Consider the following 88,874-nt stretch of genomic DNA (forward strand, 5'->3'; position numbering starts at 1 on the left):
GTGTTATTTATTTTTTAGTACTTATGTCTGAAATTAAAATTTATTTTTAAAAATTAATTCGTTACTTAATAAAATATAATATATTGATTAAATTGGAATTTAAATTAATTTTTAAGTGGTAATAAAGATAAAAGTAATACTTATTTGCTGTACCACACTGTGTTGACATATTGGTAACAATAAATATAACCTTCACTCCGCCTTCGGGTATACTTTTGGTAATGTTAATTGGTAAGTTTTATTTGCCATTTAAATTACCATTACTATTCATACACAATTAAAAACCTGTATAGCGGTAAGATCTAAGTGTTAGTGAATTTCACTAACCTAAGTAGTTAGGTTGTTTTTATGTTCAGGTTTAAAGGAATAAAGATAATGATTAACCACAAGAAATTGTTTATTTGCACTGCAATTACTGCAACCTCAGCGTTATCTCACGCTGCAACTATTAATAACCCTGGCTTTGAAAGCGGTTTTAGTAGTTGGAACGAAACTGAGCCAGCGGCTATTTCATCTGATGCATATAGCGGATCTAAATCGTTAAAAATTCAGGGAAGTCCAGCACGTGTTTATCAATTAGTAAATATTCTGCCAAACACTGAATATACGTTAAGTGCTTATGTACTTGGTAAAGGGCAGATTGGGGTTAACGACTTAAACGGTTTATTTAAAAACAAAACCTTTGATGTATCGTCTTGGACTAAGGTAACTAAAACGTTTACTTCAGCGAATACCAATTCACTGCAAGTATTTGCTAAGCATTACAATAGCTCAAGTGATGTACGCTTTGATAATTTTACATTAGTTGAGGGCAGTAATAATGGCGGTGGCACTGATGATGGTGCAGGATCTGGAGACGGTACAACGATTCCAAGCAGCATTACAAGTGGTAGTGTTTTTGATTTAGAAGGGGATAGCCCTAACCCGTTAGTGAACGATAGTACGTTAGTATTTGTACCTTTGGAGGCACAGCATATTACGCCTAACGGGAATGGCTGGCGTCATGAGTACAAGGTAAAAGAAAGCTTGCGTGTTGCCATGACACAGTCTTACGAAGTATTTGAAGCAACTGTAAAAGTTGAAATGTCTGATGGCGGTAAAACAATTATTTCACAGCACCACGCCAGCGATACTGGGACTATTTCTAAAGTGTATGTTTCAGATACTGATGAATCAGGTTTTAACGACAGCGTAGCGGGTAATGGCATTTTTGATGTGTATGTTCGTTTGCGTAATACCAGTGGCAATGAAGAAAAATTTGCGCTAGGTACTATCACAAGCGGTGAGTCATTTAACTTGCGAGTGGTAAATAATTACGGCGATGTAGATGTAAGTGCACTAGGTAATTCGTTTGGTATTCCTGTAGAAGATGATTCTGAATCTTACTTTAAGTTTGGTAACTACTTACAGTCTCAAGATCCAAATACTCTAGATAAATGCGGTGAAGCAGGTAACTCTAATTCATTCAAAAATTGCTTTGAAGATTTAGGCATTACCCAATCAAAAGTAACAATGACTAATGTTACTTATACCCGTCAAACAAACTAAGTAGTCACTTAATTATGGCCACTCAATTGAGTGGCCATATTAAATATGCGTTTTAATTTACAGCCATTTTTTATTTTTAAAATACACACCAATACCGCCAGTAAGCACAATTAAAAATATGACAAAAGCACTAAACGCATAAGGGCTCTCTGTACCAGGAATGCCTCCTACGTTTACACCTAAAAGCCCCGTTAAAAAGCCCAGTGGTAAAAAAAGTGCTGCCACTACAGACATAACATACATTCGCTGGTTTAACTGCTCAGAAACTTGGTTAGTGATTGTTTGCTGAATAATTTGCGCACGCTCAATTGAACTATCTAGCTCTTCAAGATAACGAATTAATAAGTTGGTGGTTTCATTAAGTTTTGCTTTATCGTCATCTAATAACCATAGGTAGTGGTTATTTACCATTGAGCTAAGGGCTTCTTTTTGCGGTTTTAAATAACGTTTTAAGGCAATAGTTTGGCGTCGCAATTGTGATAAGCCTTGGTTGTCAAACTTTTTACTTGGTTCATCTATTTCTTCTTCAAACTCGTCGAGTGTTTCATCTAGTGAGTCAATAACGCTTTGCATACGTGAGGTTAATTTTTGTGTAATAGAGCACACTAATTCAGAAATGTTGCATGGGCCTTTATTTTCATTTAAACAGGCGAGCGTATCTTGCACCGATAATAAACGGCGCTTACGGGTAGTAATAAGAATGTCTTCGCTAATAAATAAACGAATTGAAACCATGTCTTCAGGGCTTTGTGCTGGATTTAAATTTACACCACGTAAAAATAACATGTGCCCGTTAGTTGTAGCCGTAATACGTGGGCGTGTTTCATCAGCAATTAAAGACTCTAGTTCGTAATCGTTTAAATGAGGCTGTGCCTTGAGCCATTCAACTGCCTCACTTTGGCTATAATCCATGTGCACCCAAAGTTTACCTTGGCTTGGTTGCCAGCTATTTAGCTCATTAGTGCTTCCAATAGGACGAGCGCCGCCTTGTCCATCAAGTACAAGTGCATGTAGTAAACCATTAATCATAATTAGTTCTCATAATAGTGTATTTTTAATACTGTTAACTATAGTGTATCTACTTAGTTGCTTACAGGCTTACCTTTACTTTTAATAAGTTAAGCTTAAATAGCAAAATATATGCAGAGCCTCTATGTTGAGCAAAGTGGTATTTAAAGTACGGCTTAGCAAGGCGTGCATTGTGTGACCAGTTGCTTAAAAAGATCAATTTAATTTACTAATCGACTAGATAAATTTATTTCGTTGGTGTTTTTTGATCTGTAGCGTATAAGTCACTTTTTTATTAAGGGCACATTTATGACAGCAAAGATCACAGTTGGTTGGCGTGAGTGGTTAAGTTTACCTGAGCTTGGTATTAACGAGATAAAAGCAAAAATTGATACTGGCGCTCGCACTTCATGTATTCATGCAATTAACATTGAAGAATACGAAGTTGACTCAGAAAAATGGGTTAAATTTACGGCCCAACCACTGCAAGATGATGAGCAAACGCAAGTCACTTGCAATGCAAAAGTTAAAAAAATGAAGTACGTAACCAGCTCAAGTGGGCAAAAAGAGCTACGCTACTTTATAGAAACGACATTACATGCAGGCGAGCATAGCTGGCCTATCGAGCTTACTTTAACAAGCCGTGCAACAATGAAGTTTAGAATGTTATTAGGGCGTACAGCCATGGAAAATCGTATAGTCGTTGACCCGGCTTTATCTCAACTATTAGGTCGTAAGGTTTAACTATGAAAATCGGTATTTTATCTCGTAACAGAAAGCTATATTCAACACGTCGCTTAATTGAGGCAGCAGAAGCACGCGGCCACGAAGTTAAAGTGATTGATGCATTGCGTTGTTATATGAATATCAACTCTGAGCAACCAGAAATTCACTATCGCGGTGAAAACTTAAAAGAATTTGACGCAATTGTCCCGCGTATTGGTGCATCGGTTACATTTTATGGCTGTTCGGTACTTCGTCAGTTTGAAATGATGGGTGTTTATCCTGTAAACGAATCAGTCGCTATTTCTCGTTCGCGCGATAAATTACGTTCACTTCAGTTACTTTCGCGCAAAGGCGTTGGTATGCCAGTAACAGGTTTTGCCAGCAAACCCGATGACGTAAAAGACTTACTAGAAATGGTAGGCGGTGCACCTGTTGTAATTAAATTACTTGAAGGCACACAAGGCATTGGTGTCGTACTTGCTGAAACACGCAAAGCAGCTGAAAGTGTTATTGAAGCGTTTATGGGCTTAAAAGCCAATATTATGGTTCAAGAATATATTAAAGAAGCGGGTGGTGCAGACATACGTTGTTTTGTATTAGGCGACAAAGTAATCGCAGCAATGAAGCGCCAAGCACAAGAAGGTGAGTTCCGCTCTAACCTTCACCGTGGTGGTAGCGCTACATTAGTTCGCATTACTCCAGAGGAACGTAAAACGGCAGTAGCAGCGGCTAAATCAATGGGCTTAAATGTAGCGGGAGTTGATTTACTTCGCTCATCTCGTGGGCCACTTGTGATGGAAGTTAACTCATCACCAGGTTTAGAGGGCATTGAAATAGCAACAGGTAAAGATATTGCAGGTATGGTAATTGATTTCATCGAAAAAAATGCCTCAAGTAAAGGAACAGCAACACGTGGCAAAGGTTAAAATTAACCGTCCTTTTTCCTTATTAGGAGAAAATGTAGGCGTAGGCGAGCGTAAAACGCTTGCCTTAGAAGCAGCTAAGCTTTACACCCATTCACCACTTAATATTCCTATTGAAGTGGTTAATGGTGTAATGGAAGGCCCTGTGCTTATGGTGTGTGCGGCTATTCATGGTGATGAGCTAAATGGTGTAGAAGTTGTGCGTCAGTTACTTGCTAAAATAGATCCAAGCCAATTGCGCGGAACAATAATCGCTGTGCCTATTGTGAATGTGTTTGGCTTTATTCACAAATCGCGTTATTTACCAGATAGACGCGATATGAATCGCAGCTTCCCAGGTTCTGAACGTGGTTCATTAGCTGGGCGTATGGCTTATATGTTTTTTAATCAAGTGGCAGTACATTGTACTCACATTATTGATTTGCATACTGGCGCTATTCATCGTACTAATTTGCCGCAAATTCGCGCTAATTTAGAAGATGAAGCAACCGCTGAAATGGCTAAAGCATTTGGTACGCCGGCGGTTATAAATGCATCCCTTCGTAATGGTTCATTACGCAGTGAAGCCGCAAATTTAGGTATACCTGTTATTACTTATGAAGCAGGCGAAGCGCTACGCTTTGATCCTATCGCTATTGCGGCAGGTGTGCAGGGCGTTGATTATGTTATGCGCCATTTAAAAATGATCCGTGGCAAGCGCCCTAAAAAGTTACCAGATCCTATTATTGCAGGTTCGACTAGTTGGATACGTGCAGAGGTTGATGGCATTGTGCGTGCACAAGTATCACTAGGGGAGCATGTAACTAAAGGGCAAGTGCTTGCATATATAAGTAGCCCTCTAGGGGATTCTGAGCTTGAGCTTTTAGCGCCTAAAGGCGGTATTGTTATTGGTCAGCAAACGATGCCATTGGTAAATGAAGGTGATGCGGTATTCCACCTTGCTTACTTTGCAAACGACAATAGTTTAGTAGAGCAGCAACTAGAGAACTTTATTGATGAGATAAATGATTTAGATGACGAGCTTAAAACAGCTGAACTAAATAACTAATAGCTAAACTAAATTCTGTTTAGCTAAGCATTAAAAAGCCGCAGTAGGTAATTACTTACTGCGGCTTTTTTGTGGACATTGCTTTATCAACGATGCTTTTTAAACTATGTTTTTTTAGGACCAATAATACGCTTTATAACAGGGGTTTTAGTTGGCTTTGGTTCTTTATTTAAAACCATGACAGGACGGGTCACAAATAAATTGTTAGGGTAAATTACACGGTGCCCATCAATATGTTCAAGTACTACATTCATTAAGCCCATTTCAACAATGCGCCCTTCAACATGATTCGCACCATCAATAATTCGTACCCAATAACCAACGCGGCAATCGTTTTGAATAAACATCAGTAAAAATGCGGTGAGGTTACTCAATAATGACCAAGCGGCAAAAAGCGCTACCCCTAACATGGCAAATAAAGAAGAGCCTAAAACCAATAAACCACGCAGCTCTATACCCCAAAATACTAAAACCAAACACAGTACTACAAAGGCAAGTATAATTTTTAGTAAAAGCTCTGCACGGTATTTTCGGTGCAAATCTACTTTGCCTTTAATCGCTTTTTCGAGTAGTTTTTTGGTTATTTTTAATAGAAGAGGGAAAACCAAAATAGCGATTATAGTTACAACTAACTTATATTGTGATGCAAACAATTCTAAAACTTCTATTATTTCCACATTAGGTCCTGAACTTTCATAACAATTTAATGCAATTGGTATTAGTTTAACGTGTTTGTATTATTTAAAAAGTGTTTTTAACGCTTACTAGCCACTGGACTGAGTCTACATCGTCGTAGCTATCAACAGGGGCGGCAATATCAATGTGGATCATGGTTCCTGAGTTTGCGCGACTCGGTGCCAAACGCAGACCAACGCCTACATTTTTCAATACATGTGCATTTTCACCGTTATCTTCATCGTTAAACCATGCTCTGCCTACATCTACAAAAGCTGCGCCACCCACTTTAAATAGTTGCAGTAAATCGTACTCCCAGTAATAGCGCTTTTCTAAATTAACTAAAAAGCTGCGGTCGCCATGTTGATAATCCATAGGGTAACCACGCAGGCCTGTTTCGCCGCCTAAAGTAAGCTGTTGATCAGCAGTCAGGTTTTTGGCGTATTGCACGCGGGCTTTAACATACCAAGATTGGTCTTCACTGGTATTTAAATAATATTGTACTTGGCTGGTGGCCATAAAGTTTTCGAGTTTTTTCTGTTCTTTATTCCAATAGCCATCAATATCAGCACTAAAACGCCATAAAGTATTATCGTTAGTAAAGTGGGCTTTTTTAAAGTTAAAAGAATACACCGCGCGGCTGTCGTCATTACTTAATGACTCATCTGAATAGCCAATTAAGCTTTTAATATTCCAACCTAAATTTAAATCCTCAGTGCGAGATATACTGTCGAAGTTGCGTACTTTTATGTAGTTATCTTCAAACCAATGGCCGCTTATAAAGGGATAACTTAAGCTTCTGTCATCGGCAAGTGGTGCAAATGTAGTGTCTATAGCTTCAAAGGTATGTTGCTCATCGGTATAGCCTAACGTTAGTCGCTGGGTCCAATTATTATTAAGCGCTTTAGAGTGTCCTATAAATACACGGTTTAAATCGGTAGTTTGATCAAATTCGCTAAACTCTTCGCCGCGTTTATATAGTGACTCTTCGCGCTGCTCAGAATAGCTTAAAATACCGTAACTAAAGGGGGTGTCAATTGCGTAAAATGGATAGGTTAGCTCAAGCAAATGGCGCTTGCCGTCGCTGTTATCGGCGTACTCTAAACGGCCTCGGTAGCGAGTAGATAAAATATTCGGATCGTCGTAAACAAATAAGTAACCGCTGCGATCGCTGTCAGTGGTGCGCGAAAAAGAAAGGCGCTTACCCCACCCAAGCAGGTTAGATTCTCTAAAACCTATACTCGATTTGTTTTCTCCACCGCTTCGACTAAAGTTCACTTCAGGTAAAAGTGTCCATAAATCACGGGTAACCACTTCTACATTAACGTCGCCGTCGCAGTTTTCGGTAGCACTAATTTGTGCATCATATAAGTAGCTTTCTTTACGAAGTAAACGCTCAGATTCTGCGAGCTTTTTAGCGTCGTACTTGTCACCTGGGGAGAATAATAAAAGGTTATTAATGACATCGGGCTCTGTTTGAATGTGAGCGCGATTAGCAAAACGGAATAAAGCATTATTTTCCTCTTCAAGCTCAGTATTAAATACATTAAGTTGCTTGAGCTTTATTGAGGCTATTTTAGCGTTACTATTACTGTGCGTGAGGGTTGTTTTGTCTTGAACTTCTCGGCGTAGGTTTTTATTCGTGCTTAAATCTGTCTGTTCTACAAGGCAGTTATCAGTTTTCATTGAAGATTGTTGTGCGAACGTTTTAGGCACATAAAAGCTTAAAACCGTTAAACTAATACAACATTGTGCTATCCATTTCTTGCTCACCATTAAACCTCTTACTGCTACGTAGCAAATGACTATCGTAATATCAGCTTACATCATTGTTATTATAATGTAAGTAAAAGGTATGGATTTTGAAATTAATTAATTGTTACCCATATTCACTTTTGTTAATAGCCAGCTGGTTTGCAGCGACCTATGCGCTAAGCATTAAAAGCTAGCTTAAATAAAATGCTAAAGCGGCGAGTAAGTGTTCAGCTTCATGACCTTCGGCATTAATCCAGATGCTTTGGCTGTAATGCTCATAGTTTAAATTAAAGGTTTGATGATTATAGGTAAAGCGAACTTGATGGCGATCGGCGCCTGCAGAATATTCGTTGAGTGTTACTTCGTCTGAGTGTAAAAATAATGTACTCCACAGCTCAAAGTCTTCATCGTTTGGTAGCTCAATGGGATTAATCAAAATACATTTGTGTGTATGGTCATATTCTATTTGGGTCATAATGCTCTTAATTAGTAGCTAGGTAATGTCGAATTGCCGTTAAAAATTCGCCGCCGTACTTATTTAACTTAGTAAAACCAACACCTGAGACCTTTAAAAATTCACTGTCGTTTGTTGGCATAAGCTGCGCCATTTCGGCTAACGTTTTATCATTAAATACTACATAAGGTGGCACATCGTCGGCATCAGCAAGTTCTTTACGAAGTGCGCGCAGGCGAGCAAAGAGTTTTTTGTCGTAATTAAATTGCGCTAACTTATCTTGATAAACGTGTTTGGCTTGCAGGCGTGGCTCGGCTAATTGCAGTGCGTATTCACCTTTTAAAATTACACGCGCGGCTTCTGTTAATCTAAGTGACGCACCTTGTGTTATATCTTGGCTAAGTAAGCCTTGATGAATAAGTTGGCGTAAAATACTGAGCCAAAACTCACTGCTTTTATCTTTACCTATGCCGTAGGTACTTAATTCATGATGATTATTATCGCGGATGCGGCTCGTGTTTGCACCGCGAAGTAACTCAACAATATAACCAAGTCCAAAACGTTGTCCCGCTCTGTACACACACGAAAGTGCTTGCTGAGCGACTAACGTACCATCAAAGCTTTGTGGCGGATTTAAGCAAATATCGCAGTTGCCACAAGGTTCGCGTTGATATTCACTAAAATAGTTAAGTAATATTTGACGACGACATGTTTGCGCTTCGGCAAAGCTTGCCATTGCATTAAAGCGTTGTTCTTCTACGCGGCGGCGTTGTTCGTCGTCTATGTCTTCAAAAAAGCGCCTTACGCGACCTATATCAGCTGGATCAAAATACATTATAGCTTCTGCGGCAAGTCCATCTCGCCCAGCTCGACCAGTTTCTTGATAGTACGACTCTATACTTTTTGGAATATCGTAATGCAGTACAAAACGCACATTAGGCTTGTTTATGCCCATACCAAAAGCAACGGTTGCGACCACTATTTGTATATCGTCACGGGCAAACCCGGTTTGTACAAATTGTCGTTGCTCGTTACTCATACCAGCATGATAAGCGGCAGCGTTTAGTCCTGCATCTGCAAGCTTTTCAGCAATGTCGTCTACGCGTTTACGGCTGGTGCAATAAATGATACCGCTTTGGCTTTTTTGCTCCTTTAGGTAGCGAAGCAATTGCACCATAGGTTTAAATTTTTCTTCTATGGTGTAACGAATATTGGGGCGATCAAAGCTGCCAGTATGAATATAAGGCTGTTGTAGTTTTAATTGCTCAACTATATCAAACCGTGTGGCTTTATCGGCGGTGGCGGTTAATGCCATCATTGGGACATGTGCAAAACGTTGCTTTAATTCGTTTAAGCGAAAGTAATGAGGTCTAAAGTCATGACCCCAATGCGACACACAGTGCGCTTCGTCAATAGCAAATAAACTCACATTTAAATGCGATAAACGCTCTAAAAATTCGTGTTGTAATACTTTTTCAGGCGCCACATATAAGAGCTTAATTTGCCCCTGATGAAGCTGTTGATACACCAATTGCTGTTCTTCTCGTGCTAAGCTGTTATTAACGTAAGCGGCTTTTACCCCAAGAGCTTGCAGTTGCGTTACCTGATCTTGCATTAGCGATATAAGCGGAGATATAACAATGGTTACGCCTTCGAGTACTAAAGCAGGGATTTGGTAGCACACCGATTTTCCGCCGCCAGTAGGAAGCAATACAAGCGAGTCTTGACCGTTAATAGCGGCATCAATAACTGCTTTTTGACCGTCGCGAAATTCACTGTAGCCAAACACTTGTTTGAGGACAGTTTCGGGTTTACGCACAAGGGTGCTAGAAGGTGGAGTTGATGTATTCATTGGCGGGTATTTTAGTGGTTTTTTAGTGAGATGTCTTTAGCTGAGTTACTTGATAAATTATTTAAGTGGAGTCTCGTAGTTTTACACTATGTATGTTTTACTCATCTTACCTGTTTTGACATAGAGAATAATAATGAATAAAGAAATGTTAATTGAACAAGTGGGCGCGTTATTTGTAAATGGCATGCCGTTTAACCAGTTTTTACAAATATCGGTTGAGTCGTTAAGCCCTGAACAGGCCAAAATTACGTTCCCGTGGCAGGATGTACTAATTGGTAACCCTGCGCAAAAAATACTCCATGGTGGTGTTATTTCAGCCGTACTTGATAATGTAGGCGGTATGCTCGCTGCAGCAAGTGTAATTGATAAACTCATCGATTTAGATATTACAAGCGTGCAAACAAAATTAGCCACGCTTGGGACTATCGACTTACGTACTGATTATTTGCGCCCTGGTAAAGGAGAGAGCTTTACTGCCAGCGCAACACTTATTCGTTCAGGTAATAAAGTATGTGTATGCAGAATGGAATTACATAACGAACAGTCTGTTCAAATTGCTTTTGGAACCGGCACGTATTTAGTTGGATAAAACGCGTATGGCAAGTAAACTAGCGGCCTTTTAAATCACTAAGTGTGTATTATGTCGATTGATACTGAGCAGCGTAAAGGTGCTATTTTTGCTTGTCTTGCTTTTTTAATGTGGGGCCTTGCGCCAATATACTTTAAGTTGATTCAGCATGTTTCTGCTTTTGAAATTTTAATGCATCGGGTTATTTGGTCGGTTGTGTTTTTAGTATTGGTAGTAAGTGTTTTACGGTATTGGGGTAAAATTAAACGCATTATCGTTCAACCTAAGCTTTTGCTTATGCTTGTTATCACCTCTGCACTGCTTGGGTTTAATTGGGGTTTATTTATATGGGCTATAAATAATAACCACATGCTTGATGCAAGCTTGGGCTATTACATAAATCCTCTTTTAAATGTATTACTGGGTATGCTTTTTTTAGGCGAACGCCTGCGTAAGTTCCAAGGCGTAGCAGTAGCCCTTGCCTTTAGCGGTGTAGTGCTGCAGCTAATTAGTTTTGGCTCGTTTCCGGTAGTTGCCTTTTCACTGGCTATATCATTTGCACTTTATGGTTTATTACGTAAAAAGTTACCGGTTGAAGCCTTGCCTGGCATTTTACTCGAAGCACTTATATTACTGCCTGTCGCACTTATTTATTGGTGGTTAATGGTGCCTACAGCAACATCAAGTCTGCCAGCTAATGATTGGCATACTAATGTACTACTGATTAGTGCAGGTATTGTAACTACATTACCACTGCTGTGTTTTACCGGTGCAGCTAAGCGTTTGCAATATACTACACTTGGCTTTTTTCAATACATTGGGCCAAGCTTAATGTTTATACTAGCTGTGGTGTTTTATGGTGAAGTGTTTGATGCAGAGCGTGTAGTAACATTTGCATGTATTTGGAGTGCACTGGCTATTTTTAGTTGGGACTCTTACCATCAATCACGCAAACGTAAAAAAGCGGCTATTACAGCCGCAGAAGTATAATTAACTAATAAAATGGTTAACTAACTACTTTATTACGACCAGATTCTTTAGCGTCGTAAAGCTTTAAGTCGGCCTGTTTTAAAAGTTCATCAATTTGATAAACAGGCCCGTTTGCAAAGCCAATAGAAATGGTGAATTTTATTTTAGCTTTACTAAACTCTTGGCTATTCATTTCTATAAAATACCTAAAGCCTTCAAGGCGTTTAAGGGCTTCTTGTTTATCTGCATCTATAAAATAAACTGCAAACTCTTCACCGCCTAAGCGCGCTACTAAGTGCTTTTTAAAGTATTTACTGAAGCAAATAGAGAGCCCTTTTAATACTTCGTCGCCAACATCGTGTCCGTATGTATCGTTAATTGATTTAAAGTGATCAATATCAAGCATAGCTAAAGCACCGTCACCTTTAATATGTTTTATTTGCTTTAATGATTTTTCAGCTTCTTCAAAAAAGTAACGACGATTTGGTAAATTAGTTAAATAATCCGTGTTGGCTTGTCGCCTTATGGTGGCTATAAGGTCTAACATATCGACGTTTTGACTAAGCCTGCAGTAAAACTCTTCGCTATTAAAAGGTTTGTGCAAATAATCGTTTGCGCCATTTTTTAAAAATAAACTAGAAAGCCCTACAGAGTCAGAACCCGAAATACCAATAATAGCTTTTTCATCATTGCTATATAAGCGACGAATCTCGCTACATAGTTCATCGCCATTCATATTGGGCATTTCATTATCAGTAATAATAACTGAAATATCAGGTGAAGCTTCAAGCAGGTTTAACGCTTCTTGTCCGTCTTGTGCTTCAATAATTTGATACTTATGGCGCACTAATAAACTACAAATGTATCGTCGGGTCGATTTAGAGTCGTCAACAACGAGTACTTTTACATTTTCGTTGCGAGGCAGGCGCTGTAACTGTTTTTCGAGGTACTGATAAGCTTGTTTATTTTCTTTAATGATGTAATCGATGATTGGGTATTTTTCTACAGTGTCGCGAGTTTTTTTATCAATATTGCCCGTCATTACAATAGTTGGAATGTCTGCATTAATAGTACAAGGTACAGCCTCACCTAATGGGGCATCAGGTAATATAAAGTCAACTACAGCGCAAAAATAGCTATTTTTACTTATAAGCTCTTTTGTTTGCGCTAATGACTCAGCTATATCAACTTCATAACCAGCCTTAAGCGCGATGTGCTTTTGCACTCGCGCCATGGCAGGTGTATCTTCAACTATTAGTATTTTTCGCGTCACGGAACAACCCTATATATATTTTGCAAAAATATTTGCTTATACAAGTTGTAACTGTTAAAACGCAAAAAAGCAAATAACTTAAATACTTACAGATTATCCGCTTCTGAATAATACTCTTGGCTAATCGGCGCCGGGCTCGACATTTTTGAACGGCCAAATAAAGTATGAAACTTAGTTTTGCAGGTCGTTAGTTTTAAGTATTTTACCCAAGCTCGTTCGATTGGGTTGGTAGGTTCTTGTGAGCCAGTTACGACTGCTACAAACTGTTCTTGGTGTTCGTTTTGCGGCTCAATTGTTTTACTGTATAAGCCTTTTAAAACAACTCCGTGTTGTTCAAGTATGCTGGCTTCTAATAAGGTGAAGTTTCCGCTGCGGCTAAAGCCTCGTGGAAAGTTTTGATCATCATAAAATTGACGTTGGCTAACAAATGCTTGGCGTAGTAATGAAATGTTATTGCTCATAGCTTTATCCTCATACCTTAGTAATTAGCTGGAGTATGATGCAAGTTTGGCAATTTATTAAACAAATTATTTTTATCGTGAGGATAAAAAATTGGATATCGATTTATTAAAAACATTTGTTGAGGTAGTGCGTACGCGTCACTTTGGTAAAGCGGCCGAAAACCTTTATATTACGCAGTCTGCAGTGAGCTTTAGAATTCGCCAATTAGAGCAAGGACTTGGTGTTAATTTGTTTATTCGCCAGCGTAATAACATTCAACTTACAGCACCTGGCGAGCGTTTATTACCCCATGCACAAATGATTATTACGGGCATGCAACGCGCCAAAGTGGATGTTGCGCTTGCCGATAATATGCATAAGCAAATTAGCTTAGCAGGAACGCCCAATATTTGGGATGCTTTTTTACAGTTTGGTATAACAAATATTGTATCAGCGATGCCGGGCGTGTCATTAGTCGCAGAAGTTAAAGCACAACAAGAAAGCACTCGGCTGTTATTAGAACGCACGCTTGATTTGGCAATATTGTTTGATCCACCAAAAGTAGACGAGCTAGTGGTAGAGCGAATCTGTGAGTTGCCAATCATTCCCGTAAGCGGATACGACACTGCAACGAACGAAAACTTTTTTGATAATCAGTATGTATATGTTGATTGGGGAACTACTTTCTCACTTTGGCATGCGCGTCAGTTTACCGGTAAAACACCGCCTTATTTTAGAACCAGCACAGGACGTATTGCACTTGATTTAATACTGCAATGTGGCGGCAGTGCATTTATACCTCAAGTATTGGTAGAAGGGCATTTAGAAAAAGGTGAACTGTTTCATGTTAAAGATGTAGAAAATACCTCGCGAGACGTGTTTATAGCGTATCACAGAGACAACGAGCAAAAAGAGTTAATAGAAACCTTAGTTAATTTACTATCGCAAATGACCCCAAGCTTGTCATTAAAGAAAAGTAAGTAAGTTCGGCCGTTTATTAGGCTTTCATGTTATTTTGATTTCAAATTTAATGCATTTTTATTAATAAAAAAAGACATTAATATTTCCATTGTAATATTACTGTCATTTAGCGGTGACAAAATGCAGCAGTTTTAAAAATTAGTCTTTTGTGATTATCCAAGGAAATAACATGAAATTTGTAAAATCGAGCTTATGCTTAGCACTATTAAGTGGTTTATCTTTTAATGCACTTGCCGATGTAGACATTTACGGTAAAGCGAATGTAACAGTGCAATCATCTGATGACGGCGAAGGATCTTTTACTGAGATAAAAAGTAATGCATCTCGTCTTGGTGTTAAAGGTTCTGAAAAAATAAATGATAGTTTAGAAGCGGTATATAAGTTTGAGTTTCAAGTTGATATGTCTGATGCTGATTCAAAAGGCGATAACGACGACAATATTTCTGCGCGTAACCAATACGTTGGTTTAAAAGGTGCGTTTGGCCAAGTGGTTATTGGTCGTAACGATACTGCGCTTAAACAATCTCAAGGTAAGTTAGACTTGTTTAACGACCTTGAAGGCGATATTAAAAATGTATTTAAAGGTGAAAACCGTTTAGGGAATACTGTTAGTTATTCATCAAACTCATACGAAGGTTTTAAAGTACTTGCTACTTTTGTAGCTGAAGATGATGTAGACGCTGATAACGGTTACTCAATGGCGGTTACTTACGGTGACGTGGCACTTAAAAAGAGCGCAGTATATGCCTCTATCGCAGCCGATAGTGAAGTAAATGGCTACGATGTAGTACGCGCGTCAATCCAAGGTAAAGTTGAAAACTTTAAGTTAGGTGCAATGTACCAAACACAAGAAAAAGTTGACGGCAGCGCAGAAGCGGATGGTTATCTATTAAATGCAGCTTACAGCATGGGTAACAACACATTTAAAGTACAATACCAAGACATGGACTTTGACGACAGCGACGATAAGTCAGCAATATCAGTTGGTCTTGATCACAAATTAAATAAAAACATTAAAGTATTTGGCTTTTACTCAAGCTTCGACATGGACAACAACGTTGACCAAGACTACGTAGGCTTAGGTATGGAATACAAGTTTTAACTATTCGCTAAATTAGTTAAAACACTCCCTTTTTAACCGCGCTCTTTTGAGTGCGGTTTTTTTTTGCTTTAAATTATTTACTTAGCCGCCCATAATAGAGCTTCATTTGGAATGAGGTGCGAGTCCTCGACTGTTCCCGCAACTGTAATTAGCGCAAAGCTTTAAGTCAGATACAAATGGTATAATACCAATTTTATTAAAAACATGATCTTTCTAGCGAATTAAATAACTTACTAACTTCGTTAAAAATTATTCATATAGAACAAGTATATGTCATAATTTCCGCCTTGTTATTAAGCTATTTATTTGTCGCTATAATAAATCACTAATTTAATGCAATTGGTATGAATTCTTTTAACGAGCGGGTTTACTCATTTTTTCTTGTAGTGCATTAGTATTTTTATCGCATTTTTAGTGAGTTTAATCCCGTCTAGGACTGACTATTGCACACTCAAACGCCATTAAATATACCATTACTAAACGTTAAAAACGTATCGTGGGGTATTGGCAATAAAACGATCCTCAAAAAAATAAACCTTAAAATAACCACAGGTAAATTTGTTGGTTTAATTGGCCCCAATGGCGCAGGTAAATCGAGCTTATTGCGTTGTTTATATCGTTTTAATAAACCCAGCGATGGCGTTGTAGAGTTTAACAGCACCGATATTTGGCAGCTAAAAAGCGATGAGTACGCAAAAAAAGTAGCGGTTGTTTTACAAGAAACCCCGTCGCAATTTAACTTAAGCGTATTTGATGTTATTGCACTTGGGCTAACGCCTCATAAATCGCTATTTAGCTCAGTAACTAACATTGATAAACAAAAAATTACCCAAGCTATCAACACTGTAGGGTTGGCAGATCATATCGATCAAAGCTTTGAGTCACTTTCGGGTGGTGAAAAGCAACGTGTCTTGATAGCCCGCGCCATAGTTCAGCAACCTCAGTTGTTAATAATGGACGAACCAACTAGCCATTTAGATGTTAAATACCAAATACAGGTAATGGAGCTTGCTAAATCGTTGGGTGTAACGGTGTTTGCATCGTTCCACGATTTAAACTTAGCTTCTGCAATGTGCGATGAACTAGTGGTTATTAAAAATGGTGAAATTACACATACAGGCACGCCAAGTGAGGTATTAACCGAAAACATGCTAGGCGACGTTTTTGGTGTCTGCGCTCAAGTAAATAACCACCCGCAAATATCGGAGTCGGGAAATAGCATCCCTCATATCACTTACTTTTATGGTTACGAATAATATGAGCGCAGTTAATACTCGCCAATCACTTGCGCTATTTATCAGTGCTGCAGCTGCTTTATTTAGCTTATTTGCAGCACTTAGTTTTGGCGCAGCAGAGACCTCACTTCAAGATGTATTTAATAGCTTTTTACTCTCAAATGATGCGTCTTTTAATTCGCGTATTATTTTTGAACTAAGAATGCCACGCACATTACTCGCCTTTTTAGCCGGCTCTGGCTTAGCAATTGCGGGGCTTATTTTACAAACGGTAACGCGTAACCCTTTAGCCGATCCTTACTTATTTGGTATATCGTCGGGTGCCTCATTTGGCGTGGTGTTACTTATGGCATTAGCAGGTATTAGCGCAGGTTTTATGTTATCGGCAGCAGCGTTATTAGGTAGCTTACTTGCCATGAGTTTATTAATACTTATTGCAGGTAGGCAGCAAAGTGCACAGGTAGAATCAATGCTATTAGCTGGTGTTGCTCTGTCGTTTTTATTTAGTGCATTTACCAGCTTGTTACTTTATTGGAGCGATCCTCAGGCGGTAGCCGCTATTTTATTTTGGACACTGGGCAGCTTTGCTCGTGCACAGTGGGCTACGCTTAGTTTGCCTTTATTGGTAATCACATTGTGTACGTTTGTAATGCTGAGCTTTAGAAGGCAGCTAAATGCTATGTTACTTGGCGATGAAAGCGCAATTACATTAGGTGTTAGGGTTCAGCGCTTTAGAATACTTATGCTGGTGTTGAGCTCATTAATTACCGCTGTGCTGGTGGCTATGTGTGGTGGTATTGGGTTTGTAGGATTAATGGTGCCGCATATTGTGCGCTTTTTTATATCCCAAGGCACCATCGCTGGCTTACTGGTAACCAGCTTGGTGGGCGGTACATTTATGGTGTGGGTTGATGTACTTTCGCGCTCATTGCTGAAAAACCAAGAACTGCCCGTAGGTGTTATTACTGCAGCTATTGGTAGCGTGTTCTTTTTGAGTTTATTGTTTTTTAGAAAGCGAAGGGTGTAATTCCATGAAAACCTTAATGGTGCAAGGCACTACATCAGATGCTGGTAAAAGCACTTTAGTTGCTGCCCTTTGCAGGGTGTTTGCTAAGCGAGGGGTAAAGGTTGCGCCTTTTAAACCACAAAATATGGCACTTAATAGCGCAGTAACAAAAGATGGCGGCGAAATTGGTCGTGCGCAAGCTTTGCAAGCAATAGCAGCTAAAGTAGAGCCAGAAATAGACTTTAACCCTATATTACTTAAGCCTAATAGCGACACGGGCGCACAAGTGATTATTCACGGAAGAGCCATTAGTAATATGGAAGCGGGCAAATATCACGACTATAAAAAAGTGGCGATGGATGCAGTAATTACTTCACATAACCGCTTAGCTAAACGCTTTGAATTACTCCTTGTTGAAGGGGCTGGGAGCCCTGCTGAAATAAATCTGCGTGAAAACGATATTGCTAACATGGGCTACGCCGAAGAGGTAGATTGCCCAGTAATTATAATTGCTGATATTGATAAAGGCGGCGTATTTGCACACTTGGTAGGTACGCTTGCGTTGTTAAGCGAGTCAGAACAAGCGCGCGTAAAGGGTTTTGTTATAAACCGCTTTAGAGGCGATATAGGTTTGCTGCAAGGCGGGCTTGATTGGCTTGAAGAATACACAAACAAACCCGTACTTGGCGTATTACCTTATTTACACGACCTTGCGCTTGATGCTGAAGACGCCGTCGCAATTGATAATAACGTAACTAACGCCACAATTAATATTGCAGTGCTGCTTGTACCCCACATTAGTAACCACACCGATTTTGATGCACTGCGTTTGCACCCAAACATTAATATAAATTATGTGCGCCATACGCAAACGATCCCAGACGTTGATCTGATAATTCTCCCAGGCAGTAAAAATGTGCTGGGTGATTTAAGTTTTTTGAAAAATGAAGGCTGGGACACTCAAATTAAGCGCCACTTACGCTATGGTGGTAAAGTACTTGGTATTTGTGGCGGCATGCAAATGCTGGGCAATACGCTCAACGATCCCGAGGGTATTGAGTCATCATTAAAGCAAGTAAATGGGCTTGCTCTGTGCGATTTTGAAACCACGCTAACAACACAAAAAGTATTAACTAAAATAACCGCTACACTGCTTTTAAATAACCAATCAACACCCTGTAGTGGTTACGAAATTCATGCAGGGATTAGCCAAGGTGCAGCGCTTAATAAGCCATTTTTAACCTTTGATGAAAGCCACCCACATGGCTTTACGTTTGATGGCTTTATTAGCGATGATAACGCCATTGCGGGCACTTATTTACATGGCTTATTTGATGAAGCCGATGCTACATCGCAAATTTTAAAATGGGTAAAACCAAGCGCCTCAATTAACCCAATTAGTATTGCCGCTCACCGCGAGCAGCAGTTAGAACGATTAGCAACCATGTGCGAAACGCATTTAAACATACAGCAAATTATCTCGATTTATGAAGGGCACAATAATGACTGAACAAAACAACGATAAGCATAAGCAGCGCCAACAAAAAGTAAAAGAACAAGTGGATGCACGTGTTGCCGCCGCACAAGATGTAAAAGGTATTTTTCAGGTAATTACCGGTAATGGTAAAGGTAAATCAACCTCAGGCTTTGGCGTTGTAGCACGCTGCGTTGGACATGGTAAAAAAGCAGCCGTTTGCCAATATATTAAAGGTACGTGGGAATGTGGCGAGCGTAATTTATTACAAAGTGCAGGTGTTGAGTTTGTTGTAATGAACACCGGTTTTACTTGGGATACACAAAATAAAGAAGCCGATACTGCAGCCGCCCAAGCAACATGGCAAGAGTCAAAACGCATGCTTGCTGATAGCAGTATTGATTTAGTATTACTCGATGAGCTTACGTATATGGTGACATACGGCTATGTTGATTTAGATGAAGTAGTAACAGCGCTTAATAACCGCCCACCCATGCAGTCAGTTATTATTACAGGGCGTGCAGCGCATCGTACTTTAACCGACCTTGCCGACACAGTAAGTGAAGTGCGTAATGTAAAACACGCATTCGACTCAGGCATAAAAGCGCTCGAAGGGTTTGATTACTAATGTTTAAAGCGTTTTCTATTGGGGTGCTGCTTTTTTGTGTATCGGGCAGTGCACTTGCAGAGCTGGCTAATGATTCTAAAAAACTGCGAATAATCGCGCTTGCACCGCACATTGTCGAAAACCTATTTGCCATAGAGGCGGGCGATAATATTGTGGGCACGGTTGATTACGCCGACTACCCAAGTGAAGCCCAAAGTATTGAGCGCATAGGGGGTTATTACGGCATCTCGCTTGAAAAAGTGTTAGCGCTTAAACCCGACTTAGTTATTGCGTGGAAAAGCGGAAATCAAAGCGAAGATTTAGCCCAAATAGAGCGTTTAGGTATAAAAGTGTATTTGAGTAACCCCGTCACAATCGCTGGTGTAGCCGACGAGTTACTTACTTTTGGTGAATTTACAGGGAATATTGAGCAAAGCCAGCAAGCGGCAAATGCATTTACACAAAAACTAAACGCGATTATTAAAAGCCAGCAAGATAAAAAAAATATTACCGGATTTTATCAGTTATGGGCTGAGCCTATGATGACGGTAGGTAAAAACACATGGATAAATCAGCTGATTGAAACATGCCATGTAAGCAATGTATTTGCACAGAGCGTTACAGATTACCCGCAAATTAGTATCGAAAATGTTATTGTTACTAAGCCACAAGTTATTATTATCCCTGATGAAAAATCAAAAACACCACAGCCGGTTGTTAATTGGCAAAAGTGGCCAGAAGTACCAGCAGTTAAAAATGATCAATTTATTAGCGTAAATGCCGATTTATTACATCGTTTTACCCCGCGCATGCTAGATGGACTCGCGGATATGTGTGTTAAAATAGACGCATCACGTAAACAGATTAAGAGTACGCAATGAGCAATTGGGCTACATTTTTAGAAAGTGAATTACAGCAACCTTACATACAGCAAACGTTAGAGTATGTGGCTAATCGCCGCAATGAAGGTGTTGCTGTTTACCCGCCTGAAGCTCAAGTATTTAGTGCTTTTGATGCCACCGCACTTAATGACATCCGCGTCGTAATTTTAGGACAAGACCCATACCACGGGGAAGGGCAAGCGCATGGCTTGTGTTTTTCGGTATTGCCTGATGTAAAAAAACTGCCACCGTCGCTTAAAAATATGTACAAAGAGTTAGCTGTCGATATCAGCGGGTTTATTATTCCTGAGCATGGTTACCTGCAAAGCTGGGCAGATCAGGGCGTGTTTTTACTCAATACAGTATTGACCGTTGAGCAAGGGCAAGCGCATTCACATAAGCATTTAGGATGGGAGCTATTTACCGATAATGTAATTGCCCATATTAATAAGCACTGCGAAGGTGTGGTATTTATTTTATGGGGGGCACATGCACAAAAAAAAGGTAAAGACATAGATAGCGCTCGCCATCATATTTTAAAAGGGCCGCACCCATCGCCGCTTTCGGCGCATAGAGGCTTTTTTGGTTGTAAGCATTTCTCACAAACGAATGAGTTATTGCAAGCCAAAAAAAATAAGCCAATTAACTGGCAAATCTAATTTATTCTAAAGAACTCAAATTGTTTAAACCATTAAAAAAGGCTTCCAGATTCTGGAAGCCTTTTTGTTTAGTTGGGGCGTATTGAATTAAAAATCGAGCTCATCAATTGCAATACTGTCTGTAAAGTAGTCTAGTTCTTGTAGTTCTTTACGTAGGCGCTGTTTGTCTTTTATTGCTTCTATTTCACGCCATTTTCTTTTTTTATTTTTCTGAGAGGTTTTTCTTGTTGTATCTGGTCCTTCTAATATCTCTAATATATCGTTTAGGCTATCCATGAACTTCTCCTATTGATTTTATTGACCTCAAGAATACCTATACCACAGGCCTAGTTAAAATAGAATAAAAAAGTGACAGTTATGTTACATAAGTGTGATTAATTGATGAAGGTTTATACGAAGATTATATGAAGGTTAAATAGAGAAGTAGCCTATTTTAGGCATAAAAAAACGCCGCTATTGCGACGTTTTCTAAAACACGATTATAGCAAATTACATTGCTTTAAAACGCGCTTCTAGTTGTTCTTGTGCATCAGCAAAAGAGCGAATACCTTCAGCTAGTTTTTCAGTAGCCATAGCATCTTGGTTATGTAACCAACGGAACTGCGCTTCTGTAAGTGGCTCTGGTTTTGGCTCTTTAGGAATATCTGTTTCTAGCAAGTATTCCTGTGCGCCTTCAAGGTTACCTAAATCTTCTAAAAGATTAGGGCTAATAGTTAGCTTGTCGCAACCAGTAAGAGCAATAATTTCGCCTGTATTACGGAAACTTGCACCCATCACAACTGTTTTGTAATCATGGCGTTTGTAAAATTCAAAAATGCTGCGTACAGACTGAACACCTGGATCTTGTAGCGGATCGGTTGGTTTTTCCATACCGTTAGCAACATGCCAATCTAAAATACGACCAACAAATGGCGAAATTAGAAATACGTTTGCATCGGCACATGCGCGAGCTTGGGCATCGCTAAATAGTAAAGTAAGGTTACATTTAGTACCTTCTTTTTCTAGCTGCTCAGCGGCTTTAATGCCTTCCCACGTAGACGCTACTTTGATTAAAATTTTATCTTTGCTTACACCTTCTTTTTCGTAAAGGCTAAGTAGGGTATGTGCTTTATCAATAGTCGCTTGCGTATTAAACGAAAGGCGTGCATCTACTTCAGTAGAAATATAACCAGGTACAATCTCACTAATTTCTTTACCAAGTAACACGGCAAAGTAATCACATGCTAGTTCAAGCTGTTTAGCTGGCTCTTGCTCGGTTTCTTTTGCATAGCTCCAAGCTTTATCTAGGTAAGGCTTATATGCTTCAATCTCGCTCGCTTTTAATAAAAGCGACGGGTTTGTAGTTGCATCTTCTGGTTGATGCTTTTTAATAGCTTCAATATCACCAGTGTCGGCTACGATAGATGAATGTTGTTTTAGCCTTTGTAGAGCTGAAGTCATTTGCTTTCCTCATTCCAAGCAAGTTAAAAGAAAAATCTAATCACTCTTAATATATACAATCCATACTGCAACAGTGTGACAATGCTTGATAGGTCTTATGTCCTTATCAATAGAAAAACGGCAATGCATGGGTTATTAAGAGAGGATTTATTTAAACAAAACGTGCTTTTCGTTTCATTTAATGTTGAAATTGACACTAAATAAATTACAAGTCAATAGCTAACTATGATCACTGTTATTTCACCTGCAAAAAATCTTGATTACGAAACGCCACCCGCAACAGACAAGTTCACTCAGCCTGAATTACTAGAGCACAGCGAAGAGCTCATGAAAGTATGCCGTGAACTAACACCAGCGCAAATTGGCAGTTTAATGAAAATTAGCGATAAGCTATCTGGGCTTAACGCAGCACGCTTTAGTGAGTGGGCACAGCCGTTTACACAAAGTAATGCTAAACAAGCAGTGCTTGCCTTTAATGGCGATGTATACGGCGGTTTAGATGCAAGCACGCTTAAAGCTAGCGAGCTTGATTACGCACAAAACCATTTGCGTATTCTCTCGGGTTTATACGGCTTATTAAAACCACTTGATTTAATGCAAGCTTACCGTCTTGAAATGGGCACCAAGCTTGAAAACTCGCGTGGCAAAAACTTATACGAGTTTTGGGGCAGCGTAATAGCGAACAAACTAAACGACGTATTAAAAGCACAAGACGCGCAATACTTAGTTAACCTTGCTTCAAACGAGTACTTTAAAGCGCTAGATAAAAAAGCATTAAATGCACAAATTATTACCCCACACTTTAAAGACTGTAAAAACGGTCAATATAAGGTAATTAGCTTTTACGCTAAAAAAGCACGCGGCATGATGGCGCGCTACATTATCGAAAATAAAGTAACGCAATTAAGTCAGCTTAAAGAGTTTACTGTGGCGGGTTATTACTTTAGCCCTGAGGCAACAGTTAAAGAGCTTGAGCCGGTATTTATGCGCGACGAACAAAATTAGGTCATAAGCTTAAATAAACAATTGAAAAGCCATGCATTGCATGGCTTTTTTGATACTGGCGTTATATTTGCAACTATATCTAATATTAATGAGATTATTAATTAAATAGGTGCAAACAAAATGATCAGTATTCCGTCAGTTGGCGAAGCCGAAAAACTAATAGAGGAAAAGCTCGGAGGGTGGTTTGATGTTGTTATCAGCCATATCCCTAATTTTATAGTGGCAATTGTAATTGCCATAGTATTTTCAATATTGGCGCGCTTTGCTGGCAAGCTGATGAAAAACGTGTTGCGCCGCTCTCTCGATTCAACGCAAATTGCCGACTTAATGGCGTCAATATTTAAAGTTATTGTGTTGTGCATAGGTTTATTTATAGCGCTCGATTTTGTTGGCTTAAAAGGCACTGTTACTTCGCTACTTGCTGGTGCGGGTATTGTGGGTTTAGCCATTGGTTTTGCGTTTCAAGACATGACCGAAAACCTAATTGCAGGTATAGCAATGGGTGTACGTAAGCCATTTAAAACAGGTGATGTAATAGAAACCGATGATGTGTTTGGTTCGGTGCATTCTATAAACCTACGTAACACGCTAATAGAGAGCTTTTACGGGCAACTAATACTTGTACCAAACAAAGTCTTATTTAGAAATGTACTAAAAAATTACACCACGCTAGGTATAAGACGTATAGAAGTACCCGTAGGTATTTCGTATGGCGACGACATAGAAAAAGCAAAAGACGTTATAGTCGATAAGATTAACGAATTTGACTTTGTAATACGTAAAGACGAAACCGCTGTATACGCTGAAGGTTTTGGCGACAGCAGCATTAACTTACTGGTGTGGTTTTGGATTAAATACCCAGGCGAGCCTGACTTTATGACGGTACGCCACAAAGGTGTTGTTGCCGTTAAGCAAGCATTAGACGAAGCTGATATTAGTATTCCTTTCCCAATTCGTACTTTAGATTTTGGTATTAAAGGCGGTGAGAAACTCGATGCCATGATAAGCGATAAAATAAGCCAGCAGTCATCCAATAAAGACAGTAGCGACGGTGCTGACTCTAGCCAAAGTGAGTAATTTAGTTAAAACTCATTAGGCAAAAGCATTGGGAAATAGTTACTTACCAGCAGCGCATTTTTACAGAGTAAAATTGCGCTTTTTTTATAAACGGATTATTAGCTAAAAGTTTAAATACCTAGTTTTGTGTTTATTGAATATCAATTCTAATTAGTTGCGTTTGGTCATGGGAGTATTAACAAGTAAAAGTAGTGTTTACCCAACGATTTTTTTACTGCCTTTGCTGCACACTCTGAAATAACGCCCTCATCTATTTCAATAACTAAATCATCCTTTTTAAGCCCGTTAGGTCGGCTTAAGAATCTGTGTAAGCTTTTTCAGTATCAATTGGGTTAACTTAAGGGTTAAAAGAGCAAAGACAAACACGCTAGCGTCAATTCTAAATCTATCTTCTTAAGTATAAGTGTGAGCTATCGTTTTAAGGGGAGGAATAATCGTATTGCTTAGGCTTTATTTTATCTTTTTTACAGCAGCAAAACTTGCCTTAAACTGAATATAAAAAAGCGCAGCTTGTGTTGGAGTAACAAGCCGCGCTTATGAATTAGTTATACAAATAGGTTTTTGTGGTGCGTATTAAATAACGCTAATTTTGTTACGAATGATTTTAACCCCATCCATATTTTCTAAAAACTTTTGAGCTAGTGCGCGCTGAAAACCAGTTTGTGCTTCACCGTATAAATCTACTTCACCATTTTTTACCTGCACGCGAATATCACTTAACGCTAGGTTAGGATTAGTTCGTAGGGTGTTGGTGATAGCTTGTTGTAAGTTAGGTTGAGTGGCTACACTGCTTACTACGGCCATATTGGTTGCTGCACTTACTTTTGTAGCGCAAGCTAATAAAAATAAACAACAAAATGATACTAAAGCGATAGTTAACTTGAAGCGGTTCATAACTTAATCCTTACATTACGGTGAATAGTGCAGCCACAATATGGAAATTCCATCGGCTAGGTTATCTTTGTAGTTACAATTTCGGTGCCAATATTAACGCCATGAAATATAAGGGAATTTTATTAAGTGGGAATTCAGGTGGGCAAAAATTACATTTAAATGAGTATGAGTTACATGCTTGGGTTACATATGTAACAGGTACAAACAGCAGAGCCTGTAAGGCTTGCATTAAAAAAGCCGACAAAAGTCGGCTTAGAATAAAAATATGTTAGGTTACTTTTTCTTTTTAACCTTGGCCTTTTTCTTGGCTTTCATTTTTACTGGATCTTTACGCTTTTTAGCCGGCGGCTTAGCTTCTTTATGCTGTGGCTCAACACCTTTAATTACACGGCGTTTTAGTTTTTGTTCAACGTAGCGCTCTACTTTATACAAAATACCAATGTCGTGTGCTTCAACTAATGATATTGCAATCCCTTTTTTACCAGCACGGCCAGTACGACCAATACGGTGTACGTATACGTCGGCAGTGCGCGGCATATCAAAGTTAATAACGTGGCTAATGTCAGATACGTCAATACCACGTGCAGCTACGTCGGTAGCAATTAAGATACGTGTTTTGCCACTGTGGAAGTTTTCCATGGCTTTCATACGTTTGTCTTGTGGCATTTCGCCGCGTAACCAAGCTGCTTTAACGCCGTTATTGGTTAGCTCGCCAATCAGTGTTTCTAAACGCTCACGGGTTTTAACAAACACAATTGCTTTAGTCACGTCTGGACCATTTAAGGTATTTACTAAAAGCTCTAGTTTATGATGATAGTCATCGGCTAAATGTACCCACTGGTGAATTTTAGCTTTTTCTTTACGTGACGATTCAGCTTCTAATAGAGCTGGGTCGTTTAATGTTTTTTCAGCAAACCTTTCTACGCTGTCACCTTCGAGTGTTGCTGAGAATAAAAAACATTGGCGACGATTTTTAGCTTCGTCACAAATACGGCTCATTTCTTTTTTGAAACCCATATCTAACATGCGATCTGCTTCATCAATAATAAGCATTTCTACGTGTTCAGCATGAAAGTTTTCGGTTTCTAGGTATTCCATTAATCGACCTGGTGTGGCGATTAAAATATCGTTATTTTTTTCAAAAATTTCTTTATGCGTGCCGTAGTTAATACCGCCTGTTACTACACCAATTTTTAGGTGTGTGCGTTTAGCTAGCAGTTCACATTGTTCATGAATTTGATAAGCCAACTCACGAGTCGGGGTCATAACGAGGACGCGCGCAAAACCAGGATCACGACGTGGGAAATCCAGTAAGTACTGAATAGCCGGAATTAAAAATGCCGCTGTTTTACCTGTACCAGTAGGCGCAGATGCTAAAATATCGCGCCCCTGTAGTGCTTCAGGAATAGCTTGTTGTTGAATGCTGGTTGGCGTCTCGTAGCCCATTTTATTAATGGCATCGAGTAGCTTGTTATCAAGATCAAATTCAGAAAATTGCATAGAGTGTCTAAAATAAGGGACAATTACCCTGATTATACGCGCTATGCTGCGCTTGGTGAATGAAAAGGTGAAAAAATGTCTGGTTTTGTATTTAAACAATTTAAAGTTGAACACGACCACTGTGCAATGAAAGTTTCTACCGATGGCATTTTGCTTGGCGCATGGGCTAATTTAAGCGGTGCAAAGTCATTACTTGATATAGGCACTGGCACCGGCTTACTAGCATTAATGTGTAAGCAGCGCAGTAATGAGCTTGATATAACTGCGGTAGAAATTGACAAAAGCGCCTATACCCAAGCATTACAAAATGTAGCTAATAGTCCGTGGCCAACAATAAGTATTAAGCACCAAACTATTCAAAGCTTTAGTAGCGAAGTTAAGTTTGATGTTGTTATCTCTAATCCACCGTATTTTAATCACAGTTTAAAAGGCGATAATGCTGCGCGTAATACCGCACGCCATACCGACGGCTTAAGTTTTGAAGAGTTAATAAATGCGTTTAAACGTTTAAGCCATAGCCGCTCTCGCTTTAGCTTAATACTCCCAAGCGTTGAAGGTGCATTATTTATTGAGCTTGCTACTCAAAATGGGCTTTATTTAAATACTCATTGCCAAGTAAAAGCCACGCCCAATAAAGATATTAGCCGCAGTTTAATGGCATTTAGCTACGTAAAAAGCGATTTAGAAACGTCAATTCTGTGTATTAGAAACTTAGATAATACCTACACCGCTGATTATATAGCCCTATGCAAAGCATTTTATTTGAAAATGTAAAGCAATTGTAAAATAGGAACGAATAACGCAAACTGACTAAAACCTATTGTTGAGAACAGATATGGATAGTCAGTTACCAAAATCTTTTATAATTATACTTGCCGTATTACAGGCTATTGCTCTTACCCTTTTGTATAGCAGTATAGAAAATAATGTGTGGCCAGCAACAAGCCCTACATTGTTAGTCTCACTTATTACATTTTCTATGAGCTTTCCTTTATTAATGCTAATGACCGTTAATAAAAATAATATAAAAACGTCGTTGCTTTTAATCCTTCCTTTTTCCTTGTTGTTATCTTTATTGGGGGCGTATGTTGGCTTTCAGCAAGAGCCTCAAGAGTACGTAAGTAATAACACTTTAATGTCAGTTTTTATTTTTACTAGTTTAATAGCTGGCTTTAAAGGCCTTATGTACATACAACAATTTGGTAGCTCAGAAAATGTTAGTTACAGTCGTTTATTTAAGCTCTCTTGGCGTAATTTTATAATATTTGGAGAATGCTGGCTGTTTGTACTTATTTTTTGGGGAATTCTAAATTTAGGTGCGGCTTTATTTGATATTTTAGATATAGAATTTTTCTCTGAGCTACTAAGAAATGAATGGTTTTGGATCCCAACCTTAACGCTCGCATTTGCCTTTGCGAGTGTCATATTTAGAAAGCTTTTGAACATAGAAGATAATATCGCTTTTTTACTACAAACTTTAATTAAGTTTTTATTGCCTGTTTTATCAGTTATTTCTCTCGGTTTTTTAGCAACACTTCCTTTTACCGGACTCAATAAATTATGGGAGACCGGAAGCGGCAGTTTATTAGTAATGTGGCTGCAGGTGCTCACGTTGTTTTTTGTTAACACTATTTATAAAGATGACTCATCAGTTCGCCCTTATCACATGCTCTTGCACCGACTCGTTTTTATAAGCGTTGCGTTACTTCCAGTTTATAGTGTTATTTCTGCCTATGGAATTTACTTACGGGTAGAGCAGCATGGGCTAACAGTAGATCGTTGTTGGGGCATTTTGATTTGGTTTTTATTGGCGTGTTTTTCGTTTAGTTATCTTGTTGGAATTATAACAAAGCGAGACAATTGGCTAGAGCCGCTTAGCAAAATAAATATTGTGATGGGGTGGGTGGTGCTCGTTAGTATGCTTGCTGTTAACTCCCCTTTATTAAATTTTCAAAGCTTATCTACAAACAGCCAAATAGCGCGTTTAGATGCAGATAAAGTAACAATAGAAAAGTTTGACTATTACTATTTTGAGCACAGCTTAGGTCGCCAAGGTTATTTAGCTATGCAGTTATTAAAACAGAAAATTGAAACGAGTCACCCAGAGCAATACGCTATCATCGATAGGATGTATGTAAATAATGAGTTTGCTTTAACGCTTGAACACACAGTCGATGATTTTATTGAGCGCAGTGTATTTTGGCCATCACAAGTGCTAATACCTCAAGGTTTAATAGAGGCAGTATTTTCTGAACAACATTTTTACGATCGTAACTCTTTAAAAGAACATACTTACTATTTCATTGGCATGGATTTAAACAAAGATGATGAACTCGATTTTATAGTGATTGACGAAAGTAATGAAAATATATCCGCATATTTCTGGTTATTCGACATGGGTAAGTGGCGCTCAAAGTATATGAATGTCGAAAATCCTGAAGAGATTAGATACCTTGAAAGCATGATTGATAATAACGAATTATCTTTAGTTGAGCCTGAATATTCAAATCTAAAAATAGGGGATGTTGTTTTTAAAGTAAGGTAATACGTTGCTTTGTTTTTTATGCTACAGATCCTTAAACCTAAACTAATGATTATTAGTTTAGGTTTGTTGTTATTTTAGGTGGGGCGCTTTGGTAGTGTGTTTATAAATCACCTGTTATGATTAAGTCATTAGTCACTTGATTTAAAGACAACACAATGAAAAAGTTAAATAAAATAGCATTACTTAGCACGTTAGCAGCCACCATTTTTGCAAGCCAAAGTGTGCTTGCTGCTATTACGCCAGTAGGCCTTTGGAAAACGATTGATGAGGATACAAACCAAGCTAAGTCGTATGTACGTATTACCCAAACCAACGGTGTATTAAGCGGCAAAGTTGAAACCATTCTTAACCCTGCAAAACAAAATGATATATGCAGTAAGTGTGATGATGAGCTAAAAGATCAGCCTATTTTAGGAATGACCATAATCACCGATGTAAAAGCACAAGATGATGGCGTATGGGGAGACGGTGAAATACTCGACCCAACAAATGGTAAAACCTACACCTTACAATTAACCCCGCAAGATGAAGGTAAAAAGCTCGAAGTGCGCGGTTACATTGGCTTTTTTTACCGAAACCAATATTGGCTAAGAGTTGAGTAAGTTTAACTACTTACTTAATTACTAAACGTTAAATAATTAAGCATTAACTGAAATCATTTTTGCGCTTTGCCTTTCTTACTCACTAAGCCTGCCATATTTAATTGGCATAAAATTTTGAGTAAATAAGAGGGTAAAATATGATTAAGTACATAGTTGCTTTAATAATGCTTAGCACACTGTTAATAAGCGGTGGGGCAAACGCAAAGGATGATGCGGTAAACACGGGCTGGTTTAATAACACGGCTATTAAAGGGTATGACAGTGTTGCTTATTTTACCCAAAATAAAGCCGTTAAAGGCAGCGACAAATATACGTTTAGTTATTTAGGTGCCGACTGGCATTTTTCGAGTGAAGAAAACAAAACGGCATTTGCAGAAAACCCAAAGCGTTATGCACCGCAATACGGTGGCTGGTGCGCTTATGCAATGGCTGATGAGGGGAATGCCGTAGGGATAGATCCAGAAGCATTTTATATTCACGAAGGTAAGCTTTACTTAAATTACAGCCAAAGCGTACAACAAAAATGGTTAAGTAATTTATTGCCGTACATTGTAATGGCTGATGGATATTACCCACAAACGACCAATGTTATGACGTTTCAATAAATTACTCATATTATTAGGGTCTGTTGAACTTTGCGGATTAAAATTTGTTCAAACTAGGGGCTATTTAATCGCGGCGCGAGATTTGTAACCTAGTGGGCTAAGTAAAAACCGAGCAACAAAGAGTAAGTAGCCCCTAGGAAGAACCCTTTGGGCAGCGCCTGTTTGGCATAAATGCTACGTTATCGCCCATTTATGGGGAATAATCACACTGCATAGGCTCTGCCTTGCCTAAATACCAAACAGACTGCTGCAAATTTAACCTTAAAAGATCAACAGACCCTAGTTAAAAAGCCCGCAACTAAACTAGTTGCGGGCTTTTTACTTATTAGCTAATTAAAGCGTTTCGCTATATTCAGTCATTACCTGTTCAACCCATGTTGCAATGCGGTCGTCGCTTAGCTCGTATTGACTGTCTTCGTCGAGCGCGAGTCCTACAAACTGTTTACCATCAGGCGTTAATGCTTTTGAAGCTTCAAACTCGTAACTACTGTCGTTTGGCCAAAAACCAAGTTGAGTAAATGTTTGCGTATTTATTTCGTCGTGTAGCATGCCTAGCGCATCTTGAAACCACTGCCCGTAACCTTGTTGATCGCCCATGCCAAATAAAGCAATGGTTTTACCATTTAGGTTTACGTCGGCTATGTCGTCCCACTTTGACTCCCAGTCTTCTTGTATTTCACCAAAATCCCATGTTGAAATACCAAAGATGATAAAGTCGTACTGCTCTGCATTTTTTAGTGGCTCGTCTTTAATATTGTGCAGGGTAACTATATCGGCACCAATAATGTCGCGAATCTTTTCTGCTGCCATTTCGGTGTAGCACGTAGTAGAACCAAAAAATAAACCAATTTGCATCGTATTTATCACTGTGTAATTGCCTGATATGATAGGCTCAAGTTTACCGTAAGGTATTTTTAATTGATACCTTAGCAAAGCATGAGAGCATAATGTGACAACGCTATCTGACGATTCTTTTGAAAATAACAGCAGTATGAGCAGTAATAGCGACTACCTAGAAACCTTTTTAGATAGCCTGTACTTAGAACAAGGCGTAAGCGAAAATACATTAAGCGCTTATCGCAGTGATTTAGATAAGTTTTGCCTATTTTTAAAGGGCGAAAATTTAATGACGGTAACGGGGCTCGACATAGAAAGCTACCTAGCCCATCGAGTTGATTTAGGTTTAAAACCACGCAGTACAGCACGTAGCATTAGTGCGCTAAAGCGTTTTTATCAGTATTTTGTGCGCGAAAAAATAATTAGTGATTCGCCGATGCTAAACATTGCTCAACCAAAAGCCGGACAGTCGTTACCTAAAACACTCTCAGAAGCTGAAGTTGAGGCATTGTTAAATGCGCCCAACACAGAAGAAGCGATGGGACTGCGCGACAAAGCCATGCTAGAGCTACTTTATGCAACGGGGTTGCGTGTAAGTGAGCTTGTTGGGCTTCGTATGGAGCAAATTAATTTGCGCCAAGCGGTTGTGTTTGTAAAAGGCAAGGGTAACAAAGAGCGCTTAGTGCCATTGGGTGAAGAAGCCATGTATTGGCTGGAGCAGTTTTTAAAGGGTGGGCGTGCACAAATGATAAAACACGCCACCGATTTTGTGTTCCCATCTAAGCGCGGAGTAGGCATGACGCGACAAACCTTTTGGCATAGAATTAAACACTATGCTATTTTGGCATCAGTTGAGTCTCCATTATCGCCCCATACCATGCGCCATGCTTTTGCTACGCACTTATTAAATCATGGGGCAGATTTACGTGTGGTACAAATGATGTTGGGCCATAGCGATTTATCAACGACGCAAATTTATACCCATGTTGCCAATGAACGGTTAAAGTCGGTACACGCAGAGCATCATCCGCGAGCGTAAGTTTGAAAGTAAATATTATTAAGCCGGTCAATATATTAAGTGTTTTTAGGATAGAGAGAAGTTATGAAAAAATTAATGTTAGCAGGTGCCATGTTGTGCACAAGTATTAGTGCATTTGCAAATGGCGTTGCTGTAACACCAGATGCTAATGATCCTATTATTACTAAATTTGCCGAGCTTGGTGTAACTGTAAAGCAAATTAACCCAAGCCCAGTAGCGGGTTTAAAAGAGTTGATCACTAATAAGGGCGTGCTTTACGCAAGTCCAGATGGTCAATTTTTAATGCAAGGCACGTTAATCGATTTAAATAATCGTAACAACTTAACAGAGCAAGCATTAAACGGCGTGCGTGTAGAGGGCATTAAAGAATACGAAGATTCGATGATTGTGTACAAAGCACCAAACGAAAAACACAGTATTACCGTATTTACCGACATTAGCTGTGGTTACTGTCGTAAATTACATCGCGAGTTAGACGATTTACTTGATGCGGGTATTACCGTTAAGTACCTTGCGTTTCCACGTGGTGGCTTACAAGGTTCAGGCTACGCCGATTTAATGAACGTATGGTGTGCACGCGATCAGCAAGAAGCACTAACAGAAGCTAAGTCTGGTACAAGCACTAAAGTAGTTGCAGGCTGTAGCGCACCGGTTGCAGAGCATTACCAATTAGGTCAAAGCTTTGGTATTAGCGGCACACCCGCTATTATTTTAGAAGATGGTACGATGATCCCAGGTTACCAGCCAGCAGCAGCACTAAAAGCAGCATTAGATGCTAACAAAGCGTCGTAATACGTTTTATAGCTAATAAAAAGGCCTTAATGGCCTTTTTTTGTCTTTTTAATACGACCCAATAAGTTAAAACTCTGCATGAAAAAATTGATCATTGCGCGTGAAAACGTTGACGACTCGCATCTACCGAGTAATTTACACCCTGTAATTAAACAAATTTATGCTAACCGCAATGTATTTAATGCCGACGAGCTAAATAACAGCGTAGCTACGCTTCACGATTTTAAATTGTTTAAAGATATCGACAAAGCCAGCGATTTATTAATTGAAGCATTAAAAGCGCAAAGCCAAATATTAATAGTCGGCGATTTTGATGCTGATGGCGCAACAAGTACTGCAACATTAATGCAAGGCCTTGAGATGTTTGGCTTTAAGCATTTAGATTACTTAATTCCTGACCGGTTTAGCTTAGGTTATGGTTTAAGCCCCGCACTTGCAGAGCAAATAGTACAAATAAAGCCTGATTTAGTGATCACCGTAGATAACGGCATATCGTGTATTGCTGGTATTGATATTTTAAAAGCGGTTGGTATTAAAGTGCTGGTAACAGATCATCACTTACAAGGTGAGCAGCTGCCAAATGCCGATGCAATAGTAAATCCAAATAGGCACGAATGTAACTTCCCGTCTAAATCTATAGCAGGCGTTGGCGTTGCTTTTTACTTACTAATAGCACTGAGAAGCGTAATGCGAGACCTTGGTTATTTTGAGCAGCGACCGCCGCCTAATTTAGCTAACTTGCTCGACATTGTAGCGCTTGGTACGGTTGCTGACGTGGTCGCACTTGATGCAAATAACCGCACCTTAGTACATCAAGGTTTAGCACGTATTCGCAGTGGTAAAACACGCCCAGGCATCACCGCGCTTATTGAAGTGGCTAACCGCAATGCTGCCCGCTTAAGCGCAAGCGACTTTGGCTTTTCACTTGCGCCGCGTTTAAATGCAGCAGGGCGATTAGACGACATGAGTTTGGGTATAGCATGCTTACTTAGCACCGATATAAATCAAGCACGTAGTATTGCCAGCGAGCTCGATAGTTTAAACTTTGCAAGGCGCGAAATAGAACAAGGCATGCAAGCCGAGGCGCAAGCCGTGCTTGATAGACTCGCATTTAGCGACGATAACGTCCCTGATGCAATCTGCTTGTTTCAAGACGATTGGCATCAAGGTGTTATTGGCATTTTGGCTGGTCGCTTAAAAGAAAAATACCACCGACCAACCGTTATATTTGCTGGTGGCGAAAACGGTGAAATAAAAGGTTCGTGCCGCTCTATAGAAGGGTTGCACATGCGCGACTTACTCGAAGGGCTAAATACAGCCGACCCACACTTAATTAATAAATTTGGTGGCCATGCAATGGCCGCTGGTTTAAGTATTAATGAGCAACACTTTAATGACTTTAAAAAAGCATTTGATGCTGCCGTGAGTGCGCAACTGAGTGAAGAAAGTAAACGCTGCATTGTATTTACCGACGGTGAGCTGCCAAACAACTGCTTTACGATGGAGTTTGCTCAGCTATTAAAGCAATCGGGCCCGTGGGGGCAGCAATTTCCTGAGCCGGTGTTTGAGCACACCTTTGAAGTAATACAGCAGCGCATAGTCGGCGAAAAGCATTTAAAGCTGGTGCTAAAGCATCAATCAGGGCGATTAGTTGACGCCATTGCCTTTGGTATTGATGTAAAAGAATGGCCCGACACAGAAGCGAAGTTTGTAAAAGTAGCCTATCAACTCGATATAAATGAGTTTAGAGGTAAATTTACGCTGCAATTAATAGTTAGAGAGCTTGAAAAAGTGCACTAAAAAATATGCACAAATCATGCATAAAAGGCTAATAAAGCGCGCGGTTTTTTGTTAAAATCGGGCGTTTTTATCATTTGACGATAATTTGTTGCGAAAATCCCATGTAAAGGGGCGCAATTACCTAGCCATTTTGGAGTGATGTACATGTTTGAAGTGAATCCTGTGATTAACCAAATCAAGGAAATTCGCGAACGTACTGAATTGCTTCGGGGGTACCTTTGACTACGCTCTTAAACAAGAACGCCTAGAAGAAGTTAACGCCGAACTTGAAGATTCAGCCGTATGGAATGAGCCTGAACGCGCACAAGCGCTTGGCCGTGAAAAATCAGCATTAGAGGCTGTTGTTGAAACAATCGACAACCTTGTAGCTGGTACTGATGACGTTGAAGGTCTACTTGAACTTGCTGTAGAAGCCGAAGATCAAGATACCTTTGATGAAGCACAAAGCGAACTTAGCGATCTAAACGAGCAGTTAGAAGGTTTAGAGTTTCGTCGTATGTTTTCAGGTCCTCATGACTCAAACGATGCGTACCTTGATTTACAATCGGGTTCTGGCGGCACTGAAGCACAAGACTGGTGTAATATTCTACTTCGTATGTATTTACGTTGGGGCGAGGCTAAAGGCTTTAAAGTTGAGCTAGTTGAAGCAACCGACGGTGATGTTGCCGGTATTAAAGGCGCAACAGTTCGCTTTGTTGGCGAATACGCTTACGGTTGGTTACGTACAGAAACAGGCGTTCACCGTTTAGTGCGTAAAAGCCCGTTTGACTCAAGTGGTCGTCGTCATACCTCATTTGCTTCTGCGTTTGTATACCCAGAGATTGACGATAATATTGAAATTGATATTAATCCGTCAGACCTACGTATAGACGTTTACCGTGCATCAGGCGCGGGTGGTCAGCACGTTAATACCACCGAATCGGCGGTTCGTATTACTCACGTACCAACAAATACCGTAGTGCAGTGTCAAAACGAGCGTTCACAGCATAAAAATAAAGCCCAAGCGATGAAGCAGTTAAAAGCTAAATTATTCGAGCTTGAGCTACAGCAGCAAAATGCTGAAAAACAAACGCAAGAAGACGCTAAATCTGATATAGGTTGGGGTAGCCAAATACGTTCATACGTACTTGATGACGCACGTATTAAAGATTTACGTACAGGCGTTGAAAACCGCAATACCCAATCGGTACTTGACGGTAACTTAGATAAATTTATTGAAGCCAGCCTTAAATCTGGCCTATAACCACCAAGCTAATAAAGAGCTAAAAAATGACTGATAAAATCCAAGACGAAAACAAGTTAATCGCTGAGCGTCGCGGCAAGTTAGACGCGATACGCGAAAATTGCCCAGCCAACGGTCATCCAAACCAATTCCGTCGTGAGCATTACACGGCTGATTTGCAAGCCCAGTTTGGTGATAAGAGCAAAGAAGAATTAGTTGAACTACAAGAAGTTGTGTCTATTGCTGGACGTATTTTAGCAAAGCGTGGACCATTTTTTGTAATTCAAGACATGAAAGGTCGCGTACAAGCGTATGCATCTAAAGATGTTCAAAAAGACCTTAAAGAAAAATATGGTCAGCTAGACACTGGCGATATTATAGGTGTTAAAGGCGCGTTAAATAAATCGGGTAAAGGCGATTTATACGTAGAAATGACTGAGTATCAATTACTAACTAAGTCACTTCGCCCGTTACCTGAAAAATTCCATGGCTTATCAGATCAAGAAACAAAGTACCGCCAACGTTATGTTGACTTAATTACTAACGAAGCAACGCGCGAAACATTCCGCATTCGCTCACAAGTAGTTGAAGGCATTCGTCGCTTTTTAGCAGACCGTGACTTTATGGAAGTAGAAACACCTATGCTACAGGTTATACCTGGTGGTGCATCTGCGCGTCCGTTTGTAACTCACCATAACGCGCTTGATATCGACATGTACCTACGTATAGCGCCAGAGCTTTACTTAAAGCGCTTAGTGGTAGGTGGTTTTGATCGTGTATTTGAAATTAACCGTAACTTCCGTAACGAAGGGTTATCTACACGTCACAACCCAGAATTTACAATGATTGAATTTTACCAAGCATACGCTGATTACATCGACCTGATGAACATCACCGAAGATATGCTACGTACTGTTGCAGAAAACGTACTAGGTAGTGCAATTGTAGTTAATACAACTAAGGACGAAAACGGCGAAGTTATCGATTCAGTTGAATACGACTTTGGTCAACCGTTTACACGTTTAAGTATGGCGGATGCTATCTTAAAATATAACCCTGAGTTTGATGCTGCAGTATTTAACGACCCAGAAAACCATTTTGAAGAGTTAAAAGCGTACGCTAAACAAGTGCACGTTAAAATTCCTGAAAACTGTGTTTGGGGTCCAGGTAAGTTTCTTTGTGAAATATTTGAAGAAACAGCAGAGCACATGCTTATTCAACCTACGTTTATTACTGGTTACCCGTGGGAAGTATCACCACTTGCACGCCGTAACGACGAAAACCCATTTGTTACCGACCGTTTTGAGTTTTTTGTTGGCGGCCGTGAACTTGCAAATGGTTTCTCTGAGCTTAACGATGCACAGGATCAAGCTGAGCGCTTTACTCGTCAAGTTGAAGAGAAAGACGCAGGCGATGATGAAGCAATGCACTACGACGAAGACTACATACGCGCACTAGAGTACGGCTTACCGCCAACGGCTGGTGAAGGTATTGGTATTGACCGTTTAGTAATGTTGTTTACTGATTCATCAACAATTAAAGACGTTATTTTGTTCCCGCATATGCGTCCACAAGCTGACTAAGCTTTAGTAGAACAAAGTAAGTTAATAAACGCCGCTTAATAGCGGCGTTTTTTTTACTTATAATTAGTGTTTTAATTAATAAGTACTACACTAAAAATTAAAGGTAATTATTAGTGCTGATTAATGTGCAATTCAGCTTCACTAACTTATTGTTATTGGAAGTTTTTAATATTAAAACTAACAGTGCTATAACTTTTTAGTATGATTGTTTTTTAAACATATGTTGTGTTTGTACAAAGGTTTTAGCTAGAATACGCACGAAATTTACACTGCTGGTATTTAGCAGTTAAATATAGATTCTTAAAGGACTTAGAATAATAGTATGAAAGACAAACGAGTAGATGATTTATCAGAAGAATGCACATCAGAGCAAGAACGAAACGCTTACTACCGTGCTTGTATCGCTGAATTTCAACAATTAGGTTACCAAGAACAGTATTTGGCTCAGTTAACTGATGACTTAGTTCCCGTGCTAGGTGTTAATCCTTCAAATAAAAATACGTAACCCGCTTAAATTTCAAACTAATTACACTTTTAAACCAAGCATATGTGCAATCTGTAACCATATAGTCGTTTTTGGTAGAAAAGTGTTTGACATATTTTCTGAAATCTTTATTATACGCCCCACAAGACGGAGAGGTGTCCGAGTGGCCGAAGGAGCTCCCCTGCTAAGGGAGTATAGAGTTTGTAGCTCTATCGAGGGTTCGAATCCCTCCCTCTCCACCATTTCTTTTAATGGCGTGTTTTGTAAAATTTTAAAGTATGGGTGCATAGCTCAGCTGGATAGAGTACTCGGCTACGAACCGAGCGGTCGGAGGTTCGAATCCTCCTGCGCCCACCATACTTTAATAACTCGCTTAGAGTCTAAATAAGCAAACTATAAAGTGGGTGCATAGCTCAGCTGGATAGAGTACTCGGCTACGAACCGAGCGGTCGGAGGTTCGAATCCTCCTGCGCCCACCACTTTATAAACTCTACTTAGAGTATAAATAAGTAAAACTCTCACTTAGAGTAAAAACAAGTAATAGTAAAAATGAAAGTGGGTGCATAGCTCAGCTGGATAGAGTACTCGGCTACGAACCGAGCGGTCGGAGGTTCGAATCCTCCTGCGCCCACCACTTTCATGTTTTCATACACTTTTAAGTGTAAGAAAAATAAACCGATGGAAATCGGTTTTTTTATGCCTGAATTAATACGCTCTGCTTAGAGTTTAAATAAGCAATCTATGAAAGTGGGTGCATAGCTCAGCTGGATAGAGTACTCGGCTACGAACCGAGCGGTCGGAGGTTCGAATCCTCCTGCGCCCACCACTTTCATAAACAAGCCGACATTAAGTCGGTTTTTTTGTGCCTAAAATAAAGTGAAGTGAAGTGAAGTGTAGGTTTAGGTGAATTGAGAACCAAGCAGTCGGAGGTTCACTCTTACAAGATACGTCCTGCGCCCACCACTTTCATAAACAAGCCGACATTAAGTCGGTTTTTTTGTGCCTAAAATAAAGTGAAATGTAAACTACCACTCCTGTAGCCGCAGAGCTTGCTCGCGTGAGAAGCGCCAGCTTCTAATTACTTACCACCGATATAACTGATACTTTATTTACGAGCTTCGTTCGTCGCGTCAGCAAGCTGTAAGCCTACAAGTAAAACCAGTGCTAATCGTTAAATCCAAACTCCGAGCTTATTCATCTGTGGTAGACGCTGAGCTTGCTCGCGTGAGAAGCGACTGCTTCTATTCCCCCTCAAAATATAATTTATAAGATTTTATTTGTTGGCAACGCCAGAAATAAGTAATTTATTCACAAAGAGGTTAAGAGGCGCTGCGCTTTTAGAGGTAGTAATAAAGCAAAACTAATAAACCCGGGTTTATGTCTTCTCATTTACTTCTCTTTGTATAATAGATCTTTAAGTGGTTCATTGACCAAGAAACTAAATAACTAGAAGCGTTTAGCTCTAAGAAGGTTAAATACGGTCTTTAAGCTTAAAATGAGAGGTGGTATTTTCAAGTAAAGCTATCCCTAATCGTTAAATCTAAACTCCGAGCTTATTCATCCGTTGTAGACGCTGAGCTTGCTCGCGTGAGAAGCGACAGCTTCTATTCCCCCCTCAAAAATATAATTTATAAGATTTTATTCGTTGGCAACGCCAGAAATAAGTAATTTATTCACAAAGAGGTTAAGAGGCGCTGCGCTTTTAGAGGTAGTAATAAAGCTAAGCTAAACTAATAAACCCGAGTTTATGTCTTCTCATTTACTTCTCTTTCGCTTCTCTTTGTATAATAGATCTTTAAGTGGTTCATTGACCAAGAAATTAAATAACTAGAAGCGTTTAGCTCTAAGAAGGTTAAATACGATCTTTAAGCTTAAAATGAGAGGTGGTATTTTCAAGCAAAACCATCTCTAATCTTTAAATCTAAACTCCGAGTTTATTTATCCGTTGTAGACGCTGAGCCTGCTCGCGTGAGAAGCGACAGCTTCTAATCACTATATCTACTCAAGCCCACTTAACCCTTTTCTAAAGCTGCTCTTTATTATTACCTATGTTATTTTAAACGCCTTGTTTAAAAGGATATTGCAGTATGTTTAAAACCCTATTTATTACGTTGTTTTTTATTTTTAGCGCCATTTTTATTGCAAGTGTGCAAGCCAACGAAGCTAATAACTCACTTGTAGTAGGTGCGCAGCAATATGCTAAATATTTACCGCAGTTAAAAAATAAACGTGTAGGGCTAGTAGTCAATCAAACATCAAGCGTAGGGGAAACTCACTTAGTAGATACTCTACTGACTAAAAACATAAACATAACTAAAATTTTTGCACCTGAGCATGGCTTTCGTGGCGATCACGATGCGGGAGCCCATGTGAAAAATGCTGTTGATGGTAAAACTGGTATTCCGCTTATTTCTATTTACGGTAAAAATAAAAAACCAAGCCAAGCTGCTATAGCCGATGTTGATGTCATTATTTTTGACATTCAAGATGTGGGAGTGCGTTTTTATACCTACATAAGCTCTATGCACTACATGATGGAAGCCGCTGCAGAGCAGGGGATAGAATTTTTAGTACTCGATAGGCCCAATCCAAATATTGCCTACGTTGATGGGCCAATATTAGAGTCAGAATTTAAATCGTTTGTAGGCATGCACCCAATTCCTGTTTTACACGGCATGACCGTTGGCGAACTTGCCAAAATGATCAAGGGCGAGGGTTGGATCAATAAAGCGGCCGATTTAAAATTAACGGTGATCGCTGTTGATCATTACACTCGCAAAAGTACTTATAGCTTGCCTGTAAAACCAAGCCCTAACTTACCTAACGATCAAGCCATTGCGCTTTACCCATCACTTTGCTTTTTTGAGGCAACGCCTATCAGTATTGGTAGAGGCACCGACTTTGCATTTCAAGTAATTGGCTATTCGCCAGTAGCATTAGGTGATTTTAATTTTACACCGCGCGCAATTAAAGGCGCTGCTTTAAACCCTAAATTTAAAAACCAAACCGTACAAGGGCTCGATTTAAGACAAGCAAATATCACAGGTCTAAATTTAACTTACTTAATAAATGCGTACACGGAGCTTAGTAAAAATAACATCTCGTTTTTTGAGCGCGCTGACTTTATGGATAAGCTAGCGGGTACTAATAAATTGCGCTTAGCTATTGAAGCAGGGCAATCAGAGGCGGAAATAAAACAAAGCTGGCAGGCGGGACTTGCGCAATTTAAAGCGCAAAGAGCGCCTTACTTGTTATATAAATAAGGGCTAAGCATGTTTATTGCTTTAAAAAATCAAAGGTATGGTTATATCAAACAAGCTTTTATAGTGGCATTGAGCTTTATTATTGTGGGTTGTAGTACACCACCTGAGCCTATTAGCTCGGTGCTAACACTTACAAAAAGCCAGCTTGTAGAGCTGCCTAATGCACAAGTGGTTGTAACGTTTCCTGAGGTAAATCCAAGTAGCCGGTTTTATGTAAATAACCGAGGCACGTTTAAAGCTTACAAAGGGCGCGGGCAATTATTAATACAAAACCATAACGCACAAAGCGCCGATATTTACATTAATAATAAAAAGCTCGACGTTAACCAACTAAGCGCCAACACCTTATATAATTACAGTTTGGCAAAAAATACTCACAACGGTGTTAATACCTTTAAAGTTGAAAATATTCTCCCTGCTGGCGCAAGTTTAACGCTGCGTTTTGCATTTCCTACTTTAAGCGATGAACCAAAAAAGCATATAGATTTTACTGAAGTAGACGAATTAATTGAGCGTGATGTAAAAGCGGGTTTTCCTGGGGCTGTATTGGCTGTTGTTAAAAATGGTGAGCTAATAAAATTAACCGCCTATGGCGATGCAAAGCAATATCAGCAAAGTGATTTAATGCTACTACGCCCAGAGCCAATGCAAACTAATACTTTGTTTGATCTTGCCTCAAACACCAAAATATTTGCCACAAACTTTGCACTTATGAAATTAGTAAGCGAAGGGTTATTAAATATTAATAAACCCGTACAAAGCTACCTAAGCGAATATAAAGGTGAAGGGCGAGCAAAGCGCACAGTAAAAGACTTACTCACACACAGCGCTGGATACCCGCCAGTATTTGACTTTCATCGTAAAGATGGCAGCTACGGCGACGCGTTTTATTCGCAAAACAGTAAAACCACCAAACAGCTATTACTTACCAGCGTGCCTTTTAGTAGTAAATCATCTGGGCAGCATGTTTACTCAGATATTGATTACATGATTTTAGGCGTACTCATTGAGCGCATAACTGGGCAGCCCCTTGACGAATACCTAGAGCAGCAAGTGTACGCGCCATTAAAATTAACTAACACGTTATTTAATCCACTTAAAAAAGGCTTTAAGCCGCAGCAATTTGCAGCCACTGAGCTTAGCGGCAACACACGAGACGGGCGCATTAAGTTTGATAATGTTCGTACCACTGTTTTACAAGGCCAAGTGCATGATGAGCGCGCTTACTACTCACTTGATGGCGTAGCAGGGCATGCAGGGTTGTTTAGTAACGCTCACGACTTAGCCGTGCTTTGCCAGCTATTACTAAATAATGGCGGCTACGGCGACCAACAATTATTTAGTGCCAGTGCCTTAGCACAATTTTTAACGCCGCAATCAAGCGATGAGACCTACGGGCTTGGCTTTAGGCTTGCTGGTAATAATCAAGCAAGGCGCTGGCACTTTGGGCCTTATGCAAGTGCGCAGGCTTATGGGCACACAGGTTGGACGGGTACAGTGACCGTAATTGACCCCGCTTACGACTTGGCTATTGTTTTACTTACCAATGCTCGCCATAGCGCAATTAAAGGCTCGCAAAAACGTTACGAATTTACAGGTAAACAATTTGAAACCGCGCAGTACGGATCGGTGGTGTCGCTTATTTATGAAGCGCTACTAAATCAATAAGCTATCGTATAGGTTAAAACGTACTAACAGCATTACTCTAAGTGATTTATTTACAGGTGACTTGAGTAAGGCAATCCATTAAGCTAAGCGGTTTACAAATCTAAGCCAGTTTATGCTGCTAGGCTTAACAAATAAGCGATAAAACGCGTACAAAGCGAGAGTGGCTCGCTAATAATTAAGGTTAACTTTTTATGCATTGGTATTCTATTTTACCGCCGCTAATTGCGATTGCTATCGTGTTTTGGCGAAAAGAAGTGATTATGGCACTACTTGTTGCTGTTGCTTCTTCTGAGTTTTTACTCGCCTTTCAGGGCGAAGGTAATAGCTTGTTTGACACTTTTTTAAATACCATTGAACGTATTATTTCGGTTGCCAGCTCGCCAGGTAATACACGCATATTAATATTTAGTATTTTAATTGGTGCACTGCTTGCCTACATTCGCGAATCTGGCGGCGTTGCAGCAACTGTTAATATGTTAATGAACAAAGGCATTGCAAAAAGTAAGCGCCAAGTGGGCTTTTTAACCATGTTTACCGGCATTGCGGTGTTTATAGAATCTAACCTGAGCGTACTTACCTCAGGTATTTTATCGCGAGGCTTGTTCGACAAATTTAAAATGAGCCGAGCGCGTCTAGCGTATATTATTGACAGCACCAGTGCGCCAGTGTGTATTTTAATACTACTTAATGGCTGGGGTGCATTTGTACTTGGTTTGTTAGGTAACTACGAGCTAGGTGAGTCGGCTGTATCGGTATTGTGGGGCAGTGTAGGGTATAACTTTTACGCCATAATTACCCTTGCCATTGTTTTTTACACAATCGCGTTCGATAAAGTGCACGGCCCAATGAAAGAAGCCGAAGAAAAACTAGAGCTTCAAACAACCGACGTAAAAGATGAAATAAAAGCCTCTAAAGCGCGTTACATGTTAATCCCGCTTATTACGCTAATTACCAGCATGGTTGGCTTTATGTATTACACAGGTAATGGTGTACTTGCCGAGGGCAGCGGTTCTAAATCAGTATTATACGCAACGGTTTTAGCCATTGTTGTTGCTTACTTTTTAATGATTGGTTCGCGTAAATTTACGCACCATCAGTTAGTTGATACCGGTTTTAAAGGTATGGGCGAATTAATGCCGCTAGTCGCCATTGTACTGCTTTCGCTTACACTTGGCGCAAGCTTAAAAGAGCTGGGTACTGGCGTATTTGTAGCGTCACTTGTTGGCGACTACTTACCTATTTACTTAATAGTACCGGTGCTGTTTTTAACCGGCGCAGTAATGTCGTTTACTACGGGCACATCGTGGGGTACGTTTGCTATATTAATTCCAATTGGTGTGCCACTTATTCAAGCGCTAGGTTTACCGCCATCGCTTGTTGTTGGTGCTATTTTGGGTGGTGGTATATTTGGCGATCATTGCTCGCCTATATCCGACACCAGCGCTGTATCGGCTATTGCATCGGGATGTGACTTACTCACCCACGTTAAAACGCAGCTACCGTACGCCTTATTTGGTGGTGGCCTTACATTTTTAGCGTACTTAGTAACAAGCATAATTGTTTTGTAAGAGCGTACTATAGAAGTAATGCTTTAATAAACGAGCAATAATAATTACCTAAAAGCCTGCAACTATGCAGGCTTTTTTAGAGCATAAAACAAGGATTGTTTAAATGAAAAATAAAGCTTTTGTCTTTTTTAGTTTTTTATTATTTCTGAACGCATGCTCTTACCTAGAAAGTGAAATAGAACAAGCTAATAGACTAGCAAAAACATATCAGCTCGATATTAAGGCTGGCGATACTCGTTTATTTTTTCCTGAACAATTTTTAGGAATTGGAGGCAAGCCGCCTACACTTGAAATGGAAAGCACTTCTTTGGAGGATTCTTCAGAGTCACTTGATGGCATTGAAACCGCGCTGGAGGTTTATCCTGAAGGCTTTGTTTCCAAATTTATTAATGCTATTTATATTTCAGGACCTATGCTCATGGAGGGGGCTGAAGCGGGGGAACATATTCAAGAAATTTTATAATACTAGCAAATATCTCAGATAAGAACGGTACTAACTTCAATTATGGAAATTCGTTACGGGGAGTTCATCACGAGCTTAGTTCTTTGATTTATTTACGCTCCCCTTTTGTTAATCTTGCATGGCAAGGTCTGTTGCCTGAAAGTTGGAGTCCTGCTTCCTCGAATTATGAGGCTTTAACGCAAGATAGAAGTATAGGGCCTGATTATGAAAATGGATTTTTATCTACCTACGGTAAAACTAATATTGAGAACGACTTTAATATTTTCGCCGAATTTGCTTTTTCTGAGCCTGAAAAGCTACGAGACCTTGCAGCTAAGTATCCAACTATAGCTAAAAAGCTGAGTTTATTTATTACTGCATATAAGCAGGTTTATCTTGAGTATCGGCAGAGCTTCGAAGAGTATTTTACTAGTACAGGTCTAAGCGATGTTGCTATAAAACCTGATAATGTAGAGATTACGATTAACAGTGATTTTAGTAACGTTAAGCCGCAGATAATTCACTAAGTTAGCCCAGTGAAGGGCTTATTTTTACAGATAGTGATTGTTTAAATATAAGGTATTTCTCAGTTAAAGAAACACAAGTTAAATACTCAAAAAGTAATTTTTCTTATACCTAAAATCATTACAGAAATTAACTTCTTAGGATTTCTCTACCTAACTTTAAATGATATGATTTCGACAATTAAATAATAAATAAGGACATTTTTATGGATATTATTATCGGTCAACATGCGCTAAAGAAAAAAACACAGCTAACGCAACTTTCTGAACGTGCAATTGGTAAAGCCTTTAAAGATCAAGCTGCTTTAGCAATACAAATGACGCAATGTAGTGCAGCTGTTTATCGTCGATTACAACGAACTTATAAATCAACTGTAACACCACGCGATGAAAAAAGAGTTAAAGCAGGTGGCTTAAGTACACAATCAGTTACTTTTTCAACAAGTAATAGTAGCCAAAAATCCTTTAATAGCTTACTTCCTGCAATGCGAGGAAGAGGTGCACCTACAAATACTTCAAAAACGTCAAATGATGTTGCAGTTGCTTCTAATCAGCCACAAGCAGTTAACTTGCTGGCTTTGCTACATCCTGTTATAAGCGGCGACATAATGAAGACAGGTAATGCTGTTGAAAAAACAGCGACTATATTAGGGCTAGTAACAACGACTGTTGGTTTTGTAGTTCCAGGCGGTGGAGCTGTTTCATCAATTGTTAGTTGGGTAGGAAGTGGTGCTACGTATTCAGGTTTTTCAATGTCTAGAATTCGCTCTGATGCGCCAGACCGAGCTTATCACCAACTAACAAATTATATTACATGGCTAGCCGCTTGGAATAAAAAAGCGTGTGAGTTAATTGATATAGCAGATCCTAATGGTCAATGGACCTTTAGGGATATCGAGCATGGACTTTCATAAGATTAGACTGTAAGCAGCGTTTTAAAAGAAAGTGTAAATACGTTATACCTGTAACTTATGATTATTGAAAAGCCTGCTTAATTGCAGGTTTTTTGTTTTTAAAAACAAATAAAATTAAGTTGAATGGAGCTAAGCTAAGTAATATTAAGTTCAATAACACTCTCTCTATTATCTAAACCACTTAAATATAGACTTAATTACCCGTATTTATATTTTTTAGGTTATTGTATAGCATGAGCTTTAAGCATTTTAATAGCTATAAATTCTTACTTTTCAACTCATATAAGGCTGTAAATCCACACTATGTTTGCAATTGATAATATCATTCTCGTTAGTGCCATATTAATTTTACTAGGAGTGATCTCGAGCAAGTTATCTGCACGCGTTGGCTTACCGGTGCTGGTGCTATTTTTACTTGTAGGTATGCTCGCAGGTGAAGACGGTATTGCAGGTATTTCATTCGACAACGCAGAGGCCGCACATGCTCTGGGTACTCTAGCGCTTGCCATTATTCTATTTGATGGCGGCTTACAAACGCCTACCAGTTCAATTAAACAAGTGTGGAAACCCGCGTCTGCTTTAGCAACCGTTGGGGTGTTATTTACCGCCGTAATTACAGGCCTTGTGGCCACTTATATTTTAGACCTGCCCATATTACAAGGTGTTTTACTAGGCGCTATTGTTGGCTCTACAGATGCTGCCGCAGTGTTTGCGCTTTTACGAAGTGCGGGTATTCACTTAAATAAAAAGCTTAAATCTACCCTTGAAATAGAAAGTGCCTCGAACGATCCAATGGCTATTTTTCTAACGGTTGGATTGCTCGAAATGCTCGTTAACGACATGCCAATAGGGCTGGGTTTACTACAGTTATTTGCTCAACAAATGGGTGTTGGCGCTATTTGTGGTCTTTTAATTGGTAAGGTATCGGTTTGGTTTATTAATCGAATTAAACTAAATGCATCGGGTTTGTATTTAGTAATGGTAACCGCATTTGGACTGCTTTCATTTGGCCTTTCTGCAACGCTCGGCGGTAGTGGGTTTTTAGCTGTATTTATAACGGGTGTTATTTTAGGTAACAGCAAATTTGTATATAAACGCGGTATTTTTCTGTTTCATGACGGCTTAGCCTGGCTTGGGCAAATAACCATGTTTGTTGTATTAGGACTTCTTATTAATCCGTCGTCGTTGGTTGATGTATGGTTAGAAGGGTTGCTTATTGCACTGGCACTCATTTTTGTTGCTCGCCCATTAGCTGTAGCTCCTATTTTAAAACTGTTTGGCTTTAACAATCGCGAAACCCTGTTTGTATCTTGGGTCGGGCTTAGAGGCTCAGTACCCATTATTTTAGCTATATTCCCATTACTATTTGGCCTTTCAGGGGCTGAACTTATTTTTAATGTTGTTTTTTTCGTAGTGTTAATTTCAGCCACGTTACAGGGCTCAACAATGCCTTGGATGGCTAAAAAACTAAACTTAGTAGAGCCGCCGCCCGACCTAGCCGCTGCAACACTCGAAATCACAGCACTAAACGATATTGATATAGAAATTGTAGAATACACCTTAAGTGATGTTTCTCGGGTTTCTGGGCGCAGCTTGTCACATGCTGCACTTCCTGAAAGTGTAGTTGTTGCTATGATCACACGGGGGCCGTCAATCATACCGCCACGAGGATCAACTAAGTTAAAACCAAACGATCACTTATTTGTTGTTTTAAAACCAGATAACAGACCTTTTGTTGATTTAGTTTTTACAGCAACCGATAAAACAAACCATCAAGACAGCCACTTAGCCCACAACGAACTTAAAGTGAAAGGGGTCACGCTAGTAGGCGATATATTTTACTCCTACCACATGCAAATAGACGCCCCAGAGGGCATAAGCTTGGAAGAAGTGATCAACCAAAAGCTTTCAGGAGAAGTCAGTAAAGGCGCTATTGTTGTTATTGGCAATGTGCAAATACGCGTTATAACCATGGTGCATACACGCATAGTTACCATTGGCTTAAAGTATTTAAACAATCCAGAAAAACGACTTTTAAAGCAGTAATCATTAACAATGATTTATTAGGTGATGACAGTACTTTTATAGCTAAGTAGGTTGGGTTGAGTGGCACGAAACCCAACGGATCTCCAATAAAATGAGCACACCCAAAGCTAGTTATATAGTGTTTCTTGTTGGCGGACAGCTTGCGGGCGCTAGCCCATAATTAATATTAGATATAGGTTAAGTTTTTATAACGTTTACCATGGAAGAAGAGCCAAAGCGCGAATAAAAATTCATTATTTTGCTGTAAAAGTGTTAAAAGCTAAACACTAGTGTTTCTAGTTAATTATGAAAGCTTGTTCTAAATCGTTGATGAAAAATACATTTTAAATTAGTATTAACAGGCTCTTGATGGGATTGAAGTTAAGTTGTTGTAGCTTCAGTTTGCCTTATGTCTGATAAGGCAAGGTTCACTTATTTATATAGGTGGGCAAATCTAATCTCTACACTTAGGTGTTTGGTTTAACCAAAATGTCAACTTCAACGGCATGTTATCTAAAAGTATCTACACCCATCTTGAGCTTTTTAAGGGAGTTTTATTGCATGGATAGTAAGTTAAGTAAAAATATAAGTAGTTTAAGTGATCAAATCTGGTTTACTAGAAAATGCAGGATTAGAGCTTCGGAAAGGCTCCTGTCTAATTATTTCCATTCAAATTTAATACTAGTATGGTACTCCTTTCTAACCTTTTCTTTTTCGGTATACTTAATTAAAAACCCAGACTTTTTTAATCTGAATACAGATATAATAATGGTTCTTACTACTGGAGCCGTCTTTACTCTTTCGTTATTCATTCCTCAATTGAATTTAAAAGCTAGATATGAAAAGTTGAAAAAGAATTACATTGAAATGCAAGGGCTAGTGTCTGAGCTTTCTTTATGTGATTCGAAAAATAATTTTTTCGAGATTCAAGGGGATTATCAGGCTCTCCTTGATTCAGTAGAGAACCACAGACCCTTTGACATGCTTTACTTTGTTCATTTTGAAGCTGATAAAAATTGTAGTAGGAACTTATCTTTTTTTGAAGTGTTAAGGCTTTATGTTTATGTTTTTGTCCGTACTTCATTCATTACTTTAGCTTACACCTTGCCTGTCTTTTGTGTGGTTTCTTTATGAATGAAAGTGAGTTTTTTAACGCTATATTTGAGAAAAAAAATCTTACAAATGTTTATCTAAAATATATCCATTTTACTCCTTCTACTGGGGTTGATGGAATTAATGCTAATGAAAGATATAACTATGAATCAGAAATAGATCTGATAGTTAGGAAAGTCCACACCAGAAAATATAAGTTTAGTAAATACAAGGAAAAGTTGATTTCAAAAGGTGCCGAGAAATATCCAAGAGTGATATCGATACCTACAGTCAGGGATCGGCTTGTTTTAAAAGCGCTTCATTTGTTTCTTCAAGGGATTTTCCCTGAAAGTTCAAAAACTCTTATTCCCCAAATAATGCTGGATAAGATTAAGCAAGACGTTAAAAAAACGTGTTATAAATCTTTTATCAAAATTGATATAAAAAACTTTTACCCAAGTATCGAACACGATTTATTGCTGAATAAAACATTTAATAAAATTAAAAGTAATGAAGCTAGGGATTTAATTAATAAAGCTCTTACTAACCCTACTGGTGTGAAAGCTAGCACTCAGGGTGTCCCTCAAGGACTTTCAATTTCTAATATCCTAGCAGAAATGTATGTTAGTGATATTGATAATACATACAAAGGTTCTGCACTAATTTCTTACAATCGGTATGTCGATGATATATTGATATTTTCTGAAGAAAATAGGCCAAAGATACTTTTGGATAAAATTATAGATGACTTTAAATCATTAAAATTGGAGTGCCATCATTATGATAATCTGGGCAGTAAAACCAAAATTGGGTCTTTAAACGAAAGCTTTGATTTTTTAGGATATTGGATTAATAAGCGTAGGCTTACGGTTAAAAAGGAATCTATTTGGAGGGTAGAGAACTCTATAGCTAAAATTTTAAATGCTCATAAACACATACCTCAAGCTAAAAAATATATAACGGAAAATAAATTAAATTTAAGAATTACTGGTTGTATATATGAAGGCAAGCGAAGAGGATGGCTTTTTTATTACTCTCAAATGGAAGATGAAACAGTTTTATATAGGCTTGATGCTACTGTAAAAAAACTGCTCAAGCAGTCGAAGTTAAATACAATTATTAACCAAAAAAAATTCTCCAAAGCTTATAAAGAGTGTGCAAGAGATGTGATTGAAAATCACAAGTATATTATTAACTTTGATGGATATACATTAGCAGAGAAAAGAAGTTTATTATCGAGCTACATGGATGTTGCGACAATCGAAGCACTAACGCCCGATACGGTGAATTCTTTATTTACTAAAAGAGTACGGCATCTGATCAAGGATTTAGAAGAGGATATTAGAGACAATAGCTAATACTGTAAAAAACACTCATATTATTAAATGCTTTATATAGGATATATATTCGTACTAAGTGTCAATCTCTATATAAATTACCACTAATCAAGCCACCTAAGCCCCACATTGCCTAACCCCAGCTCCCGCATGTTTAAGCGCTATAATTTGCCCTTTGCCGTTATGTGCCATAGCCAGCATATCACCCATATTTAGACCACTTTCCACTGCATGCTTCCCTTTTAAATCACTGAGCAGCGAATGCTTAATTTGCACGAGTACTTCATCATTACAGCTGGCTATGTACCAGTCGTTATCTACCTTCACTAGAGTGCCGTATTCTATGTGACGTTGTTGGTGGCGGCGTAAATCGTTAGCTAATTGGCTGTCGAGTGCGTGTTTTTGTTCCGTAATAGAGCTTGCGTAGTTACCAGCTTGGTTTATTTCGTGTGTTTTTATAATTGAATAGTCGTGAATGTCTATGGTGTTAAATACGCTGTTAAGTACGGTTTTAGGCTTTGTATTTATTACGTTGTTATTATCAAACACAATAAAGGCAAACACACCCAGTGCGCAGGCTAGGCTGGTTAGCTGTAGCGTAAAGCCGATCTTTTTAGGCTTTGCATGCACAGCGTTATTAAGTAGCGCTTTTTGCTGAGCGCTTGTAAGTGTAGTGCGCGCTTTTCGCTCTTTAAAGTGTTGTGTGAGCTTTTGATCAAACGGCTCATCAGGCTTGTTCATTGTTTGCTCCTAATAAACGTTTAAGGTTATGCTTGGCATAACGCAGCCTTGTTTTAATGGTCTCAAGGCTGCTTTGCGTTATAAGCTCTATGTCGGTGAGCGAAAAGCCTTCTTGTTGCAAGGTTATGGCTTCGCGCTGTACAAAGCTGAGTTGTTTTAGCGCGGCGTCGAACGCTTCGTAACTTATGTTTGAGCTGCCTATATGCGAGTCTCGACTAGTTAAGTCACCATTATTTAAATCGCTTTCGCTTTTATCATTTTGTGTTGCTAAATGCGTGTTTTCGTCAAGCTCTACAAAGTGCTGTTGCCTGCGGTATTCGTCAATGAGTGTGTTGCGGGCAAGTTTAAATAACCACGCTTTTGGTGTGGTTTGGGCTTGGTAAAGGTGGCGTTTTTCGATTACTTTTAGCCATGTTTGTTGGCTTACGTCGTATGCTAAATGCGTATTAGATTGCGTAACAAGGTAGTGGTATAAGTCGTTACTGTAGAGGGCAATAAGCTGCTCTAAGTATCGATTGTCGCCACTTTTTGCGTAACTTGCCATGCAGTCCTTGCTTGGCGTTTCAAATAACCATGACTTAATACTTAGTAGCATAGGCGTTTAGTCCGTTAAATAGAGTTATCTAATTTAAAATCGAGCTGTACAGTTTGACCTGTTTGTAATTGTGCCACACCTTCAATTACTTTGGGGCGATATTTCCAGCGTTTAATGGCTCGTATTGCTTCGCGATCAAAGGTACGTTTTGGCTCGGCGTTAATAACTACTGGGTCGATTACTTCCCCCGTTGGCGAAATACTAAAGCTTAGTTGCACCCAACCTTCAATACCATCGCGCGCGGCTGTGGTTGGGTATTTAGGGTTTATGCGCACTATGGGTGTTGCATCCCCTGTTGGGCGATTAATGGTATTGTTAATGTCGCCACCAAAATCGTCAATTGTAACTGGCGTAAAGTCGCTAATCGCCAACACAGGATCGGCTGATGTATCAAGCGGTGGTGCTTTTGGCGGCACTTTAGGCATTGGCGGTGGTGGCTGTATTTTTTGTATATGCCTTACTTTTGAATCCTCAGGTGCCTGAAAAATCTCTACTATAAAATCGTCCCCTGGTTTAACCGGTGCGCGTTGCTCGCCACTTATTAAATATTGCATAAACGCAAAAGCTGCAAAGGTCATTACGGCACCGCCAATAACGGCAGTTGATGTTTTAATAAATACTGGGTTGTTAGGTACTTCAAGTGTGTGCATAAGCCGCTCCAAATTAACGCATTAGGGTGTTTTCAAAGCTATAACGGGTGGCAAATCAAAAAGGGGTGAAATAATTTTATAAAAAATCTGGGGTTTAGTTACAATAGCCATTCGCATTCTTTTACTTATTAACTTTTTAGGCTGTTATGCAACTCATTGAAATAAATAAAGCGCGTTATCGTAAACATTTAAACCGTGTTATTGCAGGATGTGGTATTGGTTTGGCTGTAGGCAGCTTGGCTATATCGCAAACGCTGATTGCTTTATTTCCTGATGAAAGTGGTAGCCACTTTCATTGGAACTTAATAGGCGTTGCTATTACAAGCGTTGGGCTTGCGTGGTTACTTAATAAATACCGTACACATAGCTTTATGACTGAAGTTGTTTATGTGTGGGAGCTTAAAAAAGCACTTAATAAAATAACCCGTAAAATGGCTAAGTTAAAAGCCGCTGGCCGTGAAGGTAATGCCGATGCGTTATTGGCGATTCATTATAGCTACGCGGGCTCTCGGTTATTGTGGCAACTAGACGATAACCTAATCACCATGGACGATTTAGCCATTAAACAAGCTGAGCTTGAATCTGTTGCAGCGCAACATAACGTAACGCTTAATGTTGAAGATTACGATGAAAGCATTTTAAAACAGTTTTAAAGCTTAGGTTTTTAAATTAGTTAGAGGAGCCTCAATGAAAAAAGTACTCATAGTGTGTTTAGGTAATATTTGCCGCTCGCCAACCGCAGAGGCGGTATTAAAAGCCCGCGCTAAAAAGCTAGGTGTTAACGTTAAAGTTGATTCGGCGGGCACTATTGGCTATCACGAAGGTAAAGCGCCTGATAGTCGCTCAATGGCAGCAGGGGAGAAGCGCGGTTACAGCTTTAAAGGTATTTATTCACGTAAAGTGCGTACAAGCGACTTTACTGAGTTTGATTTAATTTTAGCGGCCGATACGCAAAATTTAGCTGATTTAAAAGCCCAGTGCCCTGAGCATCTACAGTACAAATTAGCGCTGTTTTTAGAATATGGCGAGCAAGCCCAAAGCGCTATTCCCGATCCCTATTACGGCGGCGATGATGGCTTTGAGAATGTGCTCAATTTAATAGAAGCGGCTAGCGATAAAATACTCGCTAAAATTTAATCCCTATTTTATTACTAAAGCTAAATTTAACGAGCTTTTAGTCGTATTGCATGGCGTCCCTAAAGTAAGTACATTTTATACTTACTCAAAGGGAACTTTATGAAAATAAAAATATTACTACTCACTTTATCTATCGCTTCTTGTTCTACTTTTGCTAATGATGTTAGTTTTTCGATTGGGGGTGGCTATCCTTACTTAGTTATTCCTGAGGTATCTTTATCGGCTAACGACGACACACAACGCTGGTATGCAAACTATAAACTAGGCCTTGATGATGGATTTTCTGCCGGTTTTGAACAAGCAGTTAGCGATAATAAAAAACATGCTTTTGGCGTACTTGTGGGCGCTATTGGTGCAAGAGATACAGACCAAGAGTGTGAAAGTTCAACTAATGATGTAGCAACTGACTTTGCTAATACGCTAGGTTGTGTAATTGGCGGTATTTTTGATGAAGAAACAACAAATGGTATAGGGCTTACGTACAACTACAACTTTAATGGATTGAACAGCGCTGGTTTTAGATTAAAGCTAGATGTGGGCTACGGTAAAGCAAGCGATAGCAATGAAAAAAGAGCCGATGGCGGAATTAGCGTAAGTTATGAATTTTAACTACGTAGAATTTGTATTAGTTGGTATTAAAAAAGACGCTTAAAGCGCCTTTTTTAATGAGCCGCTTTTAGTGGCGGTTAATTTTAAAGTCGAGTTGTACCTGAGAAATAGCGCTAACAGGTTTGCCATTTTCAAACTTTGGCGCGTAACGCCATTGCTCAAGCGCTGCTTTGGCTGATTTTTCAAATGCGCTGCCGCCTTCTGAGCTAAGTACTTTTGGGTTTTTTACAAAGCCAGCTGCGTCTACCTCAAACTCCATAACAACGCTACCATCGGTACTAAATCTGGCTTTGTTAACTGGGTATTTAGGATTAACACGATAGAGTGGTGTTTGCTCTTGCGATTCTTTCCATGGCACCATTTGAGCGATAGCTAGGCAATGTTTAGTTGCTTCTTCGCTTTTACCTTGCTTTTCGTACAGACCTACAAGCTTTGAATGAGCTGTTAGCTCTGCACTGTGATCAAAGTTTAAGTTACTATCGAATACAGTAACTATACGGTTTAGCCTTTCAATCGCTTGATTGTATCTTTTACGACCCTCTGCGAATGAGGCCATTAAAAAATCGGCTTTTATGCGCTCTAGTGAGTTTTTAGGTAAGTTTTCTTGGTAGTATTCGTCGGCTTCTTCTAGGTAGTTTTTAGCCTCACGATATTTTTTAGAACTAAACTTTTTAGCCAGTAGCGTTGCAGCTTCAAGTTTCATGTCGGCTACAAACTTAGGGTTATTTTGTGTTTTAGCTATACCTATTACTTGTTCTAAAAAGTTAGCTGCTTTGTAAGCTGATGTTGTGTAGTTAGCTTTTCCGAGCAGTGCATCAACTGTTTCTATTGATTGTTTGCCGTGGTTTGCAGCTAAAATAGTATGTGCTTCATCATAAAGTGCAAAACGTTGTTCGTTTAGCTCATCGCCGTAGCCTTTAATAGCTTTAGCGTAGTTAATAGCTAAGTTAGCAGTATTGTCGTCGCTTTTACCGTAAACGGCTTTACCTGATGTGTAAGCAAGTTTGGCAGTTTGTTGTACGTTTTCGTCTGCTTTAACTGCTGCTAAATAGCTTTGGTATGCTTGGTTAAATACCGTTTGAGGATCGCTTGCTTGGCTGGCGAATGCTGTAGTGCTTAAAGTTGTTGCGCTTAAAGTAGACAAACTTAAACCGATAAATAAAGCGAGTTGCTGACGTTTCATAATAATCCCTATTAACTTTTAAATTGAAACTAGGTTGACGTAATTACAACAGTTTCTTATTTATATAATTTTTGACTGAATGGTAAAACTACTTAAAGGCTTTCAAAATACAGTTCAGCTTGTGTTGTTGCATTTACAGGTTTTCCATTTTTAAACTTTGGAGCGTAACGCCATTGTTTAACAGCGGCTATCGCTGATTTTTCAAATGCTTTAGAACCCTCAGAACTAATAACCTTAGGACTTTGCACAAAGCCATGGGTATCAACTGTAATCTCTAATATAACTATTACATGACTTTTAGTTTCACCGCGAGGGTATATAGGCTCGGTTATGTAGAGTGGATTTTGCTCTGAGGTATTTTTCCAGTGCGTATTTTTAGCAAAGGCTAAGGCGTGTTTAGTCGCTTTATCGCTTTCATCTTGTTTTTCATATAGCTGAACTAAGCCAACATGCGCATTAAGCTCAAAGCTTTGATCTAAATTTTTATATTTATCAAATAAGCCAACTATACGGTTTAGCCTTTTAGTTGCTTTGTCGTAATCTTTACGGCCACTCTCAAATGAAACCATTAAAAGGTCAGACTTTATACGCTCTACTGCATTATCAGGTAGCTGGGCTTGGTAATATTTATCTGCATCTTGAGCGTATATTTTCGCTAAAGAGTATTCGCTATGGCTAAACCTATAAAGTAATGTTTCTGCAGCTTCAAATTGCATATTGGCGACAAGGCCTGGGATATTTTGTAATTCAGCGATTTTAATGAGTTGCTCAAAGTTTTTGACTGCGATATATGATTTATTGGTATGAGTGGCTTTGGCTAGTAGCGTATCCATAGTCTCTATTGAGTTTTCACCATAGTTTTTAACTAAAATACGGTGGGCCTGTGAATACAAATCAAACCGTTTCTTTTCATTGCCATTCCCTATAACCATAATGTTCTTTGCAGTATAATTATTGATGGCTTTGGCGTAGTTAATAGCAAGGTTCGCCGTTTCATTGCTATTTTCTCCATATAGAGCGAGCCCTTTTTGATAGGCAAGTTGTGCTTCTTTTTCAGCTTGTTCTTTGGCTGCAACAAATGCTGAGTCAGTTTCTTCGGCGTTTGCAGATACAACTTGAATGCTATTTACTTGGTTTGCGAAAGTGCAGTTAGCAAAGGCTAATAAGCTTAATCCTATCGATATGGCGAGCTGTTGGTGCTTCATAATAATCCCTATTATTTATCAGCCCATAAAATTACCAAAACTATCAAGGCCTGTCATTATTTTAGGTAAATTAAAGTAAACAAGCGAGGTTGTAATATTCGGGTTATTAATTGCTTAACAATCATTGAAAATAACGCCTGTCGTCGCCATATATTTGCCATAAACAGTCTTGTACTACGGTGTATTTATCCTATTTTGTGATACTATCACTTTATTGTCGTGTCGTAGTTATTTAAATATTTGGATTTGTCGTGGCGCAAGTAAGAGCAAGAGTCCAGCTTAAAGTTGGCAGAAATAGTGATATCCCTGCAGAAATAATCTCATTTACTGATTTAAAAGATGGTAAAGAACATATTGCTATGGTGTTTAACAACGCCGATACAGAGCAAGATGTACCGCTAATTCGTATGCATTCAGAATGCCTAACGGGCGATGTATTTTACTCATCGCGTTGTGATTGCGGCGAGCAGCTAAATGAATGTATTGAAATGATGCACGAGCAAGGCGGTATTTTATTGTATTTACGCCAAGAAGGCCGTGGCATTGGTTTATACAACAAAATAGACGCTTACGTATTGCAATCGCAAGGTATGAACACCTACGAAGCTAATAATCATTTAGGCTTTGCTGATGATTTACGTGACTTTTCGGATGCGGTATTAATGCTCAATGCGCTTAATTTAAGTCACGTTAAATTAATGACTAATAATCCTAAAAAGCTTAATGCATTAAAAGATGCCGGTATTAATGTTGACTCGGTTGTGGGCACACATGCGCACATTAAAGCGGGTGTTGCGGGTAATAAATCGTACCTAGAAACAAAAATTAAGCATGGCGCGCATATGTTAGATATTAAGAAAATTAAAAAACCTTAATCATTTAATTACGTTTCGTCTATTAATCCCCCCTCACGCCAAGTTATACTTGGCGTGTTTCGTTTTAAATTAAGAGCAAGTATGTCTACACAATTACGAATTTTTAAAGCCGATGCAGGGCTAAAGTGGTTAAAAGCCGGATGGCTTATTTTTAAAACCCAGCCAGCAACCTTTATTTTTATGCATTTATTTATTGGCATTGTAGGGCTGCTGTCTTTATTTTTACCGCTGCTGCAAGTAGTAGCAGCACTCGCTACGCCATTTTTAACCGCAGGGTTTTACCAAGCGGTGCTTAGTAAGCAACAGGGCGGAAAAATTATGCTAGCCGATATTCTCAAGCCATTTACGGCTAAGGGAAATCGTTTAGGGTTATTACGTTTAGCACTTTATCAAATGGGTGCGGGTATTTTAATGGCGTTACTTGCTAATGGCTTATTTGCCGATGCAGTGGCTGTTATGAGCCAACCAGGACTTGATCCAAACGTAGCACTTGAGCAAATGCTTGAGAGTATTTCGGGCGCGAATGTAATTTTATTTTTTATGGCAATGCTAATTTATTTAACGGCATTTGCGTACGCTGTGCCACTTGTTTATTTTAGTAAAGAAACACGCATTTTAACGGCGCTTAAAAAGTCGTTAATGGTGTTTTATCATAATATTTTGCCACTTGGCGTTTTTGGCCTTATTTGCGCATTATTTATGGCGCTTTCAATGTTCTTATCGTTCTTACCACTGTTGATTTTAATGCCGATTTGCTACATTAGCTTTTTTGTATCTTATCAAGCCATTTTTATGCCTGTTGTACCATTAAGTGACGACATTAATGTTAAGCCACTTAGCAGTGAAACAAGCGGACGTTTTGACGCTTAATGGATGATAAATTAAAGCAAAAACTAAAAAACTATGTACTTTGGTTACTAGGGCGCCAAGAATATTCGCGTCGTGAGTTAACGCTCAAATTACAGCAAAAAGAAGCGACAGAAGAGTTTATTGAAACGCTGCTTGATTGGTGCGAAAAGCACAATTTTATTAACGAGCAGCGATACTGTGAAGGCTTTGTAAGAAAACACATATTTAAATGCCACGGGCTTAAGCGAATACAAAGCGAAGCTATGGGCAAAGGGATTGATCGTTCGCTACTTGAAATGGTAGTTGAAGAGCTTGAAATAGATTGGTTTGAGCTTGCGCAGGATGCGTACAATAAAAAATATTCGAATACACCGCCAGATCTCGATTACAAAGATAAAGCTAAGCGCGTGCGCTACTTAATGTATCGGGGTTTTAGCTACGATGAAATTAATTTTGCAATGCAAGCACAGTAAATACAGGTGAGACTTTCAAATGCAGCACATGACTACCGCACAAATTAGGCAACAGTTTTTAGACTTTTTTGCCAGCAAGCAACATCAAATAGTACCTTCTAGCTCGCTTATACCGGGTAACGATGCCACGTTGTTATTTAACAATGCCGGCATGGTGCAATTTAAAGATGTATTTTTAGGCGCAGAAAGCCGCCCTTATACACGTGCGACAAGCTCGCAGCGCTGTGTACGTGCTGGCGGTAAGCATAACGATTTAGAAAACGTAGGCTACACTGCTCGCCACCATACATTTTTTGAAATGTTAGGTAACTTCAGCTTTGGCGATTACTTTAAGCAAGACGCGATTAAGTTTGCGTGGGAGTTTTTAACTGAGGTTGTTAAATTACCTCAAGAAAAACTGCTTGTTACTATTTATCACGATGATGAAGAAGCGTTTGAGTACTGGTCAAAAGATATTGGCTTAAGTGAAGATCGTATTATTCGTATTGCGACCTCTGACAACTTTTGGTCTATGGGCGATACTGGTCCATGTGGTCCGTGTTCTGAAATATTTTATGACCATGGTGAGCATATTTGGGGCGGACCTCCGGGCACTCCAGAGGAAGACGGCGACCGTTTCATCGAAATTTGGAACCTTGTATTTATGCAATACAACCGTCAAAGCGACGGTACAATGTTGCCTCTACCTAAGCAGTCTGTTGATACGGGAATGGGCCTTGAGCGTATTTCTGCAATTTTGCAGGGTGTGCATTCAAACTACGAAATCGATTTATTCCAAGGCTTAATTGCAGCAGCTGCAAGTGTAACTAACGCGCAAGATATGGACGATAAGTCACTACGCGTAGTGGCGGATCATATTCGTTCGTGTGCGTTTTTAATCTCTGACGGTGTTATGCCATCTAACGAAGGTCGTGGTTATGTACTACGTCGTATTATTCGTCGTGCTGTGCGCCACGGTAATAAGCTAGGTGCACAAGGTTCGTTTTTCTATAAATTAGTTGCTGCGCTAATTGAGCAAATGGGTCAAGCGTACCCAGAGCTTGCTAAGCAACAAGAAATTATCGAAAAAGTATTACGCATTGAAGAAGAACAGTTTGGTAAAACACTTGAACGTGGCTTAGCTATTTTAGAAGAAAGCTTAAGTGACCTTAAAGGCGATATTATACCGGGCGACTTAGTATTTAAACTTTACGATACGTATGGTTTTCCAGCTGATTTAACGGCCGATGTTGCGCGTGAGCGCCAGATGACGATTGATCATCAGGGCTTTGAAGAATGCATGGCTGTACAACGTAAAACAGCGCAACAAGCGGGTAAGTTTGGTGCTGATTACAACGAGCAATTAAAATCAGAAAAGCTTACTGAGTTTAAAGGCTACGACAGCACACACCATAGCGCGACAGTGGTAGAAATTTTTGCTGGTGGCGAAGCTGTTCAGTTATTAGAAGATGGTCAACAAGGTATTGTAGTATTAGACCGCACACCGTTTTACGCTGAATCAGGCGGCCAAACGGGCGACACGGGTACTATTGCAGTTGCTGGTGGCGAATTTAATGTTACTAATACCACTAAACTTGGTAATGCTTTTGCTCACCACGGTACTGTGCAAGGCCGCATTGGTGTTAACGATAAAGTGGATGCGACTATTGATGATGCACGCCGCGATAGCATTAAGAAAAACCACACAGCTACACATATTTTACACGAAGCACTACGTCAATTATTAGGCGACCATGTAGGCCAAAAAGGCTCACTTGTTCAGCCTGATCGTTTACGTTTTGACTTTTCGCACTTTGAAGCGGTTACTAAAGATGAGCTACGTGAAATTGAGCGTGTAGTTAATGACGAAATTCGTCGTAACTTTGCACTCAATACTGAGCTTATGGCTATTGATGATGCTAAAGCGAAAGGTGCTATGGCGTTGTTTGGCGAAAAGTACGATGACGAAGTACGCGTAGTTACTATTGGCGACTACTCTATTGAGCTTTGTGGTGGTACTCACGTTGAGCGCGCAGGCGATATTGGTTTATTCAAAATAGTATCTGAAAGCGGTATTGCAGCAGGCGTTCGCCGTATTGAAGCGGTAACTGGTGCTGATGCAGTTGCTTATGTTAGCGAGCAAGAGCAACAATTACATGATGTAGCTGCTTTAGTTAAAGGCGATAGCGCATCGGTACTTGAAAAAGTAACCGCGTTACTTGAAAAGTCTAAAGGTCTTGAAAAGCAAATTGCGCAACTTAACGATAAGTTAGCAAGTGCAGCGGGTGCATCTTTACTTGATTCGATTGTTGAAATTAACGGCATTAAGCTACTTGTAGCAAATGTTGAAGGTACTGAATCTAAAGCACTGCGCGGTATGGTTGATGACCTTAAAAACAAAATTGGCTCAGGTGTTATTGCACTGGGTGTTGCCAGTGGCGACAAAGTAAGCCTAATTGCTGGTGTAACTAAAGACTTAACAGGCAAAGTAAAAGCCGGTGAGTTAGTTAACCACATGGCAGGCCAAGTAGGTGGTAAAGGTGGCGGCCGTCCAGATATGGCACAAGCCGGTGGTAGTGAGCCACAAAACCTTGCTGCTGCACTAGATAGCGTTACAGCTTGGTTAACTGAGCGTACTTAAGCCTAAGTGGCGCTTATTGTTCAAAAATTCGGTGGCACTTCGGTCGGCTCAATAGAGCGAATTGAAGCGGTCGCCGACCTTGTTGTAAAAACCAGACAACAAGGACATCAAGTGGTTGTGGTGCTCTCGGCTATGTCGGGAGAAACCAACCGCTTAATTAATCTCGCCAAAAAAATCGATACTCGTCCGAGTAGCCGTGAACTAGATGTACTTATTAGCACCGGAGAGCAGGTTTCTGTATCACTACTTGCTATGGCTATTATAAAACGTGGCCACTCTGCTGTGAGCCTATTAGCCGATCAAGTCAATATTTTAACCGATAACATGTTTGGTAAAGCTCGTATTGCAGAGGTTGCTGCTACGCGTTTAAAGCATGAGCTTGAGCATAATCGTATTGCTATTATTGCTGGGTTTCAGGGGCGTGATGTTGAGGGCAACATTACAACGCTTGGGCGCGGCGGCACCGATACATCGGCTGTGGAAATAGCTGCGGCTATAAAAGCTGACGAATGCCAGATCTATACAGACGTTGACGGCGTATATACTACAGATCCTCGTGTTGAACCTAACGCGCGCAGAATGAGCCAAGTTACCTTTGCAGAAATGCTAGAACTGGCAAGTTTAGGGGCGAAAGTTTTGCATATTCGCTCAGTAGAAGCCGCAGGAAAACATAATGTGCCACTTAGGGTGCTTTCGAGCTTTAATCCCGATGAAGGTACATTAATAAGTTTTGAGGAGAACGATATGCCAAGCAAGGTTGTATCGGGGATTGCGTTTAATCGTGACGAATGTTTAATTAAGGTACAAGGTGTGCCAACGGGCACGCAATATCTTTCAAAAATATTGAAACTTTTTGCCGAAAATGGCATCGAAATAGATATGATTAATCAAGTTAATCATAACTTTGAAAAAATAGACTATGCTTTTACTGTGCACTCGAATGATTATCTGCAAGCACTTGAATTATTGAGTGAAGATCAAGCTCAGCTCGGTGCTCAAAATATAAGCGGATTGCAAGCAGTAGCTAAAGTTTCTGCTGTTGGCATGGGTATGAAATCACATTCTGGTGTCGCTAGTTTATTTTTTGATGCATTAGCGCAGGAAAATATTAATGTGGTTTTAGTCTCGACTTCAGAGATTAAAATTTCAGTTTTAATAGATGAAAAGTACTTAGAGTTGGCTGTTCGTGCATTACACAAGGCATTTTTAACAGAAAATGGATAGATTGCGAGTTTTTACTTACTTTTCAGTCTAATTTTCATTAGTATGTTTAAGCGGAATCTTATAATTTTTATTGGAACATGGGAGCAAGAGAATGCTAATACTAACTCGTAGAGTAGGTGAAACCCTAATGATTGGTGACGAAGTAACAGTTACTGTTCTAGGTGTTAAAGGAAATCAAGTTCGAATCGGTGTTAATGCACCAAAAGACGTATCAGTGCATCGTGAAGAGATTTACATGCGCATACAAGCTGAAAAGTCGAACCCTAATCCGGGCAATGCTTAATCAACACGTATACGTAGTTGAGTAATTAACTCAACTAGACTAAAAGCCACTCACTGAGTGGCTTTTTTGTTTATAAAAGCGAGTGTTTCAGGATTAAGTATTTGTTTTGATATGTACTGCATACCACTTTTATTTTTAATAATAATACCTTGCTGGGTGTCTATTACTTCGCTTATATTTTGCCATTCTAATTGATAGCTTTTGTAATGATTAGAAGATTTAATACCTTCTTCATCAAAGGTAAGTGTTACCTCAGAGCCTGATGCTCTGCTGAGCATTTGTCTGGTTACCCACCATGGTCTGCGATAGTAAAAAGCGACGCATTCGAGTACCGCTAACATGATCATAAACGATCCTAAGTAATGATCGTCTAAAACATAAATGCCAAATAAACCAAGCGCAACTAACAACACAAGTAAAAAGTATTTAGGTTTTGCACGCTTACTATAAGGGAGTGACTCATCAAAACACTCGTAAAAGTAGGGTTTATCTAATGTGTAGGTGGTTGTGAATGCCATTTTGCCTTGCTTTAAATATCGTTTTTTTTATTTTAACAAGCTAATTGCTAAATGAGCAGCTTTATAGTCAGTGATTTTATTACTGGCACAAAAAAACGGCTCGAAAGCCGTTTTTTTAGCGGTACAAGAAGAATTAACAGTTAGTTTCTTCAGCGTTCACGCCTTCTTTAACATTTTCACATGCATCTTCAACAGAGTTTTGCACATCAGTTACTGCTTCGTCGATACGTTCGCCAGCATCTTCTGCATGGTTGTCTTCACAACCCATCATGAAAAAACCTGCAAATACTGCGATTAGTGCTGCTTTTAAAGTTGTAGAGTTCATAGTGTAATTCCTTGTAAGTATTAATTAAATTTTAGTGTTTGTTAGATGAATGCTTTATCTACCTGGGTGATTTACCACGTAGTGCACCTGAAACTAATGAAATCACTAAAAGTACTAAAAAGATAAAAAATATAATTTTTGCTATACCAGCTGCGGCACCTGCGATGCCACCAAAACCTAACACTGCAGCGATTAAAGCAATAACTAAAAATGTAATTGTCCAGCGTAACATTGTTTTCTCCTTGGTTATCAAATTTGCTCATAATAACTAATGCCAGTTATATGCCAAAATTTATTTGGCATAAATATCAATTGGTTATGGGTTTTTGCTGTTATTCTAGTTATTAGTTGGTTAGTAACTTTTACGCTTTGTTATGTAAGTTATTCACACTGTTGCAAATAACTGCTAAATGTTCACTAAATAAACTTATTTTGGTAAGACCAATTAACAATTGGTGTGTGGCTTTGCATTTTATATTAAGAATTAGTGTTTATTTTTACTTAGCTTGATAGTTAATTAACAACTTCCATATAACTATTAGCTATAGTCGTTATTTCTTGTATGTATTGTAGAGCGCGTGATTGCTGAGTTATGGCATGTAAATTAATTGAGTGTTATGTTATTTATTGTTTAATTGGTTTTACCAATTTACAAGATGTAGACAAAGCGATTAGTTTTGTTATTATCCAGTGAATAAATATTTAATTAAATCGATTTTTTATTTTCGATATGGGTTTCAAGGGGAGAAAAATGGATATAGGTGCTCTACTCACAACTGCTGGTAACTTAATGCTTACTGGCATGGTTGGGGTGTTTGTATTTCTGTCGATATTAATTGGTGCAGTAACGCTTATGTCTAATTTGGTGACGCGCTTTAGCGAACCTGACGTGGCGACACCAGTTAAATCACCATCTTTTACATCTCAAGGTGTGCCTAATGAGCACATCGCTGCTATTAGTGCTGCCATTGCTCAGTACAAATCAAATAATAAATAAGGGGCAAACACATGGCTAAATTAAAATTAACAGAATTGGTATTACGCGATGCTCACCAATCATTATTAGCAACGCGTATGCGCCTAGACGATATGCTACCGATTGCTAGCAAATTAGACGATGCGGGTTATTGGTCTATTGAATCGTGGGGCGGTGCTACATTTGACTCGTGTATTCGTTATTTAGGCGAAGATCCTTGGGAGCGTATTCGTGCACTTAAAAAAGCGATGCCTAATACTAAACAGCAGATGCTATTACGCGGTCAAAACTTATTAGGTTACCGCCATTACGCTGATGACGTAGTTGAAAAATTTGTAGAACGTGCACATAAAAATGGCGTTGACGTATTTCGTATATTTGATGCAATGAACGATGTTCGCAATCTAGAAACAGCTATTAAAGCGGCTGTAAAAGTAGGCGCTCACGCTCAAGGTACTATTTCGTACACAGTTAGCCCAGTTCATACACTTGATATGTGGCTAACTCTTGCAAAGCAGCTTGAAGATATGGGTTGTCACTCAATTTGTATTAAAGATATGGCGGGTTTATTAAAGCCGTACGATGCTGAAAAACTAATTAAAGCACTTAAAGAAACTGTATCTATTCCAATTGCTATGCAGTGCCACGCTACAACAGGTTTAAGTACTGCTACTTACCAAAAAGCAATTGATGCTGGTATTGATATGCTCGATACCGCTATTTCATCAATGAGTATGACTTATGGACATTCTGCAACTGAAACTATTGTATCGATAGTTGAAGGGACTGAGCGTGATACTGGGCTTGATTTAAACCACCTAGAAGAAATTGCTGCTTACTTTAGAGATGTACGTAAAAAATATGCGGCATTTGAAGGTAGCTTAAAAGGGGTTGATGGGCGCATTTTATTAGCTCAAGTACCTGGTGGCATGCTTACAAACATGGAAAACCAACTTAAAGAGCAAGGCGCAGCCGATAAGCTTAATGAGGTTTTACTTGAGATCCCACGTGTACGTGAAGATCTTGGCTTTTTACCTTTAGTAACACCAACGTCGCAAATTGTTGGCACTCAAGCGGTACTTAATGTGCTAACGGGTGAGCGTTATAAAACCATTACTAAAGAAACTGCTGGCGTATTAAAAGGTGAATATGGCTTAACACCAGCACCAATGAATAAAGAGCTACAAGAGCGCGTGCTTGATGGAGCGGAAGTTATTACTTGTCGCCCTGCTGATAACATTGCACCTGAGCTTGCAACGCTTGAAGCTGAGTTATTAAAAGAAGCACAAGAGCAAGGTTTAACACTTGCTGATGATCAAATTGATGACGTATTAACTTATGCATTATTCCCACAAGTTGGTTTGAAGTTTATTAAAAACCGCAACAACCCAGATGCATTTGAGCCAGTACCTTCTGTTGAAGATAAAAGCAGTAAAGCACCTTCTAAATCAGTTTCAAATAATAACAAAGTGAAGGCTGAGCAATACAGCGTAAAAGTAGATGGTAAAGTTTATGACGTAGTCGTAGCGCAAGGTGGTGAACTTAAGGAAGTAACATTAAAAGACTCTGAGCACATTCCTCAATCTGCTTCGGTTGCATCAGGTGAAACACTTAACGCGCCTCTAGCCGGTAATATTTTTAAGATTAAAGTAAAAGCTGGGCAAGTTGTTAACGAAGGCGATGTAGTGATTATTATGGAAGCCATGAAAATGGAAACTGAAATACGCGCTACGCATACCGGAACAATTGCTGAAGTGTTAGTTAGTGAAGGCGATGCTGTAACTACCGGCGACGCTATGATTGCATTAGCTTAGGAGTAAATAGAGGATGGAAGGTATTTTAAACCTCTGGAATGCGACAGGCATTGCTAACTTTACAATCCCATCGTTAATAATGATTGCGGTAGGGTGTTTATTACTGTTTTTAGCGATAGCTAAAGGCTTTGAACCACTATTATTACTACCTATTGGTTTTGGTGCAATTTTAACAAATGTACCAGTGGCAGGTTTGTCAGACCCAGGTGGGCTTTTGTACTACGTTTATTATGTGGGTATTGATACGGGGATTTTTCCGCTGTTGATATTTATGGGAGTAGGGGCGCTGACCGACTTTAGCGCACTTATTGCAAACCCACGTATGTTGTTATTAGGTGCGGCTGCACAGTTTGGTATTTTTGCTACATTGTTTGGCGCTATATTACTTAACTATGTGCCAGGTTTTGAATTTACTCTACAGGACGCATCGGCTATTGCCATTATAGGTGGTGCCGATGGGCCAACAGCAATATTTTTAGCATCAAAACTGGCACCTGATTTACTAGGCGCAATAGCAGTAGCTGCGTATTCATATATGGCACTTGTGCCAATTATTCAGCCGCCAATTATGCGTGCACTAACAACCCCAGAAGAACGTAAAATAAAAATGCCAGAGCTTCGCAAAGTATCTAAAAAGGAAAAGATTATTTTTCCACTTATGGTGCTTAGTTTAACGGCTATGTTTTTACCGGCTGCTATACCGCTGGTAGGTATGTTTTGTTTAGGTAACTTAATGCGAGAGTCGGGTGTTGTTGATAGATTAAGTAACAGTGCTCAAAACGAAATCATCAATGTTACAACTATATTTTTAGGCTTAGCTGTTGGTTCAAAGCTTGCTGCAGATAAGTTTTTAACTGTTGAGACGATTGGTATTTTAGTGCTTGGCGCACTGGCTTTTGCAATTGGTACGGCATCTGGCGTATTTATGGCAAAAGGACTTAACCGAATATCTAAAACGCCTATAAATCCATTAATTGGGGCGGCAGGTGTATCGGCTGTGCCAATGGCGGCACGAGTAGTTAATAAAGTTGGCCTTGAAAGTAACCCACATAACTTTTTACTTATGCATGCAATGGGACCCAACGTAGCCGGTGTACTTGGTAGTGCAGTTGCTGCGGGTATTTTATTAGCACTTGTTGGCTAAAAATGTAATTTAAAATAGATTAACCATTAAGCGCAGTTTACTGCGCTTTTTTTTGTTCTTAATTTCTTCGCCTCTTAATGGTTTCTTGTTTAGTGCTTTTTGTTTACAGTAACAGCTCTTCAACATTTTAAGGATAGTTATCATGCTTCACACACCTTTAGCAAAGCACTTGCCTCATGTTAGTAAACTTGTATTTGGATGTATGGGTCTGGGCGGCGGTTGGAATAAAGATGCAATCACTGATGCACATGTTAAGCAAGCTCATGAGTGTATAGATAACGCCATTGAAGGCGGTATTAATTTTTTTGACCATGCTGATATTTATACTTTTGGTAAAGCAGAGCAGGTTTTTGGTAAAGCATTAAGTGAGCGGCCAGAGCTTAGAGAGCACATGTATATTCAATCTAAGTGTGGGATTCGATTTGAAGATGACTTAGGGCCAAAGCGTTATGATTTTTCCCAAAAGTGGATTGAGCAGTCAGTTGAAGCATCATTAAAACGATTAAATACAGATTATTTAGACGTACTTATGCTGCATCGCCCTGATCCACTCATGGAAGTTAACGAAATTGCTCGCATATTTAGTTGCTTAAAAGAAAGCGGTAAAGTGCGCAATTTTGCAGTGTCTAATATGCAGCAGCACCAAATGAACTTTTTACAGCACGCACTTGATATGCCGATTGTGGCTAACCAAATTGAGGCTAGTTTACAAAAACATCAGTTTGTTGATGAAGGTGTATATGCCGGTAACAGTGACGGTAAAGATCTTAATTTTACACCAGGTAGTATTGAGTACTGTCGACATTTTGAAATCCAAATTCAAAGCTGGGGTAGTTTATGCCAAGGCTTGTACAGCGGTAGTGATTTATCAAACGCATCTCAGGCAGATATAAACACCAGTCTTTTAGTTAATAAGCTGGCTGCACTTTATGAAACCTCTGCTGAGGCAATTGTACTTGCATGGTTGCTTCGCCATCCCGCATCTATTCAGCCAATTATTGGAACAACTAATGCTAAACGGATTAAAGCCTCTTGTGATGCTGTAAACGTAGAGCTAACTCGTGAGCATTGGTATGCACTTTATGTAAGCGCTAAAGGCCACGAATTACCATAAGTAGGGCGTTAATATGAACATATTCGTTATTTTAATTGGTTTGTTTGTTGCGCTGGCGATACTTATACCATTACTTGAAAAATATCAAAGTAAAATAGGGCTTGATGGCGCAACCAAATACAGTAAATATATTTGGCCGCTAGTGATGGTATCTTTAGTTATTCAGCTCATTTATGTATTAATGAATTGATGGTTTATAGCGTATACAAAAAAGCCTTTGCAGATTTAACCTGCAAAGGCTTTTTTAATGTTTATTAATAAGCTTTATTTTAGTGCTAACTGTAGCTCGCGATTGCGCTCAAGTTGGGCAATAAAGTTATCTGCAATCGGTTTAAACTTAGCAAGTTCTGAGCGAGGTAATGGCTCTGACTTAGGAAGCTTAACGGTTTTAGGATTACGATGAACGCCATTTACTAAAAACTCATAGTGTAAATGCGCCCCAGTAACACGACCAGTAGAACCTACAGTACCAATTTGTTGGCCCTGTTTAACTTTTTGGCCTGTTTTAACTAGTTTCTTATTTAGGTGTAAGTACTTAGTTACATATTGTGTACCATGGCTGATAAATACGTAGTTACCGTTGTACTTGCTGTAACCCGCTTTAACTACCTTACCGTTACCTGATGCGACTACTGGTGTGCCAGTGCGTGCTGCAAAGTCGATACCACGGTGCGCTCTAACTTGCCCAGTAACAGGATGAAGTCGCTTAGGATTAAAGCTAGAACTAATATACTTAAAGCTTACAGGTGCACGTAAAAATGCTTTTTTCATGCTACGCCCTTCAGGCGTATAAAAATTGCCGTCGGTATGGCGAATCGCTGCAAAGCGCTGACCTTGGTTTACAAATTCAGCGGCAATAATTTTACCGGTACCAATAAACTCGCCATCAACATAGTGAGACTCGTAAATTAAGCCAAATACATCGCCTTTACGAATGTCGTTTGCAAAATCAACATCCCAACCAAATATGTCAGCAAAGTTCATTATTTGGCGTTCGCTTAAACCTGCTGCAATTGCTGAAGTCCAAAAATTGTTAGATATTTCGCCGCCAGCGGTTTTGGTTAGCGTTTCAATTTCTTTGCTATCAATAGCTGTATCGTAATTACCTTCTTCGTTTAAGGTAACAAATAAAGTATCGGTTTTTGAAATCACATAGCGCAGTTGAGCTAAGGAGCCATCTTCAGCTGTCGCAAAACTAAGTATTTCACCTGGGTGAATTTTAGTCAGCTTGCGAGTCTCAGCATTAGTGTTAATTAGTTTATGAAGCGTTTGAGCCGAAAAACCAGCACGCTTAAAGATAATTGCTAAATTGTCGCCATTTTTAACTTTATGATCGACAAAGTCGTATTCTGGTAACTTTTCTGCTGCTTGCTCTGAATTTAACTCAGTTAATTTTTCGTTGTTATCAACTTTAACTTGTAACTCATAGCGCTTACCAATTTCTAGTGCATTTGCACTATTGTCTTTGGATGCAGTGGCTTTTTCAGAAGGAAGAAAGGCTAAGCCAACAATAGCAGAAACCAAACCTAGAATAAGCAATTTGTGTTTTTTGGGGAGCGTGTGAACCACGTGAACCATAACGTGCCTTTTTCTGCTGTCAAGATAATAAATACATAATATTGCAGGATATACTTAATAATGTACGAATACTAGTGTTTTGTAGATTTAAACTGACCTTAAACTACGCTAAAATCGGGCTTAGAAAGCCTTTTTTAACGCTCTACCTAGCTAAGACTCAATTGATTTAGTTTAGTTGCATGAATCACTTAAAAAGTTGTTTTAATTAGGTAGAAATTTGTTATGTTAGCTACATCTATTTATTCGGTTTAAACCTTTATTAAACCGTGACTACGCAAGTAACTAGTCGCCCCTTCGTCGGCAGAATTTTGGAGTAATACACAGTGGATTTACAAACCGCTCTAGCAGAGATAAAACGCGGTGCAGAAGAAATATTAATTGAAGACGAACTAGTTGAAAAACTAAAGTCGGGCAAGAAGCTAAAAATAAAAGCAGGCTTTGATCCTACAGCGCCTGATTTACACTTAGGACACACTGTACTAATTAATAAAATGAAAACCTTTCAGGATTTAGGTCATGAGGTTATTTTCTTAATTGGTGACTTTACTGGCATGATTGGTGACCCAACGGGGAAAAACGTAACGCGTAAACCACTTACTCGTGAAGACGTACTAGCCAATGCCGAAACATATAAAGAACAAGTATTCAAAATTCTAGATCCTGCTAAAACCACTGTTGCATTTAACTCTACTTGGATGGAAAAGTTAGGCGCTGCAGGCATGATTAAACTTGCTGCAAACCAAACCGTAGCACGTATGCTTGAACGTGATGACTTTAAAAAGCGTTATGGAAGCGGCCAACCAATTGCAATTCATGAGTTTTTATATCCACTGGTACAAGGTTGGGATTCGGTTGCACTAGAGTCAGATGTTGAACTAGGTGGTACTGATCAGCGCTTTAACTTGTTAATGGGCCGTGAGCTACAAAAAGTAGAAGGTCAAAAGCCGCAAACAGTATTAATGATGCCATTACTTGAAGGTACTGACGGCGTTCAAAAAATGTCTAAGTCGCTTGGTAACTACATTGGTATTACTGATGCACCTAACGATATGTTTGGTAAAATAATGTCAATTAGTGATGTGCTAATGTGGCGTTACTACGACTTATTAAGTGCGCTTTCTATTGAAGAAATTGCAGCTCAAAAAGAACGTGTTGAGCAAGGTACGAATCCGCGCGATATTAAAATTGAACTAGCTAAAGAGCTAATTGCTCGTTTTCATAGTGAAGCTGATGCACAAGGTGCACATGATGATTTTATTCAGCGTTTTCAGAAAAAAGCGTTACCAGATGAAATCCCAGAGCTAACAATCACTATTGCAGAAGATACTATTTTAATTGCTAACTTGCTTAAAGAAGCAAATTTAGTAGTAAGTACATCAGAAGCAATGCGTATGATTAAGCAAGGTGCAGTTAAACTTAACGGTGAAGATAAAATCACTGATACCAAACTTGAAATAGCAAAAGGCACAACGGCTATTTACCAAGTAGGTAAACGTAAGTTTGCAAATATTACTGTAGCTTAAGCACAGTTTAAAAACTAAAAAACCAGCCTCGGCTGGTTTTTTTTGTGCTCGTATTTTGAGCCCTTTAAATCAATTTTAATATTTCAATGCTGGCTATTACTAACAACCAAAATACACGGGCCTGATTTAACCTATTAATTATTACAGGTACATCCTCGGGTGTAGGTAGTCTATCAGTGCCAATACGCATTTTATTAAAGCGAGTACCTAAATAAACTGCAGGCCCGCCCAGCTGCACGCCAAGTGATGCAGAACATGTGCTTAAGAGCCAGCCTGTATTTGTTTGATAAAAATGCCTGCCATAATGCTTTATATAATGCATGCTTTGTTTGCTTGCTCGACTTGCTGCAATAGTTAAAGCGAGTAAGCGCATGGGAATATATTCAATAATAAACAAGAGTGTTTTAAGCGGCTTTAAAAAGTAACTATTTGGGGGGATATCACTACGCCAGGCTTGTTGTATTAAGGTAAGTAACCGATAGGCAAGGGCAGCAATAGGACCAAATGCTAAAAATATAAATATGACTACGAAATAGTATCGAGCGGTGCGCAGTATTAAGCTCTCAATTAATGCTTTGATAATACCAGCAGATGAAAGTCTATTAACTTCACGGGCAAGCAGTGGTTTTAGTAATTCGCGTGCTGTGGATTTTTGATTTTGTTTAGTTAGCTTTGCAATGCGAAGTGCTTTTTTATCAATGCTCTTACTTTCTAGGCATAAATATAAAATAAGGCCAGCGAGTAATTCAGGATAAAAAGCAAACTCGAGTAGTAACACTACAATAATGAGAATAACACTTAAAATAAGTGAGCTTGCGAGGATAGCTGCCAAATATTGATAGCTTTTAGGTTCTTTGCTTTTGTATATACGTTTGCCAATAGCACTAAAAACAGCATTTAACGCCGTATTAGGATGATACCAGCTAATAAGGGGAATAAAGCGCTCAGCAAGGAGCGCTAGTATAAAGGCAATAAAGTCCAAGTGATTTTGAACAATATTGCTAAGCATTTACAGAGATACTGCTGTAAGCTTTTCTAAAAGTGCAACAACCATTTTAGATGAGTTGATTGATGCTGTTTCTAGGTATTCTTCAAATGATTGTGGTGACTCTTTACCAGCAATATCAGACATTGAGCGAATTACAACAAATGGTGTGTTTAGCGTAAAACACGTTTGTGCAATTGAAGCGCCTTCCATTTCAACAGCAAGCATTGTAGGAAAATCACTACGTGCTTTATCAATGCGTATAGGGTCACACATAAATGTGTCACCAGTACAAATTAAGCCAACGAGTGTTTTAACATCACTGATTTGTTCGATAGTTTGCTGTGCTGCTTCAACTAATTTAGGGTGTGCTGCAAAGCCTGCCGGCATTTGTGGTACTTGGCCAATTTCGTAGCCAAAAGCAGTTACGTCTACATCGTGGTGACGTACTTCTGACGAAATTACTACATCGCCAACACTAAGAGAGGGATCGAATCCACCGGCTGAGCCTGTGTTAATTATGCAATCAGGTTTGAAGTTATCGATCAGTAAGGTAGTTGCAATAGTTGATGCGACTTTACCAATACCAGATTGAACAAGTGTCACCGTGTTACCAGCCAACTCGCCAGTATAAAAAGTGAAACCTGCTTTAGTTAAAATTTGTGGGTTTTGCATAGCTTCACGTAAAATTTTAACTTCTGGCTCCATTGCGCCAATAATACCAACATTCATAAAGTTTAATTCCTGAGTTTGAATCACTTGATTATACGTGAAGTTAGCAATAAAAAACAAAAAAGCGAGCTTGTTTATGAGCTCGCTTTAAATACTTTTTAGGAGAGTATTTAATTCGTTTTTTAAATTTCAGCTAACGCGGTGGTTTGCGCTTTAGCCTGAGAAGGTGAAAGTACCGCTGGCTTATGTGAGCGGTTACGAACAGGGCGCTGAGTTTGTGTTGCTGCAGGCTTACCAAGTTTAAACATAATTGCATCGCGTACTTCAGAAGGGCGGTAGCCCGATTTAACTTTCATACGAATATGTGGAATGCCCGCAGACTCTAGTGCACCGTTTACAAACCAGTCGCGTTGAGCTTTGTGGCCATCTTTGTTGGCATTGTTAACTAGGTCAACAGCAGCAATGATTGTTAGTTTTTCTTTATCGATTAATACAAAGTCGAGTTGCTTATTTTTAGCTTTAGCTAAAGCAGCACGTTTAGACTTTACTGAAAGGCCTTGCTTACAGTCAATAACGTCGATTAACTTAACGCGACTAACAATTTTATATTGATCGCCAACAGCACGCTCTAGAAGATTTAAAAAAGCGCCTTCAACCTGCGTAAAAACAGTTTGCTTGCGAGTAAAAGGATACGGGTTTCCGCCATCGTCATTAAATTTTGACGCAACAACAGAGGCCCCGACAACTAATACTAGGATTAATAATAAAGCGAATTCCATACGGTAACTCCATAACAACAAATTGACACTGCTCAAACAAAGCAATTTACGTGCCTAAAAAGTATGGGTTATAAAATAATTACCGGCTGGTTTACAAGCAATAGCTACACAGCGATTAAGCTTTGTAGCCTCCTTTAATACCTTTTACTGCAATAGCTACAGCATCGTGTGCATGCAGTGACTCATAGTGGTTTATTTGCAGCCAATAATCACTGTAATGGTTTGCCTCTAGCAATGCTTTAATTTTACGCGCTGCATCTTCACAAAACATAAGGTTTTGACCATTCAAACGGGCAAATTCTTGCTCATCTTCACGTTTTACTGCTGCTTGTACTGGTGTTTTAAGCTCAGCTTCAAGAGTGTTAATTAGCGTAACTACGTCAAATTCTTGAATGTTGCTATCAAGCTTTACTTTTACGTTGGCAATAGAGCGCTGCGAGTGGGGAGTAGCTACAATGCCTTGTGTAGTGCCTAGCCATTCGTGCACATCTTTTTGGCTTAACGTTTCTTGGTTAAACTTTTCGTTAAACGCGTTTTGTATAAGCTGGCGCGCAAGTGCAGCAGAGCATGGGCACGTTGAAGAATAAGTAACATCTACGGTTAGCTCGTAGCTAATAACGTTATTTTCAATTGTACTGGTAAGTACAACTGGGTAGCTTTTCCAGCCCGCTTTACCACTTAATAGTGACTTACGGCGTAGCGGTAATTCAAATTTAAATTCAATTTGTGCTTTATCGCTCAGCCCTTCGTGGCTAGTTATAAAGGTATCGAGTGCTTGCGCTATCGTTTGCGGATTGACTTGCTGCTCGGTTGAAAGCAGATCAAGTGCCAAAAATAGACGTGACATATGAATGCCTTTGGCATCTTCTTTATGTAAATTTACAAATGCACGCGCTTTGGCGTTTACTGTAACTGGAGATAAGTCTCGGGATTCAAAAATAAATGGCAGTTCTATTTCGCCCATGCCAACCCAGTCTAATTTACCTGTTTGTAAAGCGGGTGCAGTGTCTGCTATATCTGGCATATTGGTTTGCATGTGCGCTACTCGTATTTTGGGGATAATAAAGCGGGGCATTTTACACTAAATAATTTATTGCTGAAATGATGAGTTTAATAGATGAGCTAAATCAAACATGAAAAATTCTGTTTTTATCGCACAACGTGAGTAGTGGTAGGAGAAAAATGCTAAAATCTGGGAAAATGGTATGTTTATACATACGCATTGCCTTCTTTATATTAAGTACACAGCTAAGAGATAAAATTACGTATGACCGATTATTCTTTGAGCCCTTGGGCTCGGGTACTTTCCAGCTCAATAACGCGATTTGGTGAATTTAAAACCGCTGCTATTTGTTACACTTTATTTTTAACTGTATCTCTTATTTTATCGAGCATGTTTTATTATGTGGCGATAGGCGAATTACACCTGGTTGATATTTTAGCCGTGGTATTTTTTACGGCTGTGGTTTCTCCTTTAATTATAAGTGTGTTGCTTAATTCAATTCGACAACTAGATGCCTCATATGCTTATTTAGATAGCGCCACCAAACAAGAAAAGCTTTTAAATCAAACCCTAAAAGATAACATTAACCGTCTAAACATCGAAATTGATGAGCGTAAAATGGCATTTCATGCCAAGCACCGCGCTATCGAAGAACTACGACGAGAAATTGCTGAGCGTAAAAAAACACAACAAGAACTTGCTCAACAAAGCATGCTGCAGCGCTCAATAGTTGATTCATCTCCTGATTTATTTTATTACCGCGATAACAATGGCGTGTTTGCTGGTTGTAATAAAATGTTTGAAGAAGTAATGGGCAAATCAAGTAGCGAACTAATTGGCAAAACGGTTGAGCAGATATTTCCTAGCCACTTTTTATCTGAAGTTTTGAAAACCGATAAAGAAGTAGAGCAAAGCCATAAAGCACTAACCATTGATGTGGGTTATGAGGTAAATGGCGAAACGCGTTGGTTTGAGCTGCGTAAATTACCTTTTATAAATGATGAAGGTGATTACATTGGTCTACTGGGCTTTGGTCGTGATATCACAAGTCGTAAGGAGGCCGCTCAAGCGCTCGAAACGGCCTATAAAGACAAAGGTAAGTTTATTGCCACATTAAGCCATGAACTACGTACACCGCTCAATGGTATTGTTGGTTTAACACGAATGCTGCTTGATACTGACTTAAACAAACAGCAGCGTAGTTGGGGTAATACTATATTTTCGAGTGCTGAAACGCTCGGCAATATTTTTAACGATATTATTGATTTAGACAAAATAGATAGAGATCAGCTCGATATAGTGACCAACTCTATTAACGTATCAGACTTTATAAATGACGTTGTTAACTTTGCGGGCTTAATCGCGGAGCAAAAAGAGCTAGAGTTTGATATTAAGCGCAATGGGGTGCTGGATATTTACGCACAGCTCGACCCAACTCGCTTACGCCAAGTTGTTTGGAACTTAATTAATAACGCCGTTAAGTTTACACAGCAAGGAAAGGTAACACTTGAATGTAGCCGAGAAAACAGAGTTGAAGGCCCATGGTTAGTTATGAAAGTATCGGATACCGGCCAAGGTATTCCGCCAGAGCAGCTTGCTCATATATTTGATATGTACTACAAAGCGCCAGATTTAAAAGGGACTAACGCAATAGGTTCCGGTATTGGTTTGGCTGTAACTAAGGCACTTGTAAGTGCGATGAAAGGGATAATTACAGTAAATAGTACTGAGGGCGAAGGAAGTTGCTTTACAGTTCAAATACCGCTTAGTTTATGTGTAGCACCAACAGAGCAAAGTTATGTTGGTCGTGGCTTGTATATTTTACTAGTAGAAGATGTACCTCTAAATGCCGAAATTGCCACAAACTTATTAGAGCAACGCGGGCATGAGGTGTTGTGGGCTGAAACCGGTGAAGATGCACTCTCGTTTGTCGAAACCGAAGATGACTTAGATTTAGTATTACTTGATATGCAATTGCCTGATATAAATGGTGACGTAGTTGCCAAGCAAATACGCTCAGATAGTCATTTTGATAAACTACCTATTGTGGCACTTACGGCCAATGTTCGTAGTGCTGAAGAAGAGCTTGAAGGTATATCAATACAAGGGGCGCTTGCTAAACCAATTAACACAGTGAAGCTTGATAAAATGCTGGCTGATTTATTTGGAATTAAGCAAAGTGAATGCACAGAGCCACTGTTAAAAGTAAGTGAAGAAGCCCTTAAAGGCATTGATGCACACTTATTAGATATAGAAACAATAGAAGACTTTGTCAACTCAATGGGCTTAGTTGTGTTTAGACGCAGTAGTCAGCTATTCGAAAAACTAAGTCCACAATATCAGCAAGAGTTACTTACTTCATTAAATACTGGTGATAGAGAAGAATATGAATCAGTAGCGCATAAACTCAAAGGGGCGGCTGGCTCAGTAGGTCTTAATGATGTGCAGCTTCATGCCAAAATAATGGAACATGGTGCTATTGATGAATCTGATGAGGTGTTAAAGCAGTGGTTAGATATTCTGGCAGATAAAATAAATGAAGGACAGAAAGCCCTTCATTTATTTTTACAGCAATTAGAGTGAAACTAATTAGCTCTAATTAAGCGTCAATTTTACCAATGAAACGGTAACCTTCACCATGGATGGTGCTGATTAACTCAGACGTTGAGTTATCACTTTCAAAATGCTTACGAATGCGACGAATAGTAACGTCAACAGTACGGTCATTTGCGCGAAGCTCACGGCCTGTCATATGCTTAATTAATTGCTCACGGCTAAAAATGCGACCTGGAGAATCAAGCATTAAACGAAGTGCTCTGTACTCACCTTTAGGTAAACGCTTAGCGTCGCCATTTGGAGAAGTAAGACAACGGCTGTTTTCATCAAGTTCCCAACCATTAAACGTAATAACACCATTTGTTTCTAGTGCTGACTCTTCACCACCTAAGGCAGTACGAGTAATAAGGTTGCGAGCTCTGATCGTTAATTCACGCGGGTTGAATGGTTTAGTAACGTAGTCATCTGCGCCAATTTCAAGACCTAAAATACGGTCAACATCGTTGTCACGACCTGTTAGGAATATAAGACCTACTTTACGCTTTTGGCGTAATTCACGGGCTAAAATAAGACCGTTTTTACCAGGAAGGTTGATATCCATAACTACAAGATTAACGTCATCGTTATTTGTAAGCTTGTCATGCATATCATCGCCATCAATGGCTTCAATAACTTTGTACCCTTCAGCTTCAAATAAACTAACTAGGTTCAGTCGAGTTACGTCTTCATCTTCTACGATTAGAATGACTGGCGTTTGCATTATTAATTAACCTTTTGGAATATATTATTTATAAAAAATCGGTGACTAATTTATAACCGATTACTAGAGATTATAGGATTATACCCATTTGTTAACAAGGAAAAAACAAATTGGATAAAAATAAAACAGTAGGGTGTCCAAAGTCTACTAAAAAAGGGCAGTGCAAAAACTACTGTTTAATTGATATATACATGGATGTAGCTATTTGAATCATAAAGTCGAAGCCATTTTCCTTTGATAATTGACATATCATTCAATTAAACAAGGTACTTAAAATAATCAGACTAATTCAAAGCAAAACTATATCACTTTTTAACCTTTTAACCTTTCATCAATGTATGTGATACAGCAAAGATAAAAAAGTTCATAAATCGCTTGGTAATATTTATTTAAAGCAATTAAATAATGTTACGCACTTATCACATGCCTCATTAATGAGGTCATTAAATGCTAATTCAAGGATAAATTTTAAATATATGCACTTTTTAATGATCTTTATTTAAGGAATAGTAATTATAAAGCGAGCACCGCGTTTTTCTTCAAGATCAAACATCACTCTTCCGCCAAGTGCTTGTGTTACTAGGTTATAAACTAAGTGCATGCCTAAGCCACTTGCGCCTTGCCCGCGCTTTGAAGTTACGAATGGGTCAAAAATTCTATTTTTAATGTTTTTGTCAACGCCCTGACCATTGTCAGAATAAACGATTGTTAATTTTTTCCCGACGAGTTCTACGTCAAAGCGAATTTCATTGTTTTCTTTACCTATAAATCCATGAATTACAGAGTTCATAAGTAACTGCTGAAAAACTTGTTGTAGAGGTTCAGACTTACTATGAATAGCCAAGTCGGTCGGACAGTTGATAGTTACAACAGGCTTTTTGGGCAATAATTCAGATTGAATCGATGTTAAAACATCACTTATTAATTTGTGCACATTAATATAGGTATTTACACCGTCATCTTGAATAACCGCTACTTTTTTAAAGTTAGATATAAGGTCAGCTGCACGATTTAAATTGCGGTAAATTAAATCTAAGTTTTCAATACCTTCATCTATAAAGCGTTTTAGATGGCTTGAGGTAAGTTTTTTGTCATCAAAGCTTTGCTGTATGTCTGCTAGTTTATCTCTAAGTAACGTAGAACCGGTAATACCTAGCCCTATTGGTGTGTTAACTTCATGGGCAACACCTGCAACCATTTGCCCTAAAGATGCCATTTTTTCGTTTTCAACAATTTGTGTTTGGTATTGATGCATCCGCTCAAGAGTTGATAAAAGCTCTTGATTTGCCTCTCTAAGGGCGATTGTTCGTTGGTTTACTTTTTCTTCAAGGCTTAGGTTTAGTTGTTTGATTTCTTGCTTATCTTTTTCGTGGCGTTCAAGTTGTTTTTTTGTACGCGTAAGCATGATATTTAAACTATTTGAAAGAGCACTTATTTCTTTTACATCAGTTACTGGTGCGCGTGCATCGTAGTTATGATTTTTAGACACATCCTGCAATAACATGCTTAATTGCTCTATTGGCTTAGCTATACGTCGTTGAACTTTAATAGCAATAAAGTAAACAACCGCCAGAATTAATAATGTTAATAACACGTCTATTAATATTTTTCTCTCAATATAAACCTCTAAACTCTCGAGGCTTCCTCGCATATACACATAACCTACTACTTGTTCGTTATCGTAAATAGGGCGGGTTAGCTCAATATGGTCACTCGTAATTCGTGGTGTTTTTAGCTCTTCTACACTGTCTATTCTCAGTGGCACAGGAGGTGTTTTTTTAGCATTAAAGCTAATAAAGAAAACAGGCTTTTGGGATGCTTTTTCTATTGAGTAAATATGTATGTTTTTTACAAGAGGGATCTTTTCAAATGACTTGAGGCGTTTTTCTTCTGTTTTACGATCATCTTCAATTACCGATTGCCCAGCATCAAAAGCTACAATTTCAGAAAGAATAACAAGCTTATTAACTATTAATTGCTTTTGTTCTTTCACGCTTAAATACGTAGAGATAGAAATAGATAACGATAAGCAAATAGCTGTAATAAGCATGATCAAATTAATGAGTGCTTTTCGAATGCTACTTTGATGAACTTTTTTAGGCATTATTTCATTATCGCCTGAGTTAATTTTAATTATTTAGAGTTTTAGTTTAGCAAAGACGTGGAAAAATGAAGGAAAAAAACTAAATTAATTCTTATATTTATTCGAAAGTTAGCTTGAGCACGTTTGTGCTCAATCATTTTACAAATTTAAATTAGCTGCTATATACAGCAAATTTATTGTTCTTAAATACAGTTTGATAGCTTTCAAACTGAGTTTCTAAAATAGGCGGGTACTTTAAAAAGCTGTTAGCAACAATATTTAGCTTCCCTAATTTAGTTAAATGCTGTTTTGCATTAGCTAAAAATGTTTCTGCTACTGTGTAGTCGGTTGCAATACCAGTATGAAAAGGTGGATTGCTAATAATTAAATCAAACTTGCCATTAATGCTTTTAAGGCCGTCACTTAATATAGCCTCACCATTGATGTTGTTAAGCTTTAGGGTTTGCTGTGTTGCATAAGTTGCCAGCGCACTTACATCACTACACACAAACTCAAGTGCTGGATTATGAAGCCCTAAAAAAGTTGCTATTAAACCTGCGCCACAACCAAAGTCGAGAACTTTGCCTTGCTTAATTGTCGGTGCGTTTTCCAGTAGAACTTTCGTTCCTATATCTAAACTACCGTGATTAAACACTCCAGGAACACTAATAGCTGTAAATTCAGTGTCGGCAACATTAACAACAAACTTTTTATGGTAAGTCGTAATATCAAAGTGAGGGTGCTTAGAAATTTCAGCAAATGAGTAAAGAACGCAGTGCTTAGCTGAATCAATCTTGTTACTAAACTCAGCCTTACCAGCTAATTGCTTTTCAATTGACTTAACACCACTTTTGTTTTCACCTACTACTAATAGTTCGGCATCATCAGTAATAGCAGATCGAATATTATCAAGTGCCATTAATAACTCTGGTTTTGATTTAGGGTAGTAAAGAATAACTAAATCGTAGTCGTTACCAGGTATTGTGTGGCTTACATGAACATCAACATCTTTGGTGTTTTTAGCAAACTCTCCGTTAGCATGGTTGTAGCTAAACGCAGTTACTTTGCTTTGCGGATTAAGTCTTTTAAGCTCTGTTAAAAAGCCATCTTGAACAAAGTTGACCACCAAGATAGATTTTCCCGTTAGTGCCTCGCTATTACGAAGTAACAGTAAACTTGGGTTGGTTAGTACGCTCATAAATGGCTTTGCCTTACAGTATATTTAGTTTTATAAAAGTAAAAGTGAGTAATTAAATTTAATTATTCTGTGCGCTCAAACATTAAATCCCACACGCCATGACCTAGGCGATGTCCGCGCTGCTCAAACTTAGTAAGCGGGCGTAAATCTGGACGTGGAACATAATCATTTGTTTCTGATTGGTTTTTAAAACCAGGAGCTACATTCATTACTTCGAGCATGTGCTCTGCGTAGTTTTCCCAGTCTGTTGCCATATGAAAAACGCCACCCATTTTAAGTTGGGCTCTTAGCTTTTCAACAAACTCATTTTGTACAATACGGCGTTTGTGGTGACGCTTTTTATGCCAAGGGTCAGGGAAAAATAGTTGTAGTGTTGTTAAGCTTTCATTAGGTATGCAATCTGCAAGTACTTCAACTGCATCGTGTTCAAAAATACGTAAGTTGGTAATGCCTGCTTCATCGGCATCCATTAAACAAGCACCAACGCCAGGGCGATGTACTTCAATACCGATAAAGTTTAGGTGAGGGGCATTTGTTGCCATTTCGACAAGCGACTTACCCATACCAAAACCAATTTCTACTACTACATCGTTGTTGTTGCCAAAAACTTCGCTTAAATCAAGCATACCGTTTTTATGCTCTAGGCCCATTGTTGGCCAGCATTTTTCGATTGCAGCGGCTTGGCCTTTGGTTAATCGACCTTCGCGTTTTACAAAACTGCGAATGGTGCGGATGTATTTACCTTCTTGCTTAGCTTGCTCAAGGTTAGTGTTGCTTGATTCACTCATATTATTGGCCTGACAAAAACAATGTGTTTAAAAATGGTTGCATATTATCCCTGACCGAGGCCGCAATCACAAGTATTAGCTGGTTTTACACCCCGTATAGCTTGATCTTTTTGTTAACTGCAATAGACTGAGCCGCCATTGGGCATCAGTAAAAGTTAAAAATGTTGGATTTAAATAAAGAACAGTCACACTGGTTTTCTAATCAAGTTGTTGATTGGTATCACCTTCATGGGCGTAAAACACTCCCGTGGCAGCTAGGTAAAACACCTTATAAAGTGTGGGTGTCTGAAGTGATGCTGCAGCAAACCCAAGTTATTACTGTTATTCCATACTTTGAAAAGTTTATGCAAAGCTTTCCAGATATTATCGCTTTAGCTGATGCGGATGAAGACTTAGTTTTGCATCACTGGACTGGCTTAGGGTATTACGCTCGTGCGCGTAACTTACACAAAACAGCTAAAATAGTGCGTGACAAATACCAAGGTGAGTTTCCGAAAACACTCGATGAAGTAATGGATTTACCTGGAATAGGGCGCTCTACTGCAGGAGCTGTTTTATCATTGTCGCTTGGGCAGCATCACCCTATTTTAGATGGGAACGTGAAGCGAGTTTTAGCGCGCTATTTTATGATTGAGGGCTGGTACGGCGTTAAAAAGGTCGAAAACCAGCTTTGGCATTTATCAGAGCAGTTAACGCCTAAAGATAATGTTACTGAGTTTAATCAAGCTATGATGGATTTAGGGTCTAGCGTTTGCTCACGCAGCCGGTTTGATTGTGAGGCTTGCCCATTAAACTCAGGCTGTGGTGCTTTTAATGCAGGTAAAGTAAAAGAGTTTCCACATTCAAAACCAAAAAAAGCAGTTCCTAAAAAGAGTTGTCATCAGTTAATTATTCAGTGTGGTGATAAAGTGCTTATGGAAAAACGTCCTAACAGCGGTATTTGGGGCGGATTGTTTGGCTTTTTTGAATTTAATGAGTACGAAGAGCTTCAAATATTTTTAGCTCAGCAAGGCCTAGAGGCTAGTTTAGTAGAGCTTGAAGCGTTTATTCATGTGTTTTCACATTTTGAATTGAGGATTAACTCGCATGTGCTTAATGTTAAGAAAACTCCTGATGTGGTAAACGATAAGCAATTAATCTGGTATCCGCTTGATCAATCAATAGAGGTTGGCCTAGCAGCACCAACTAAAAAGTTGGTTAAACAAATTACAGCAATAGTATAGAATAGCCCCATATTTAGCGTTAGAGAGAATCAATCATGGCACGTACAGTATTTTGTCAAAAGTTACAAAAAGAAGCCGAAGGGCTTGGCTTTCAGTTATACCCTGGTGAAATTGGTGAAAAGATTTTTAATAACATCTCTAAAGAAGCGTGGGCTCAGTGGCAACATAAACAAACAATGCTTATTAACGAAAAGCATTTAAATATGATGGACCCAGAACACCGCACATTTTTAGAAGAGCAAATGGTTGGCTTTTTGTTTGAAAATAAAGATGTAGAAATTGAAGGTTATCGACCGCCTGAAAAGTAATGTTTTAAACATAAAAAAAGGGCTATTAAGCCCTTTTTTTATGTTTATTTATTCATTTAACTCATCTTCTTGCTCAGATATTTTAATTTGTTCCTTTAAAAATTGAGCAGCTTTAGAGTATTCAATTTCCAGCTTATCTCTTAACTCTATTAATTCATCGGTTGTGAGTTCACCTTCTTTACATTTATCTTCAAATGCACTTGAAAGTTCTGCCACCGTTTGGGCACCAATTGTCTTGGAGATCGATTTTAATTGATGACACCCTTCAATAATCTCATTTAAATCGTTAACCATAACGCCGGAATTAATACTCTTAATTAAGCCTTGGCTTTGTTCTAAATACATTTTGAAAAAACGAATTTGCTTAGCGTCATCACCGTTTACATATTTGGCAACAGCTTCCATATCAATAGGTAGTGCCATAGTTTGATGAATAACTACATTTGGGTTTTGGCTTTGTTTATCGCTCCAACGTTTTAGAGTTTCTTCTAACGCGTTTAGCTCTATAGGTTTGGTAATGAAGTCGTTAATACCTACTGCTAAACAGCGCTCTTTTTCGCCTTTAAGTGCGTTTGCTGTTACTGCAATAATGTAAGGCTGTGCATCAATCGATTCTAATAACTCTGCTTCATTACGGATTTTTTCGACCATATCGTAACCCGACATTTTAGGCATGTGTAAGTCGGTTAAAATAAGTGAGTAATCACCTTTTCTCCACATATCTAGACCTTCTTCACCGTTGTTAGCTATTTCAACGCCAAAGCCCAGTATATGTAGTTGATCGGTGAGGACTTGTTGGTTTAGAAGGTTATCTTCAACAAGTAGAACCAATTTGTTTGAATTACGTGCCTGCTCAACATTTAAATAGTTATTAAGTGTTTTGGTTTTTTTAATTTGCTTAGGTGTATGTAACCCTGCAGCCACCAATATAGAAAGCATAAAGTTAGATTTACATAGAGGAGAGGCATTAATATAAAAAATGTTTTTATGATTTATAGCTGCTTCATCAAGCTTACTTAGTACAACAACTTGTTGGTTATAATCCTCTAATGAATAAAATAAACGTCTTAGCAGCGCATTAGTTTTATCCATATTGTCTATGCCATCAGCTACCCAAATAATATCTTGTGAATGCTGGTGCTCTTCAATTTCTTCTTCTGTGTGTGCATAAATTATTTTAGCGCCCATGAACGATAAATAACGGTACATTGTTTTTTCACGTTCTAGGTGATTACTAACTACAACAATTTGCTTACCATTTAATGCACCTTTATGTGCGTACTTAATTTTACCCGATGTGCTAAACGGCAGCTCTACTGTAAACTCACTGCCAATTCCGGTATGACTAGTTACATGAATAGTACCTAGCATAAGCTCAGTTAAGCTTTTACAAATAGAAAGACCTAAACCGGTGCCACCATATTCTCGGGTAATTGAGTTTTCGGCCTGAATAAATGGATTAAATATTTCGCGAAGTTGCGTCTGCGACATGCCTTTACCGTTATCAGTTACGCAAAAGCGTAAGGTAAAGTGATCAGTTGTATTATGAACCACCTCTACTGATATTTTTACATGGCCTTGGGTTTTTTCATCAGTGCTAGTGAATTTAATTGCGTTGCTACATAGGTTATAAAGCACCTGACGTACACGCACACTATCACCGGTAAGGTTGACTGGAATATCTGGTGCTATTGCTAGTTCTAAATCAAGCTCACGTTTTTTAGCAACTGATGAGAGCACTCGAGCAACTTCTTCAATGGTATCGGTTACCGAAAATGGGATCGGGTCAATATTTAGCTTTCCAGCCTCAATTTTAGAAAAATCTAAGATATCATCCAAAATGCTCAATAACGAAAATGCTGATTCACGAATAATTGTACTTAAACGATGTTGAGCGCCATCAAGTTCGGTCTGGCGCAGTAAATCAATAGTGCCTATAACACCATTCATCGGTGTTCTTATTTCGTGGCTCATTGTGGCTAAAAAGGTCGTTTTGGTTTCGCTTGCTCGCTCTGCTTTTAATGTGGCTTGCTCAAGCGCTATAGTACGATTTTGCACTTCGGCTTCTAGGCCATTTTGTAATTTATAAAGCTCTTTTTGTGCGGCGTCATTCTCACTCATCGCAGTCTGTACTTTTTGTAGCAGTAAGTTAATGTTTTTTGCCACTACACCTAAACCAATATCAAGCTGCTCATCAACACTACTATTGTAATTAGCATTTTCGGTGATTGCCTGCAGCTCTTGTGTAAGAGTGTCAGTACTTTTTCGTAAGCGACTATTAATGTACATATTAAACATTAAAGTAAATATAAATAATGCAGCTACGCTTGCTATCGCAATAATGTAGGCAATAACTTGAGAGTTTTGAGCGCTTAAAGGAGCGGTTGGTAGGTTTTGCTTAATAATAAGCTCGCCAATAGGTTGATCGTTTAACAGCAGTAAGTGATGTAGGATGCCTTCTTCTACTAGATGCTTTTCAGTTTTAATTGAAGCGATAGCAGGTTTACTGCTGCTATATACCAACTGAGTATCTGATGTAGCATTGAAGCGATATAGAGTATATTCAAAGTCATCATCTAATAACGACGTTAAATCAAGTAACTGCCTTACTTTACCTTGGCCATACATAGTTAATGCATCAACCATAGGTAAGTCTAATCTATCGGCAAGCGTTACAATATTAACAGATGATGCAGGTTGGGCTGTCTTAACTTCAGTTTGTGAATAAAATGAGTGGGCAATAATAGCAAGCGCTGTTACTGCAATATTTATGATTAAAAAAAGAGGTAATAAGCCTTTGACTGGCGATGAAAATTTACTCTGCATTGATTGTTTCCAATTGAAGTGATTTTACTACGATAAGTCCCTATCGTACGTATCTAAGCTAATCGTAACATTTACAAAAAATAATTCACTACGGTTTTAGTCTGATTTATTTATATTTATAGTTCGATTTGTGGTAAAAATGAACGTTATTAATAAAAAACACACTGAGTTGTCTGAAAACCGTTCAAACAGTTATAAAGAATAAAAAAAAAGTTGACTTGTAAGGGCAAAACTCGTTTAATACGCCGCACGCCCAGATAGCTCAGTCGGTAGAGATGAGTGGGAATTGCATTAAAAATACTTTAAGATTTTTAATTAGCACTGTTTAAGTGCCTCGATAGCTCAGTTGGTAGAGCAGAGGATTGAAAATCCTCGTGTCCCTGGTTCGATTCCGGGTCGAGGCACCATTTATTAAAGTAGTGGTGTTTAATCAACAGTTTAAACATTATTACGCGTGCCTTAGCACACAGTTTTGTGTGCCGACTTAGCTCAGCTGGTAGAGCAACTGACTTGTAATCAGTAGGTCAACCGTTCGACTCGGTTAGTCGGCACCATTTATATAAAGTTAATTGTAAAGTATAACAATTAATTAGCACAGTTTATGTGCCTCGATAGCTCAGTCGGTAGAGCAGAGGATTGAAAATCCTCGTGTCCGTGGTTCGATTCCGCGTCGAGGCACCATTTACTTTAAGTTCTCAATCTTTAAAATTGAACGTGCCTTAGCACACAGTTTTGTGTGCCGACTTAGCTCAGCTGGTAGAGCAACTGACTTGTAATCAGTAGGTCAACCGTTCGACTCGGTTAGTCGGCACCA

General features: G+C 39.0%; 83 protein-coding genes, 9 tRNA genes and 1 riboswitch. Of the genes, 62 read left to right on the top strand and 30 right to left on the bottom strand.

Features of this window, described 5'->3' with window-relative positions; genetic code table 11:
- Positions 1 to 375 precede the first annotated feature (375 nt).
- Positions 376 to 1,548, top strand: a complete 1,173-nt coding sequence (locus H5089_RS06530) for a polysaccharide lyase family 7 protein (protein ID WP_182711803.1) — start codon at positions 376 to 378, stop codon at positions 1,546 to 1,548.
- A 57-nt stretch (positions 1,549 to 1,605) separates the two neighbouring features.
- On the opposite strand, the gene H5089_RS06535 is transcribed toward H5089_RS06530, so the two are convergent.
- Positions 1,606 to 2,577: a zinc transporter ZntB gene (locus H5089_RS06535; RefSeq protein WP_024605062.1), complete on the bottom strand. Its 972-nt coding sequence runs from the start codon at positions 2,575 to 2,577 to the stop codon at positions 1,606 to 1,608.
- A gap of 288 nt (positions 2,578 to 2,865) precedes the next feature.
- Between H5089_RS06535 and H5089_RS06540 the strand changes: the two genes are divergently transcribed.
- From H5089_RS06540 to H5089_RS06550, 3 genes are read left to right on the top strand one after another with little or no spacing between them, the layout of a single operon-like run.
- Entirely contained in the window at positions 2,866 to 3,300 is a 435-nt protein-coding gene (locus H5089_RS06540; protein WP_002961974.1) for an ATP-dependent zinc protease, read from the top strand.
- A 2-nt stretch (positions 3,301 to 3,302) separates the two neighbouring features.
- The gene (rimK, locus tag H5089_RS06545) at positions 3,303 to 4,208 is read left to right on the top strand and encodes a 30S ribosomal protein S6--L-glutamate ligase (protein WP_002961977.1); all 906 of its coding nucleotides are present in this window, start codon (positions 3,303 to 3,305) and stop codon (positions 4,206 to 4,208) included.
- Entirely contained in the window at positions 4,195 to 5,253 is a 1,059-nt protein-coding gene (locus H5089_RS06550; RefSeq protein WP_002961978.1) for a succinylglutamate desuccinylase/aspartoacylase family protein, read from the top strand. The genes rimK and H5089_RS06550 overlap by 14 nt, the downstream gene beginning before the upstream one ends.
- 104 nt (positions 5,254 to 5,357) lie before the next feature.
- Here H5089_RS06550 and H5089_RS06555 read toward each other — a convergent pair whose 3' ends face one another.
- From H5089_RS06555 to recQ, 4 genes are all read right to left on the bottom strand, one after another.
- Positions 5,358 to 5,930, bottom strand: a complete 573-nt coding sequence (locus H5089_RS06555) for a mechanosensitive ion channel domain-containing protein (RefSeq protein WP_138489650.1) — start codon at positions 5,928 to 5,930, stop codon at positions 5,358 to 5,360.
- Positions 5,931 to 5,994: 64 nt separating this feature from the next.
- The gene (locus H5089_RS06560) at positions 5,995 to 7,704 is read right to left on the bottom strand and encodes a BamA/TamA family outer membrane protein (protein ID WP_182671485.1); all 1,710 of its coding nucleotides are present in this window, start codon (positions 7,702 to 7,704) and stop codon (positions 5,995 to 5,997) included.
- A 169-nt stretch (positions 7,705 to 7,873) separates the two neighbouring features.
- Positions 7,874 to 8,158 carry a DUF3630 family protein gene (locus tag H5089_RS06565; RefSeq protein ID WP_002961372.1) on the bottom strand — a complete coding sequence of 95 codons (285 nt, stop codon included), beginning with the start codon at positions 8,156 to 8,158 and terminating at the stop codon, positions 7,874 to 7,876.
- Positions 8,159 to 8,165: 7 nt separating this feature from the next.
- The gene (gene recQ / locus H5089_RS06570; protein ID WP_182711804.1) at positions 8,166 to 9,989 is read right to left on the bottom strand and encodes a DNA helicase RecQ; all 1,824 of its coding nucleotides are present in this window, start codon (positions 9,987 to 9,989) and stop codon (positions 8,166 to 8,168) included.
- Between the two features lie 133 nt (positions 9,990 to 10,122).
- Between recQ and H5089_RS06575 the strand changes: the two genes are divergently transcribed.
- Both H5089_RS06575 and rarD read left to right on the top strand, forming a co-directional pair.
- Positions 10,123 to 10,578: a thioesterase family protein gene (locus H5089_RS06575; protein WP_182711805.1), complete on the top strand. Its 456-nt coding sequence runs from the start codon at positions 10,123 to 10,125 to the stop codon at positions 10,576 to 10,578.
- 51 nt (positions 10,579 to 10,629) lie between these two features.
- Positions 10,630 to 11,547: an EamA family transporter RarD gene (gene rarD / locus H5089_RS06580; RefSeq protein ID WP_039488332.1), complete on the top strand. Its 918-nt coding sequence runs from the start codon at positions 10,630 to 10,632 to the stop codon at positions 11,545 to 11,547.
- 16 nt (positions 11,548 to 11,563) lie between these two features.
- On the opposite strand, the gene H5089_RS06585 is transcribed toward rarD, so the two are convergent.
- The gene (locus H5089_RS06585; protein WP_182711806.1) at positions 11,564 to 12,799 is read right to left on the bottom strand and encodes a response regulator; all 1,236 of its coding nucleotides are present in this window, start codon (positions 12,797 to 12,799) and stop codon (positions 11,564 to 11,566) included.
- 86 nt (positions 12,800 to 12,885) lie between these two features.
- The gene (locus tag H5089_RS06590) at positions 12,886 to 13,260 is read right to left on the bottom strand and encodes a DUF413 domain-containing protein (protein ID WP_024596244.1); all 375 of its coding nucleotides are present in this window, start codon (positions 13,258 to 13,260) and stop codon (positions 12,886 to 12,888) included.
- A gap of 91 nt (positions 13,261 to 13,351) precedes the next feature.
- Here H5089_RS06590 and H5089_RS06595 point away from each other — a divergent pair, with 91 nt between their 5' ends.
- The 8 genes from H5089_RS06595 (at position 13,352) to ung (ending at position 21,185) form a co-directional block, all read left to right on the top strand.
- Complete coding sequence (locus tag H5089_RS06595) at positions 13,352 to 14,224, top strand: LysR family transcriptional regulator (protein WP_024596245.1); 873 nt, start codon at positions 13,352 to 13,354, stop codon at positions 14,222 to 14,224.
- Positions 14,225 to 14,390: 166 nt separating this feature from the next.
- Positions 14,391 to 15,323, top strand: a complete 933-nt coding sequence (locus H5089_RS06600) for a porin (RefSeq protein WP_182711807.1) — start codon at positions 14,391 to 14,393, stop codon at positions 15,321 to 15,323.
- Between the two features lie 62 nt (positions 15,324 to 15,385).
- Positions 15,386 to 15,520, top strand: a riboswitch (cobalamin riboswitch).
- Positions 15,521 to 15,766: 246 nt separating this feature from the next.
- Positions 15,767 to 16,579 carry an ABC transporter ATP-binding protein gene (locus H5089_RS06605; RefSeq protein ID WP_182711808.1) on the top strand — a complete coding sequence of 271 codons (813 nt, stop codon included), beginning with the start codon at positions 15,767 to 15,769 and terminating at the stop codon, positions 16,577 to 16,579.
- Position 16,580: 1 nt separating this feature from the next.
- The gene (locus H5089_RS06610; RefSeq protein WP_182711809.1) at positions 16,581 to 17,585 is read left to right on the top strand and encodes an iron ABC transporter permease; all 1,005 of its coding nucleotides are present in this window, start codon (positions 16,581 to 16,583) and stop codon (positions 17,583 to 17,585) included.
- A 4-nt stretch (positions 17,586 to 17,589) separates the two neighbouring features.
- On the top strand, positions 17,590 to 19,074 hold the full coding sequence (locus tag H5089_RS06615; RefSeq protein ID WP_182711810.1) for a cobyric acid synthase: 1,485 nt from the start codon (positions 17,590 to 17,592) through the stop codon (positions 19,072 to 19,074).
- Entirely contained in the window at positions 19,067 to 19,666 is a 600-nt protein-coding gene (cobO, locus tag H5089_RS06620) for a cob(I)yrinic acid a,c-diamide adenosyltransferase (protein ID WP_024604202.1), read from the top strand. The genes H5089_RS06615 and cobO overlap by 8 nt, the downstream gene beginning before the upstream one ends.
- Positions 19,666 to 20,526, top strand: a complete 861-nt coding sequence (locus H5089_RS06625) for a cobalamin-binding protein (protein ID WP_182711811.1) — start codon at positions 19,666 to 19,668, stop codon at positions 20,524 to 20,526. The genes cobO and H5089_RS06625 overlap by 1 nt, the downstream gene beginning before the upstream one ends.
- The gene (ung, locus tag H5089_RS06630; protein WP_182711812.1) at positions 20,523 to 21,185 is read left to right on the top strand and encodes a uracil-DNA glycosylase; all 663 of its coding nucleotides are present in this window, start codon (positions 20,523 to 20,525) and stop codon (positions 21,183 to 21,185) included. Before H5089_RS06625 ends, ung begins: the two co-directional genes overlap by 4 nt.
- An 87-nt stretch (positions 21,186 to 21,272) precedes the next feature.
- Here ung and H5089_RS06635 read toward each other — a convergent pair whose 3' ends face one another.
- Together H5089_RS06635 and tal are read right to left on the bottom strand one after the other, a co-directional pair.
- Positions 21,273 to 21,461, bottom strand: a complete 189-nt coding sequence (locus tag H5089_RS06635) for a DUF3545 family protein (protein WP_002961395.1) — start codon at positions 21,459 to 21,461, stop codon at positions 21,273 to 21,275.
- A gap of 213 nt (positions 21,462 to 21,674) precedes the next feature.
- Positions 21,675 to 22,625: a transaldolase gene (tal, locus tag H5089_RS06640; protein ID WP_002961397.1), complete on the bottom strand. Its 951-nt coding sequence runs from the start codon at positions 22,623 to 22,625 to the stop codon at positions 21,675 to 21,677.
- A 225-nt stretch (positions 22,626 to 22,850) separates the two neighbouring features.
- Here tal and yaaA point away from each other — a divergent pair, with 225 nt between their 5' ends.
- Both yaaA and H5089_RS06650 read left to right on the top strand, forming a co-directional pair.
- The gene (gene yaaA / locus H5089_RS06645) at positions 22,851 to 23,630 is read left to right on the top strand and encodes a peroxide stress protein YaaA (protein WP_182711813.1); all 780 of its coding nucleotides are present in this window, start codon (positions 22,851 to 22,853) and stop codon (positions 23,628 to 23,630) included.
- A gap of 120 nt (positions 23,631 to 23,750) precedes the next feature.
- A complete protein-coding gene (locus H5089_RS06650; RefSeq protein ID WP_024596180.1) occupies positions 23,751 to 24,707 on the top strand; it encodes a mechanosensitive ion channel family protein in 957 nt (318 codons plus the stop codon).
- A gap of 573 nt (positions 24,708 to 25,280) precedes the next feature.
- Here H5089_RS06650 and H5089_RS06655 read toward each other — a convergent pair.
- Together H5089_RS06655 and srmB are read right to left on the bottom strand one after the other, a co-directional pair.
- The gene (locus H5089_RS06655) at positions 25,281 to 25,601 is read right to left on the bottom strand and encodes a BON domain-containing protein (protein WP_010553266.1); all 321 of its coding nucleotides are present in this window, start codon (positions 25,599 to 25,601) and stop codon (positions 25,281 to 25,283) included.
- A 273-nt stretch (positions 25,602 to 25,874) separates the two neighbouring features.
- Positions 25,875 to 27,101 (bottom strand): ATP-dependent RNA helicase SrmB, encoded by a 1,227-nt coding sequence (gene srmB / locus H5089_RS06660; RefSeq protein WP_002961405.1) that lies wholly within the window; start codon positions 27,099 to 27,101, stop codon positions 25,875 to 25,877.
- Between the two features lie 75 nt (positions 27,102 to 27,176).
- Here srmB and H5089_RS06665 point away from each other — a divergent pair, with 75 nt between their 5' ends.
- The 4 genes from H5089_RS06665 (at position 27,177) to H5089_RS06680 (ending at position 30,853) form a co-directional block, all read left to right on the top strand.
- The gene (locus H5089_RS06665; protein WP_182711814.1) at positions 27,177 to 27,875 is read left to right on the top strand and encodes a tRNA1(Val) (adenine(37)-N6)-methyltransferase; all 699 of its coding nucleotides are present in this window, start codon (positions 27,177 to 27,179) and stop codon (positions 27,873 to 27,875) included.
- 61 nt (positions 27,876 to 27,936) lie between these two features.
- Positions 27,937 to 29,646 (top strand): DUF4153 domain-containing protein, encoded by a 1,710-nt coding sequence (locus H5089_RS06670; protein ID WP_182711815.1) that lies wholly within the window; start codon positions 27,937 to 27,939, stop codon positions 29,644 to 29,646.
- A 155-nt stretch (positions 29,647 to 29,801) separates the two neighbouring features.
- Positions 29,802 to 30,248, top strand: coding sequence for a DUF2147 domain-containing protein (locus H5089_RS06675; RefSeq protein ID WP_182711816.1), 447 nt, complete (start codon positions 29,802 to 29,804; stop codon positions 30,246 to 30,248).
- 137 nt (positions 30,249 to 30,385) lie between these two features.
- The gene (locus tag H5089_RS06680; RefSeq protein ID WP_002961413.1) at positions 30,386 to 30,853 is read left to right on the top strand and encodes a YHS domain-containing (seleno)protein; all 468 of its coding nucleotides are present in this window, start codon (positions 30,386 to 30,388) and stop codon (positions 30,851 to 30,853) included.
- Between the two features lie 333 nt (positions 30,854 to 31,186).
- Here H5089_RS06680 and fldB read toward each other — a convergent pair whose 3' ends face one another.
- Positions 31,187 to 31,708 carry a flavodoxin FldB gene (gene fldB, locus H5089_RS06685; RefSeq protein ID WP_182711884.1) on the bottom strand — a complete coding sequence of 174 codons (522 nt, stop codon included), beginning with the start codon at positions 31,706 to 31,708 and terminating at the stop codon, positions 31,187 to 31,189.
- Between the two features lie 94 nt (positions 31,709 to 31,802).
- On the opposite strand from fldB, the gene xerD reads away from it, so the two are divergent.
- The 20 genes from xerD to H5089_RS06780 all read left to right on the top strand — a co-directional run bounded on the left by xerD (position 31,803) and on the right by H5089_RS06780 (position 51,464).
- Positions 31,803 to 32,729 carry a site-specific tyrosine recombinase XerD gene (xerD, locus tag H5089_RS06690; protein WP_002961416.1) on the top strand — a complete coding sequence of 309 codons (927 nt, stop codon included), beginning with the start codon at positions 31,803 to 31,805 and terminating at the stop codon, positions 32,727 to 32,729.
- A 63-nt stretch (positions 32,730 to 32,792) separates the two neighbouring features.
- Positions 32,793 to 33,521 carry a bifunctional protein-disulfide isomerase/oxidoreductase DsbC gene (dsbC, locus tag H5089_RS06695; RefSeq protein ID WP_002961417.1) on the top strand — a complete coding sequence of 243 codons (729 nt, stop codon included), beginning with the start codon at positions 32,793 to 32,795 and terminating at the stop codon, positions 33,519 to 33,521.
- Between the two features lie 78 nt (positions 33,522 to 33,599).
- Positions 33,600 to 35,321, top strand: a complete 1,722-nt coding sequence (gene recJ, locus H5089_RS06700) for a single-stranded-DNA-specific exonuclease RecJ (RefSeq protein ID WP_182711817.1) — start codon at positions 33,600 to 33,602, stop codon at positions 35,319 to 35,321.
- A 144-nt stretch (positions 35,322 to 35,465) separates the two neighbouring features.
- Positions 35,466 to 36,564, top strand: a protein-coding gene (gene prfB / locus H5089_RS06705) for a peptide chain release factor 2 (protein ID WP_100218355.1) whose coding sequence is annotated in 2 segments (ribosomal slippage) — positions 35,466 to 35,540 and positions 35,542 to 36,564 — 1,098 coding nt in all. Because the reading frame shifts where the segments join, the coding sequence is not laid out codon by codon here.
- A 26-nt stretch (positions 36,565 to 36,590) separates the two neighbouring features.
- On the top strand, positions 36,591 to 38,126 hold the full coding sequence (lysS, locus tag H5089_RS06710) for a lysine--tRNA ligase (protein WP_002961420.1): 1,536 nt from the start codon (positions 36,591 to 36,593) through the stop codon (positions 38,124 to 38,126).
- 322 nt (positions 38,127 to 38,448) lie between these two features.
- The gene (locus tag H5089_RS06715; protein WP_010553261.1) at positions 38,449 to 38,631 is read left to right on the top strand and encodes a hypothetical protein; all 183 of its coding nucleotides are present in this window, start codon (positions 38,449 to 38,451) and stop codon (positions 38,629 to 38,631) included.
- Positions 38,632 to 38,759: 128 nt separating this feature from the next.
- A tRNA-Ser gene (locus tag H5089_RS06720) sits at positions 38,760 to 38,852 on the top strand.
- Between the two features lie 38 nt (positions 38,853 to 38,890).
- Positions 38,891 to 38,967: transfer RNA gene (locus H5089_RS06725), tRNA-Arg, on the top strand.
- 45 nt (positions 38,968 to 39,012) lie between these two features.
- Positions 39,013 to 39,089, top strand: a tRNA-Arg gene (locus H5089_RS06730).
- A 78-nt stretch (positions 39,090 to 39,167) separates the two neighbouring features.
- Positions 39,168 to 39,244: transfer RNA gene (locus H5089_RS06735), tRNA-Arg, on the top strand.
- 115 nt (positions 39,245 to 39,359) lie between these two features.
- Positions 39,360 to 39,436 (top strand) — tRNA-Arg (locus H5089_RS06740).
- 1,261 nt (positions 39,437 to 40,697) lie between these two features.
- Positions 40,698 to 41,873, top strand: a complete 1,176-nt coding sequence (locus H5089_RS06745) for an exo-beta-N-acetylmuramidase NamZ domain-containing protein (protein ID WP_182711818.1) — start codon at positions 40,698 to 40,700, stop codon at positions 41,871 to 41,873.
- Positions 41,874 to 41,882: 9 nt separating this feature from the next.
- Entirely contained in the window at positions 41,883 to 43,541 is a 1,659-nt protein-coding gene (pbp4b, locus tag H5089_RS06750; protein ID WP_182711819.1) for a penicillin binding protein PBP4B, read from the top strand.
- 191 nt (positions 43,542 to 43,732) lie between these two features.
- Positions 43,733 to 45,109, top strand: a complete 1,377-nt coding sequence (locus H5089_RS06755; RefSeq protein ID WP_121953635.1) for a Na+/H+ antiporter NhaC family protein — start codon at positions 43,733 to 43,735, stop codon at positions 45,107 to 45,109.
- 103 nt (positions 45,110 to 45,212) lie between these two features.
- A complete protein-coding gene (locus H5089_RS20265; protein WP_259396059.1) occupies positions 45,213 to 45,572 on the top strand; it encodes a hypothetical protein in 360 nt (119 codons plus the stop codon).
- 83 nt (positions 45,573 to 45,655) lie between these two features.
- Complete coding sequence (locus tag H5089_RS20270) at positions 45,656 to 46,078, top strand: hypothetical protein (RefSeq protein ID WP_259396060.1); 423 nt, start codon at positions 45,656 to 45,658, stop codon at positions 46,076 to 46,078.
- A 203-nt stretch (positions 46,079 to 46,281) separates the two neighbouring features.
- On the top strand, positions 46,282 to 46,989 hold the full coding sequence (locus tag H5089_RS06765) for a hypothetical protein (protein WP_024599053.1): 708 nt from the start codon (positions 46,282 to 46,284) through the stop codon (positions 46,987 to 46,989).
- 303 nt (positions 46,990 to 47,292) lie between these two features.
- On the top strand, positions 47,293 to 49,035 hold the full coding sequence (locus tag H5089_RS06770) for a potassium/proton antiporter (protein ID WP_182711820.1): 1,743 nt from the start codon (positions 47,293 to 47,295) through the stop codon (positions 49,033 to 49,035).
- Positions 49,036 to 49,575: 540 nt separating this feature from the next.
- Positions 49,576 to 50,148, top strand: a complete 573-nt coding sequence (locus tag H5089_RS06775) for an SLATT domain-containing protein (protein WP_182711821.1) — start codon at positions 49,576 to 49,578, stop codon at positions 50,146 to 50,148.
- Positions 50,145 to 51,464: a reverse transcriptase domain-containing protein gene (locus H5089_RS06780; RefSeq protein ID WP_182711822.1), complete on the top strand. Its 1,320-nt coding sequence runs from the start codon at positions 50,145 to 50,147 to the stop codon at positions 51,462 to 51,464. Before H5089_RS06775 ends, H5089_RS06780 begins: the two co-directional genes overlap by 4 nt.
- Before the next feature lie 96 nt (positions 51,465 to 51,560).
- On the opposite strand, the gene H5089_RS06785 is transcribed toward H5089_RS06780, so the two are convergent.
- Genes H5089_RS06785 through H5089_RS06795 form a run of 3 tightly spaced genes read right to left on the bottom strand, consistent with a single transcriptional unit; the run spans position 51,561 to position 53,429 of the window.
- Entirely contained in the window at positions 51,561 to 52,184 is a 624-nt protein-coding gene (locus tag H5089_RS06785; RefSeq protein WP_182711823.1) for a hypothetical protein, read from the bottom strand.
- Positions 52,171 to 52,779, bottom strand: a complete 609-nt coding sequence (locus H5089_RS06790) for a sigma-70 family RNA polymerase sigma factor (protein WP_259396061.1) — start codon at positions 52,777 to 52,779, stop codon at positions 52,171 to 52,173. Before H5089_RS06790 ends, H5089_RS06785 begins: the two co-directional genes overlap by 14 nt.
- A gap of 14 nt (positions 52,780 to 52,793) precedes the next feature.
- Positions 52,794 to 53,429 carry an energy transducer TonB gene (locus H5089_RS06795; RefSeq protein WP_182711824.1) on the bottom strand — a complete coding sequence of 212 codons (636 nt, stop codon included), beginning with the start codon at positions 53,427 to 53,429 and terminating at the stop codon, positions 52,794 to 52,796.
- Positions 53,430 to 53,575: 146 nt separating this feature from the next.
- Here H5089_RS06795 and H5089_RS06800 point away from each other — a divergent pair, with 146 nt between their 5' ends.
- From H5089_RS06800 to H5089_RS06810, 3 genes are all read left to right on the top strand, one after another.
- Positions 53,576 to 54,082: a DUF3087 domain-containing protein gene (locus H5089_RS06800; RefSeq protein ID WP_024606258.1), complete on the top strand. Its 507-nt coding sequence runs from the start codon at positions 53,576 to 53,578 to the stop codon at positions 54,080 to 54,082.
- Positions 54,083 to 54,116: 34 nt separating this feature from the next.
- Positions 54,117 to 54,566, top strand: a complete 450-nt coding sequence (locus H5089_RS06805) for a low molecular weight protein-tyrosine-phosphatase (RefSeq protein WP_182711825.1) — start codon at positions 54,117 to 54,119, stop codon at positions 54,564 to 54,566.
- A 99-nt stretch (positions 54,567 to 54,665) separates the two neighbouring features.
- Positions 54,666 to 55,175 carry a hypothetical protein gene (locus H5089_RS06810; protein WP_182695422.1) on the top strand — a complete coding sequence of 170 codons (510 nt, stop codon included), beginning with the start codon at positions 54,666 to 54,668 and terminating at the stop codon, positions 55,173 to 55,175.
- A 67-nt stretch (positions 55,176 to 55,242) separates the two neighbouring features.
- Here the strand turns inward: H5089_RS06810 and H5089_RS06815 are convergent, their stop codons facing one another.
- Both H5089_RS06815 and H5089_RS06820 read right to left on the bottom strand, forming a co-directional pair.
- Entirely contained in the window at positions 55,243 to 56,358 is a 1,116-nt protein-coding gene (locus H5089_RS06815) for an energy transducer TonB (protein WP_182711826.1), read from the bottom strand.
- Positions 56,359 to 56,450: 92 nt separating this feature from the next.
- Positions 56,451 to 57,563 carry an energy transducer TonB gene (locus tag H5089_RS06820; protein WP_182711827.1) on the bottom strand — a complete coding sequence of 371 codons (1,113 nt, stop codon included), beginning with the start codon at positions 57,561 to 57,563 and terminating at the stop codon, positions 56,451 to 56,453.
- 251 nt (positions 57,564 to 57,814) lie between these two features.
- On the opposite strand from H5089_RS06820, the gene ribA reads away from it, so the two are divergent.
- From ribA to csrA, 6 genes are all read left to right on the top strand, one after another.
- Positions 57,815 to 58,438 (top strand): GTP cyclohydrolase II, encoded by a 624-nt coding sequence (gene ribA / locus H5089_RS06825; protein ID WP_002961931.1) that lies wholly within the window; start codon positions 57,815 to 57,817, stop codon positions 58,436 to 58,438.
- A gap of 81 nt (positions 58,439 to 58,519) precedes the next feature.
- A complete protein-coding gene (locus H5089_RS06830; RefSeq protein ID WP_024595741.1) occupies positions 58,520 to 59,308 on the top strand; it encodes a BPSS1780 family membrane protein in 789 nt (262 codons plus the stop codon).
- Positions 59,308 to 59,760: a regulatory protein RecX gene (locus H5089_RS06835; RefSeq protein WP_002961933.1), complete on the top strand. Its 453-nt coding sequence runs from the start codon at positions 59,308 to 59,310 to the stop codon at positions 59,758 to 59,760. Before H5089_RS06830 ends, H5089_RS06835 begins: the two co-directional genes overlap by 1 nt.
- A 19-nt stretch (positions 59,761 to 59,779) precedes the next feature.
- On the top strand, positions 59,780 to 62,380 hold the full coding sequence (alaS, locus tag H5089_RS06840) for an alanine--tRNA ligase (protein ID WP_182711828.1): 2,601 nt from the start codon (positions 59,780 to 59,782) through the stop codon (positions 62,378 to 62,380).
- A gap of 6 nt (positions 62,381 to 62,386) precedes the next feature.
- Complete coding sequence (locus H5089_RS06845) at positions 62,387 to 63,604, top strand: aspartate kinase (RefSeq protein WP_182711829.1); 1,218 nt, start codon at positions 62,387 to 62,389, stop codon at positions 63,602 to 63,604.
- Positions 63,605 to 63,695: 91 nt separating this feature from the next.
- Positions 63,696 to 63,887: a carbon storage regulator CsrA gene (gene csrA / locus H5089_RS06850; protein WP_004587515.1), complete on the top strand. Its 192-nt coding sequence runs from the start codon at positions 63,696 to 63,698 to the stop codon at positions 63,885 to 63,887.
- A 50-nt stretch (positions 63,888 to 63,937) separates the two neighbouring features.
- Here csrA and H5089_RS06855 read toward each other — a convergent pair whose 3' ends face one another.
- The 3 genes from H5089_RS06855 to H5089_RS06865 all read right to left on the bottom strand — a co-directional run bounded on the left by H5089_RS06855 (position 63,938) and on the right by H5089_RS06865 (position 64,962).
- On the bottom strand, positions 63,938 to 64,405 hold the full coding sequence (locus H5089_RS06855) for a YcxB family protein (protein ID WP_024597681.1): 468 nt from the start codon (positions 64,403 to 64,405) through the stop codon (positions 63,938 to 63,940).
- Between the two features lie 133 nt (positions 64,406 to 64,538).
- Positions 64,539 to 64,730, bottom strand: a complete 192-nt coding sequence (locus tag H5089_RS06860; RefSeq protein WP_002961938.1) for a hypothetical protein — start codon at positions 64,728 to 64,730, stop codon at positions 64,539 to 64,541.
- A 58-nt stretch (positions 64,731 to 64,788) separates the two neighbouring features.
- Positions 64,789 to 64,962, bottom strand: a complete 174-nt coding sequence (locus H5089_RS06865) for a DUF1328 domain-containing protein (protein WP_002961939.1) — start codon at positions 64,960 to 64,962, stop codon at positions 64,789 to 64,791.
- A gap of 519 nt (positions 64,963 to 65,481) precedes the next feature.
- Here H5089_RS06865 and H5089_RS06870 point away from each other — a divergent pair.
- From H5089_RS06870 to H5089_RS06890, 5 genes are all read left to right on the top strand, one after another.
- On the top strand, positions 65,482 to 65,727 hold the full coding sequence (locus tag H5089_RS06870; protein ID WP_182711830.1) for an OadG family protein: 246 nt from the start codon (positions 65,482 to 65,484) through the stop codon (positions 65,725 to 65,727).
- An 11-nt stretch (positions 65,728 to 65,738) separates the two neighbouring features.
- A complete protein-coding gene (oadA, locus tag H5089_RS06875) occupies positions 65,739 to 67,520 on the top strand; it encodes a sodium-extruding oxaloacetate decarboxylase subunit alpha (protein ID WP_138489620.1) in 1,782 nt (593 codons plus the stop codon).
- Between the two features lie 13 nt (positions 67,521 to 67,533).
- Positions 67,534 to 68,664, top strand: coding sequence for a sodium ion-translocating decarboxylase subunit beta (locus H5089_RS06880; RefSeq protein WP_002961942.1), 1,131 nt, complete (start codon positions 67,534 to 67,536; stop codon positions 68,662 to 68,664).
- 142 nt (positions 68,665 to 68,806) lie between these two features.
- A complete protein-coding gene (locus H5089_RS06885) occupies positions 68,807 to 69,778 on the top strand; it encodes an aldo/keto reductase family oxidoreductase (protein ID WP_182682380.1) in 972 nt (323 codons plus the stop codon).
- A 13-nt stretch (positions 69,779 to 69,791) separates the two neighbouring features.
- Complete coding sequence (locus tag H5089_RS06890) at positions 69,792 to 69,968, top strand: hypothetical protein (protein WP_170072950.1); 177 nt, start codon at positions 69,792 to 69,794, stop codon at positions 69,966 to 69,968.
- Between the two features lie 74 nt (positions 69,969 to 70,042).
- Here the strand turns inward: H5089_RS06890 and H5089_RS06895 are convergent, their stop codons facing one another.
- A complete protein-coding gene (locus tag H5089_RS06895; protein ID WP_182711831.1) occupies positions 70,043 to 71,356 on the bottom strand; it encodes a peptidoglycan DD-metalloendopeptidase family protein in 1,314 nt (437 codons plus the stop codon).
- A gap of 323 nt (positions 71,357 to 71,679) precedes the next feature.
- Here H5089_RS06895 and tyrS point away from each other — a divergent pair, with 323 nt between their 5' ends.
- Entirely contained in the window at positions 71,680 to 72,879 is a 1,200-nt protein-coding gene (tyrS, locus tag H5089_RS06900; protein ID WP_007585427.1) for a tyrosine--tRNA ligase, read from the top strand.
- Positions 72,880 to 72,943: 64 nt separating this feature from the next.
- Here the strand turns inward: tyrS and H5089_RS06905 are convergent, their stop codons facing one another.
- The 4 genes from H5089_RS06905 to folE2 all read right to left on the bottom strand — a co-directional run bounded on the left by H5089_RS06905 (position 72,944) and on the right by folE2 (position 76,351).
- Positions 72,944 to 73,888 carry a regulatory signaling modulator protein AmpE gene (locus tag H5089_RS06905; protein WP_182673998.1) on the bottom strand — a complete coding sequence of 315 codons (945 nt, stop codon included), beginning with the start codon at positions 73,886 to 73,888 and terminating at the stop codon, positions 72,944 to 72,946.
- Complete coding sequence (gene mtnN, locus H5089_RS06910) at positions 73,889 to 74,596, bottom strand: 5'-methylthioadenosine/S-adenosylhomocysteine nucleosidase (RefSeq protein ID WP_024597687.1); 708 nt, start codon at positions 74,594 to 74,596, stop codon at positions 73,889 to 73,891.
- 122 nt (positions 74,597 to 74,718) lie between these two features.
- The gene (locus H5089_RS06915; RefSeq protein ID WP_002962552.1) at positions 74,719 to 75,315 is read right to left on the bottom strand and encodes a DUF2726 domain-containing protein; all 597 of its coding nucleotides are present in this window, start codon (positions 75,313 to 75,315) and stop codon (positions 74,719 to 74,721) included.
- Between the two features lie 115 nt (positions 75,316 to 75,430).
- On the bottom strand, positions 75,431 to 76,351 hold the full coding sequence (gene folE2 / locus H5089_RS06920) for a GTP cyclohydrolase FolE2 (protein ID WP_024605360.1): 921 nt from the start codon (positions 76,349 to 76,351) through the stop codon (positions 75,431 to 75,433).
- A 231-nt stretch (positions 76,352 to 76,582) separates the two neighbouring features.
- Between folE2 and arcB the strand changes: the two genes are divergently transcribed.
- Entirely contained in the window at positions 76,583 to 78,901 is a 2,319-nt protein-coding gene (gene arcB / locus H5089_RS06925) for an aerobic respiration two-component sensor histidine kinase ArcB (RefSeq protein WP_039486381.1), read from the top strand.
- A 16-nt stretch (positions 78,902 to 78,917) separates the two neighbouring features.
- On the opposite strand, the gene arcA is transcribed toward arcB, so the two are convergent.
- From arcA to trmB, 4 genes are all read right to left on the bottom strand, one after another.
- Entirely contained in the window at positions 78,918 to 79,634 is a 717-nt protein-coding gene (gene arcA / locus H5089_RS06930) for a two-component system response regulator ArcA (protein ID WP_002962549.1), read from the bottom strand.
- Between the two features lie 499 nt (positions 79,635 to 80,133).
- Positions 80,134 to 81,738, bottom strand: a complete 1,605-nt coding sequence (locus tag H5089_RS06935) for a sensor histidine kinase (protein WP_182671521.1) — start codon at positions 81,736 to 81,738, stop codon at positions 80,134 to 80,136.
- A gap of 151 nt (positions 81,739 to 81,889) precedes the next feature.
- Complete coding sequence (rsmC, locus tag H5089_RS06940) at positions 81,890 to 82,915, bottom strand: 16S rRNA (guanine(1207)-N(2))-methyltransferase RsmC (RefSeq protein ID WP_024605357.1); 1,026 nt, start codon at positions 82,913 to 82,915, stop codon at positions 81,890 to 81,892.
- Between the two features lie 62 nt (positions 82,916 to 82,977).
- The gene (trmB, locus tag H5089_RS06945) at positions 82,978 to 83,703 is read right to left on the bottom strand and encodes a tRNA (guanosine(46)-N7)-methyltransferase TrmB (protein WP_182711832.1); all 726 of its coding nucleotides are present in this window, start codon (positions 83,701 to 83,703) and stop codon (positions 82,978 to 82,980) included.
- A gap of 161 nt (positions 83,704 to 83,864) precedes the next feature.
- Here trmB and mutY point away from each other — a divergent pair, with 161 nt between their 5' ends.
- Positions 83,865 to 84,926 (top strand): A/G-specific adenine glycosylase, encoded by a 1,062-nt coding sequence (mutY, locus tag H5089_RS06950; RefSeq protein ID WP_182711833.1) that lies wholly within the window; start codon positions 83,865 to 83,867, stop codon positions 84,924 to 84,926.
- A gap of 35 nt (positions 84,927 to 84,961) precedes the next feature.
- Positions 84,962 to 85,234: an oxidative damage protection protein gene (locus tag H5089_RS06955; RefSeq protein WP_002962543.1), complete on the top strand. Its 273-nt coding sequence runs from the start codon at positions 84,962 to 84,964 to the stop codon at positions 85,232 to 85,234.
- Between the two features lie 48 nt (positions 85,235 to 85,282).
- Here H5089_RS06955 and H5089_RS06960 read toward each other — a convergent pair whose 3' ends face one another.
- Positions 85,283 to 88,060 (bottom strand): hybrid sensor histidine kinase/response regulator, encoded by a 2,778-nt coding sequence (locus H5089_RS06960; RefSeq protein WP_024597693.1) that lies wholly within the window; start codon positions 88,058 to 88,060, stop codon positions 85,283 to 85,285.
- Between the two features lie 331 nt (positions 88,061 to 88,391).
- Here H5089_RS06960 and H5089_RS06965 point away from each other — a divergent pair.
- The 4 genes from H5089_RS06965 to H5089_RS06980 all read left to right on the top strand — a co-directional run bounded on the left by H5089_RS06965 (position 88,392) and on the right by H5089_RS06980 (position 88,874).
- Positions 88,392 to 88,467, top strand: a tRNA-Phe gene (locus H5089_RS06965).
- 71 nt (positions 88,468 to 88,538) lie between these two features.
- Positions 88,539 to 88,614, top strand: a tRNA-Thr gene (locus tag H5089_RS06970).
- Between the two features lie 51 nt (positions 88,615 to 88,665).
- A tRNA-Phe gene (locus H5089_RS06975) sits at positions 88,666 to 88,741 on the top strand.
- Between the two features lie 57 nt (positions 88,742 to 88,798).
- Positions 88,799 to 88,874 (top strand) — tRNA-Thr (locus tag H5089_RS06980).

Source organism: Pseudoalteromonas sp. SR45-1, from assembly GCF_014163655.1.
In the GTDB taxonomy this organism is placed as follows: domain Bacteria; phylum Pseudomonadota; class Gammaproteobacteria; order Enterobacterales; family Alteromonadaceae; genus Pseudoalteromonas; species Pseudoalteromonas distincta.

Excerpts from the sequence above, each read along its gene's own strand:
- H5089_RS06530 (WP_182711803.1), top strand. The coding sequence starts at position 376 with ATGATTAACCACAAGAAATTGTTTATTTGCACTGCAATTACTGCAACC.
- H5089_RS06535 (WP_024605062.1), bottom strand. The coding sequence starts at position 2,577 with ATGATTAATGGTTTACTACATGCACTTGTACTTGATGGACAAGGCGGC.
- H5089_RS06540 (WP_002961974.1), top strand. The coding sequence starts at position 2,866 with ATGACAGCAAAGATCACAGTTGGTTGGCGTGAGTGGTTAAGTTTACCT.
- rimK (WP_002961977.1), top strand. The coding sequence starts at position 3,303 with ATGAAAATCGGTATTTTATCTCGTAACAGAAAGCTATATTCAACACGT.
- H5089_RS06560 (WP_182671485.1), bottom strand. The coding sequence starts at position 7,704 with ATGGTGAGCAAGAAATGGATAGCACAATGTTGTATTAGTTTAACGGTT.
- H5089_RS06565 (WP_002961372.1), bottom strand. The coding sequence starts at position 8,158 with ATGACCCAAATAGAATATGACCATACACACAAATGTATTTTGATTAAT.
- recQ (WP_182711804.1), bottom strand. The coding sequence starts at position 9,989 with ATGAATACATCAACTCCACCTTCTAGCACCCTTGTGCGTAAACCCGAA.
- H5089_RS06575 (WP_182711805.1), top strand. The coding sequence starts at position 10,123 with ATGAATAAAGAAATGTTAATTGAACAAGTGGGCGCGTTATTTGTAAAT.
- rarD (WP_039488332.1), top strand. The coding sequence starts at position 10,630 with ATGTCGATTGATACTGAGCAGCGTAAAGGTGCTATTTTTGCTTGTCTT.
- H5089_RS06590 (WP_024596244.1), bottom strand. The coding sequence starts at position 13,260 with ATGAGCAATAACATTTCATTACTACGCCAAGCATTTGTTAGCCAACGT.
- H5089_RS06600 (WP_182711807.1), top strand. The coding sequence starts at position 14,391 with ATGAAATTTGTAAAATCGAGCTTATGCTTAGCACTATTAAGTGGTTTA.
- H5089_RS06610 (WP_182711809.1), top strand. The coding sequence starts at position 16,581 with ATGAGCGCAGTTAATACTCGCCAATCACTTGCGCTATTTATCAGTGCT.
- H5089_RS06615 (WP_182711810.1), top strand. The coding sequence starts at position 17,590 with ATGAAAACCTTAATGGTGCAAGGCACTACATCAGATGCTGGTAAAAGC.
- cobO (WP_024604202.1), top strand. The coding sequence starts at position 19,067 with ATGACTGAACAAAACAACGATAAGCATAAGCAGCGCCAACAAAAAGTA.
- H5089_RS06625 (WP_182711811.1), top strand. The coding sequence starts at position 19,666 with ATGTTTAAAGCGTTTTCTATTGGGGTGCTGCTTTTTTGTGTATCGGGC.
- ung (WP_182711812.1), top strand. The coding sequence starts at position 20,523 with ATGAGCAATTGGGCTACATTTTTAGAAAGTGAATTACAGCAACCTTAC.
- H5089_RS06635 (WP_002961395.1), bottom strand. The coding sequence starts at position 21,461 with ATGGATAGCCTAAACGATATATTAGAGATATTAGAAGGACCAGATACA.
- tal (WP_002961397.1), bottom strand. The coding sequence starts at position 22,625 with ATGACTTCAGCTCTACAAAGGCTAAAACAACATTCATCTATCGTAGCC.
- yaaA (WP_182711813.1), top strand. The coding sequence starts at position 22,851 with ATGATCACTGTTATTTCACCTGCAAAAAATCTTGATTACGAAACGCCA.
- H5089_RS06650 (WP_024596180.1), top strand. The coding sequence starts at position 23,751 with ATGATCAGTATTCCGTCAGTTGGCGAAGCCGAAAAACTAATAGAGGAA.
- H5089_RS06655 (WP_010553266.1), bottom strand. The coding sequence starts at position 25,601 with ATGAACCGCTTCAAGTTAACTATCGCTTTAGTATCATTTTGTTGTTTA.
- srmB (WP_002961405.1), bottom strand. The coding sequence starts at position 27,101 with ATGCAATTTTCTGAATTTGATCTTGATAACAAGCTACTCGATGCCATT.
- H5089_RS06665 (WP_182711814.1), top strand. The coding sequence starts at position 27,177 with ATGTCTGGTTTTGTATTTAAACAATTTAAAGTTGAACACGACCACTGT.
- H5089_RS06670 (WP_182711815.1), top strand. The coding sequence starts at position 27,937 with ATGGATAGTCAGTTACCAAAATCTTTTATAATTATACTTGCCGTATTA.
- H5089_RS06675 (WP_182711816.1), top strand. The coding sequence starts at position 29,802 with ATGAAAAAGTTAAATAAAATAGCATTACTTAGCACGTTAGCAGCCACC.
- H5089_RS06680 (WP_002961413.1), top strand. The coding sequence starts at position 30,386 with ATGATTAAGTACATAGTTGCTTTAATAATGCTTAGCACACTGTTAATA.
- fldB (WP_182711884.1), bottom strand. The coding sequence starts at position 31,708 with ATGCAAATTGGTTTATTTTTTGGTTCTACTACGTGCTACACCGAAATG.
- dsbC (WP_002961417.1), top strand. The coding sequence starts at position 32,793 with ATGAAAAAATTAATGTTAGCAGGTGCCATGTTGTGCACAAGTATTAGT.
- recJ (WP_182711817.1), top strand. The coding sequence starts at position 33,600 with ATGAAAAAATTGATCATTGCGCGTGAAAACGTTGACGACTCGCATCTA.
- lysS (WP_002961420.1), top strand. The coding sequence starts at position 36,591 with ATGACTGATAAAATCCAAGACGAAAACAAGTTAATCGCTGAGCGTCGC.
- H5089_RS06715 (WP_010553261.1), top strand. The coding sequence starts at position 38,449 with ATGAAAGACAAACGAGTAGATGATTTATCAGAAGAATGCACATCAGAG.
- H5089_RS06745 (WP_182711818.1), top strand. The coding sequence starts at position 40,698 with ATGTTTAAAACCCTATTTATTACGTTGTTTTTTATTTTTAGCGCCATT.
- pbp4b (WP_182711819.1), top strand. The coding sequence starts at position 41,883 with ATGTTTATTGCTTTAAAAAATCAAAGGTATGGTTATATCAAACAAGCT.
- H5089_RS06755 (WP_121953635.1), top strand. The coding sequence starts at position 43,733 with ATGCATTGGTATTCTATTTTACCGCCGCTAATTGCGATTGCTATCGTG.
- H5089_RS20265 (WP_259396059.1), top strand. The coding sequence starts at position 45,213 with ATGAAAAATAAAGCTTTTGTCTTTTTTAGTTTTTTATTATTTCTGAAC.
- H5089_RS06765 (WP_024599053.1), top strand. The coding sequence starts at position 46,282 with ATGGATATTATTATCGGTCAACATGCGCTAAAGAAAAAAACACAGCTA.
- H5089_RS06770 (WP_182711820.1), top strand. The coding sequence starts at position 47,293 with ATGTTTGCAATTGATAATATCATTCTCGTTAGTGCCATATTAATTTTA.
- H5089_RS06775 (WP_182711821.1), top strand. The coding sequence starts at position 49,576 with ATGGATAGTAAGTTAAGTAAAAATATAAGTAGTTTAAGTGATCAAATC.
- H5089_RS06780 (WP_182711822.1), top strand. The coding sequence starts at position 50,145 with ATGAATGAAAGTGAGTTTTTTAACGCTATATTTGAGAAAAAAAATCTT.
- H5089_RS06785 (WP_182711823.1), bottom strand. The coding sequence starts at position 52,184 with ATGAACAAGCCTGATGAGCCGTTTGATCAAAAGCTCACACAACACTTT.
- H5089_RS06790 (WP_259396061.1), bottom strand. The coding sequence starts at position 52,779 with ATGCTACTAAGTATTAAGTCATGGTTATTTGAAACGCCAAGCAAGGAC.
- H5089_RS06795 (WP_182711824.1), bottom strand. The coding sequence starts at position 53,429 with ATGCACACACTTGAAGTACCTAACAACCCAGTATTTATTAAAACATCA.
- H5089_RS06800 (WP_024606258.1), top strand. The coding sequence starts at position 53,576 with ATGCAACTCATTGAAATAAATAAAGCGCGTTATCGTAAACATTTAAAC.
- H5089_RS06805 (WP_182711825.1), top strand. The coding sequence starts at position 54,117 with ATGAAAAAAGTACTCATAGTGTGTTTAGGTAATATTTGCCGCTCGCCA.
- H5089_RS06810 (WP_182695422.1), top strand. The coding sequence starts at position 54,666 with ATGAAAATAAAAATATTACTACTCACTTTATCTATCGCTTCTTGTTCT.
- H5089_RS06815 (WP_182711826.1), bottom strand. The coding sequence starts at position 56,358 with ATGAAACGTCAGCAACTCGCTTTATTTATCGGTTTAAGTTTGTCTACT.
- H5089_RS06820 (WP_182711827.1), bottom strand. The coding sequence starts at position 57,563 with ATGAAGCACCAACAGCTCGCCATATCGATAGGATTAAGCTTATTAGCC.
- H5089_RS06830 (WP_024595741.1), top strand. The coding sequence starts at position 58,520 with ATGTCTACACAATTACGAATTTTTAAAGCCGATGCAGGGCTAAAGTGG.
- H5089_RS06835 (WP_002961933.1), top strand. The coding sequence starts at position 59,308 with ATGGATGATAAATTAAAGCAAAAACTAAAAAACTATGTACTTTGGTTA.
- alaS (WP_182711828.1), top strand. The coding sequence starts at position 59,780 with ATGCAGCACATGACTACCGCACAAATTAGGCAACAGTTTTTAGACTTT.
- csrA (WP_004587515.1), top strand. The coding sequence starts at position 63,696 with ATGCTAATACTAACTCGTAGAGTAGGTGAAACCCTAATGATTGGTGAC.
- H5089_RS06855 (WP_024597681.1), bottom strand. The coding sequence starts at position 64,405 with ATGGCATTCACAACCACCTACACATTAGATAAACCCTACTTTTACGAG.
- H5089_RS06860 (WP_002961938.1), bottom strand. The coding sequence starts at position 64,730 with ATGAACTCTACAACTTTAAAAGCAGCACTAATCGCAGTATTTGCAGGT.
- H5089_RS06865 (WP_002961939.1), bottom strand. The coding sequence starts at position 64,962 with ATGTTACGCTGGACAATTACATTTTTAGTTATTGCTTTAATCGCTGCA.
- H5089_RS06870 (WP_182711830.1), top strand. The coding sequence starts at position 65,482 with ATGGATATAGGTGCTCTACTCACAACTGCTGGTAACTTAATGCTTACT.
- oadA (WP_138489620.1), top strand. The coding sequence starts at position 65,739 with ATGGCTAAATTAAAATTAACAGAATTGGTATTACGCGATGCTCACCAA.
- H5089_RS06880 (WP_002961942.1), top strand. The coding sequence starts at position 67,534 with ATGGAAGGTATTTTAAACCTCTGGAATGCGACAGGCATTGCTAACTTT.
- H5089_RS06885 (WP_182682380.1), top strand. The coding sequence starts at position 68,807 with ATGCTTCACACACCTTTAGCAAAGCACTTGCCTCATGTTAGTAAACTT.
- H5089_RS06890 (WP_170072950.1), top strand. The coding sequence starts at position 69,792 with ATGAACATATTCGTTATTTTAATTGGTTTGTTTGTTGCGCTGGCGATA.
- H5089_RS06895 (WP_182711831.1), bottom strand. The coding sequence starts at position 71,356 with ATGGTTCACGTGGTTCACACGCTCCCCAAAAAACACAAATTGCTTATT.
- H5089_RS06905 (WP_182673998.1), bottom strand. The coding sequence starts at position 73,888 with ATGCTTAGCAATATTGTTCAAAATCACTTGGACTTTATTGCCTTTATA.
- mtnN (WP_024597687.1), bottom strand. The coding sequence starts at position 74,596 with ATGAATGTTGGTATTATTGGCGCAATGGAGCCAGAAGTTAAAATTTTA.
- H5089_RS06915 (WP_002962552.1), bottom strand. The coding sequence starts at position 75,315 with ATGGAATTCGCTTTATTATTAATCCTAGTATTAGTTGTCGGGGCCTCT.
- folE2 (WP_024605360.1), bottom strand. The coding sequence starts at position 76,351 with ATGCAAACCAATATGCCAGATATAGCAGACACTGCACCCGCTTTACAA.
- arcB (WP_039486381.1), top strand. The coding sequence starts at position 76,583 with ATGACCGATTATTCTTTGAGCCCTTGGGCTCGGGTACTTTCCAGCTCA.
- arcA (WP_002962549.1), bottom strand. The coding sequence starts at position 79,634 with ATGCAAACGCCAGTCATTCTAATCGTAGAAGATGAAGACGTAACTCGA.
- H5089_RS06935 (WP_182671521.1), bottom strand. The coding sequence starts at position 81,738 with ATGCCTAAAAAAGTTCATCAAAGTAGCATTCGAAAAGCACTCATTAAT.
- rsmC (WP_024605357.1), bottom strand. The coding sequence starts at position 82,915 with ATGAGCGTACTAACCAACCCAAGTTTACTGTTACTTCGTAATAGCGAG.
- trmB (WP_182711832.1), bottom strand. The coding sequence starts at position 83,703 with ATGAGTGAATCAAGCAACACTAACCTTGAGCAAGCTAAGCAAGAAGGT.
- mutY (WP_182711833.1), top strand. The coding sequence starts at position 83,865 with ATGTTGGATTTAAATAAAGAACAGTCACACTGGTTTTCTAATCAAGTT.
- H5089_RS06955 (WP_002962543.1), top strand. The coding sequence starts at position 84,962 with ATGGCACGTACAGTATTTTGTCAAAAGTTACAAAAAGAAGCCGAAGGG.
- H5089_RS06960 (WP_024597693.1), bottom strand. The coding sequence starts at position 88,060 with ATGCAGAGTAAATTTTCATCGCCAGTCAAAGGCTTATTACCTCTTTTT.